We start from the raw sequence: 115,343 nt of genomic DNA on the forward strand, positions 1-115,343 counted from the left end.
GCGGGGGTTGCGGAAAGCTGAAGTGGATTACCGGCTCCTCTTCCGGAATCTCGATCCGCTCTATCTTCTCCAGCTCTTTAATGCGCGACTGCACCTGCTTGGCCTTCGTAGCCTGCGCCCGAAAGCGATTGATGAATGCCTCAAGATGCTCGATCTGCTCCCGCTGATTTTTGTACGCGGCAATCAACTGCGCCCGGCGATCTTCCTTCTGCTTCAGGTATTTCGTGTAATTTCCAGCGTAAATCTGCAGCCGCTTGTTCCAGATCTCAACCGTCCGGTCCACCGTTACATCCAGAAAATACCGGTCGTGCGAGATCAGAATGTAGCCAAACGGATAGCTGCGCAGATAGCCCTCAAGCCAGTTGCGCGTTTCGAGATCGAGATGGTTAGTCGGCTCATCGAGCAGCAGCAGATTGGGCCGCGCCAGCAGCAGCTTGGCCAGCGCAATCCGCATTTGCCAGCCGCCCGAGAACTCCTCGGTTCGTCGCGCCCAGTCTTCCTTGCCAAATCCAAGGCCAGTCAGTACCGAACCCACCTGAGCATCCAGCACATAGCCGTCCAGCGCATGAAACCGGCCCTGCAGCATCGAATACCGCTCCGCCGCAGCTGCATATTCCGAACCGGCATGGTCAAGAGAGGCCATCTGCCCGGCCAGCGACTCGATTTCCGTCTCCATCTGGCGAAGCTCATCAAAGACCGTCAGGCACTCCTCGAAGACCGAGCGACCGCTCAGCTTCAGCCCCTCCTGCGGCAGATATCCGATGGACATTCCGCGCGTCATCTGCATCGCGCCGTAGTCGAGCGTCTCCAGCCCGGCCAGCACCTTCATCAGCGTGGACTTGCCCGTCCCGTTCGCACCCACCAGCGCAGTCTTTTCCTGCGCCGTGATCAGCCAGTTGGCATCCTGGAAGAGAATTCGCGGCCCAAACCGCTTACCCGCATTTTGTAAAGAAAGCATTCCTTATCAGGGTATCGTCTTTGGCGCTTTCACCGCACTTCCAGCCCCGATCTGTGTAGGAAAATAGAAACATGGAAACTGTCCGCATGGACAAATGGCTCTGGGCCTCACGCTTCTTCAAGACGCGCGCCCTCGCCGCGAAAGCCTGTGACATTGGCCGCATTCACTCCAACGAGATCCAGGCCAAGCCCGCACGCGACGTCCGCGTTGGCGACACCCTCAAAATCCGGAACGAGGCCGGCGAATTCATCGTCGAAGTCCTCGTCCTGAGCGAAATGCGCGGCCCGGCAGCTGTCGCTCAGACCCTCTACCACGAAACCGACGCCAGCCGCGAGCAGCGTCTCCGGCTCGTCGCGGAACAAAAGGCTCTGCAGCAAATCGAAGGATTTCTGCCCGTAGCCAAACCCTCCAAACGCGACCGCCGACAGATCAACCGCTTCCGTGGGCGGGCATAACTCCGTATTTATCCCTCAGATCGGGACAAGTACTGTCCCGTTGCGGGTATTCTTGGGGAGTCGAAAATTCTGCAGTTGGAGTTCCACATGAGCAAGTCACTCTTTGATCTATCAGGCAAAACCGCAGTCGTCATCGGCGGCACCACTGGAATCGGCCACTCCCTCTCGCTCGGCCTCGCTGACGCAGGCGCGGACGTCGTTGCCTCGTCGCGCCGCAGCGAAGAGGTTGAAAAGACCGCCGCTGAAATCGAAGCCAAAGGCCGCAAGACACTGCGCCTCACCTCTGACGTAAAGGACCGCGATTCGCTCGTCTCCCTGCGCGAGGCCGTGCTCGAGTTCTTTGGCAAAGTCGACATCCTCATCAACTGCGCCGGCACCACCAAGCGTGCTCCTACACTGAACTTCGCAGAGTCCGACTGGGATCACATCCTGGAGACCAACCTCACTGGCACCCTGCGCGGCTGCCAGGTCTTCGGAGAAGCTATGCTGGCCCGAGGCTCCGGACGCATCATCAACATCGCCTCGCTCTCGACATTTGTCGCGCTCTACGAGGTAGCCGCCTATGCCGCCAGCAAAGCCGCCGTCGGCTCGCTCACCCAGTCCCTCGCCGTCGAGTGGTCCAAGCGCGGCGTACTGGTCAACGCCATCGCTCCCGGCGTCTTCCGCACAGCGCTCAACTCCCAGTTGCTCGACAGCACCCCGCGCGGCCAGGAGTTCCTCACCCGCACACCGATGGGCCGCTTCGGGAATACAGACGAGTTGATCGGCGCGGCAATTTACCTTGCTTCGGATGCGTCCTCGTTCGTAACCGGCCAGATCATCGCCGTCGATGGCGGATTCCTCGCCAGCGGCGTCAACCAATAAGCAATCGCGCATAAAGGAGAAGTCAGCGTTGAGTCTCAATCTCAAACCCCAAACGTCCTGCAAATGGGATCTGGTCTCGCTCGGCGAAGTCATGCTCCGCCTCGATCCCGGCGTCGGACGCGTCGCTACCAGCCGCACCTTCCAGGCGTGGGAGGGCGGCGGCGAATACAACGTCGCCCGCGGCCTCAAGCGCTGCTTTGGCCTGCGCACCGCCATCGTCACCGCCCTTGCAGACAACCCCATCGGACGCCTCGTCGAAGATCTGATGTTTCAGGGTGGCGTCGATCAATCGCATGTTCGCTGGGTAAAGTACGACGGCGTAGGCCGCACCGTGCGCAACGGCCTCAACTTCACTGAGCGCGGCTTCGGCGTACGCGCCGCCCTCGGCTGCTCCGATCGCGGCAACACCGCCATCTCGCAGCTCACGCCGGGCCAGATCGACTGGGATGCCATCTTCCAGACGGAAGGAACGCGCTGGTTCCACACCGGCGGCATCTTCGCCGCGCTCTCTGAGACCACGCCAATGGTTGCGAAGGAAGCCATCGAAGCTGCGCACCGCAACGGAGTCATCGTCTCCTACGACCTCAACTATCGCGATTCCCTCTGGAAGTCCATCGGCGGCAAGGCGCGCGCCCTCGAAGTCAACAGCGAACTCGCCCCGCTCGTCGACGTCATGCTCGGCAACGAAGAGGACTTCACCGCATCCCTCGGCTTCGAAGTGGAAGGCCTGGGCGATATTGCCGAACATCATGGCGAACTCGACACAGCCAACTTCCGCCGCATGATCGAAAAAGCGGTAGCTAAATATCCGAATTTCAAAGTCGTCGCGACCACACTGCGTAACGCCCGCACCGCCACCGTTAACGACTGGGGCGCAGTCTGCTACGCCAACGGCCAGTTCTATGAAGCGCGCCCCATGCCCGGCCTCGAAATCCTAGACCGCGTCGGAGGCGGCGACTCCTTCGCTTCCGGCCTCATCTACGGCTTCCTCGCCGAAAAAGGCCCGCAGTGGGCCGTCGATTGCGGCTGCGCTCACGGCGCACTCGCCATGACCACCCCCGGCGACACCACCATGGTCACGCTTCCCGAAGTAGAACGCGTCATGAAGGGCGGCACAGCCCGCGTCCTGAGGTAAGAATGCATAAATCCGAAGTACTCCAAAAAATCCGCGAAGTCGGCCTCGTTCCCGTACTTCGCGCCGACTCCGAAGAAGAAGCCCTCGCCATCGCCTACGCCCTCGAAGCCGGCGGCGTCACCGTCCTCGAAGTCACAATGACCGTCCCCGGCGCCATCGACGCTATCCGCCGCCTGGCCTCCGAAGCAGGCGACCGCATCCTTGTCGGCGCAGGAACCGTCCTTGACCCGGAAACCGCCCGCGCCTGCATGCTGGCTGGCGCGCAGTTCATCGTAAGCCCCGCTCTCAACCTGCGCACCATCGAGCTATGCCGCCGCTACAACGTCGCCGTCTTTCCCGGCGGACTGACCCCCACCGAGATCGTCACCGCATGGGAAGCCGGAGCCGACGCCGTAAAAGTCTTCCCATGCAGCGCAGTCGGCGGAGCAAAATATCTTAAAGCCATCAAAGCTCCGCTCCCGCAGATCGAACTAATTCCAACCGGCGGCGTCTCACTCGCGACGGCAGCCGAATTTCTCGAAGCCGGAGCCATCGCCCTCGGAGTCGGCGGGGATCTCGTCGATAACAAAGCCATCCGCGCCGGAAAGCCGGAAGTTATCACCGAAAACGCTCGCAAGTATCTTGAGATTGTGGCTGCACATCAAGGCAAAACGAGCTAAGAGGGCAAGACACCGGAGTCAATCGCAATGAAAGCCGTCATTCTGCAAAAACCCGGCGAAGCGGGCGTCGAATCCGTCCAGGACACCACGCCCGCGAGCGATGAAGTTCTACTCAAGGTACGCAGAGTCGGCCTTTGCGGCAGCGACCTGAACTCCTTTCGTGGCAAGAACCCGATGGTGACTTTCCCGCGCATTCCCGGCCACGAAGTAGCCGCAACTGTCGTCGAGTCGAGCAAGGCCCATCCGCACCTCACCGCCGGAGTCAACGTAACGCTCTCGCCGTACACCCAATGCGGCAAGTGTCCATCCTGCCTGCGTGGCCGTCCCAACGCCTGCCAGTTCAATGAAACCCTCGGCGTGCAGCGCGATGGCGCACTCGCCGAGTACATCGCCGTTCCAGCCGGCAAGCTATACACCGCAAATCTCACTCTCAAAGAGCTGTGCCTCGTCGAGCCGCTCACGGTGGGCTTTCACGCCGTGGCTCGCGGCCGGGTTACCGCGGAAGATACCGTCGCAATCTTCGGCTGCGGCGGCGTGGGATTAGGAGTAGTCGCCGCATCAGGCTTCCGCCGCGCCCGCACCATCGCCATCGATGTCGACGACACGAAGCTTGCCATCGCCCTGAAATCCGGTGCGACAGACACCATCAACACCACACGCGAGCCCCTGCATGAAAAGCTTCAAGAGCTGACCGACGGTCGCGGCCCGGACGTGGTCATCGAGGCCATCGGCCTGCCGCAAACCTTTCGTGCCGCCGTCGAGGAGGTCGCCTTCACTGGCCGCGTTGTCTACATCGGCTACGCAAAAGAGCCGGTAGCCTACGAGACCCGCCTCTTCGTCCAGAAGGAACTCGACGTCCTGGGCTCGCGCAACGCCCTGCCCGAAAACTTCCGCGAAGTGATCCAGATGCTCGAAGAACGCCGCTTCCCCGTCGAAGAAGCCGTAAGCCACATGGTTCCGATCGACGAAGCCCCAGCAATCCTCAAATCCTGGAGCGAGAACCCAGCCGCATTCTCCAAGATCATGATTTCCGTTGACTGACATTGCGGACATAAACAGCAACTTAGCGTACGCCGTACCCCATTAATGTTGAAGTCGCAGACTCGCGTGAACAATAGACGCGCCTTTGCCTCGGGAATTCATCGAAGCCTCATAATTGACGCAAATGAAAATCTTCAGAGATCCTCCCGTATGACCGCTAGGCTCCAGCCCGGTTCCAGGAAGGACGGGCGGGGCTTAAGGGCAATATCGATGCTCTCTCCGAATGGGCTAGCGACAACCTGACCGAAATGCAGACTGAAGATTTAGTCAAGGTTGCGGTTTCGGATACAGAGAAGACCGTGATAAGGTCCGCGTAGCGGATTTTTCTGCCAGAGAGAGAGCAATGCAGAGACGCACATTCGTCAGCATGGCGACGGGCGCGACAATGGCCTTCGCTTTGAAACCTGGCGCTCTTGTCAGTGAGCAGGAACCAAGACATCCGGTTCCCTATCCTGATCCAGCGATAGAAGTCGTTGATCCCCGGTTCGCGAAATATCAAATCATCAGCGCGGCGGTAGAGCGATTGTTTACCGGTGCGCGTTGGACAGAAGGTCCGGTGTGGATTGGCGACGGAGGATACCTTATCTTTAGCGACATTCCCAACAACCGCATGCTGCGATGGCTGGAGGAAACTGGAGATGTCACTGTATTCCGCAGCCCCTCGAATTACAGCAATGGCAATACCCGTGACCGTGTGGGGAGGCTGCTCACATGCGAGCACGACACACGCCGTGTGACACGGACCGAACATGACGGCACCATCTCAGTGCTGTTGGATTCATTTCAAGGCAAGAAGCTCAACGCTCCGAACGATCTCGTGGTCCACTCCGATGGGGCCATCTGGTTTAGCGATCCCGGCTACGGCATTATGTCAAATTACGAAGGGCACAAAGCGGCCTTCGAACTCCCGGCCAACGTTTACCGGCTCGACCCAAATACGCGCGTGGCAACCGTTGTGGCCAGCGATCTGGAAAAGCCTAACGGCCTGTGCTTCTCTCCCGACGAGAAATTGCTTTACATCGTGGATAGTGCAATTCCAAAGCACCCGGACGCTCCGCGTCCGATTCGGGTATATGACGTTGTGGATGGCGTGAGACTGACTAACGGGCGCATGTTTGTGAACATGTCACCGGGTACTTCCGATGGCATTCGCTGCGATGTGGACGGCAATGTCTGGTCCGCCGCCGGATGGGCTGGAGAAGACTTCAACGGGGTGCATATCTTCGCTCCCGACGGCACTCTCATCGGAAAGATTCATCTTCCTGAAACGTGCGCCAATCTTTGTTTCGGTGGCACCAAGAGAAACCGCTTGTTCATGACTGCGAGCCAGTCTCTTTACGCACTTTATGTCGGAACAGAAGGCGTCCAGATCGTTTGATGCGAAGGTTTACCCAGGGTCATCGGCCACGTGAACGTTAATCGATTTTCGGGTAAAAGAAAGGTGGCAGGCCACTCACGTCTTCCATTCCGGATTTATGACGGCCGCATACATGACTCGGTTCTGGGAAGGGCTGGCTGGCCGCTGAGGACAATGCGCATTCCACTACTCATTTAGGGGTCCTGCGCTTTCACTTTAAAACTACAAAAAGCCCGCCTGAGCGGGCCTTTTGTGCACTTCAGACTTATGCGGTGTCGACTTTACCTTCATGGGGTTCAACTTTACGCTTATGCGTAAACCCACAATACTTGTTGAATTCGAGGAGCCGGTCTAGCTGCAACCGCTCGTCGAACCGCAGCTCATGCAGCGATAGCATGATCCATTGCGCACCATGATCGCGCCGCACGTCCCGCAGCTTGGAGCATCGCCCATGTCGTACATCTCGCGCATCGCATCCGCGGCATGATATAGGCCGCGATCTGTGAGCTTGGGAACACTCGTTACAGGAGAAGCCGATGGAGCCGCAGACGACACCCGAATCTCCGGCACCGGGCCAACCGCCGAAGCATTCACCTGATTCAGCCTGCGCGCGATATCCTCCACCAGCTTCGTAAGCGCAGCACCAGAGACTCCGGGAACACCCGAACCGGGTTCGGACTCGGATTCCATCTCCGTTTCCGGAACCATCGTCGCCGGAGGCGCGGCCAACTGCTGCGCCTGAGGAGCGAGTCCCGCAAACAACGGCAACTGCGTCCCCGACAGGAAGCGCAACTGCAGCCAGCGGAAGATATAGTCCATCAAGCTCTTCGCGTAGCCGATCTGCTCATTGCCAGTCCAGCCCGAGGGCTCAAAGCGCGTATGCGCGAACTTCTCGCATAGCACCTTCAACGGAACGCCATGCTGCAAGGCAAGCGAGATCGATGTGGCAAAGGCATCCATCAGTCCAGAGACCGTTGAACCCTCCTTGGCCATCTTGATGAAGATCTCGCCCGGCTGTCCGGTTGGATACAACCCCACTGTGATGTAGCCCTCGTGTCCGGCAATCGAGAACTTGTGCGTTACCGAAGCCCGCTCCTCCGGTAACCGGTGCCGAACGGCCTTCGGCGGCGCATTCAGATCCTGATTGGCAGGCGCGGGTACGGCAGAAGGCATCGAAGCCGGTCGAGCCGCCAGCGCAGCCGCCCGAGCCTCGAAGCCAGCCAATGACTCAAGCGCCTTCTGGAAGGCCTGTGACACTGCATAGACCTGCTTCGCGCTTACTTCAAGCTTGTCGCTGATCTTGCTCGCAAGGTTGGCTTCCAGCGTCTTCACATCGGCATCCGCAGCTTCCGCCCCGGCAGCCAGCGAAGCCAGCACCCGCGCCCCGGCCGTATCCAGCGCCGTCGGCTCGTTCTTCTTAGCATCCTGGCTGGTGTTCAACGGCTGCACACCCTTGGACCCATCGCGATAGATTGCTACAGCCTTCAGCCCCTGACGCCAGCTTTCCGTATATGCCTCAGCGATCTGCTCGACCGTCGCCTCATGCGGCAGGTTCACGGTCTTCGAGATGGCTCCAGAGATAAACGGCTGCGCCGCCGCCATCATCTTGATATGGCCCATGTAGTGAATCGAGCGCGTTCCCTTCGACGGCTTGAACGAGCAATCGAAAACACTCAGATGCTCCGGCTTGATTCCCGGCGCGCCTTCGATCGTGCCCGTCGCGTCGATGTAGCTGACAATCGCGTTCACTTCGTCGTCCTTGTAACCGAGCTTGAAGAGCGCCGAAGGAACCGTCTGGTTGACGATCTTGATCATGCCGCCGCCCACCAGCTTCTTGTACTTCACCAGCGCCAGGTCAGGCTCGATGCCCGTCGTGTCGCAGTCCATCATGAAGCCGATGGTGCCCGTCGGGGCCAGTACCGTCGTCTGCGAGTTGCGATAGCCATAGCGCTCGCCATAGATCAGCGCCATGTCCCAGCACTCGCGGCTGGCCTCAATCATCGCGTCCAGTTGCGGAGCGACAAATGGCTCGCCGCTGACCTTAGACTTGCCGATCTTGTTTACCTCCGCGCGGTGCATCCGGATCACATCCAGAAACGGCTCGCGGTTCACATAGTACCCGGGGCAAGCTCCGCCCTGACGGCCCATTTCCTGGTTCACCTGCGCCGTCAGCGGCGTCGCTGAAGCCAGCGGCGGGCATGTCGCCGCGATAATCGACGACTGCAGATATGCCTGTCCGCACATGATCGCCGTCAGGCATCCGGCATAGTCGCGACCTGCGTCGGAGTCGTACGGCAGACCCAGCGCCATCAACAGCGCGCCCAGGTTCGCGTAGCCCAAGCCCAGCGGGCGATAGTCATGCGAATTCTTCGCAATCGCCTCGGTCGGATAACCCGAGTTATCGACCAGGATCTCCATTGCCGTGATCACCACGGAAACAGCATGGCGATATGCCTGAATATCGAACGTCCCCGCCGAAGTCACAAACTTCAGCAGGTTAAAGCTCGCCAGATTGCAGGCCGAGTTATCGAGGAACATGTACTCCGAGCAAGGATTCGAAGCATTGATGCGCCCCGAGTTCTTGCTTGTGTGCCAGCGGTTGATCGTCGAGTCGAACTGCATTCCAGGGTCGCCGCACTGCCACGTCGCCTCGGCAATCTTGTTCATGATGAAGCGAGCCTTATAGGTATTCACCGGCTTGCGATCCTTCACCGCCAGGGTCGTGAACTCGCCATCCCGCTCATAAGCGCGCATGAACTCGTCATTCACGCGCACAGAGTTATTCGCGTTCTGGAAGAAGATCGAGGAATACGCCTCGGAATCCGGTCCCGAACCGTCATACCCAGCCCGAATCAGCGCAAAAGCCTTGGCCTCCTCCTTCGACTTGCAATCGATGAAGTCGACAATATCCGGATGGTCCACATTCAGGATCACCATCTTGGCCGCGCGCCGCGTCTTGCCGCCCGACTTGATCACCCCCGCAAAAGCATCGAATCCGCGCATGAAACTCAGCGGACCTGAAGCCGTGCCGCCACCCGAAAGCAGCTCCATCGAGCCGCGAATCGACGAAAGATTCGTCCCCGTTCCCGACCCCCACTTGAACAGCATTCCTTCCGTCTTCGCCAGCGTGAGAATCGCGTCCAGCGAGTCGTCCACCGCGTTGATAAAGCACGCCGAGCACTGCGGATTCCGGTAGCCTGTCACCGAAAAGCGCACCGCGCAGGTATGCGGGTCCCAATGCCAGTTCTGCGCGTCCGAATTCGGCTCCAACCGGTCGCAGCCCACGTTGAACCACACCGGCGAATTGAACGCCACCTTCTGCGACACGAGCATCGCCACCAGCTCGTCATGAAAGATCGCCGCATCCTGGGCGCTCGAAAAATAACCACCCTCCAGACCCCAGTCCCGAATCGTCTCCGCCACCCGCGCCACCAATTGCCGCACACCCGTCTCCCGCTCCGGAGTGCCAATCTGCCCATGCAGGTACTTCGAGGCCACGATGTTGGTCGCCGTCATCGACCAATCCACGGGAACTTCGACATCCTTCTGCTCGAAGATCGACTTGCCGCTCGCGTCGGTGATGGAAGCGGTCCGCCGCTCCCACTGAACCTCGTCATACGGCGAAACACCGGCCTTCGAGAAGCGGCGCGAAAAGGTCAGCCCTCCGCGGGAGTAGCTCGCGGTCGTTGCGCCGGAGGCATTTTGGTTCGCGCCAGCAGTTGAGCCGGAGTTTGAAAAAGAAGTGGGTGACGCGGAGTAAGTATCGAACATTCGGTCTCCTTCGGGAACCTTGGGGGTGGGTTCATACGCTAGCGGGCCTCTAAAAAGGACCCTGAACATTAGATGAATCAGCTGGCGACACGCACCAGCAGGACTACAGAATCAAAAAGTTGCGGCAAGATCGTTCTTAACGAATAGGACATCATCCCGACCGCTGAAATTGCCGGCCAAGATTGGACAAGATTGGCACGATTCCGGAAAAAAACACCAGAGAACCAAGGTTTCTGTCATCAATTCGTAACAACCGCAGATGCAAAAATACCGCTGTCTGTGGTGCAGGTCAAGCGCGAACCACAATATGTAGTATTTTCATCACCTTACGGAGCACCATCTTCGGCAACACCCGCCGTCGGCTGTGCAAAACGGGAAAGCCCCCGTCCAATGCGGGTTTCGGCCTTGAATTTTCCACGATCCGGCCGATAAAACCAGGGCGCAAAGAGCTGTCAAAGCGCAGGAAACCACCAACGATCAGCCTCCCACCCTTGAGCCTATGCTTCCCCTCGGCCCGGCACAAGGCGCAGAAATAGTGCAACTCCGGTGGACTCCTGTGGGAGTTGTGGAGAAAGGAGTACGCAACTCCGTAGGCCTCGGGACCCAGACTGGGGCCACTCCCGAGGCCGTCCCGAAACCGTCACGAAACCCTGTAGGCAGATCGAGAAAGGCGCTTTGAATTTATGTCAGGCAAAAGGAACAAAATCGAAACCTATTCGTTCGCCTCGATCTTCCGTCCGCGCGTTGGTTGAATCATCCGGCTGGTGACCTTAAACAATGCAGCATAGCTGCGCAACTGGTCTCGTGACAGTTCAACCTCTTGCTCGAAGATGAACCATCGCACCCCTTCCGTACAGGGCGGAGCCGTCAGCGAACCCTCATAGGTCCAGTACCCACGATCAGTCGGCAGCAGCCCCGCCGGGCTCATCGACTCCGTCATCTTATCCGTCGCGCCAGCCGTCTTCGGCATGTGCTGCCACAGGGCTGCCAGGACGGCGTTGGCATTGCCCTCATTGAGCCGCACCGCTACCACGGCGATCTTGCCATCGGCGCTCTTGTGCACCAGATCCAGGGTCATATCCGGCAGCTTTCCCTTCACTGCCTCCTCGCCAGGATGATGAAAATGAAACTGCACCAGGTCGTAGCGAGTCCCATTAGCGACGATATAACTCCCCGGCGCCGGCGTCACCTGAATCCAGTGCCCGGTATTGACCAGCGCCATCGAACTGCTCATGTAGTGAAACTCAATCGGCTGCAGACTCTTATTCAGGTGCGCCCCGCGAATATCAATCGGCGACTGCTCCTTGCCCGTAGAGCAAGCCCTGTACGCCGGGTCCAGCCTTCCCCAGTTCAGCGGTCCCTGCTTGCCCTCATAGCTCCACGGCGCGCCCGTAGCCGCCTGCTGGGCCTGAGCCACAAACGGTGCGCTTCCAAACAGACCAAGACTCAGCCCCAACATCGCCAATCCCATCCGACGCATAGCTTTCTCTCTCCATTCCATCCAATGATTCCAAAAGATTCTATGACATAGACGCAACGAAACGGCCGACGCATTCAGCGCTCAACCGCCTCAAAGCCAGAAAAAGGCCTCCACCCGAAGGCGAAGGCCCATTTCATTCATCGAAGTTTACGGAAAAACCTACTTCGCCGCAGCCACCAGCCCGGCCTGCTCAGCCAAAGCCGCAGCCTTGTCCGTCGCTTCCCAGGTAAACTCTGCCTCGTTGCGTCCAAAGTGCCCGTAGGCCGCCGTCTGCCGGTAGATCGGACGACGCAGGTTCAGGCTCTCGATAATCCCCTTCGGCGTCAACGAGAAGTTCTTCCGCACCAGCTCCGTCAGCGTCTTGGCGCTCACCTTGCCCGTGCCAAAGGTCTCCACCAGCACCGAAACCGGCTCGGCCACGCCAATCGCGTAGGCGAGCTGCACCTCGCAGCGGTCCGCCAGCTTCGCAGCCACGATGTTCTTGGCGATATAACGCGCCACGTAGGCCGCCGAACGGTCCACCTTTGTCGGATCCTTGCCGCTGAATGCGCCGCCGCCATGCCGGCCCGCTCCACCGTAGGTATCCACGATAATCTTGCGACCCGTCAGCCCGGTATCGCCCATCGGTCCGCCAATCACAAAGCGGCCCGTCGGATTGATGTGGTACTTGGTGTTTTCATCCAGCCACTCGGACGGAAGCACAGCCTGAATCACATGCTTCTGAATGTCCGCGCGCAGCTCGTCATTCCCGACCTGCTCCGCATGTTGGGTCGAAATCACAACCGCGTCAATGCGCACCGGCTTTCCGGACTCGTCATACTCAACCGTCACCTGGCTCTTGCCATCCGGCCGCAGATACGGCAGCTTGCCGTTCTTGCGCACTTCGGAGAGTCGCCGCGTCAGCTTGTGCGCCAGCGAAATCGCCGCCGGCATCAGCTCCGGAGTCTCGTTTGTGGCGTAGCCGAACATCATGCCCTGGTCGCCCGCGCCGCCCGTGTCCACGCCCTGCGCAATATCGCCCGACTGGCGATTGATTGACGAGATCACCGCGCAGGTATTGGAATCGAAGCCATATAGCGCGTTGTCGTAGCCAATCGAAGCCACCACTCCACGCACCAGCGTCTGAAAGTCCACATACGCCTTGGTGGTAATCTCGCCCGCGATCACCACCAGACCGGTCGCGGTTAAAGTTTCCGCCGCAACGCGGCTGTAAGGATCCTGCTCCAGGCAGGCATCCAGAATAGCGTCGGAGATCTGGTCGGCAATCTTGTCCGGATGGCCTTCCGTCACAGATTCAGAGGTAAACAGAAAACGGTCGCTCAAATTGCATTTCCTCCCATTGCGTCTTGTGCAGGGGGTATTTCCGGGCCGCATCACACGCAACCCAGGCTTCCTTCACCCTGGCGGCTCATAATCAGATGCCGGCAAGAGGAGGGACGAAGCCCGATACTGCATCTATTTATGGTAATTGCCACATGCCCGTTGCGGCAAAGCTGCGCCTGCCCAACGGCAACCATCGCCTGTTCAACCGCGCCCTGCCGAGGGTGAATGGGAGACAACAAAAGGAAATAAGGAAGAAAGAACAAGGAATCTAAACGGGCGTCCAGTCTGAAATCCGGTTCAGAATCCGCCCAGCAGCCACATCCCCAAACCCGTCACCGCGCTCGTCGCTGGCTCCCGTCCCGGAACCACCGTCGGCCACCAACCCGACCGGAAGCCGAAGTAGCGCACCGTAAAAAACACCGCGATGCCGACCACGAACAGCAAGAGCAGCGCCCCAGCCCATTTCAGCCGCTCCGTCGCCGCATCCCGTGGCCGCACCCGCGCCCGGCCCACATTGGCGGCAAACTCGATCCAGTTGCGGTCGTCATCATGCAGCTCACCGGAAGCCGCATACGCCCGCTGGAAGCGCGTAACCCAGTCCATTTCATCCAGACCGAGGACGTTCACATAGCCCCGAACGATGCCCTTGTTCAGAATGCCGCCGGGAAGCACACGAAACTGGTTCTCCTCCAGCGCCACCAGGTGCCGCTGGCTGATCTTGGTGATCTCGGTAATCCTTTCGAGCGCAATGCCGCGGTTCAACCGCTCCATCCGCAACTCTTCGCCAAAGCTACCCGTGCTCATCACAAAACAGGGACACTTTCCCAAAAAAGATTTCCACAATCAAGATAAAACCTATTCGCCACCCAGGTCAAAATCAAGTTGTTGCGCTTGTTTTCTTTTCATATACCTGCGATTGCGCGTTCAATCTGGGAAAATGACACCCCGGCTCGACCAAATCAGGGAACAATATCTCATTAAATTCGTTGCCGCAATATTCCTTTACCGCTCCGCATTTCAACCCTCCGGCGTCGCTCCCCATCCGCCTGATACCCTTTTCTTATAGGTTTCCATTCGGCCCCGCCTCATTCAGGAACGAACCGATCCATTACGAACAAACTATGAACAAACTGGTATTCGCTAATCTGATCCATCGCCCCATGCGCTCCGTAATCTCGGCCGCTGCGATCGCCATCGAAGTGGTGATGATCATCTCCGTCGCCGCCATCTTCCTCGGCCAGATCGACGGCCAGAAGATCCGCACCAACGGAGTCGGCGCCGACATGATCGTAGGCCCTCCCAACGCCAGCTTCATCAACGCCCTTGGGGGTGCGCCAATTCCGGCGAAAAATGTCGAAGCCCTGCGCAAACTGCCTCACATCGCCATCGCTTCGCCGGTAATTCAGAAGACCAGCCTCGGCAGTTCACTGGAGATTCTCTACGGCATCGACTACCCCAGTTTCAACGCCTTGCGTCCCTTCGTCTTCCTCCAGGGCGGCCCATTTCAAGGGCCTAATGACGTGATCGTCGATGACGTCTTCGCCGCCCCCGGCGCGGGATACCATGTCGGCGATACGATTCAGGTCCTCGGCCATCCCTTCCGCATCTGCGGCATCGTCGAAAGCGGCAAAGGCGGGCGAAAAATGTTTCAGATCCAGACGCTCGGCGACCTGATCGGCTCCGAAGGCAAAGCCTCGCTCTTCTTCATCAAGAGCGACGATGAAGCGAATCAGGAAGCAATCCGGAAGGAAATCCTGAGCACGCCGGGCTTCCAGAACTACCAGATCTGGACCATGCACGAGTGGCTCTCTTTAATGACGCCAGATCACATTCCCGGATTCGATATAGCTCTTAATGTGGTCACTCTGATTGCAACCCTCGTCGGCTTCCTGGTCATCTTTCTGTCGATGTACACCGCGATCCTCGAACGCACCCGTGAAATCGGGATTCTCAAGTCCATGGGCGCATCCAAGACCGCAATCGTCGGCATGGTCCTGCGGGAATCGGCCATGATGGCCGTCGTGGGCATAGCAGCTGGCATAGCACTGACCTATGCGATCCACTCCGCCCTGGCCCACAAATTCCCCTCGTTGTTCTTCGAAATCACCTCCGACTGGACGGTGAAAGCCGCCATCATCGCCTTCCTCGGAGCAGTCCTCGGAGCTGCCTACCCGGCATTCATGGCCGCCCGCAAAGACCCCATCGACGCCCTGTCGTACGAATAACTCTTGCGCACACAAAAGGGCCAGTGCGATCGCATTGGCCCTTCCCTCTCCCGGCAGCCAGCCGCCAATTCCTTATTTCGGTAGTGGGTCAGTTTGAACGGTACGGGCTTTAGCCCGTACATTAAGTCCTGCAATATCGGGGGGCTTTAGCCCCTGAGGGTTGGCCTCTTTTCAAATTGACCACCACCTTTACTTCGGAAACATCGCAGTCATCTCGCGTAAGCTCGGCGCATCGTCGCCAAATGTAAAAGTCCCCTGCTCCCGCATCTCTTTGGTGGCGCGCAGCAGCGCACCATAAGCGGCGCGGGCAAGAGCGCTGCCCACACTCAGCCGCCTCACGCCCATGGCCGAGGCCTCTGCCACGCTTAGCTGAATCCCCTTGAATCCGACCAGCACATTCACCGGCCGATCGACTGATTTGATTACAGCCGCAATCTCATCATGGCTCGTCAGCCCAGGTGCATACAGAACATCCGCGCCCGCTTCCTGATACGCCTGCAGCCTGCGAATCGTACCTGCAAGGTCTGGACGCCCGTACAGATAATTCTCCGCCCGGGCAGTCAGCGTAAATGCGAAAGGCAGACCCCGCACAGCCTCTGCCGCAGCTCGAATCCGATCCGCCGCAAAGTCTTCCGCATAGATCGGATCGTCCGCCCGCCCGGTCGCATCTTCGATGGAACCACCCACAGCTCCCGCAGCCGCAACCATTCGTATCGTTTCCGCGGCAACCTCCGGCGGGTCCCCAAAACCATTCTCAAGATCGGCGCTCACCGGCAGATCCGTGGCCTCGGAAATCTCAGCTACATGCCCGATCATCGCCTCGCGGCCAACTGCGCCGTCTCGCCTCCCGATCGAAAAAGCGTAGCCCGCGCTGGTCGTGGCCAGAGCCTCAAAGCCCAATCCGGCCAACACCCGGGCCGTACCCACATCCCATGGGTTAGGAATGACAAACGCACCACTGCGCTGATGCAGCGCGCGGAAGACCAGTCCTTTTTCATCCTGCGTCGACATACAGAGTCATCCTTTCTCCGAAGAAATTGCAGCAATTCCAAACGTCCCATCGACTACTTCCACAAAGTTTCTCTCTTCGCGAAGAATCAGGCGATTGGCCTGCGCCATGGCAAAATTCGCTCGCGCTTCCGGATCTGCCCTGAGCCGCGCCCGGTACGCCTCATAAGTCGACAGGCTATCGAAGGCAATCAATCCCCAAGCCACATCATTCGTCCCCTCATAGGGAAGAAAATATCCGACAAGTTCGCCGCCGCAACGGGGAATGATGCGCCCCCAGTTCTCGGCATACTTTTGGAACTTATCCCGTTGAAACGGATCGATCTGGTAGCGAATAACGCAGGTAATCTTCATTCCTCTCCTCTTCTGTGACAAGTCCTGAGCCGGATCTGCAAATACGCTTCCAGCAGGGGTCAGCAACACACTGGAAGCAACCGCTCCCACAATGGCTTCGCGGCGAGTGACGGAATGCACAACCGGTCTCGGGAATCGCATGAGGAAAGTATGCCTCTTTTCCAACATCAATACTTCGTTTATCGTCACATCATGGATGCGAACTTGAGACCCACGACTCATACAAGAACCAGTACAAGACTCAGAAGCACGAATATCAGTCCCGTAAGCGACGTCGCACTCTCCCGTCTCGCGGCAGCCATCGGCGAACCATCCAGGGCGCGCATCCTCTGTTGCCTGTTGGACGGTCACGCACGCACCAGCACCGAACTCGCGACGGTGGCCGAGGTCAGCCCTTCCACCGCAAGCGTACACCTCAACCGCCTAATGGCCGAGCGACTGATAAAACTGCTTGTTCAGGGGAAGCACCGTTACTACAGCCTCGAAGGAGCCGACGTGGCCAGCGCGCTCGAAGCACTCATGGTAGTAGCCGGAGGGTCGCGGCCTCAGTACGCTCCAACCACGCCTGTTCCCCTGCGCTATGCCCGCACCTGCTACGACCACATGGCAGGCACGGTTGCAGTCTCTCTCCACTCTCGCTTCGTCAATTCAGGCTGGATCATCCAAGCCTCCGAGCAATCAGGTTCAAAGCCCGAAGATGCGCTCGACCTGACATCCGCCGGAAACAAGGCCTTCGAAGCTCTGGGAATCGACATCGCAGCAACCCGAAGCCTGCGCCGCCGATTCGCCTATGCGTGCGTGGATTGGAGCGAGCGAAAGCCTCACATCGGGGGCGCGCTCGGCGCTGCTCTTCTGCAAACGGCTTTGCAGCGAAAGTGGGTCACGCGCGACCTCGATAGCCGAGCCCTGAATGTCACCCGGCTCGGCCAGCGCGAACTATCAGCCCGCTTCGGGATTCAATCAGCAGCCAGTTAGTAGCTCCGCAAGCCTCAATAGCCCGGATCAATTCCGCCTCATAGGCCCGCTCAGAATCCGGCTTTAATCCAGTTTGACCCGACATGTTCGCTTGTATACTCGCCATGAAGCCCCATACTCGATACATTTTGGATAGACCAGCTTGACCGCTGCTGCAGGAGATCCCGCTTCTGATGACCCCGAAACGCCTCGCGTACACACTGTGGATCATCCTGATTGCGCTCTTCGCCGCTGCGCACGCGTGGCACCTCCGCGCCGATTTCCCCAACTTTTCCCCTTGGCAGGACTGGTCCAAGTACACCGACGAGGGCTGGTACGGCAACGCCGCCATCCGCTCCCATCTTTTTCACAACTGGTACGTCCCAGGCGACTTCAACCCCGCGCCCGCCGTCCCCGTCTGGCCTTTTCTGGAGTGGCTGCTCTTCTTTGTCACCGGCGTCACTCCGCAGGCCGTCCGCGCCCTCGCAATCGCCTTCTTTTTCCTGAATCTCTTCCTGAGCTACAAGCTCTTCCGCGAACGCGGCCCCCGCTGGGTCGGCCTGCTCGCCGTGACGCTCCTCGTCACCAGCCCGTTTCTCTATTGCTTCAGCCGCCTCGCCATCCTCGAGCCGCTCCTGATGGCGCTCACCCTCGCCGCCATGAACCTCGCCATTCGCCTCCCCCGATACCAGCACAAAGAGGGCGTCTCAGCGTTAATCGGTGTGCTCTTCACCGGAATGCTGCTCACCAAGACCACCGCCGTCTTCCTGCTTCCGGCCCTTGCGTGGATCATCATCCTGCCCTTCTGGGACCGCAAACGCAAGCTCCTGCGCCTGCTCGTCGCCGCCGGAGGAGCCGCAGCCATCTCATTCAGCCTGTGGATGCTCCTCGTCGTCAGCTACGATCTTTTTGCGGACTACAAATATCTCTTTTTCGTGAACGCCTACGAAAAACCCCACGACCTTTACGGCCATTTCATGAGCTTCTGGTGGTCCTTCCACGGCGGCCTCTGGGTCGACCTCGTTCTCATTCCTCTCGCCGGGCTGCTCATTCTCGCCGCTCTCTATACCCGCATCCGCATCCGGGCCCGAAACTGGCGGCCAAACTGGACCGCCGGTCTCTGGCGCGATCCGCTCTTCTCCGGCTCCGTCGTCGCCGTCGCCGGTTACATCGGCTTCATGACCTATCAGAACCATCCCCAGCCGCGCTACTTTGTCGTCGTTGGCTTCTTCTGCTTCTTCATTGTCGTCCGCGTCACCGCGCAGCTTTTGTATCAGGAAACGCTGGCCCGCAAGTGTGGCCTTGCAATCCTCGGAGTCGTCGTTGTCACCGCGACCGTCAACGGCATCTGGACCCTGCGCTATGTCTTCCATCCCGAGTACACGTGGGTCACCGCCGCGCAAAACCTCACTCGCTACATCGACGAGCATCCCAACGGCAAACGCCTGCTGGTCTCAATCAGCGGCGATGAAATCACCCTGATCTCCCATCTGCCAACTCTGTGCGATGATTTCGGAACGATGGACCTGCCCTCCAAGATGGCTCTCTACCAGCCCGGCTGGTACGCCGCCTGGAACGACCTGGACCCCGGCACACTCCAGGATCTCCACGTCCACTACTCGCTCGAACAGGTCGCCGGATTTCCCGCCTTCGACGACCCGGAACGCAACGTACTGTACCTATTCAAACTCCACCCACTGCCCAACGGAAAATCGCGCGCCGAAGGCGACTGGAGCCTGCGAGTCGCTTTGCCCGGAGACAAAATCGACATCCCAATCGAGTAATTGTTGATGAAAACAAGATTTAGGTGCCGCAGGTACCGCATCTGGAACCTGCGATCTACTGACAGGAACTACCGTCCCAGGTAAACCTTGTATTGCTGCTCAAGCACGCCCGTACTACGCGCCAGCACCAGTTTATCCACATTGAATTGATACAGGCTCTGAACCAGGTTGCTCTGCGCACTCTGCAACGTCGACTGCGCCTGCACCAACGGCAGCGTGTCGTCGATCCCCGCATTGAAGCGGTCCGTCTCATCCGAGAGCGCCTGCGCCGCCAGATCCACGTTGGACCGCGCCACTTTTACCAGTTCCTCAGCCGCCTGCACATCCAGGAGCGCCGAACGAACCTGCTGATCGATCCGGCCGCGCAAATCTCCCAGTTGCTGATTCACGCCTTCCAATTGCGCCTTGGCCACTTCGGTATCGCCCCGCAGCGTGCCCTCGCGGAAGATCGGCACCTGCAGCGTTCCTATCGCCGACAGCGTTCCGTGATACCCAACTCCGTTCACACCCGTAACCCCGTAGTTGCCCTTGAAGGTCAGCGCCGGCAGCCGCTCCTGCTTGCGCGTGCCCAGCACCATCTTCGCCTCTTGCTGCTGGGCCTGCAGATTCTGGTAATCCTGCCGATTCGCGTAAGCCTCGGTCTTCAGATCCTCCGGCGTCCGCGCTGCCAGTTCGCTATACGGATTCGGATCGGTCAGCTCAATCTTCTGCCCTGGCACCAAACCAATCTCCCGCTTCAGCAGAATCTCCGCCTTCTCGCGCCGGTTCTCGTCGGCCACCACCGTCTGCTGCTGTTGCTGATACTGTACCCGCGCGCGCAGCTCATCCAGATTCGCGACGGTCCCGGCCTCATGCTTGGCATGAGCCTGGTCAAACAGAACCTTATCCGCATCCATCAACGCTTTTGCGTTCTCAACTTCGCTCTGGTCCGCAATCACCGCCAGGTACGCAGTCGCAACCTGCTGCACTACTTCGCCCCGGGCCCGGGTCTTTGCAAAGTAAGCGGCCTTCTCTGCCGCCTTTACCGCTTTGTATCCATCGATCACCTGCCCGGAAAACAGCGTCTGCTCATAATTGATCTGCCCGGTCGTCACATCCGCCTTGGTGATGAACGATATGTCGCTGAAATCCGTGCCCGGAAACAAACCACCGACCTTCTTCAAAAGCCCCGGCCCAAAGCCAAGCGCCGCAAGGTTGTACTCATGCACGCTCGGCCCGCCGCTCACCGTAATCGAGGGCAGAAAGTACTGCACCGCCTCTTTCAGATCTCCATGAAACGCCGTCTCATTGAGTTCGGCCTCTTTGAGACCCAGATTGGTGGCGAAACCCCGCTGCACCGCGTCATCCAGCGACAGCTTCAACACCCCGTCCGTTGCCGGATAGCGCGTGACGCTGCCGTAATACGGGTTGCTCAAGGAGCTCGGATTCGGCGACGGATTTGACGGCAGTTCCGCCGACTGCGCCCGCAAGACCGGCGCCGCGCCCGATGCAATCAAAATCGCAGCCAACACCGGCACGCCGACCCGCCAAAAATCAGAGATTTGCAGCCTTTGCACGAACATTATTCTCTCAGATGAAGTAACCAGCCCGAGGATTCAATCGATTCAGCATTTTCAAGCAGGAAACGAGCTGCGTAAAGCTCGTTCCCTGCAAGAATTCTGCCAGGAACACCCTTAAATCCGAATCCGCTTCCACCGCCCCCGCCGAAACAGCACCACACTCGCCCCGGCAATCGCAAACTGCGCAATCACAAACGCCACAAACGCACCCTCAACCCCAAAATGCATCGGCACCGCCAGGCACCAGGCCAGCGGAATCTCCAGCACCCAGAAGCCGAAGAAATTCACAATCGTCGGAGTAACCGTGTCCCCCGCCCCATTGAAGGCCTGCAGAATCACCATCACATACGCATAGCCCATATTCCCGCAGCTAAATATCCGCAGCGCCATCGCCGCAATCGGCACCACGGCAGGATCATGCACAAACAGCCGCACAATCGGCGTCGCGAAGACAATGAAAAAGATCCCCAGTGTCCCCAAAAAGATCAGGTTGTAAAAACCCGTCCGCCAAACCGCCTGCTCCGCGCGATCCGGCCGCCGAGCGCCAAGATTCTGCCCCACCAGCGTCGCCGCCGCATTGCTCAACCCCCACGCCGGCAATATAAAGAAAATCACAATGCGAATCGCCACCGTGTAACCGGCAACCGCGGCCCCACCAAAGAGCGAAACAATGCGCACCAGTCCAATCCAGCTCGCATTCGAAATAGCGAACTGCAAAATACCCGAGAGCGAAACCCGCAAAAGCCTCCAAAGCACAACAAAGTTCAGCCTCAAATGCCGGCCAAGGATGTGAATGCGCTCGGTCCCGCGCAGCAGCAGCCAGAACTGCACCAGCACCCCAATGCTCCGTCCGATAAACGTCGCAGTCGCCGCGCCCGTAACCCCCATATGCGGAAACGGCCCCAGCCCAAAGATCAGGCACGGATCAAGCACCAGATTCAGAATGTTCGATACCCATAGCAGCCGCATCGCAACCGAAGCATCACCCGCTCCCCGAAAGATCGCATTGTTAAGAAACAGCATGATGATCGCGCCACATCCGCCCAAGGCAACGCGCGCATAGCCGGACCCCACCGCGACAATCGCCGGAGAAGCACCCATCAGCTGCAACAGCCGTGGCGCAAAAAAGCCCGCCGGAATCCCCAGCACCACCGAGATCAGCAGCCCAAGCACAATCGCCTGCACAGCAGAGATCGCCGCGTCCTCCGGATCTTTCTCTCCAATTCGCCGCGCCACCATCGCCGTAGTCGACAGCGCGACGCCAAGGCCAATCGCAAAGACCAGCGCCAGAAGCGTCTCCGTAATCCCTACGGTAGCCACAGCATTCGCGCCAAGCCGCCCAACCCAAAACACATCTACAACCGCGAACAGCGATTCCAGCACCATCTCCAGAACCATCGGAATCGCCAGCAAGAGAATGGAGCGATTCAGGTCGCCAGAGGTAAAGTCCTGGTGCGAGCCGCGCAAAGCCTCTCCCACCGAAGACCAGAATCCATGCGTCACGCCATCCGGATGCTGCGGCGTAGTTATTTCCGTAGCAGACATAAAGATCTCCACAGCACCATCCAGACGATGGCGCCAGCAGTAGGGTCACGCTGCCATGCAAAACAAAATGTGCAGTGCAAGTACCCGAAGTGGAGGTTTCCTCGGGGACCGCAATCAAGCGGCGCAATAGGAAATCAACCCGAGGGAATCCTTAGCGGCGAGGTCGTACAGCGGCGGGCATCTTCATCGGGGCTCTCCAAAGCGGGGATCCGGCTAATGCCACTAATAGTAGCCTAGAACGACGTTAATCGGCTATCTGATTCATTGGCGGTTCTATTTTCACCTGAGCAGAAAAGCACCCCAAAGGCAACGGCGAAACCGAATCGCGCTTCTATACCAAGGAACGCATCGGCCCCCGCAATGGCCACACGTTCGGTACGGAACAGGGGCGCTTGGTTTTCGCGATTTCCCTGACTCGCCGGTGACGAAGGAGAATCGCAATGACAGTCACCGGACCCTGTCCGTACATCCCCCAAACAGCTCGATAACTCCCCTAATCGAAAGGAACGAGATGCCCACCCCATCGAACACCCTCAAGGAAGTCGAAGAAACCTTGCGCCTCGTCATTCAGAGCCTCATAGACGATCAGGAAGGATTCCAGAAGATCGGCGACGCATTGAAGGACGAAGGCCTCAAGCGTTACTTCCTGACTGAGTCCCTGAATCGCGCTCATTTCCGCGGCAACCTCGAAACCATCCTTCATCAGGAAGGCGTTGCCGACATCAAGGAAAGCGGCACCATGACTGCCAAGCTCCTTCGCGCATGGGGCAACCTCAAGACCGCCCTCGGCGGCGATCACGCCCTCCTCGAAACCGCCGAGCAGGCAGAAGACGAAGCCATCAAAGCATACGAAGATGCACTCACCAGAGAACTGCCTCTGCCCGTCCGTCAGCTCCTCGTCTCCCAGGAAGCACACATTGAGGCCTCCCACGACTACGTGAAAATCGCACGGGAAAGAATCAAGTAGCCTGCGATCTGCTTCAGATTGATGAAAAACCCTCAGCTTTGAAGGGGCGCGGCTTTAGCCGCGCCATAGACACCACAAAATCAGTCGGCCTTTAGGCCCCGAGGGAAGCTTTTCATCTTTGTCAGCGGTTTATCCGTCGCCGTTACTCCTCTTCAGCTTCCACCGGCTTCTTCGCCGTAGCCAGAATCTTTTCCGCCACTAACTGCGGCACCACGTCGTAATGCTTCAACTCCATGTGAAAGCTACCCCGCCCCTGGGTAATCGAAGTCAGCGTAGTTCCATAACTCAGCATCTCCGCCATCGGAACCTCCGCCGCAATCACCGTCGCCTTGCCACGCGCCTGCATTCCCTGCACCCGGCCGCGACGCCCATTGAGATCCCCCATCAGCGCCCCGGCAAACTCCTCCGGAGCTTCCACTTCCACCTTCATAATCGGCTCCAGCAGACACGGCTTCGCCTGCTCCATCGCTTTCTTGAAGGCCAGCCGTCCCGCCACCTTGAATGACAGCTCATTCGAATCCACCTCGTGATAACTGCCGTCATACACCGTCGCCTTGAAGTCCACCACCGGATACCCGGCCAGGAATCCCCGCAGCGCCGTCTCTACAATCCCCTTCTCGACCGCCGGCACATACTGCCTGGGGATCGAACCGCCAAAGATCTCGTTGCCAAACTCAAATCCAGTCCCGCGCGGCAGAGGCTCCAGTCGAATCTTGCAATCCCCATACTGGCCATGCCCGCCGGACTGCTTCTTATGCCGTCCCTGCGCCTCCGCCTTGCCGCGAATCGTCTCCCGATACGGCACCTTCGGAGCCTTCAGCGTCACCTCGGTGTGATACCGCCGCTTGAGCCGCGAAACAATCGCCTCGATATGCTGCTGGCCCGACCCAGCGACCAGAAATTCATGCGTCTCCGCATCGCGGAAGAAGCGCACCAACTGGTCCTCCTCCATGATCTTGTGCAGCGCCCCAGCCAGCTTGTCCTCATCCGCCCGCGTCTTCGGCTCAATCGCGTAAGTCATGCTCGGCTCAGGCCGCTCCGGCAATTCCACGCGAATCTCCGCGCCCTTTTGTCCCAGCGTATCGCCCGTAAACGTATCGCGCAGCTTGGCCACAGCTCCGAGATCCCCGGCATGAAGCTCCGTCACCTCGACAGCCTTGCGCCCCTGCATCACGCTCAGATGCGAAAGCTTCTCCTGCCCCTTGCGCGCGTAGTTCTCCACGCAGGAATCCGTCTTCACCACCCCGCTCACCACCTTGAAAAAGCTGATCCGGCCCGTAAACGGGTCGCTCATCGTCTTGAAGACAAACAGCGCCACCGGTTCGCTGTCCGCCACCGGCCGCAGAACGATGTCGGCGTCATTCTTGTCGTTGCCCATCCCGCTCCCGTATCCCGAAACCTCGCCATTCCCATGCTCCGCCTCGCCGCCACTTGCGCCCAATCCAGCCGCGTGACCATTCGCGGCCACCGTCTCCATGACCTCGATGCCGCTCACCGCCACTGCCGCCCGCTCCGAGGCTGCAGGCGCATACACCTTCAGAAAGTCCAGCAGATGATCGGTAGCCACATTGGCTTCGCCGCTCGTAAACAACACCGGAAATATCCGATCCTCGCGAATCGCCTCATGCAGCGCCGTAATCAGGTGCTGCTCCGGAATCGTCCCCTCGGCAAAGAACTCCTCCATCAACTCATCCTTGCCCTCGGCCACCAGCTCCACCAGCGCCTCGTGAGCCGCGCGCGCTGCCGCCAGCATGTGCCCCGGAACCTCGCCAATCCGCCCCGATCCGTTCCCATTCGTCTCGTAGAAAAAGGCCTGCATCGTAATCAGATCCACCACCCCATGAAACCCCTCGGGGCCAGTAATCGGAAGCTGCACCGGAACGCACGTCCGCCCCCAGCGCTCATGCAAATCCTCCATCAGCGCCGACAATCCCTGCCCGCCGCCCGCCCGCGGAGAATCCATCTGATTCAGCACCACAATCCGCGGCAGGTTCGCTTCTTCGGCATACTTCCACACCCGCTCCGTCACCGCCTCCACGCCGCACTGCGCATTCACCAGCACCAGCGCCGCCTCTACCGGCAGCATCGCGGCCTTCGCCTCATGCGAAAACATATGAAATCCGGGCGTATCCACAAGATTGATCTTCACTCCCTGCCATTCAGCAAAGGCCACTGCATTCTGCATCGTCGTCCCGCGCGCCACGTCCTCTTCGTCATAAGCGGTCACAGCAGAACCATCTGCAACTCTGCCCCTTGCTGCGGTCATCTTCGCGGCATGCAACAGCGCGGCAATTAAAGTAGTCTTGCCGCTCCGCGCATGCCCCACTACAGCTACATTGCGGATCTCACTTCCCGGATAAGTTTTCATAGGGATTCTCCTTGAAGGTTGCGAAATTGAAATTGACGAGCGTTGTCATCCTGAGCGCAGCGATGGATCTGCTTTTGACTAGCGGGTGCCCAAGGTCGCGCTTTTGAGACCTAGGCCTCATTCGTGCGCCGCACGAACCCAAAAGCCGCGCCCAACCAGAGAACCGGGGCCCCATCCTAAGCGCAGCCTCATCGCGCTTAGGGTGGGATACCGCCAAAGCCAGCGACCTCCCCAGACCCAGGGAATTCGTAATGGCGTCCAGTTGGGCGTCTTTGTGGTCCCAAACCCAGGTAAGGCTGAGACGCAGGCCGCAGAGCGCGACCATTCCGCTACTTCTGCCGTCCTCCGTCATGCGGAATAACTCCGGCAGGCGCTTACGCGATATAGAGCAGCGCGTCAGCGTCTTCACTAAAGAAGACGAAGCCTATCACACAGAGGGAATCAACCTCAACGACAATGCGCCCAACAATATCCAGATTTAGACCCTTGATTTTGATCGCCGACAACCGAGTGATAAGCTGACCGCATGAAAAATAGGGCAAATTGGGCTCTGTTGCTCCTAACTTTAGGGTTACTGGGAGCCACGAATGACCCTTATAGAACGCTGACACCAGAGCAAAAGTCTCTATTCAAACCAGCCGTCGAAAGATACATAAACGATCAGGAGAAACAAAATTGGGCTGATCTTTGGGAAATTCAGGATCAGACCTCCGACCTCAAAAACGAACTTCTTCTCGGACGTCGAGACGCCCCTGATATGAGTAAGCAGGAGTTCATTTCTGCCATGCGAGAGGTCATCGATACCGGCGGACGTCCACGATTGCGGTCCTTTGAACTGCGAGAGGTTCGTGTCGATAAAGGAGACTTCATCATGATCGGATGCGGTCATGCAACGCGGGAGTCCTGGCAGGGGACTGGCTTCGTAATCGCTGGAATAAGACTCATAGATGGAAAGCCCAAGTTCGACATATGGAGCATGACGTCTAGCTCCTGCTCCTAGCCATGAAACTCCTAATCGGCGTCGTCCTGTTCGTCCTCATCGTGTTTCCCTGATCGCTCACTACAAGTGGAAGCAATGGATCGCGGCCAGCAGGGAGCAGCGCGACGGCCCGCCACAGAAATAATCACAATACCAAGACACAGGATCTCGCGTGCGTGCTAAGCTTTTCGCGATCCGCCCCGCCGCAGAAATGTAGCATGCAGAGGAGGAAACGACCTATGGCAAGACTTTCGCGGATCGCCCCCGAACTTCCGGTCGCCAATCTCCAGGGATCAATTGATTACTACCAGCAGAAACTCGGCTTTCAACTCGTCTCAGAGTTGCCAAGCCGAGACTACGCGATCCTCGAGCGCGACGAAGTTGCCATCCACCTCTTTCGAGACAGCGACCATTCCCATTCCCCGGTCGGCATCCACATCTTCACCCCCGACCTCGAAGCGCTACACGACGAGCTGGTTCAGCGCGGCGCTCATCTGTCGCAGGGAATTCTGCGTAAACCTTGGGGAAACCGCGATTTCCGCGTAAACGACAGCTCGGGGAACGAGATTAAATTCACCGAGCCTCTGTCCCCGGACGAGTCAGCGGAGTAAGCGCCTCGTGCGATCCTGTTCTCAGTCATGAAAATCATAATCGGACTAGTCGCGCTAGTCCTCGTAGCCATATCCCTCATCGCCGACTACAAATGGAAGCAGTGGATAGCCGCTCGCAAACACGAGCGGGACCAGCCCAAATAGTCTCTGCGTCACTCTTTTCCATATCCGCCCGTTACAATCGCTTCAAGGAAAACGTCCAAACCCTATGAATTCATCCCGCGCCACCATCCTGGCAGTTCTCCTTTCCAGTCTTGTCGCCGCTACCCCCGCGCTCTCGCAGTTTGGCGGGTCGCCGAGCGGAACCCAGGTCCACGACACTTCCGCCTTGCATCCACCGGCTGGTGCGCACGTAGCGATCGTTGAGTTCGAAGATCAGGAGTGCCCCCTCTGCGGCCATGACAATCCAGTTCTGAAGGCGGCGGCTGCCAAGTACAACATTCCCTGGGTTCGCCATGATTTCCCGCTGAAAATGCACGCCTGGAGTTTTGAGGCCGCCGTGGATGCACGCTGGTTCGACACCAAATCAAAGAAGCTCGGTGACGAATATCGCGACGCGATCTTCGCCAACCAGCCCTCTTTCTACAACGACCCTACTTTGGTGCGGAAATTCACGGAGAGTTTCGCCCAGAACCATGCGATCCAGTTACCGTTTGCTCTCGACCCACAGGGCAATCTCGCAGCCGGGGTGACGGCGGACTACAACCTGGGTGTGCGAACAGGCATCGAACACACCCCAACCATCTGGATCGTCACCGACCACAGCCGCGGGGCGCCGTTTATCGAAGTGACCAATATTCAAAACCTGTATCAGATCATCGATCAGGCACTGGCTGACACCAAGGGCGTCAAATAAGCGGAAAATCGCCCCAACTCCGGGATCTTTGACGATGAATCGAAGCAGCGAAGCTCTTTCCTCGCGCCGCTCGCCCGTTACAATATTGTCGAGGACATCGTCCAAAGCCTATGCTCCGCACCCATCCGATCCGCTCCGCCGCCCTTGCTCTCGCGACCCTCGGCGCACTCGCCGCCCCGGCACTAGCCCAGTTCGGCGGCGCGCCGCCCACCACCCAGGTCCACGACCCCTCCGCGCTAAGGCCGCCAGCAGGCGCCCGCGTCGCCATCATCGAATTCGAAGACATGGAGTGCCCCGACTGCGCCCGCGCCAACCCACTCCTCAAGGAAGCCAGCGACCAGTACCACATCCCCTGGGTGCGTCACGACTTCCCCCTCGCCTTCCACGCATGGAGCTTCCAGGCCGCCGTCAACGCCCGCTGGTTTGATACGAAATCCAAGAAAATCGGCGACGATTACCGCGACGCCGTCTTCGCCAACCAGCCCTCCATCACCTCGCTCGAAGTCCTGCGCACCTTTTCCGAGAAATTCGCCGCCGACCACAAGCTCGCGCTGCCTTTCGCCATCGACCCCGAGGGCAAGCTCACCGCGGCCGTCAAAGCCGACTACGCCCTCGGCCAGAGAGTCGGCATCGAACACACCCCGACGATCTGGGTAGCCACCAGCCAGTCCAAAGGCGCCCCATTTGTAGAAGTGGTAGATCGCACCAAACTCTTCCAGCTAATCGACCAGGCCCTGGCCGACACCCGCGCGTCGAAATAGCTACGCCGCAAAAAAGAACCGCCCCGAACCTACTGCATTCGGGGCGGTTTTGTTTTTATATGGAACGGAAGAGTGTCTAATTAGCACCCTGAATCGTCACCAACCCCGGCGCTTCACCAGCGTGTCCCCCCGGCGAAATGGACCGAGTCTGCGGCGTCCGCCAGTGGTCGATATAGCTGATCTGATGCACGCAGCTAACCGTGCAGTTCGGCGAACACGACTTCGCAGTGACAAACTCCCGCTTCACATCCGCCGTCGTGTATTCAGCCAGCGGAATCCCAGGAAACCCGCGCTGCTGCGAGCAGTAATGCACCAGCCCATCCTCGCAGATATACAGATACCGCGAACCTGCCCGGCAGCGCCAGTCATTCGGCTTGCCCTGCGCAATCGCCTCCTGAAACTGGTTAAACCGCGAATAACTCCGCCGCTTCAGGTTCTTCACCGCAAAGTAGATCTTCGCTTCTTCCGGCTGCAAAGGCTTCAACTGCCCGCTGCCGTCATGGATAATCCCAATCGTGTTGCTGAAACCCAGCTCCAGCGCGCGCTTCGAGATCACCAGCGCGTCATTCGGGTCTTTTATGCCGCCGCCCACCACCGAGTTGATATTCACGTGGAACTCGGCGTGCTCGGCCAGCATCTCCAGCTTCTTGTCCAGCACCTTGAGGCTCTTCATCGAAACATCGTCAGGATTGATGTTGTCGATCGAGATCTGCATGTGGTCCAGGCCAGCCCGGTTCAGCCGCTCGATCCGCTCCACATTCAGCAGATAGCCATTGGTGATCATCCCGGCCATCGCGCCCACTTTGCGCATCCGCCGGATCACGCCATCCAGTTCCGGATGCGTCAGCGGCTCGCCACCGGAAATCGTAATAATGCTCGTCCCCAGCCGCCCCAGATGATCGATGCGCCGCTCCATCTCATCCAGCGGCACCGGCTTCGAAACCTTGTCGTACTCGTTGCAATACGCGCACGAAAGATTGCAGAAGCGCATCGGCACAATCTGCGCCATCACCGGATGCCCGGTCGAGGCCAGCGCCCTGCCGACCAACGCCAGCTCGCGCACGTTGCGCTTTGCAGCCAGCATCCGCCCGTGCGCAGTCAACTTACGAGGAGTACCCATCCTTCTTATTCAACCACATTCCGCAACCTGCAGCCACGCAGTCAAGCTAACCCAGACCAAACAAGGCGGTTACCTCGCAGCCCGGCCCAGGTGCAACATCGGCAAACCATGCCGGATTTTCTGGAAATAACAGATCTCCACCAGCGTAGGCCACAGCTCAATCGAAGCCTTGATCACCCCGATTGCATCATCCACAATCCGCAAAAGATTGTGCTGAAAGAAATCCGGCTCAAACCCATAGAAAGCCTTTTGCAGATTCGCCGCGAAAATCTTCAGCGCATCTACCCGCTCCTGGCTTTTCGCCGTCTCCGCGCCCTTGAGCGCCCGCGAATGCAGTCCGGTAATCTTCTCAAGAATCTCCTCCGCATCCTGCGCCGTAACTTCGCCCGAGTAATCGAAGCTGATTCCCAGGTCATCCACGCTCGTCAGCGAAGACTTGATCTTCCGCTTCAGCAGATTCGCAATCTCCTCATTCAATATCTCCGAAGCCGGCGGATTCCGCATGTAGTTACTCTTGCTGTGATGCTGCGCCGCATCCACATGCGCCGCCACGATACTGTTCTGCTGTATCCACAGCCGGTAAATGTAATCCTCAAAACGCAATCGCGTCGGAAAGAACGGAGGCAGCCCAAAAGTATTGTCATAACCCGCCACACCGCAATCCATCCGCCAATTCTTGTTCGTAACCACCGGCCGGAAGTTCACCAGAACATATAAGTCATTCAATACATCAAGGCTCACCTGCTGCTCGTCATTCAGGAACATATCCACAAAGTCGATTGCGTCGATATCATTGGTCCCCGATCGGAAAGTCTGCGCAATCTTCACCACCGCATTCTCAGGAACATTCCCCCGCTGCAACAGCATCGCGTTCTCTTCAGCCAGCCCCTTCGTCGCATTCGTCTCCAGATCCATCGCCGTATCGACCAGCAGCTCGCCGCGCTCATAGTTCTCCGGAACCTCCGAAACCGGCTTGCCCAGCACATCGAAGAACGCCGACATCATATCGAACGACTTGCGCACATAGCCGTTCTTGCCCACCTTATGCAACCGCCCACGGCTGATCTCGTCATCTTCCAGCGACTCAGGGCTATCCTCCATCAGCGAATAAGGACGCATATCGTCATCCGAGCTAACCATCAGCCCGCCCAGCGAGTACATCAATGTGTAGTTTCGATTTCCCCCATAACTGGGGCGGAAGAGATTCTTGACCAGCGGCTCTAATCGATTGTTTCTAAGTCTTGAGTTGACATAGGAGATGAATTCCTCCTTCTGCCTCGGACCTACATACCACAGGTCACATCGGGTCTTCGTCTCATCCAGACAACTGAAATACTTCTCAACATTGGTGGGAGTGGAATCATCGAACACAATCATCTGCGGCGAGTGGCCGTTGCGCCAGAAATGTTCGTCATACTCGTGGATTGTTTCACTCACATCGCGCAATCGATGCGTCGGAACGACAAAGTAAGTCTTGGGTTCATTCATAAAGGATCGGGATACTCTCGCAAGTCATAGTCGAGTGACCCGACCCAACGCCTTCGCCTGAGAAAGGCAACCGGGTTCAAATACAGCAGGTGCAAGCCACTACTCATAACCCACTGATTCTAGGCCCGAATTTGAAAGCATTCCGTAAGGATAAGATAGTCATTTTCACTACAGCATTTTCGCTTCCGGTGCTTACAACGCGACCACTGCCTACACGGTTTTTCCTCAAGAAAAACCGTACTTGGCTGATCTCAATTGTTAGGACTAGAAGCGAAAATGCTCTAATCCGCTCCAACAAATACTCAGAACATTAGGAATCGATAAAGAATTTACTTACACAAATCAACCTGCCCAAGTTATTTCAGATACCGCAAAAAGCGCGGACCATAAGTCCGCGCCTTCACAACCAACCAGTTTCGTCATTTAAGACACAAGCAGGCTACGACTTGTGCCGCTTTCCATCCACCTGCAGCAGCACCAGTTGCTTCATCCGGTCGCGCAGAATCTCCACCTGCACCGGCTTGCCCTCACTCGACCGCAGCAGCCGCTCCCAGTCGCTCGAAGTCACAACCGTTTCGCCGCCAACCTCCAGAATCACATCATGCGATCTCAGCCCGGCCACATCCGCTTCGCTCCTGCGGGCCACGCTCTTGATCATCACCCCGCCGCCAACCCCAAGGAAATCCGCCATCTGCGCCGTCAGCGGCTCGACCATCGCGCCCACATGCAGCGAGCTCCCAAAAAACGGCGAATGAAATCCACCCGCGGAAGGAAGATCGGCCCCATTTGAAACGAAGCTGTTCCCCGAACCTGACGTCATGCCAACCGTGTCCAGCCGCTCCCGTGCTTCTTCCTGCACCTTGCGCCGGTCGGCCAACTGCACTGGCACCGTCTGCAACGCCCCATCGCGGCTAATCAGCAATTGCAGCTTCCGCCCTGGAGGAGCCTCGTGCAGAATCTGTTTCACCTGCTCAGCGTCGTCAATCTCCCGGCCATTCACCTGCAGAATTACGTCATGCAGCATCAATCCGGCTTTTCCCGCCGGAGCATCATGATCCAGAATCGTGATCTCTGCCCCGCGCGTATCCTTCAGATGCAGCGCCTGCGCCCTGTCCGCGTCCACGTCGCCCACATCTACGCCCAGAAACCCCTGCGATTTCGAATGCAACAGCAAAAGCGTGGGTTCATCCAAAACATCGATCAACTGCAGGCTCTGCGCCCGCGCAGCTAACCCGATCGACAGCCCACCCGCCACCAGAACCCCGGCAAAGAAGCGCACCCTTCCCGGAATTCCGACTCCACCTACCCTGCACGGCCTCAAAAAGTGATCCATTTTCTTTAACTCCCCGCGGCTGACTTGTGATCCCCACCCGCACTCTGTCTGACGGCGCGGTGCAGGGAATGTGAGTCTATCTTTGCTGAGAAGAAATCCCCGAATGAGTTGAAGGTCCTGCGGAATTACTGTATCTCAGAAACCCGGCGCAGTACCACCCTCGACGCGCTCCGGATATTCGAATTCTGATCGGAAGCCGCCACCGTTGACAAGACCTGTCTTACGCTCGTGTCCGCTTCCACCGGCTCCAGCATACTGATCGCTGCCGACCGGATGCGCGCATCCGGATCATTCAGCAGCGTCTCCAGCACCGCATCGCGCACTTGCATGTCCTCAGCCACGAATGGCTGCAGGCCTTCCAACGCCTTTTGCCGCACCGCGGCGCTTCGGTCGTAGCGTAGCGCCACCATCAGCGCGTCGCGAACACCCGTGCCCTGCCTGTCCGCGCCCTCGCAGCCACGGCCCGAACGGCATTCGGCAGCCAGCAGTCCCACCGAGTCATTCCGCACATCCGGATTCGCCCCATTCTGCGAAGCCAGCATCAGCAACTGGCGAATCTGCGGATTGTCCACCGTGCCTTCCACCTGCCTGCGCTCCACCTGGTTATAGCGCACCTGAACCAGATTCGAATTCGGCTGCCGGACAATCCCCGAGACGCTCGCGATCTCACCAGAAGCGAGGGGTGCACCCAGACTCACCGCAGGCGCTTCCGAACGTTCCAGATGAGCTGCGCCAACTACGCTAGCGCTCACATTTCCAGAACCGTTGCCGGCAATTCCAGCCGCGTGCCGCGCCGCAAACTCATATCCGCCCAGGCTGCCCAACCCGGCTCCCGCCACCAGCAGCAGACAAGCCGCCACCGGCGCCGACTGCAAACCAGCCGCCGTCCGCGTCATCCAATCCGCAACCCGGTCATACCACCGCTTCGGCGGCAGCGCATCCAGGGCGTCCTCAAGCCGCGTTCGGCTTCTCGCAATCAGATTGGCATTCGGTTCGAGCATCGGATACGCCGCCGACAGCGTTTTCAAAGCCAGCAACTGCTCCTGCTCCTGTCGACACTCCGCACAACCCGCCGTATGCATGGCCAAAGTATGCGCCTGATCGTCCGGCAACTCACCGTACGCCGCCAGCACAACCTTTTCGTGGATTTCTGAACAATTCATGGTCTGTACGTCCTGTTCGCCTCAAAAATTTGTTTACGCCAGAGCTTCAGTTGCCGTGTTTCGGCGCTCTCCGCGCTCTCCGGCAATCTATTAGGAAGCCCATTCACGCCCGCGAACCCAACCGCGTCCACGGCAATCCAACCTCTACCGCAAACCCGCCAGTTGACATCGCAACTTCTTGGTCGCCCTGAAAAGGGTATTCTTCGCAGTTTCTTCCGTAGTGCTCAACATCTCTCCGATCGTCCGCAACCGGAGCCCTTGATAATGCTTCAGTTCAAAGACCATCCGCTCGCGCGGCGTCAGCGTCTCCAGAGCCACCTGAATCCGCTCTCCCAGAACCTTCCGATCCAGCTCTTTCCCCGGATTCGAAAACGCCCTCTCATCCGATACAGATGCCATCAGATCGATTTCGTCGCCGGAATGATCCAGCACTACCGCCGAATCCTCCCGCCGCGTCTTACGCCGTCGCAGTTGATCCAGGCACAGGTTGGTCACAATCCGGTAAATCCACGTATAGAACGAGCATTCGAACCGAAAGTTGTTCAAATACCGGTAGGCCTTCAGAAAAGCCTCCTGGTAAATGTCCTCCGCGTCCTGTTCGCTGCCCGTCAGGTGCAGCGCGAGCCGCAAAACCTGGTGCTCATACTGCCGCACCAAAGCATCGAATGCCGCCCGCGATCCGGCCTGCGCCTCGCGAATCAGATCCATCTCCGTCGCGCGAACCCGCAGTTTCTCCTCATTGCTCTGCTGAACATGAGCCTGCGCCCTGCCCTGCCGAGCTGTTTGCCCATCGCTGGTCGTCGTCACCATACCTGGCAAGGATTGTACGCCCAAGGCCCGTGACCACGCTGCGCTCATCGGAGCAGCCAAAGGAACTGCGTCTGTCGCCATACGTCTGTTCTCCAGAATTAAAACGCGTGCCGGCAAATCGAATACTACGTGCCAGATGGACGCGCTCAAATCGCATTTGTGAGCGTTTTTGTCCTCTCCGTCGTCCGCTGTTCCGTCCACAGACCTTCCCGATACACTAATCGAGATGAACTCGACCCTGTTCCCCACTCCCGAAACCTCCACCGAAATGCTCATCGCCCACTGCGACGGAGGCTCCCGTGGCAACCCCGGCCCAGCCGGCTACGGCGCCGTCATCGAAGACCCGAACGGCCGCGTCCTCGCGCGCCTCAGCGAATACTTAGGCAAGCGCACCAACAACTACGCCGAATACTCCGCCCTCCTCGGCGTCCTCGCCTGGTGCCTCGAAAACAAACACCGCCGCCTGCGAGTCGTTGCCGACTCCGAGCTGATGGTCAAGCAGATGCAGGGCAAGTACAAAGTCAACAGCCCCGACCTGCGCCCACTGTGGGAAGAAGCTCGCCGCCGCGCGAATCAATTGGAGAAATTCGAGATCGCCCACACCCTGCGCGGCGGCAACAAGGAAGCCGATCAGCTCGCCAACGACGCCATGGACCGCGGCATGGGCCGAACCCCGTCCGCGCCGCCCACTGCCGCAACAGCATCCGCAGGCCCAGCCAAACCCGCCTCCAGAGCATCCCCAAGTAGTTCGCCGAACCGCGAAGCGGACCCGGCCATCCGGCGAGGACCACAGACTCTCGAAGGCTTCGTGAAAAATGGCGTAGTCCACATCATCAACGGCGAACTCCCAGACGGAATCTTCGTAAAGATCATCCGCGGGTAAGAGGCAAACGCAAAAAAACCTCCTGGATAGGCCAAGAGGCCATTTCCAGGAGGTGAGTGTTGCAGGTATATCCGCTGACTGCCTAAAACGTAAGCAGTCGATCGAAGAACGAACGATAGCGCTTCATCGCTTGCCTTAGATCTTCCGTCGAAACATCTGATCCGCTGTCCCACTGTTTCTCCAACTGCTCGCGCTCAGCGGAAAATTGCTCCGCGATACGCTGCACCACATTCGCAACCAGGGAGTCGGCCTGTTCCACGGCCTTACGCGGCTCGTCCACAAACGAAGTCTGTACGCGATCCCAGCGGCTCCGGAAAGCCTGCATCTCATTGTCCGGAAACAGAGGCCCAGCCGCTTCCAATACCTCCGGGCCGCCTGCTTCCATTTGTCTGCCTTCAATCTCCTGTCGTCCGACAGTGTCGGTAGCTGGATCGATAACGGCGGCCCGGGCACCGGCGCCACTTCGGGCAGGATAGGCAATATCACGGGTTGTTAACTGCTCATCGTTAAGACGCAATTCGTCCATGGGAAACTCCTGTCATTTCAGATTTCGGTGTTTCAAGCAACTCATCGAATAGCGACCGGTAATACACCAGAGCCTGTCGCAACTCCTCGGTGGTAGCCTGCCCCTTCGCATGGCGCGTAGAGATCAAGCGCGCGGCCCGGTAATTCTGCACCACCCTCGGGTAATGAACAGAGATATCAGCAGAGCGCTGCTCAAAGGTAGCCATTGGATAGCCGCGTGTAGTCATCACGGCCGTAACCAGACTGTCCGCTTCATTGACGGCCATCGCCGGATCGTCGACGAATCGCTTCTGCACATTCGCCCACTCTTCCGCGTATATCCGCCTGTCCTCTCTCGACAGTTCATGGATCGAAAGCTTCTCGACCCGCTTCTCTCGATCGGCCAGAACCGCTTCAGCCCTTCGCGGATCTCCCTGCTCTCTCACCAATTGGTCGTATTCCGGACCGAAGCGTTCCTTCAGCCGCTCAGTGCGACGCTTGCGTTCGATCACGAACACAAACACCACAACAGCAACAACAACTACCGCCATGAGAATCGCGATAACAGTTTTCGTATCCATTGAACTGAATCCTCCATGAGTTCTCAGTTCAATCGGATGCCCGTCCTCTGTCTTGGCGATGCCCCGGCGGAGCCTATTTCCATCAATCGCCTGATCTGTTTTGACCAGCAGTTCAGCGAATAACGCCAGGGCGCAATCAATTCCCGCCCAGATTTAATTCCCCTGATTCTGAGCAATCTTGCCGCCAATGTAAGCTCCGTGCCCGAGGCCCATCAGAATCATCAGCGTCTGCCCGATATCGGGAATCCCCTGCCCACAAGCTCCATTTGCCACGCACGGAGCAGGGCTGTGAATGGCCGCAATAATCCCGTTCAGAAATACCCCCACCGCGACCGCAGTCCACAGCACCACCTGGACCTTGCCCAGATCCGGCGCACCACTCGGATCGGTGAAGATGCCGCTCTGGTCAACAGGCGGAGGCGGTTGCGGGGCAACCTTGACCGGCGTCACGACTACCGGAGGTCCACCCATCTCCTGCGCAACCACCGACGGTCCCGTCGCCACCACCTGGGGCGGCGCGGCGGCGGCCGCCGCATCGGCGCGATTGCTCGAATTCACCTCAATCGCCTTGGTAGAAATCGTAGTCACCACGCTGATCCCCATCGCGATCAGCAGATTCTGCGGAATATCCGCCAGCCCCTCATAGTGCCCGTGACTGACTCGCACCTCATAAACCGCCAGATACCCGAACACCACCGCAGCAAGCCACACTAGCATCTGAAACTTACTCGTGCTCGGCCTTCCATCCTCGCCCTTTACCAGCGCCCACGGATGCTCCCCCGTCGCAATCAGCAAAACCAGCCAGAACACACCCAGACCCGCGAACCCCAACACATAGGGCATGACTTACCTCCATATCAGTGAGTGGAGGGACTATATCATGCGCCCGCACCGGTTGGAATCCGTTTCTTTCCGGAAGTATCTCCTAACTTACCGTCAGATAAGTCCGGTATCGCTCCTCATGAATCTCCGTAAACGGCGTCAACAACAGCGGCCCCGAACTCGTATCCGCCATCCACACCGCCTGCCCCTTCATAGCCTTCGCAGCGAGGAGCTGCGCCCGGCTTACCTTCGGCGCATCCTCAGTCAACGCAAAGAGCACCAGCGGCCCGCGCACCAGCGCCACCGTATCCGGATTCTTCGTTCCCGCCCCGTCAATCGCCTCCAGCCGCATCGGCAACGGCAGCATCAACTCCACGCGATCGCCGTCCTTCCACTTGCGCCGCAGCGTGGCAAAGCCCTTATCCACCGCAGCATTCACAGCCAATCCATTCACCTTGATCTCCGCCACCTGACCACCCAAACCATCCTGCCCAGCCCAAGCCGGAATCCGCAACCGCAACGCAAACTCCTCCGCCTTCGAAGCCTTCACCACCAGCGCAACATTCCCCTCAAGCGGATACCCACCCGCTTGCGTCAGCGACATCCGCGCCCCATGCGATCCCGTCCACTTCAGCGTCGAAGGCATATATAAGTTCACCCATACCCCATCGTCATCGCGAAAGTAACCGAGGATGTGATAATCCGCAGCCACCTGCGGCAGCGTCCCCGAGCAGCACGGCCACGCATCATCAAAATAAAACTTAGTAGCCGAATCACTATAGTCCGAGTAATAAAAAGCCCGCCCATCCTTCTGCAACGACTTAGCCCCGAGCACCGTGTTATACAGCACCCGCTCCATACTGTCCCCATACCTGCCATCCCGCGTAACCCGCAGCAGATATCGCGTCAGCTTAAAGTGCGCATAACTCCCGCACGGAGTCTCAAAGCTATGCTTTGTCTTCGTCAAACTCGCATACAGCGCCCCGGTATTCGGCTCACGAAAACTCTCATCCGGACCCCACCCGCCCGTAGCATAACTCTGCGTCGCCACAATCATCTCGTGCGCATTCCTCGCCGCGCGCAGATGCTTCTCGCTTCCGCCAACCATATAAGCCTGCATCGCCGAACTCAGCGCATTGCAAAAGCTGTAAGCATGATGATCCGGCAACACATTCCTGTTCTCCGAAAGCGGATCGAAGTAACTCTTATCCAGCAGATAGCGCGGAGCCATCGTCCTATACCGCTCACCCGCCCCGCGCTGCGCCGCCAGATACAAATTCTCCGGCAGCGTGTAAGACTCATCCCACCCATAATCGCCAGTCGAATTCTGCCCCGTAGCCGTGCGCCAGGCGATCTGCGGAGCATCCCGATCCAGCGCAGTCGGCGGCAGATGCGGCTCCGCAGCATCCGTAGTCCGGTTCAATAGATCAAAAGCATCCGGCACACCCGCAAACTGGTGCGCATCGATCAGCCCGATCACCATCTTGTCGTAGTTATAAGCAGGAAATCGAAAGTTATCATAAAACTTACCCGAAATTGCAGGCCCATATAAGTCCAGAATCCGCCGCAGCTTCGCCTTGCTCTCCGGATCGCCATCCACCGCAACCCCGCGAGCCAGCGCCGAAATCCACTGCCCAAACGAATGCCCCGGAGCAAATCCCTCCCCACCGCTAGGCGTCTTAACCAGCGGAACCTCGTCATACCACCCACCCATCGGACCACCCGGAGCAGACAACCCCGCCCGCAGCCTCCAGGGCCGCAAAAGCGCATCCTCATCCATGCCAAGCAACACCGCCCGAGTCTCTTCAAACTGCGTCCGCATCCGCCCCGGAGCCAGTTCCACATCCCCATACCCAAACTCTTGCAAAGGCTTGGCACCAGCATCCTCACCCGCAGCCAACCCCTCAGCCAGCGCCCCAGTCAAAGCACCAGGCGCCGCCGAAGCCACCCCAGCCACCTTCAACCCATTCTTAAGAAAAGCACGACGCAGCATCCCAAAATCCCCCGCCGCCATCCTAAGGCCTGAGTCGTTGATTCGTCATTCGAAGCGCCACAAGTGTCTGCAACAGGCTAATGGATGGCTACAATGACGAATCTTTGGTTGCGAGCGAACCATTCAGTCGCTGGGGTGCTTTGCATATTGCAACAACTGACAGATCGTGAAATGCTAGGGTCGTTAAACTCTAACTTATTTTTGGGGAGCAAGAAACAGTGAGACTACGACGGTTTGTAATCGTAAATTTTAAGGCCATTCAGAGAATTGAACTTGATTTCGACGACCTACTGATTGTTATAGGTGAAAACAATTGCGGAAAGTCATGCGCTCTTTCAGCATTGTCGATATTTTTATCTGGCAGCGCCATTAAGGATACGTCACTTTTTCATCGACATCAGGCCGATGAAGCCAACGCGATAGAACTGATCGGATACTTTGATCAATTGACCGCGACTGAACAAGAGGAATCCGCTGTAAAAGGGAGAACTCTTGGAGGAGAGTGGATTCTCAGAAAGAAGTTTTGGATGACCGTTGATAGTACGGACGGTGAAGATAAGACTTCATGGAAAGAAGAGCTTTCCTCGTATTCCGCGCCCGAGATCTTTCATTTATGGCCCCAGCCAGACACAACTTGGGCGGTCTTTGGTTCAGACTATCAGCCCCTCATTGCCCAAATCCCGGGCGCCACGGGCCGAACCAATGCTATTAACCGCGAAATGTTGAAGCAGCTTGTTCGACAAAATCGCCCAGACCTAGTCTCTCAGGGTACACCTGCATGGCTTGCCAATCCCGGCGGTGGTGGGAACTGGAAGTCAAACGCTAATTCCATTCTGCCCCGATGCGTCTTTATTCGAGCCGTACAAGAGGCCACCGAAGAATCCCTTTCCAAGGATGCTTCGACGTACGGCAAGCTCGTGAATCTGATAGTGGAGAATCAACTCTCGCAACGGCAGGAGATTATCGACCTTAAGAACGCACTCAACAGGGTCTTGGAACTCTTCTCTCCAGATCAAAACAATCCGGAAGGTCAAGCGCTAGAAATCAAGGAGCTTGAGAGGAAGATCAACGACGGACTGAGAGAAGTCATAGGCGGTGAAGCACGAATTAGGACCGAAACCCCGGACGTCAACTCTTTATTGCTTCCAAATACCTCGCTTGTGATCCGGGACGTAAGCGTTGAGATAGACACAAAAATTGCGCACCAAGGTCACGGGCTTCAGCGAACGCTGGTTATGACGCTACTCCAGATACTCGCTGAGGCACAAGAGACTTCTTTGGGAGCTATGGGCGATAAACGTGCTGTCATGCTCATAGTGGAAGAACCTGAACTCTATATGCATCCCCAGATGGAGCGGCGGATGCGAGATCTGCTTTACCGGCTATCATCCGAGCCGTCATTCCAAGTGGCCTGCTGCACCCACTCCCCTGTTTTCATTGATATCGCAAATCGGCACAAATCAATCGTAAGAATGTCTAAAGCTGCGAATGGGCATGTAAGCGTGAAGCAGGTTACTCAGGAGATTTTCGTTGGTCCCGCTGATGAGATAGAGCGCCAGCGCCTTTCGGCGGTCTCAAGATTCAATCCAAGTGTTAACGAGGTCTTCTTTTCTAATGAAGTGGTGATCATGGAAGAATTGACGGCTGTTGCGGCATTCGAGCGCGCTGCTGAAGTTACAGGGATTTTCGCAAGGCACCCGCAGAGGCGTAGAGGTGTGTCGATTATCGAGACTACTGGAAAGGGCAATATCCCCTCATTCCAGAAAGTTCTCAATGCGTTTGAAATTCCATACCGTGTTATCCACGATGAGGACCGCAGTCAACCTCAAGCTCTGACCGAGAACCTCCGAATAGTTGCATTAGCCGGAACTCCACCGGGAAATCGACCAATCCATATGGTTGGCCCCGAAAGCATTGAAAACACCCTTGGATACGTGGCTCAGAGGGGAGCCGGCAAGCCCTACGCAGCAGTCCGAAGGGTAGAAGAACTGCACAGCCTAAACGCCCTTCCACAGCCATTCGTCGAAGCAATGAATTTCGTCTACTTCGGAACCTTAGATGAGCCACTGCTCTAGATCGGGAACCCAAGCCGGGTGCAGGTGCCCCAGGTCTCGATTTTGAGACCTGGGCCTATTTCGTGCGAAGCACGAAACCCTGCATCACTCAGCCCCTAGGCCAGCGCAACCTTAACAGCCTCACTCACCAACCGCCCCTCAGCCCGCAGCCCATCCGCCTGCAGCTTCGCCTGCACCGCCTTGATGACCGTCCCCATCTCCTTCGGACCCGGCTTCTGCCCCGCTCCCTCGGCAATCGCCGCAATCACCTGCCCCACCAGCGCAGCAAGCTCGTCCGTACTCAGCGCCTTGGGCAAAAACTCCTCGATCACCGCAATCTCCGCAGCCTCTTTCTCCGCCAACTCCGGCCGCCCGCCCTTGGTGAACTGCTCAATCGAGTCGCGCCGCTGCTTAATCATCGTAGCCAGAATCTGCTGCGACTCCGCATCCGAAAGCTCCTCACGCTTCTCAATCGCCCGGTTCTTCAGCGCCGTCGTAATCAGCCGCAAAGTCGTAGTCCGCTCAGAATCCCGAGCCTTCATCGCCGTAATCGTCTGCGCCTTCACCCGCGCTTCCAAAGTCTCACTCATCGCTAAACCACCTGTTTCTCAAAACTTTCGTATTCCATCGATTGTACCCAACCAGCAATCAGCCCTGGCACCATCCATCCGCACTTCACACTCCACGCCAGCAATTCACATTTCTCACAAGAATGTGTATTCTGTGATTGCAGCCGGCGAGCAAACCCGGCCAGGTCTTTCCAAGGAGATTCCATGTTCCGTAAAACCCGCCTATACACCCCCGGACCGACCCCACTGCTCCCAGCCGCCCAGTTCGCCATGGCCGCCGCGGACATCCACCACCGCACCGCCGAGTTCCGCGCCCTCTACACCAAAGTCCTCGGACAACTTAAAGAGTTCGTCGGCACCAAAAACGACGTCCTGCTCCTAGCCTGCTCCGGCACCGGAGCCATGGAAGCCTCCGTCAGCAACCTCACTTCGCCCGGCGATCGCGTCTTGGTCCTGAGCGCCGGAAAATTCGGCGAACGCTGGGTCGCCCTCGCCAAAGCCTTCGGCTGCCAGGTCGACCTCCTCACCGCCCCCTACGGCGAAACCTTTGATCTGGAGCAAGTTAAGGCCGCACTGAAGCCCGATACCAAAGCCGTCTACGTCCAGGCCACCGAAACCTCCACCGCCACCCGCCACGATGTCCAGGCCATCGCTGAAACGCTCAAAGCAGCCAATTCCGAAGCCCTCCTGATCGTCGACGCCATCACCGGCCTCGGCACCACCCACTTCGATGTAGACGCCTGGGGCGTCGACGTCCTCATCGGCGGCTCGCAAAAAGCCGTCATGGTCCCGCCCGGCCTCGCCTATCTCTCCGTCAGCGACCGCGCCTGGGCCGCCATGGAAACCAGCAAAAACCCGCGCTACTACTTCGACCTCCGCAAAGAGCGCAAATCCGCCAAGCTCGGCGAAAGCGCGTATACACCATCCGTAGCCTTGATTGCCGGCCTCGGCGCAGCATTGGACTACATCGCCGGCCAGGCTGGCGGAAACCTCGCCGAAGGCCGCATCGCCCTGATCGAAAACGCCCAGAACTGCGCCGCCATGACCCGCGCCGGACTCGTCGCTCTCGGCTTCACACTCTTCGCGCCGACTGCCCCAGCCGCCGCAGCCACAGCAGTATCTGTCCCTGAAGGCCTCGACTCCGGAGCCGTCGTCAAGGAGCTGAAAGCCCGCTTCGGTGCAGTCATCGCTAACGGCCAAGGCGAAATGAAGGGCAAGATCTTCCGCATCGCCCACCTCGGCTTCTTCGATTACATGGACACCATCGCCCTGCTCGGCGCACTCGAACTGATCGCCCGCGACACCCTCAAGCTTCCCGTGCAATTCGGCCAGGGAGTCGCCGCCGCCCAGGAAGTCTTCGCGCAGAAGAAGTAAAAACAGCTCCTAGCTTCTAGCTAGGAGCTAGGAGCTATTCCATGCCTGAACTCACTTTTGGCGAAAAACTCATCCTCGCCCGCAAGCAGTTGAACCTGTATCAGTACCAGATGGCCGAAAAGCTTGGGGTTCACCCCAACTCCATCTGGAAATACGAGCAGGGCGAAGGCAAGCCACAGGCCTCCGTAGTGCGCATTTTCGATATGTTTTGCGAACAGAACAACCTCCGCTTCGACGAATTCTTAAGCAAAGGCCCAAAAATGAAGATCGTACTCGCTGAAAAAGTCTCGCCCGCCACATTAGCCGTCCTCGCCAGCGAGCCTGACTGGCAGATCCTCACCCATGACGACGTAGCCAAGCTCCCCGGCAAGCTGCCGGAAGCGCTCGCTGATGCTGACGCGCTCGTCGTCCGCTCTGCCGTTCAGGTTGACGATGCAATGCTCGAACACGCGCCGAAGCTCCGCGTCATCGGCCGCGCCGGTGTCGGTGTCGACAACATTGACGCTGACGCCGCCACCCGTCGCGGCATCGTCGTGATGAACACACCCGGCGCAAACGCCATCGCCGTTGCCGAACTGACCATCGGCCTTATGCTTGCCCTCGCGCGCCAGCTTCCGCAGGCCAATGCCACCATGCACGCCGGCAAATGGGAGAAGAAGTCCCTGCAAGGCGTCGAACTGCGCGGCAAAACTCTCGGCATCCTCGGCCTAGGCCGCATTGGTCTTGAAGTCGCCAAGCGCGCGAAGGGCTTTGGCCTGGAACTCGTCGGTCACGATCCGTTTGTCTCCGCCGCCGTAGCCCGTGAGGCCGGGATCAAACTCGTCACCACGGAAGAGCTCTTCGCCGAATCAGACTACCTGACGCTGCACGTTGGCCTGACGCCGCAGACCACCGGCATCATCAACGAGCGCACGCTCGCGACGATGAAGAAGGGTATTCGCATTCTCAACTGCGCACGCGGCGAACTGATCGAAGAAACCGCGCTCGTCGCGGCGCTCAAATCCGGCCAGGTCGGCGGCGCGGCGCTCGATGTCTTCACCGTCGAACCGCCGAAAGACTCGCCCTATGCCAACCTGCCGAACGTTATTCTGACGCCGCATATCGCAGGATCGACGGCTGAGGCGCAGGAGGCCGTGGGTATTCAGATTGCACGCCAGGTTCGCGAGTATCTGAAGCTCGGCGTAGTCCAGAACGCGGTCAACGTCGCGTCACTCACGCACGAAGAGTACCTGCAGCTGGCTCCCTTCATCGATCTCGCGGGACGGCTTGGCAGCTTCCTTTCGCAGGCTGCGCCGCGCACGATTGAGAGCATTCATCTCACCTACGCGGGCGCACTCGCGGAGGGCAAAACAGATCTGGTGCGCAATGCGGCCATCGCCGGGCTGCTGTCGCAATCCGAGCATGTAAACCGCATCAATGCGGCTACCATCGCTCAGGAGCGTGGTATCCGCATCCACGAAGAAAAGCACGAGAGCATTCGCGGCGGCGCGGCCTCGGTTCTCTCGATTACGCTGCACGATGTGGCCGGATCGACCAAGGGATCGGCTACCGTGCTGCATGGCGAACAGCCACGACTGCTGGGCTTTGATGGCATGGACATCGAAGCGCCACTCGAAGGCAGCCTGCTGGTCTGCCGCAACCTCGACGTTCCGGGTGTAATCGGCAACATCGGCACGGTGCTTGGTCAGCAGGGAGTGAACATCGCCAACTTCGCCCTGGGCCGCGATCGGGCGCCGCAACAGGCCGGAACCGGGCCGCTTAAGGCGCTCTCAGTGGTTCAGGTTGACGAGCCGGTTGGTCCGGAAGTTCTGGAGGCTTTGGCCAAGGTTCCGAACCTGCTTCAGGCTCGGCTTGTGCGTCTGGGATAGTGCGAAACAGTGTGGAACATGTGAGTGTTCCACGTGGAACACTTTGGGGCGGAAAAGCTCTCGAATATGTGTCAAGTAAAGTTTGTTGGATCTGTCTTGTTTTACTGCACTTGTATTTGCGGGGAATTTCAGCCGTTTGTGCCTTGTGTTCCAAGGGAAAAGCCCGACATAGCGTGCTCGCTATATCGGGCTTTCTCGTGCAAGGTTAATCCAGCGCCAGAAAGTCGAACTCGACGGGGTCGATCAGCGGCACCAGCCACTTGAGCAAGGCCTGATGCTGCGGATGGGTTACATAGGCTTCGAATGCGGCTTTGCCGGTGAAGCGCATCACGCCCGCGAAGGCATAGCCCTTGCCATGGGGCGACTCATTGTGTCCAACATGCAATTCGAGCAGCCCTGGAATCTTCCCCTTAAAAGCCGAGATATCTGCTTTCGCTCGCTCTTTTAATGTTTCCGTTGCCTCGGGCTTCCATTGAAATCCAAAGATATGAAAATACATCCGTCCTCCTGGCGAAGATTTTTTCGACCCTTCAGTATCTCGCACTCACCTCGGAATAGAAACTGCCCGCCGGACAACGCGGCCTCGCCACAATTGGGATAATGGATCAGTGTCGCTCGCGATGGACGAAGAATCTTTGTCTCGATATGCAAGCGGAGAGAGTCAGGCGACCAGCAGATGACGGAAATACATACAGGAGGACGCATGAACCGCCGCAGTTTTCTAGCCGCCACCGCATCGTTGGCGACCGCCGCGATCCCTACCTCCGCGCCAGCGTTGCCCAGCGCCGTCCAGCCAGACGAGATCCTTACCAGCCAGCCGGACGGTCTTAATCCTCCTGGCATTCGCACCGCTGGCATCAAGATGCTGCCGGTGGTCGGCGGCAAATACAAGGTCTGGACCAAGAAGCTCGGCTCTGGCCCGATCAAGGTTCTGCTTCTTCACGGAGGTCCGGGCTTTGGCCATGAGTACCTCGAAGCTCTTGAATCCTTTCTGCCTCAGGCCGGCATCGAGATGTACTACTACGACCAGCTCGGTTGCAATAACTCCGACCAGCCGGATGATCCGGGCCTTTGGACGCTGGCACGCTATACCGAAGAGGTGGAAGAGGTGCGCCGGGGGCTTGGTCTCGAACACTTCGTCCTCTACGGCCATTCGTGGGGCGGCATTCTTGCCATGGAGTACGCGCTCAACTATCAGCAGCACCTGCGCGGACTGGTCATCTCGAACATGACCGCCGGAACCCAGTCATACCTGAAGCGCACCGCCGCGCTCAAGCTCATGCTGCCGCCAGACAAGCTTGCGCGCCTCAACGCGCTCGAAGCCAAAGAGGACTACGACTCGCCCGAGTACGAGAAGATCATGATGGACGATCTCTATCCCAAGATGATCTGCCGGGTTCAGCCGTGGCCGGATTCCGTCAATCGCGCCTTCCGCCATGCCAACGACAAAATTTATAGCCAGATGCAGGGCAAGAGCGAGTTTCTGGTCACGGGTAACCTCAAGGATTGGGAGCGCTGGGACCGCCTGCGCGAGATCAAGGTGAAAGCGCTCACCATCGGCGCGCAGCACGACGAGATGGACCCCGACGACATGAAGAAGATGGCCGCTTTGATGCCCAACGCCAGCAATGCATTTTGCCCCAACGGCAGCCACCTATGCATGTGGGACGATCAGGAAGTCTACTTCAAACATCTGCTCAGATTCCTGCATAGCGTCTAAACCACTTAGTCTTGGAGCTCCGCCTCATTGTTGAATGCAATCAATTTTGCTACCCAATGCAACGTTATGCTGGCACCCAATGCAATGGAATGCTGCCACTGGCAGATCGAGAGAATGCGCAGCATTATCCTCGCCGAAGGCGTGCGGGGGTTGACTCAAAGTTAACTGCCGGTTGGCCGGTTATCCGCTCAATGCGCGGGACCATCCTTGGCCGATGGCCCGTCATCCGCAGCCTACACCGTCATCATCTAAAATCATTCGTTATGAACCAGAGAGCTTTCCGATTCAATGCGCTGTCACTATTCTGCGCATTCTTGGCCGCCGCTATTACGCCGCACTTCTTGAGTGCGGAGAAACCTAAGGCTATTCCCGGAGAGGAAGTAGATCGGTTGGTCATTTCGGCGTTGTCGCATCAGGGCGTTACGAAACCAAAAGTCGTCTCTCATATAGACTTGACGGAACCCTTTGGAACCGTAGCCCAATGGACGTTCGTGGCCATCCAGGATGGCGGCCAGCCAATACCCGACTTCGAGGACCACGGCCCAATCTTACTTTGCCTTGTGAAGGCAGCTAGCCCGGATTGTGCTCAGCACCTCTATCAACAAGTCAGAAGCGAGATGCCGTGGTTCGACACACCTTACCATCTTTTCGACGGCAGCGTCGTTTACGCGAATCAGAACAAGTCAAGCCCCCTGCTGTTCCTAAAGGTGTGCGGGGCTGTGAGCGGCGACGGCGACTGCGAGATCGCCACTGCTTTGTACACGTATGACAAGCGCAATGATCGCTTCATACGCGTGTTCCTGAACCTGACAGGACGAAATAACAATCAGGCCACGCGTTTTGTCGAGAGCGGTCCGTTGCAAGGAGACGTGATCGTCGCCAATCCTACGGAGAACGCTCCCTACACCTACTGGATTGAGGTTTACCGAGCAGAAGATTCAGGGCAGTATGGCCGGATTCTTCGCTATCGCGGTCACACCGGCTACTCAGATGGTAATCCGCTGGCCGTAGCTGATTCCGAAATGCCTGAAATACTGCATCGCTTTGGGCTGTGGCAACCCGGCGATCCATTGCCTGTTCCGGCCCACCTGCCTCAAGGATGCATAAATCTATCTATGCGGCACGGTGAAGAATGGTGCAAGCGATGAGCAGGGGCGGTCTGCACGTCAGCCATATCTAGCGACCCGATGTGGGCGTATTGTCGGCAAGCGGTCAGTTACTCCTGCGTAAACAGCATCGATCCGGCAGGATAGTTCTTTACCGGGCGGCAGATGGGGAGTGTACGGGAACGACCCCAGATGGCAGCGTTCCATTGCCGCCAGCAGCCTCATTGCATTGCTGAGGAATCGCCGGGGGCCGGTCTTGCATTTCATCCCGCTCCCGGGCAGGTTTGCGCACAGCCGATGCAGGCAGCGATTAGCTGCCCAGTGCAAACTCGCGTGCAGCCTCCAGCAGCTTCGTTACCGACTCCTTTGAGCAGGACTCCGAATAAATCCGCATTAGCGGTTCTGTGCCACTGGCGCGGAGGAGCAGCCATGTTTCGGCGGCGTTCGGCTTGGTCTTTGCTTCGGGGTTGTCGAGGTAGAACTTTACGCCGTCGAGGGTTTCGACGCGCAGGATCTTCATGCCGGCAAAGGCCGTTTCGCCAGCATGAAGGAGCCGGGCGCGCGCGATAGCCGCGTTCTTGAGGCGGTCGGGAATGTGCAGGTCGATGCGGCCGTACTGGTGTTCGCCGTACTCGGCTTGCAGGTCGGCGACGAGTTGGCCGAGGGTCTTCTTTTCTTCGGCCATGACGTTGGCCAGCAGCAGCGCGTTGAGCAGGCCGTCGCGCTCAGGCAGATGGCGCTGGTAGCCGATGCCGCCGGACTCTTCGCCGCCCATTACGATCTCCTGCTGCTGCATGTAGTCGACAACATACTTGAAGCCGATGCCATGCTCGTAAATCCTGCGTCCGTATTTGGCGCAGATGCGGTCGAGCATCTTTGTGGTGTTGAAGGCGCGGGTTACATCGCCCGGCCAGCCTTTGCGCTTGAGCACCCACTCCAGCAGGACGCTGAAGATTTTGTGCGGATCGACGAATTCGCCGTGCTCGTCGGTGGCTCCGATGCGGTCGGCGTCGCCGTCGGTGCAGAGTCCCGCGTCGCAATGGTTGGCGACGACGGCCTCGCCGAGGGCGCGGATGTTTGGCTCGATGGGTTCGGGATTGATGCCGGGGAACAGTGGGTCGACATGGCCGCGGATCTGAACGAAGTCGACGCCGAGCCGCGTGAAGATGCCGGCAATCAGCTCGCGTCCTGCGCCGTACATCGAGTCGATGCCGAACTTGAAGCCGGAGGCGGCGATCAGGTTGAGATCGGCGAAGCGCTCGATTGCCGCCATGTATGGAGCGATGAAGTCGACCTCTTCGATGGCGGCGGCGTGCTGGGCTTTGGGAACGGGCAGGCCGAGATACGATTCGATTTCTGCAATGATGGCAGGACTGCCCGAGCCGCCGAACCAGGCCTTGTATTTGACCCCGTTCCACTGGCAGGGATTATGCGACGAGGTGATCATGATGCCGCCCGCCGCGCCGAGGGCGCGCACTCCGTAGGAGAGGGCCGGAGTGGGCGTGATCTCCTGCGCGAGCTTTACGGGAATGCCGGTGGCGGCTACGACTTCGGCGCAGGTACGGGCAAAAGCCTCGGAAAGAAAGCGGGAATCGTAGCCGATGCACAGGCCTTTTGCGGGATTTTGGGCGGGATCTTTTTGGGCGTGCAGATAGGCAGCGACGGCGGTTGCCGCGGTGCGAACATTCTCAAAGGTGAAATCGCTGGCGATGACTCCGCGCCAGCCGTCGGTGCCGAACTTGATTACTGGATGCGCCATGCGTGCGGGCTGTCCTCCGTTGCAGTCAGTTTACCGTGCGCACGTCCCTTAGCCATACCGCTCTGAGCGAAAGGGCGCCAGCCCTAGTGCAGGTAGAGCAGGTACGCTCCCATGCCGACGCCGACAGCAGCCAGCAGGAGCGCCAGCACGATCGCATTCCAGGAAGGCCGTCCGGCGATCCAGTTGCCGCTGCGCAGCTCGCAGACGGTACGGATATGCTGAATCGTCGCGGTTACATTCACGATGACTCCGACCGCTACGAGAGCAACACCGGAATACTCGGAGACTCCTGTTGCGTGGACGACCGTATGCACTTCGCTGGCGCGCATCTCGCGCAGGAACAGGCCGAAGCGCGAAACCGCAAAGCCAACTCCCATCAGTCCCAGGCCGGTTCGAATCCAGGCCAGAAAGGTACGCTCGGCTGCAAAGTAGATACGCGGATCGTCGGAGCCGGCAGGCGTGGATTCGTGGCCCGGTACCTGAATTGTCGCGTTCGGCTCATTCCCGCGAGTCACCATGTCGACAGCCTCCCAGGAATGAGTTCATTGCGCCAGGTCGGTTCGGGCTCAGATTAGCTCGATTTGGCCGGAAGCGGCCAGCTCTTTCACGATTTTGCCGACATCCTGAGATTGTCTGCGGTGTGTGATCAGGAGCGCGTCCTCCGTTTCGACGATCACCAGATCCCGCACGCCTACCAGCGCGACGAATTTCCGCGGACTGAAGACGTAGTTGTCTCCTGAATCGAGCGTCATCAGGCCGCTGGTCTCGGCCACGTTGCCTTCCTCATCGCCGCGCAACCGCGTTTCGACCTGATATTCGTATAGGGATTCCCACGAGCCGAGATCGTTCCAGCCAAATTCGGCGGGCAGGCAATAAAGACGCGAGTGATGCTCGCCCTTAGCAGAACGCGGTTCGAGGATGGCGTAGTCGACGGAAATGTTTTCACACTGGGGATAAAGCTCGCCGAAAACAGCGTCGAAACGCTCCGTGCCGAAGGCGGATGCGATCTCTTCGAGCAGTGGAGCGGTCTCCGGCAGATGCTCGCGAACGGCCTTGGCGAGGGTGCGCGCCGACCAAAGGAACATGCCTGAGTTCCAGAAATAGTTGCCTGCGGCGACAAACTCCTCGGCGCGGTTGCGGCTCGGCTTTTCTGTGAAACGCCGCACGTGGAGCGATTCGTTGGGGCCGTCGTCGCCAGTTTCGATGTAACCGTAGCCGGTTTCCGCGCGAGTCGGCTCGATGCCGAGGACCACCATTACATCGCCCGATGCCGCGAGTTGAACGCCGCGCTCAATCATCTTGAGAAATCGCGGCTCGTCGCCGATCACGTGATCCGACGGAAAAACGCCGATTACGGCATCCGGATTGGACTTTTCTACCAGAAACGCGGCCAGGCCGCAGGCTGGAGCGGTATTTCTGGCGACCGGCTCCTCGACAATCTGCGTACGCGGGACTCCAGGGAGCTGGGCCTCGATTTCGGCGGAGAGGAGCTCGTTCGTGATAACCCAGAATTGACCTGGAGCGGCAATTGGACTCAGGCGCTCGACCGTCTGCTGGAGCATCGAGCGGTCTCCATCCAGCGCCAGAACCTGCTTTGCCCTGGCGCGACGGGAGCGGGGCCAGAAGCGCGTACCGCTTCCTCCAGCCAGAATTACCGGGCGAAAATCTATCTTATTCGTCATGGAAACGCTATCCTACCCCACCAAGCATGGAGTTGCCTAGCTGTTACAGGTGACACTGAAGTCACTTTCAAGCCATGATTTTCAAATCGCGAGAAATAGGTATGTTGCAGGTCTCTGCGCTGGACTTTGAGCAGAGACCCGCAGTTCTATAGGTTGAGAAGAAACTGCTTCATGCGTCGGACGCCTTCGTCGATGGTCTCCCGGGTGACAGGATAAGACAGCCGGATGTGGTGCGGAGTCCCAAAGGCTTCGCCGGGCACCGCAACCACGTGCGCCTCGTGCAGCAGGCGGGTGGCCAGTTCGGTAGCGGATTGGATGCCGGATTTTCCGATATACGCACTCATGTTGGGATAAACGTAGAACGCTCCGGCGGGAACGGTGCAGGTAACGCCGGGGATCTCCTTCAGCTTGGCGATGATGTAGTCGCGCAGGCCTTTGAACTCGGCGCGGAACTCGTTGACGCACTCCTGCGAGCCGGCGAGGGCCGCGATTGCGCCCTTTTGCACAAAACTTGTGGCATTCGAGGTTGACTGCGACTGCAGTTTCGAGAGATTGGCGATGATCGACTTCGGCCCGAGAGCATATCCGGCGCGCCAGCCGGTCATCGCGTAGGTCTTCGAGAGCGACCCGAGCACGATCATGTGCTCTTTGGCCCAGGCGAATTTGCCCGCCGAAACCGGCTTGGACTCATAGTTCAGGTAGACGTAGCACTCGTCCAGAATCAGATAGATGCCGCGCTCGTGCGCGACCCGCACAATCCGCTCCAGATCTTCCTCGGAGACGATATTGCCGGCAGGATTCGATGGCGAATTGAGGATGATCGCCTTGGTCTTGGGCGTAATCGCCGCCTCGATTGCGTCGGCGGTGATCCGGAAGCTCTCGGCCTCATCGGTTTCCAGGTAAACAACCTTGCCGCCGGCGTACTGGATGATGTCCTTGAAGCTGACCCAGTAGGGGACGGGCAGGATCACCTCGTCGCCATGCTCGATGAGAATCTGGATGGCGTTGAAGAGCGCCAGCTTTTCGCCCGTCGTGAAGATCGTCTCATCGATGCCGTAGTCGGAACCGAAGTCGCAGGCATGACGCTCCACGATTGCCTTGCGCAGCTCGGGGATGCCGGGGACGACGGTATAGCGGGTGAAGTTGGCCTCAATGGCCGCAATCGCCGCGTCTTTGATGTGCCGCGGAGTGGGGAAATGCGGCTCGCCTGCGCCAAAGTCGGTGAGCTGGACGCCCTGAGCGCGCAGCTTCGCGGCCTCGGCAGCGACAGCCATGGTTGCAGAAACTTCAATCCGGCCAATTCGGTCGGCAAATATTTTGCGGTCCAGGGAAGCGGAAGTAGCCATGTCTCTTACATCTTTACAGATTTTTGGGCCAATCGAAAGCGGGAGCCGCGCAAAGTGGTCTCATTTCGCGAGAGGGCGTGCCCGGCGGCAGTTCGCTCATTTGGTCTAATGCAGAGCTTCGTTTTTCGTCTGCTTCGATCAGGAAACAGGTTTTGCGGTCCCTCCCACGGTGGCGCGGGAGGGATCATTGCCCGCAAAAGAGATACGCAGGTCGAAGCTGGATCATACCTAGTCGGTCATCCGCGACTCGGGATGCTCATGCTCCTGATACGTCGCGTCCTGCTTAGCCAGCTTTTTGGGCCCCTTGTCGTGCCCGGCTTTCTGTTGCTGTTTTTGTTGCTGATGCAGTTGCGGGCGTTGCTGGCCTTGCTGATCAGGTTGCATTTTGCTGTTTTTCATACGGAAGGCTCCTTCTGTCGAGCAATATACTCCCTCGAAACAACGTCGCGCCATAACAGAAGTGATCATGTCGGCATAAAAGATTTTAATCCTGATCGCATAGAGATTATCCCCAGGTTCCAGGCCACAGGTCTATGCATTGGATCGCGCGTAGGCGCAATTGCAGGCCGACGTGGACGGGCGTCTGGTGAGCTAAATCTGGTAAGGGAACTGAGGCGTACCTGAGCAGATAGATCGGGCTTTCAGCCCTCGGATTTCTCTTCCGGAACTCGTACCCAGCCCGTTGGGCTGGGCTGGGATAGCGACGCGCCGTTGGCGCTGAAGTGTGCTCGTTGGAGGATTTTTATTGGATGGAGAAGCCCAGGTCTCAGAAGCGAGACCTGGGGCACCCGCGAGCAGCAGATTCCCTTCGGGAATGACAGAAAGAAAGACAAGAGCAAATGCAGAAGCCCGGCGCGAGGCCGGGCTTCTTGTTGTTGCTTTTGCGGGCGAAGCCCGCGGTTGCCTGGACGGCCAGTCCTATTCGGCGGCCATTTCTTCGGCTTCGCCTTCCTGGCGCATCATTTCTAGTTCGCGTTCTGCGGCTTCGAATTCTGCGTTTACTTCCTGCTTGACGCGCTCTGCCGCTTCTTCCAGTTCTGGTGAGAGCTGGACTGAGCGGTAGTAGTCGAGTCCGGTTCCGGCAGGAATCAGGCGGCCGACGATGACGTTCTCCTTGAGGCCGCGCAGTCCGTCGATGGCTCCGTTGATGGAGGCTTCGGTGAGGACGCGGGTGGTCTCCTGGAAGCTGGCGGCCGAGATGAAGCTGTCGGTCGAGAGCGACGCCTTGGTGATGCCGAGCAGCAGCGGACGGCCGATGCATGGGCGGCCACCGAGGGCGAGAACGCGCTCATTCTCTTCGTTGAAGCGGAAGCGGTCGACTTGCTGCTCGAGCAGGAAGTTGGTGTCGCCTACGTCTTCAATGCGGACCCAGCGAAGCATCTGACGAACGATGACTTCGATGTGCTTATCCGAGATGGTCACGCCCTGCAAGCGGTAGACTTCCTGGATTTCGTTGACCAGGTAAGCCTGCAGCAGCTTTTCGCCGAGGACGTTGAGAATGTCGTGCGGGTTGAGCGGGCCATCCATGAGAGGATCACCAGCCGAGAGCCGCTCGCCTTCCTGGATGTTGACGTGGGTGCCGCGAGGAACGCTGTATTCCTTCTCCTCGCCGTTGTCGGCGGTGACGTAGATCTTGCGCTGACCCTTGGAGACTTCACCGAAGCGAACGACACCGTCGATCTCGGAGATGATGGCGGTTTCACGCGGCTTGCGGGCTTCGAAAAGCTCGACGACGCGCGGCAGACCGCCGGTGATGTCCTTGGTGCGGGTCGATTCGCGAGGGATCTTGGCGAGAATGTCGCCCGGTCCGACGGTGTCGCCATCGAGAACCATCAAGTGAGCGCGACTGGGCATGAGATACCGCTTCTTGCCCTTGGCGCCGTTGATCCAGATGGCCGGCTGACGCTTTTCATCGGGAGCATCGGCGACAACCAGACGTGAGAGGCCGGTGACTTCGTCGACTTCTTCGTTGAGGGTGATGCCTTCCTGGAGGTCCTTGAACTGCACGGTGCCGCCGATTTCGGTGAGCACTGCGTAAGTGTAGGGATCCCATTCGGCGAGCTGATCGCCCAGCGAAACCTTCTGACCGTCTTCCACGCGGAGACGCGCACCGTACACAACCTGATAGCGTTCCTTTTCGCGGCCACGATCGTCAACGATGGCGACCGATCCGGAGCGGTTCATGGCGACCAACATGCCATCCTTCTCGGACTTGACGGTGTTGAGGTTGATGAAGTGGACCGTGCCGTTGTTCTTGGCATCGAGGCGGCTCTTGTCGGAGACGCGCGATGCCGTTCCGCCGACGTGGAAGGTACGCATGGTCAACTGCGTGCCGGGCTCGCCGATGGACTGCGCCGCGATGACGCCGCAGGTTTCGCCAAGCTCGACCATGCGGCCAGAGCCGAGGTTACGGCCGTAGCAGAGAGCGCAAACGCCGCGACGGGATTCGCAGGTGAGCACCGAGCGAATCTTGACGCGCTCGACACCGGCTCCCTGAATGGCGGAAGCGATCTCTTCGTTGATCTCCTGGTTGATTTCGACCACGACGTTGCCGTCGAAATCCTTGATGCGTTCAAGCGAGACGCGGCCGATGATGCGGTCGCGCAGCGGCTCGATGATTTCGCCGGACTCGACGATGGGGCTGACGTAGATGCCTTCGACGGTGCCGCAATCCATTTCGGTGACGATGACGTCCTGCGCCACGTCGACGAGACGACGGGTGAGGTAGCCGGAGTCAGCGGTCTTGAGCGCGGTATCGGCGAGGCCCTTACGTGCGCCGTGGGTCGAGATGAAGTACTCGAGCACGGTGAGGCCTTCGCGGAAGTTTGCGGTGATGGGGGTTTCGATGACTTCGCCGGAGGGCTTGGCCATCAGTCCGCGCATACCGGAGAGCTGACGAATCTGCTGCTTCGAACCACGGGCGCCGGAATCAGCCATGATGTAGATCGGGTTCATGGCGCCGTCTTTGTCGGCCTGTTTCATGTTGCCGAACATCTCATCGGCGACCTGCTCGGTAACTGCCGACCAGATCTGGATGACTTTGTTCGAGCGCTCGCCGTTGGTGATTGCGCCGTCCAGATACTGCTGCTGGACTTCGATGACTCGCTTGTCGGCATCGGCCACGGTAGTGTACTTGGAGGCCGGGATGACCATGTCATCGAGGCCGACCGAGAGACCGGAGCGGGTCGCGTACTGGAAGCCGAGCTCCTTGATGCGGTCGAGCATGCGAACGGTGATCTCGAGGCCGAGGTTCTGGTTGCAATAGCTGACCAGCTGGCCGATTCCCTTCTTCTTGAGCAGGCCGTTGATGAATGGCATGCCTTCGGGAAGCGCATCGTTGAGGATGGTGCGGCCGACCGTGGTGGAGATGAAGTTCCTGTCGAACTCCACGGGGTCTGTGTGCATCAGATCCTGATCGTCGTAGGCAGTGGTCATGTCGAGGACGCGGCCAGTGTAGCGCAGGCGGATGGGCGAGAGCGTTTCGACTTCGCCGGCCTGGAGGGCCATGAGGACCTCTTCGGCGTTGGCGAAGGTGCGGCCTTCACCCTTGGCGCCGGCCTTGGACTTGGTCAGGTAGTAAAGACCGAGAACAAGATCCTGCGTGGGGACGGTGATGGGCTGACCGGATGCGGGCGACAGAATGTTGTGCGCCGCGAGCATCAGCACGGAGGCCTCGATCTGCGCTTCCGGAGAGAGCGGAATGTGAACGGCCATCTGGTCGCCGTCGAAGTCCGCGTTGAAGGCGGTGCAGACGAGCGGGTGAATCTTGATGGCCTTGCCTTCGACGAGCACCGGCTCAAAGGCCTGGATGCCCAGGCGATGGAGCGTAGGAGCGCGGTTCAGCAGGATGGGATGATCCTTGATGACTTCTTCGAGGATGTCCCAGACCACGGGCTCCTGCATCTCGACCATCTCTTTGGCTTGCTTGATGGTGGTGCAGTGGCCGGTCTGTTCTAGGCGGTGATAGATGAATGGCTTGAAGAGTTCGAGGGCCATCTTCTTGGGCAGACCGCACTGGTGAAGCTTCAGTTCGGGACCGACCACGATGACCGAACGGCCGGAGTAGTCGACGCGCTTGCCGAGCAGGTTCTGGCGGAAGCGGCCCTGCTTGCCCTTGAGGGTGTCGGAGAGCGACTTGAGCGGACGGTTGTTTGCGCCGCGCAGGACACGGCCGCGACGGCCGTTGTCGAAGAGCGCATCGACGGCTTCCTGGAGCATGCGCTTTTCGTTGCGCACGATGACTTCAGGAGCGTGGAGGTCCATCAGCTTCTTCAACCGGTTGTTGCGGTTGATGACGCGTCGATAGAGATCGTTCAGGTCGGATGTGGCAAAGCGTCCGCCGTCCAGCGGAACGAGGGGGCGCAGCTCCGGAGGAATGACCGGCAGCACGTCGAGGATCATCCACTGGGGCTTGTTGCCGCTCTTGCGGAAGGCTTCAACGACCTTGAGGCGCTTGGAGTACTTGATCTTCTTCTGGACCGAGGTTTCGGTCTTCATCTTCTCGCGCATCTCGACCGACAGTTCGTCGGAGTTGACGCGCTTGAGGAGTTCCTTGATCGCCTCGGCGCCCATCATGGCTTTGAAGCCGGTGGGGCGATACTGCTGGTCGAGTTCGCGGAAGCGGTTCTCGTCCTTGATGACCTCGCGCTCCTTGACCGGCGCGTCGCCTGGATCGACGACTACGTAGGACTCGAAGTAGAGGATGCTTTCGAGGTCACGCAGAGAAATGTCGAGCAGATGGCCGATACGCGAAGGCAGGCCCTTGAAGAACCAGACATGCGAGCAGGGCGATGCCAGCTCAATATGGCCCATGCGCTCGCGGCGCACCTTGGAAACTGTAACTTCAACGCCGCACTTGTCGCAGATGACGCCGCGGTGCTTCATGCGCTTGTACTTGCCGCAGAGGCACTCCCAGTCGGTTACCGGTCCAAAGATGCGGGCGCAGAAGAGGCCATCGCGCTCCGGCTTGAAGGTGCGGTAGTTGATGGTCTCGGGCTTGGTGACTTCGCCGTGCGACCAGCTTCGGATCTTCTCCGGAGAGGCGAGCATGATGCGAATTGCGTCGAAGTCCTTGATGGGCGTGGTGAGTTCAAATGGATTGGAACGGAACAAGGCGACCCTCCTTGGCATGCCTTTCGGCGTGACCGTCGCTGTTTCCCAGGGAAGATACTGCGGGAGTTCTGCCGGGCCCTGGGCGGTGGCGATCACCACTCCGGGCAGTTCCCTCAATCACGGAAGCATGTGGCCGGGCCTTCGCTGGAAGACCCGGTCACGTTCGCTTAATCGGCTACGGCTACGTCAATCAGCTCCGGTGCGGGCAGCTTCTTCAGATCGGCGCGCTTGATCAGCTCGACATCCAGGCACAAGGCCTGAAGCTCGCGAATCAGCACGTTGAAGCTTTCCGGCACGCCAGGCTCGATGGCTGCTTCGCCCTTGACGATGGCCTCATAAATTTTGGTTCGGCCATATACGTCATCGGACTTGGCAGTCAACAGCTCCTGGAGAATGTAGGCCGCGCCATAGGCTTCGAGCGCCCACACTTCCATCTCGCCGAAGCGCTGTCCGCCGAACTGCGCCTTGCCGCCCAGCGGCTGCTGGGTGATAAGCGAGTACGGCCCGATGGAGCGAGCATGGATCTTGTCGTCCACCAGATGCGAGAGCTTGAGCATGTAGATGTAGCCCACGGTTACCGGCTGTTCGAAGACCTCGCCGGTCATGCCGTCAAACAGCGCCGTCTTGCCCGAGCTGGGCAGGCCGGCTGCAGCAAGCAGAGCTTTGATTTCGCTTTCCTGCGCGCCATCAAAGACTGCGGTTCCGAACCAGATTCCGCGCTTCATACCCTTGGCCACGCGAATCAACATCGTGTCGTCGAGTTCGAGCAACTGATTCAGGGCTGCGGTGTCCTTGAAGCCGACCTTGATCGCCTCACGGATTTCGTTGGCTTCGGCGTTCTGCTCAACGATGGCGGCGATCTTCTTACCAAGCTCGGCAGCGGCCCAGCCAAGGTGCGTCTCGAGAATCTGACCGACGTTCATACGCGAAGGCACACCGAGCGGATTGAGCACAATCTCCACCGGCGTTCCATCGGGCAGGTACGGCATGTCTTCCTCGGGAAGAATGCGCGCGATCACACCCTTGTTGCCGTGACGGCCGGCCATTTTGTCGCCGACCGACAGCTTGCGCTTCATCGCGATGTACACCTTGACCATCTTGATGACGCCGGGCGAAAGCTCATCGCCCTTCTGCAGCTTGGCGACGCGCTCGTTGGTGATCTTGCGCAGCACTTCGATCTGGCGCGAAGTCATCTCCTCGATCTCGTCGATCTGCTCATTCACGCGCGGATCTTTGTCCGCGAAGCGAATGCGCTTGAGGTTCTTGGTGGAAATACGCTCGATGGTTTCGCGATCCAGCAGCGCGCCCTTGGTGAGCAGGCGCTTGTTGGTGCGCTCGTCGTGCAGATCGGCTAGAACTTCCTTATTACCGAGGATGGCGTCGAGACGCTTGAGGCGCTCGTCGGTGAGAATACGAATCTCATCGCCGAGGTTCTTTTCGAGCTTCGAGGTGTTTTCGGCCTCGATCTGCTTGGCGCGCTCGTCCTTTTCCTGACCCTTGCGGGAGAAGATGCGGACGTCGACGACCGTGCCTTCGATGCCCGGAGGGCACGTCAGCGAAGCGTCGCGAACATCGCCGGCCTTTTCGCCGAAGATGGCGCGGAGCAACTTCTCTTCCGGCGTCAACTGGGTTTCGCCCTTGGGGGTTACCTTGCCGACGAGGATGTCGCCATGCTTGATCTGAGCGCCGATGCGGATGATGCCGCTCTCGTCGAGATCGCGCAGCGCCGACTCGGAGACGTTGGGAATATCGCGCGTGATTTCCTCGGGTCCGAGCTTGGTGTCGCGGGCTTCGATTTCGAATTCCTCAATGTGCACCGAGGTGTAGTAGTCCTCGCGCACCAGCTTTTCGCTGATGAGGATCGCGTCTTCGAAGTTGTATCCGCGCCAAGGCATGAAGGCGACGAGCACGTTGCGGCCGAGCGCAAGCTCGCCCTGCTCGGTGCAAGGACCGTCAGCGATGACCTGACCCTTGACGACACGCTCTCCTTCGCGAACGACCGGCTTCTGGTTGATGCAGGTGTTCTGGTTGGAGCGCTTGAACTTGATGAGCTGATAGATATCCGAACCGACTTCGCGCGACAACTGCGTGGGGTGATGTTCGCCCTCAACGCGGATGATGATGCGCTCGGAGTCGACCGAATCCACGATGCCGTTGCGCTTGGCAAGAATGACTGCGCCGGAATCGCGTGCGGTCACGCCTTCCATGCCGGTGCCGACCAGCGGAGCTTCAGCGACGAGCAGCGGAACAGATTGGCGCTGCATGTTGGCGCCCATCAGCGCGCGGTTGGCGTCGTCATGCTCAAGGAACGGAACGAGCGAAGCGGCGACCGAGACAAGCTGCTTGGGGCTAACGTCGATGAAGTCAACTTCAGAACGGTTGACGAGCACGAAGTTGCCCTGACGGCGGGCATTCACCAGTTCTTCGGTGATGACGCCGTTCTCGTCGAACTCGATGTTGGCCTGCGCGATGGTGTGGCGATCCTCTTCCCAGGCGGATTGGTAGAAGCTGAACGGCATCCAGTCGATCTTGCGCTTGCTGGCCGCTTCGAGCTCGCCATTGAGCCGGTAAGCTTCGTTCTTTTCGAGATGATCGCCGACGCGCATACCGCTGTCGCCTGCGTTCACAACCTCAACGTAGTCGAGAATGCGGCCTTCCTTCACCTTGCGGTAAGGCGACTCGATGAAGCCGTACTCATTGATGCGGGCGAAGCAGCTCAGCGAGCTGATCAGACCGATGTTCGGGCCTTCCGGGGTTTCGATTGGGCAGATGCGGCCGTAGTGGGTCGGATGCACGTCGCGCACTTCGAAGCCAGCGCGCTCGCGAGACAGACCGCCGGGCCCAAGGGCGGAGAGACGCCGCTTGTGCGTGATCTCCGAGAGCGGGTTGGTCTGGTCCATGAACTGCGAAAGCTGCGAGGAACCGAAGAACTCGCGGATCGCCGCCATGACCGGCTTGGCGTTGATCAGGTCGTGCGGCATGGCCGTCGAGAGTTCCTGATAAACGCTCATCTTTTCCTTGATGGCGCGTTCCATACGAACGAGACCGATGCGGAACTGATTTTCCATCAGCTCGCCGACGGCCCTGACGCGGCGGTTGCCGAGATGGTCAATATCATCTACTGCGCCGATGTTCTTGCGCAGCTTGAGCAGGTACTTGATGGTCGCGTAGAAGTCTTCGGGCGTCAGGGTGCGCTTGTCGAGCTGCGAGGCATCCTGGTTCTCGTAGAGCTTGATGTTGAACTTCAACCGGCCAACGCGCGAGAAATCGTACTTGCGCTGATCAAAGAACATGCCTTCGAAGAGAGCCGTGGCCGTATCCAGGGTCGGCGGATCGCCGGGACGCAGCTTGCGGTAGATTTCAATGAGCGCTTCTTCCGGCTTGCGCACGGAATCGCGGCGAAGCGTGTTGGTGATGATGTTGCCCACATCGTCGCGCTCGGGGAAGAAGACTTCGATGGTGGTTGCGCCGCTGGCCTGAATCTTGTGCAGACGGTCGGCGGTCAGTTCGGTGTTGGCTTCGACGATGACTTCGCCCGTGGTGAGATCGATCACGTCGGCAGCAGTCAGGGCGCCATCGAGTTCAGCACTCTCGATTTCGACGGATTCGACGCTGTGCGAGCGCAGGGCCTTGAGAACATGCGCAGTGACCTTGCGGCCCGAGTGCGCGATCTCTTCGCCATTTGAAATGACGGCATGAGCGGGCTTTGCGCCGAGCAGGTGGGTCGGCACGCCAGTTTCCTGGGGCACGGTCCACAGAAGCTTCGTGTCAGCCAACTGGATCTTGTCGACCGTGTAGAAGGTCTTCAGAATCTCTTCATCCGAACGCAGACCGAGGGCGCGCAGGAAGATCGTGCCGAGGAACTTGCGCTTACGGTCGATACGCACGTAAAGCGTGTTCTTCTGGTCGTATTCGAACTCTACCCATGAGCCGCGATAGGGGATGATCTTGCCCAGGAAGTAGGTGCGATTGTTCGCGGTCTCGAAGAAGACGCCAGGCGAGCGATGGAGCTGCGAAACAATGACGCGCTCGGTGCCGTTGACGATGAAGGTGCCATTGGGCGTCATCAGTGGAATGTCGCCGAAGAAGACTTCCTGCTCCTTGATGTCGCGGATGGTCTTCGAACCCGTTTCGGGGTCCTTGTCGTAGATCGTCAGGCGCACGGTGACCTTGAGCGGAGCAGAGAAAGTCATGCCGCGCTCTTCGCACTCCTGCTGGTCGTACTTCAATTGCAGACCGACGGGGTCGCCGCACTTGTTGCAGAAGTCAGGCGTGTTCTTGTTGTACGTGCCGCAGTGCTGGCACAGTACATCGCCGGGATGGAACGGATCCGTGATGACCATCGATCCGCAGGAGACGCAAGCCGTGCGCAGGTGATGCAGTCCCTTGAGGTGACCGCACTTGCACTCCCAGTTGCCGATCGAAAAATCCACAAAATCAAGTTGCGAGATATTGCGGAAGTCCGTAATCGGAAAAACCGAGGTAAAAACTGACTGCAAACCGTTATCGTCCCGCTCATTGGGGAGCTTGTCCATCTGCAGGAAGCGCTCATAGGAACGCCGCTGCACTTCGATCAGGTTAGGAATCTGGATGGCGGTAGGAATCTTGGAAAAATCGAGTCGGCTGCGAATGGCGCGATTCTCGTTCGGCATGCTTCACTCCTGAGGCTCGTATCCCCGAGGTTCTGGTCGCTTCTGGCGGCCAGAGCACCAGCGGCCCGAGTCTCACGGCCACCGGCGTACATCGGATTGGTGTTTCGTGCGGTACTGTTTCCCCGCAAATCGGGACCCGGCTGCGGGTACCGTTCAGCAAATCGCGGCCACAAGTGCTGTCCTGCAGCGCGAATCAAACCAGCAAGCACCAAGCAACATCCGCGGACCCGGAAAGTTTTCCACTTGCCCTAATTACCTCCGGCGGCTAAACTCCCGCTTATTGAGAGCTGAAACCGAAGGCGGCCGAACCGGATCGGACAACAAAGGGAGCAAGAGAGGATAATGAAACACGCAACCCGGTCGAAAGAGAACGGTAACGGCAGGCAAGAAAATCTACATTAAACATGACTGTATGCCCGTGAAGACAGTACGCCTCACGAGCGCAGCTAAGCTTCTGTGCCCTTTTGCCGAATTTGATCCCCACTCTCGCCGATCCCAAAGCTCGCTTCTATTAGAACCCACCCACTTCAGCTTGCCCGTCGACAATCACTCCGCGCGCGATTGTCAACCCGATGGCCATTCCTTCTTCAGCGCACCATGAAAGGGAGCTTGGCTATCCCCAAACCTGAGGCGCTGAAAATGCCATTGACGTGTATCTTTCCGAGTACGCATTCTCCCCGATCCCTTCCCAAAAAGTTAAGGGAAAGCAAAAAGGGACGGCAAGACGCGCAACTTTTAATGTAGCGCGTCTTGGCCGCAATTGCAAATGCGTGGTATTGAAATTGCTAACTACCCGATCGGCCGTTACTTGATTTCGATGGTTGCAACGCCTTCGAACTTCTTCTTGATAGCCTCGGCCTCTTCCTTGGTCGCATTTTCCTTCAGGGCCTTGGGAGCGCCGTCGACCAGATCCTTGGCTTCCTTCAGACCGAGCGAAGTGACTTCACGGACAGCCTTAATGGTGCTGATCTTGTTCGCGCCGGCATCCTTGAGGATGACTTGGAACTCGGTCTGCTCCACAACCTCTGCCGGGGCTGCTGCGCCGCCGCCAGCCGCAACCGCGACCGGGGCCGCTGCTGCTGCCGAAACACCAAGACGCTCTTCCAGCTTCTTTACCAGGGCCGCTGCTTCCAGCAGGCTCAGGCTAACAATCTGCTCTTCCAACTGATTCAAATCCGCCATTTTGTTCTCCAATCCAGACTCGTGTGAAATTTTCTACTACCCCGCCAGCCCAGCTGCAAGGTTTCCGACGCGCCCAGACCCGGCGCCCCTTGCCGCTGCTCCGCGGAAAACTTGTTTTACTCGGCCACAGGAGGCTCGGGAACCACTGCACCCTCAACGGGAGCTTCGGTCGCCACAGCTTCTGCCTGCTTTTCCGGCTCAGGTGCGGCAACCGCCTCTGCGGAAGCCACCTTGGCCGGAGCCGCAGCGCCGCCAAATTTCTCGCCCTTGACCGCTTCGTTGACCACAACGGCCAGGTCGCGACCGGTCGCATTGAGCACGGTAACCAGACGCTGCGCCGGAGCGTTGATAAGGAAGAGGAGCTTCGCGTAAATTTCTTCCTTCGGCGGCATCGAGGCGAGCGCCTTGACTTCCTCGACGTTGATCAGCTTGCCGTCAACGATGCCCAGCTTGAAGGTGAACTCGGCGTTGTCAGAGACCCACTTCGAGAAGACCTTGGCCAGTTCGACCGGGTCGCCGGAGGTGAATGCCGCCGCCGAAACGCCCTTGAGGCCCTTGAGCGCCTGCTCAACCTTGGTGCCTTCGCTAGCCTTGGCTGCCAGCTTGTTCTTGAGCACGCGATACTTGCCACCCGCGCCGCGGACGACCTTGCGCAGCTCAAAATCCTGCGCCACCGTCATCTTGGCAAAGGTGCCAATGATTGCCGTTGTAGAGGTCTCTAGCTCTTTCGCCAGAACCTGAACCTTCTGCGTCTTTTTCGCCCTTGTCAATGCCATTACTTAACTCCTGGTCCGTTCGGCCAGCCCGTCCCGCTTAGCCCGTCGCCCTCGTCCGGGCTCAAAACTCATCTCTTCCTGTTGCCGACAGCTCCGATTCGGAAGCCTGGCGCCAGAGGCTGAAAAGAGGAGAACGGGAAAATCTCTAAAGTCGGCTTACTTAGCCGCTGCATCCGCTACGGCGCCGTCAATCGGAACACCAGGGCCCATCGTCGAGCTCAGCGTGATCCCTTTGACGTACTTGCCTTTCGCGGCTGAAGGCTTGGCGCGCATCACGCTGGCCAAAACAGTGGTCGCGTTCTCGACGAGCTTTTCCGGCGGGAAGCTCAGCTTGCCTACCGGAACATGCACCAGGGCCGTCTTATCGGCGCGGAACTCAACCTTACCGGCCTTGATTTCCTTAACTGCGGCAGCGACGTCCTGCGTGACGGTTCCAGTTTTCGGATTCGGCATCAGGCCGCGTGGTCCAAGAACCTTACCCAGACGACCGACAGACTTCATCATGTCGGGCGTGGCAATCAGGGCATCAAATGCGGTCCACGATTCCTTCTGGATCTTCTCGACCATCTCTTCGCCGCCGACGAAATCCGCACCAGCAGCTTCGGCGTCCTTGAGACGATCACCGGAAGCGATGACGGCGACAATCTTGGTCTTGCCGAGTCCGTGAGGAAGCACAACCGTGCCGCGAACCATCTGGTCGGCGTGGCGGGTATCCACACCAAGACGCATGGTCAGATCGACGGTTTCGTCGAACTTGGCGAACTTTACCTTTTTCAGGAGTCCTACCGCCTCTGGCAGCAGGTAATTGCGGGGCTCAACAGCCGCACGCGACTTCGTAATATTCTTGCTGGCTTTCTTTGCCATTTATCCTCATCTCCCACCGCAATTGCCGGTCCCGCGTTGCGGGAAGCTCACGAAATCGCTGGGTAGCGAATTTCATTTCGAGCCCAAGTGCCGTGGTGTTGTTGATGGGCCACTCCGAGGAGTGGACACATTTATGAAGTATGACAGAGTTTGATTGCGGGCGCAAATCGGAGCGGTCGGGAACCGGTGCTTACACCAGTGATTAGTCTGCTGCTTCTTTTGAACGGAGATAGATGTCATAGCCGCCAAGTTTATGGAAGAGCGTGAATTCTTTTGTGATCAAAGACAGCACCAGCGCTCTGTCCGGCAACGGATCTTCGTTCGACTGCAGGCGGGTCTTCACGATCACCCAACGGATATTGTGCTGGCGAGCGGCTTCGAGCAGTGCGGCGGCTGAATATGGGTCGGTCGTGTTGTCGAAGATCTGAACTGGAAATTCGGGGACTCGCCCACTGGCGAAGAAAAATGGCTCTTCGCCGGGAAGCAGCAGAATCCCGTCCTGCGGCGGGATTTCTTTCGCCGCAAAGCGTACAAGTTCCTCGAAATCTGGCAGATATGGCCCGCGATCGGCCATTTCCCGTAAGGCTGGCAGCGTGGCGCGGTAAAGCGGCTGATCGGGAATATTCAGGTAGTTCATGCGCTCGTGGCCTGCCGCATAGAGGCCACCGCAGATCAGGAAGGTCGCTGAGACCACTATGGCAAGCGGGAGAACTATCTGCCGGACAGCTGATGGAGCGGCGGTCAGCATTTGTGCGATGAGCAGGATGAGCAAGGGCCAGATTGCGTAGGTTGAGCCCCATAGCTGCTGCGAGAGAAACGTTCCGTGGATGGCCGCAAGAATGAAGAAGGGCGTCAACCCGCCAAGCGAGACTCCTTTGCGGAGCTCGATCAACGCAACGACTGCGGAAACGATCAGCAGCATTGGCCAGAGTGCGAGCAGGTTGTCGCCGCGCTCGTCCAGATCGTCGTTTAGAAACAGGTAGAGGATGCTCCCGAGCAATGGAGCTGACAGGAGGCAGAGCGCCAGGATTTTGGCCCCGGTTCGCCGGACAATCGGCAGGGAGACGAGGATCAATCCGCAACCAACGGTCGGCAGAGTCCACGCGAAGAAGGGCTGCTGGTAGACCGTGAGCATCTCCGAAAAGCCGGGCAGGCGGCGTTGGGCTGCAAAGTGGATGGTCCAATGAAGATAGTTGTCGAGGCCGGCCGTGACCTGGATCAACCCAAGAGCTGCCAGCATAGCCGCACAGATTGCGACAAGAACCTTGAAGAGGATCGCGGAACTCGGTTCGTTGGTTGATTCAGACAGCCTATCCTTATTGATCCGGCTTTTGATCTGGCTCAAGAGCAGCAAAAGGAGGATGCCGGCAACTACGAGCGCAAGAAATGGCACTCCCATATTCTGTTTAAAGAAGACTGGCAGGACGACGGCTGCTCCGGTCGATACGGCCATTGCCCATTGCCTCAGAAGAGTGCCTTGCCCTGGTTGATTGAGTCTGAGTCTCTGCAAAAGGAAAATCGCGACGAGAATGGCAAAACCCGCGTCGCAGTCGTAGATCGGATGGGGATAGATGCTATAAACCCCAAGCACTGTTAGCGGCGCGGCGAGCAAAAGCGAAATCCACCACGCGCGGGCGACGTTATTTTCCAGGAATCGCAGAATGACTCGCCACGCAACCACTGTGGCGAGGCCGCCAACAAATGCCGCGTAAGCGACATGCAGGAAATAGTGCCTGCCTGCGAGCCGCATGATTCCGGCCTGAAGCAGGAATGTCAGCGGCGGATGGACCAGCGGGAAGTCCCGATACGGCATTTGGCCGAGTGCGATGCGGTAACTGGTATCAAGCAGATAGCTCAGATCCCAAAGAATTGCGATCTGCGAGTTTTGCCAAAGGACAAAGGCTGCGGTGGCCAGAAACAGAGCTGCGCCAGCCAGAAAATCGCGACGTTCCCAGCGTTTCCATTGTGTGGATGCTTTTAGCTCGGGTTCGCCCAGGCGTGTGGAGTCCGGCAAGTTCCTCTCCCAGCAACGAGTCTACTCAAAACAAAAGCCCTCCGAGCGGGAGGGCTTTTGGGCGGACCAGGAAATGAACGAAGAGGCGCTAGGCGACTACTTCGATGCCCATGGAGCGGGCAGTTCCCTTGATGCTCTTGATTGCGGCCTCGACCGAGGCGGCGTTCAGGTCGGGAAGCTTGGTCTCGGCGATTTCGCGGACTTGCTTTTCCGTGACCTTGCCGACCTTGTCTTTGTTCGGGACTGCGGCGCCTTTGGGGATGCCGGCTGCGCGAAGCAGGAGGTTCGATGCGGGCGGAGTCTTGGTGACGAAGGTGAAGGTTCGGTCGCCGTAAACGGTGATCACGACCGGGATGGTGAGTCCGGCCATCTCCTTGGTCTGGGTACGCGCGTTGAACTGCTTGCAGAACTCCATGATATTGACCTGCGCCTGACCGAGCGCGGGGCCGACTGGAGGTGCGGGAGTTGCCTTGCCAGCTTCGATCTGCAGCTTGACGTAGCCTGTAATTTTCTTCGGAGGTGCCATGTTCGTTTCCTTCGGAAACAGCTGCCAGCTCCTAGCCGCTAGCTTTAGCTGATGCATTTCCTTGAATCAATTTTGGTAAAGCCGCTCGAGCGTTCGCTTGCAACCGGAGCACGCTAGGTAACACACCGGCTAGAAGCTGGAAGCTAATAGCTAGAAGCTGCCTTACTCAATCTTCTCGACTTTGCCGAACTCCAACTCAACTGGCGTGGAGCGTCCGAAGATGGTGACCATAACCTTGAGGGTCTCGCGATCTTCGTTGACTTCGTCCACGATACCGTTGAAGTTGGCAAAGGGGCCGTCTGTAATGCGGACGGACTCGTTCTTTTCGAACCGGATCTTCTGGCGCGGCTTCTCTTTGGATTCATCGGAGCGATTGAGCAGGGAGCTGATCTCTTCTTCGCTCAGAGCAACCGGCTTGTCGCCCGTACCCAGAAAGCCGGTAACGCGCGGGGTTTCCTTGATGATGTGCCAGATCTGGTTGTCGAGTTCCATCTCGATCAGCACGTAGCCAGGCAGGAAGACACGCTCGATGGTACGCTTTTTGCCGTTGACCGTTTCAGTCACAGGCTCGGTGGGAATCATTATGCGGCCGAATTTGCTTTCCAGGCCAAATGCCTGAATGCGGCTCTCCAGGGATTCCTTCACCTTGCGCTCAAAGCCCGAATAGGCGTGCAGAATATACCACTTAAAATTCTCATTCTGCGGCGGTTGTACCGGTTCGGGTTGTTGCTCCAATTCGTCTGTCATTCCCTGTGTCTCTCTCACGGCTACTGCGGACCTACAAGCAGACTCGTCAGTTTAGTCAGTCCAAAATTGAAAACACCATCCACAACCCAGAAATAAGCGGCAAAAATGAAGACCGTCACGAGGACCACGGTTGTGGTCGCCTGGACTTCCTTGCGCGAGGGCGTAACCACTTTCCGCATTTCGGCGCGCACGTCCGTCAGGAAGGTGCGAGCCTGCTGGTATGTAGCCGTCGTCCGTTCCACCAACTGATTCTGCTTGGGGTTAGTGGACTGCTCGCCTGCAACCAATGCTGTCTTTGCCATACTTCTACTCGCCTTTGCTATCCGAAGTCGATCCGGAGGTTACTGCACTTGGAATGGCACTCAATCTGGCAGGGGCGGAGGGATTCGAACCCCCAAGTTCGGTTTTGGAGACCGACAGTTTAACCGTTGAGCTTACGCCCCTAAATTCGAGGGACTAGGAAATAGGGAAAAGGGAGTAGCTTGGAGCCAATTCGCGGCCATCTATTCCCTATCCCCTAATCCCTGTTCCCTGCTTTACTTCGTTTCTCTGTGCTTCCGGTGGGTACGGCAGCGCTTGCAGAACTTCGCGAACTCGAGACGGCCGGTGGTCGTCTTCTTGTTCTTCGTCGTCGTGTAGTTGCGCTCCTTGCACTCAGTGCACTGCAATGTCACAATTTCCCGCATCTTCGTATCCTAACTGATTCGGCGTAGATCTGCTCTGCGCCGGTCTTCTTGAATTTCTGAGGGATCAGGGAACTCGTCTTCCTGTTCCCTAATCCCTATTCGCTGCTACTAAGCGATAATCTCCGAGATGGCCCCGGCGCCGACTGTCCTGCCGCCTTCGCGGATGGCGAAACGCAGGCCCTTTTCCATCGCAACCGGCGTGTGCAGCTCGATCTCCAGCTGGATATTGTCGCCCGGCATCACCATCTCCGTGCCCGCAGGAAGCTTCGCCGTGCCCGTCACGTCCGTGGTGCGGAAGTAGAACTGGGGACGGTAGCCGTTGAAGAACGGCGTATGACGGCCGCCTTCTTCCTTGCTCAGAACGTAAACCTCGCCTTTGAACTTGGTGTGCGGCTTGATCGAACCGGTCTTGGCCAGAACCATGCCGCGCTCCACGTCGTCCTTGGCAATGCCGCGCAGCAGCAGGCCGGCATTGTCGCCCGCCAGACCTTCGTCCAACTGCTTCTTGAACATTTCGACGCCCGTTACTACTGTCTTGCGCGTCTCGCGGAAGCCGACGATTTCAACTTCCTCGCCTACCTTCACCTTGCCGCGCTCGATACGGCCCGTAACCACCGTGCCGCGTCCGGAGATCGAGAAGATATCTTCGATCGGCATCAGGAAGGGCAGATCGACCATGCGGTCCGGCTGCGGAACGTACTTGTCGACCGCATCCATCAGCTCATCAATCTTGGCTTCCCACTGCGCTTCGCCATTCAGGGCGCCGAGAGCAGATCCGCGAATGACCGGAACGTCGTCGCCCGGGAACTGGTACTTGGAGAGCAGCTCGCGCACTTCCATTTCCACCAGTTCAACCAGCTCTTCGTCCTCGACCGCGTCGCACTTGTTCAGAAACACTACCAGTGAGGGAACGCCAACCTGGCGGGCCAGCAGCACGTGCTCCTTGGTCTGGGGCATCGGGCCGTCGGTGGCCGCAACCACCAGAATGCCGCCATCCATCTGCGCCGCGCCGGTGATCATGTTCTTGATGTAGTCGGCGTGGCCCGGGCAGTCGACGTGCGCATAGTGACGGTTGGCCGTCTCATACTCCACGTGCGCTGTCGCGATCGTAATGCCGCGCTCCCGCTCTTCCGGCGCGTTGTCAATCGTGTCGAACGAACGGAACTGGATCTTCGGATTGTGCTTCGACAATACCTTCGTGATCGCCGCCGTCAACGTCGTCTTTCCGTGATCGATATGCCCGATCGTTCCCACGTTCACGTGCGGCTTAGACCGGTCAAATTTTTCCTTCGCCATGGCTAACCTCAGTCCCTTCTTATACTTCTAACCTGCCACTCTACAGTGAGCGGTTCATACTCACATGAAAATCTGTGCATCCAAGAGCTCATTCAACGGCGGAATCAATAGTATGCGTAGATCTTCAAAAACCTTTGCCGCAGCTCGACCGGCACCTTTTCGATGCGGGCCAGGTACTTTTCCCGAATCAATGCCTGGTCGCTGGTCGGAAGCGCCTTATACAACTCCGGCGAATCCTTGCCGAGCAAGCCTTTGTCCAACACCAGCTCAAACTGCCTCACCCGCAGCTTCTTCCCGGCCACGGAAGCCAGAAAAAGATCGGCGCGATTGGCGGCAAAGGCCGCTTCAATCCGCTGGGACAACTGCTGAAAGCCCTGTTCGTTCTGGACCGGGAAAACCGCCTGCTCAAACATTTTTGCCTAACCCCTGCGCGACCGTTGCACCTTCAAAAACTGGAGCGGGAGACGAGGATCGAACTCGCGACCAACAGCTTGGAAGGCTGTGACTCTACCACTGAGTTACTCCCGCCCTGACAACTACCTGTGCTACCTGAACCCTGGAGCTGATGACCGGGATTGAACCGGTGACCTCTCCCTTACCAAGGGAGTGCTCTACCAACTGAGCTACATCAGCCCTCTTTACAGCTTACCGGCCTCATCCTCACTTCGCCGCCGGATTTTGTCTGCCTCGCGAGCCACCATGGTCCGGAGGACAAACATCCCGATGACGAAGAGCGGAATCAGCTTAATTTCGACCGGCCTGCCAAAGGCGAAGACAGTGCCCTCGCCAAGAGTAAACCAGATTACCGCCGCCAGAATGCCGAAGGCCCCCATGGCCACCCAGAATTTCTGGTCTTGCCTCGAACCAGGCTTTCGTTCCTGAACCTGCTCCGGATCGAACCCCGGATTCTGCTCAGGACCATCCAGCTCGCGCATCCCGCCAACCCTCAATCCATAACAACAAAAACCTGAAACATGCTGGTGCACAGGGAAGGATTCGAACCTTCGTAGTCCCAAAGGACGGCAGATTTACAGTCTGCTGCCATTAACCACTCGGCCACCTGTGCCCATCTTCTCGTCCACCACCGAAACCCTACTTTGGCGCATTCCACCCTCTCCGGAAATCTCCGGTTTATCCGGATGACCGGACCTGTGGAGCGACGCCTCTGGGGATTTACCGCGGAGGACTGGATTGACCTTCCTGAACTTCCGAAATCGACTCGGGAATGCGCTGAATCGGTCTATCCAAATAACTTTTCTTGCCGTGCCCGTATTCTGGCCCGGTCTTACACTCAGGCACGGCCCTCAGGCCGCGATGCGTGGAGCTGGCGAAGGGATTTGAACCCCCGACCCTCTGATTACAAATCAGATGCTCTACCAGCTGAGCTACGCCAGCAAAACTTTACCGGAAATCCGGTGATCTGAACCCAAACTCTGCGGGCACACTTGATCCCGCCGCGCTTTCGGCACAGAAGTAAAGATTAGCACAGCGGCGTTGGAGGGGCAAACCGGTCTACGCCGGGTCGAGCCGGAGCTTCGAACCAGGGCCAGAGCCACCTCTCGTCTTGTCTTGTCGTGACCTGGCTCAGATCTGGTTCAGAAGCGGAGGGATGCACGCTGAGGCGATGAACGATTCGCGCCGGGTCTCGCCGACTTTTCGTTCAAGTCAAAATTCAGGTCAAAAATTACACACGTCGGTGAATTGCAATAGAAAATTGACAACAATTATTTGGTCCAACGTGACGAAAATGCCTGGACTTTCACGCATATAGAAATTAGATGGAACTGTTCAATTTAGATTTCTGTGAAGTTACTTCAGAAGGCAAATTATGGGTACTTAACGCGCCTGCAAGGCATGGTTACTGGGCTGAAAGTATGCGAAAAGGCAGAAATGGAGCGCATTTTTAACGCTTTCAAGACTTCCTTGACTTGACTATAGCCTTGGTGTACTTTCTGTCTGACCGGCGACGGGTCCCCCAACAACAAAGGAAATGGAAGGTCATGACTCAGATGCGTAGATTGAGTGCATTCATATTCTCCCTTGTGGTGGTTTTCGCGCTTTCCGCGCAGGCGCAGGTAGGTGATCCCGGCACATTGATCAAGGAAAAGCTTGTATCCCAGATCAAGCTGACCAAGGCCGCAGCCGCGCACGATGACATCGTTACTGCGGGCGACGTTGTTGTGTTGCATAAGGACGGGTTGATGATGTGCAGCTCCGCCTCTTCTTATGCCTTCTCCAACACTTACAGCAACGGCGTGCTGGCCGCGAATTACAACAATCGCGCCAAAGATGCGGCTAAGAATTTCTTCAAAGGCAAGCTCCCATTTGGTGGTGGCGGCGGTGTCACGGATGCGGCTAACAACGGTTGCACCTCGCGAAAGTTTGTTTCCGGCGAGAAGTTTTGGGTTACCGATGTCGCTTTGTTAAAGGATGGCATTCTAGTCAGCACCTTCAGCGATCCTTATAACGATGTTCGCTATTTCGGCGAAATCAAGTTTCCGTTCCCTAAAGGTTCCGTCCCGCCGGTCGACGATTTTGTCAAGACAGTGTCGGAGGTAATTACAGTTCAGCCGCCGGACGACAAGGATAAGGGAAATCAAAACGATCAGGCGTCAGGACAATCGGCTGCTCCAGCGCAGGGACAGGCTCAAGCGCAAGCACCGGCTCCAACGCCGACCTCGGCTCCTATGGCCGCAATTGCGCCGCCGCCACCGCCTGCGGACGCTCCCCCGCCGACGATCGCCGTGGGACAAACTAAGGATCAGGTTGTAGCTGGATTCGGCCAACCAGTTAGGACGGCTAAGTTAGCCGGAACCAAGGAGATCTACTTCTACAAGGATATGAAGGTAACCTTCACCAACGGGAAAGTAAGTGATGTTCAGTAGGTAGTCCATTGTTCCGCAAGTACGCTGCAGGCTTCCCGGCATCTTGGATCGAGCGCGGGATCCGTGGCTTCACAAAAGGGAGGCTATTCGATGGTTAAGCAAAACATTTCGCTAACTGGCAAAGGGACTCTGGCAGTTGCGACCGTTGCCCTGGTTTTTGGGTGGAGCAGTCTGTCCGGCGTCGCCGCGACGAAGCCATCCGCACCCGCTAAAGCGCCATCCGCACCTGCGCATGCAGCGGCCGCACCCGCGTCTCATCCGGCTGGAGGTGCGGCCGGAGGCGCAGCGCATACTTCGACGACCGCCGGTCACACTACCACCACTACTGCTGGTCACACAACGACTACGACGGCGGGGCACACTACTACGACGACCGCCGGACACACTACTACTACTTCGACTGCCGGTCATACGACGACCGCCGGCGGAACAGCCGGAGCCGGCCACACAATGACGGCGGGGACTGCGGGGCACGGCGCTGCCAGTGGTGGCGCACCCAAGGGCACAACCGCCAGCCACTCAGCTATCAGCCGTCCCGTTCCCAAGGGAACTACCGAGCACGTCACCAAGACCGGCTCCGCAGTCCGCACCCGCCCGGATGGACACGTGAGCGATGTTCATGACGCCAGGCGCGGTATTGATGTGCACCACGGACTGGATGGATCCCGTCACGTTTCGAGAGAACTCCCAGGCCACGGCAGAATGTACGCCGAGCGCGGACGCCCCGGATATGTACAGCGCGGGTATGGTTATCACGGCCACGACTTCGGTCGCCGCTCGTACTACTACCATGGACGGGAGTATGACCGCTATTACCGCGGCTACGGATATCGTGGCATGTATCTGAATGTCTACGCTCCCGGCTATTACTATGGCCCTGGCTTCTACGGATGGGCCTACAATCCTTGGGCAGCGCCAATTACTTTCGGATGGGGATGGGCCGGTGCTCCGTGGTACGGGTTCTACGGCGGCTTCTTTACACCATATCCGGTGTATGCCAGCGCTGCATTCTGGCTGACGGACTACATCATCGCGCAGGATTTGCAGGCTGCCTACGCGGCTCGCCAGGAAGCTGCCGTCGCTGCTGGAGAAGCCATCGCAGCAGGCGGACCTCCGGCGCTGACTCCGGAAGCTAAGCAGTTGATTGCCGATGAGGTGAAGAACCAGATTGCGCTGGAGAACGCGGAAGCCGCGCAGACTGCGCAGAAGCAGGATGTCGACCCCGGCTCCAGCGGAATCGCTCGTCTGCTCGGGGATGGGAAACCGCACGTCTTTGTTGTCGGGAGTGGATTGGATCTGACGGACAGCACTGGCGCTGAGTGCGCCGTGAGCGAAGGAGATGCTTTGCAGCTGGTTTCTCCGCCGCCCGGGGACGCAACCACTGCGGATCTGGTCGTTCTTGCCAGCAAGGGCGGAAAAGAGTGCCAGAGAACTGCCACCGTCGCCGTCAACCTGACCGATCTGCAGGAGATGCAGAACCACATGCGGGAGACGATTGATCTTGGCCTGAAGGATCTGCAGGCCAAGCAGGGCACCGGCGGAATTCCGGCAGCGCCAACTTCGGCTCAGGCTCCCCCGACCCAGACGGAGTACGCTGCGGTTGCGCCTCCGCCAGACCCGAAGGACGCTGCCGATCTGCAGGCGCAGGCCAAGGATGCCGACCAGGCCGAGGCCGAGGTAACCGCGGCGGCAACGACGGAGAATGGCTCCCCGATTGGCACCGTTGCTCCGTCGGGCCCGCCGCCGAGCGTCGCATTGGGACAGACCGTGGACCAGGTGAAGACAATCCTCGGCCCTCCGCTGAAGACGGCGGATCTGGGTGCGAAGCAGATCTACTACTACGACGGGATGAAGGTCGTCTTTAAGGCCGGCAAAGTTACTGACGTCGAGTAACTTTGAAACCGTTATAAATGGCTTCGATCACCCGTCTTGACCGGGCTTTTTCGTCCACCTTGAACAGATGAAAAAGCCCTGTCTTGTGCTACGGCCTGTCAGATCCACCATCCGGAACACTCGTAAAATTGCCAGAGTTACAGAATAGCCATAGAATTCATTAGCTACCCCATGCTATTAAATCCTGGAGTTAAATATGAAGCTACAGAGACTCTGTCTTACTGCGTTAGTATGTGCCTTGACCACCTCACTTGTCGCACAGGAAACATCCACAGTGGCGAATAGCTCTGCTCCTCTTCCAACTTCGGATGCCGGATCAGTTCAACCGCACACCTTGCTAGACGGCACCCCTGTGAAACTCCGCCTCACCCAGACAATCTCTTCCGCGGACGCCAAGGTGAACCAGGAGATACCTTTTGAGGTTGTGGAGGAAATTAAAGTCGACAATGTTGTTGTGCTACCAAAAGGAGCCACAGCTCTCGGAACGGTAACAGAGGCCGAACACAAGAAGTCCATGGGTAGGGCTGGAAAGCTGAATATCAGCATTTCCTACGCTCGACTTTCCGACAACGAGAAAGCTTCTCTGCGTGCGACCAAAGACACCAAGGGAGGTGGCCATGTTGGCGCAATGACGGGCGCAATGGTGGCGACTTCAATTGTGTTCTTTCCCGCTGCCCCACTCTTTCTGTTCATTCACGGCAAGGACAGCACAATTCCTCAGGGCACGGAGATCACTGCGTTTGTTGAAGGCGACATGCATCTGGATATGACGAAATTCGGCGTGGTGACTTCAATGACCGCTGCCGCGAACGCACCATCTGGCTCAATTGCTCAGACGACCGTTTCCATAGACTCCACCCCCGCCGGTGCGGACATTGAAATCGACGGCGCATTCGTCGGCAATGCGCCTTCCACCATCACCGTCGCGGCAGGCAATCACGACATTGTCATAAAGAAAAAGGGATTTGCTGATTGGTCAAAGAAGCTGAACGTAACCGGCGGCAACATTCATCTAAGCGCCCAACTTGACCCCGCCCCGGGAAACTAACATACGCCCTGCGTCAGTCCCACGTGGCCCGGAATGGTACCGTAAAGCTGACGGTATTCAATGCTCAGACGCACCCGTAGGACACTCTGGATCGTAGCCGCTGTGCTGCTGGTATTGGCGGCGGCGATTTATTTGCGCTTCAAGGCTCCTCCGGAAGCGGCCCGGCTGCTACCGGAATCGGACGGCATCGTCTACGTCAATCTGCGTCCACTGCGGGCGCTGGTGCATAAGAATCTGAAGCCGGTGATGCGGGCTCCGGAATACCAGGGCTTCATCGACGCCACCGGGATCGACTGGGAGCGCGATCTCGAAGAAGCTGCCGTGGCGCTGCATCGGATGCCCGATCCGCACGGACCGAATGGCCCCGTGGCTTACTCCATGGTGCTGGTGGGCAAACTGAACGGGAAGGCTCTGGCTGGATATCTCGAAGCGCACGCCAGCGGCAGGGAAACCTACGAGGGCCACACCATCTACAGCCTGCCCAGCGAGGGCCGCACCGTGCGCGTGGCTCAGATTGCCTATGACATGGTGGCGATCTCGAACTTTCCCACGACGGAACAGATTCACTCCATCCTGGATCGGCATCGCACTGCGGCTCTTCCCTTCTCCGGTTCGACGCTGCTGGCTGAGCACTATTCTGAAATGCCGCTTCTTTCCATTGCCTGGGGCATGGGCGAAATTGGCCTTCCCTTTACGGAAGATGGCAGTATTCACGTCCTCGGCATGGCGCTGCCGCTGGAACCGGACACTACCTTTCTTGCGTCGGTCAACCCCGCTTCGGTGAACTGGGCGGGCGCGCTGAGGCTTCGCGTGGTGGAGATCGCGGCCAACGATGCTACAGCCGCCAGCCAGGCCGCGAGCCTCAATATGCTGCTAAGCCTGGCGCGGGGCGCGACCGCCGGTCTGGGATCGAATGCCGCAAACAACAGCCTGAAAGAGGTGCTGCGAACAGCCCAGATTACCCAGAACCGCAACCGCGTCGTAGCCATCGCTACTCTTCCGCAGAACCTGCCACTCCAAATGATCAATGGCTCGGGAAACGGAGACGCCGAAAACCGCGAATCGAAATAAATCGCTGTACTTTATATACTTAGCCATGAGCCTGCTTTCAGAAGCAAGCTCCATTGCATACAATTATTGCGTCCTTCGAATGCGAACCAGCGTCCGAATAATCAAGCACTCTCTCCGGCAAGATTCCCATCAGCTTTCAACCCAAGGAGTCCTATGTTTGCCTTATTTTCCAGCATTCGCCCTTTCAAGTTTGCGCCGCTCTGCCTGGCCCCGGCGATTCTGCTTGCTCCCTCCTGTTTTGGCGCAAGTCCGGCAGCCAATCCCGCTCCGGCTTCCGATACTTCCGAGCACAAAACTACAGTGACCGGCCAGGCCGCGTTTGCGGACTGGAACCAGCAGAAACCCGGCGTTCGCCGCAAGATCACGCTATCCGACCTGCCGGAACCCAAACCAGAGGAGTCGGTCAACAACACTCCCCATGTGATCCCCAAACCGGCCGGTGCGTGGCCAGTGGCGCCCGCCGGTTTCAAGGTCACACTCTATGCAGGCGGGGATACGGCCCCCATGCAGCGGGCGGACAACAAGGAAAAGATGGCTCTCAGCTCAGGCACGTTTACGATGCCGCGCCTTATCCGGGCCGCGCCGAATGGCGATCTCTTCGTTGCGGACTCTGGCGCCGGCACCATCCTGATCCTGCGCGGAGTTGGCCCTACCGGCAAGGCTGCCCGGATCGAGAAATTCGCCATCGGACTGGACCACCCTTTCGGCATCGCCTTTTACCCGGCGGAGAATCCTAAATACGTCTACGTGGGGAACGCGACCACGATTCAGCGCATTCCCTACCACACAGGCGACCTGCACGCGACGGGCGCACCGGAAACCATCGTTCCCGACATTCCCGGCTATGCCCAACTGACGGGCGGAGGTCACTGGACCCGTGATGTGGTCTTCACCAAAGATGGCCAACATATGCTGGTTTCCGTCGGCTCCGGCTCCAACGTTGACGACCCTGATACTCATCCGAAGGAATTCCACCGCGCGGATGTCCTTGAATTCACCCCGGATGGAAAGTTCGTCGAGGTGTACGCTTCGGGCATTCGCAACTGCGTCGGAGAAGCGATCAATCCGATTACCGGCCAGCTCTGGTGCTCCACTAACGAACGCGACGATCTTGGCAACCATCTCGTTCCCGATTACGTGACCTCGGTCAAGGAAGGCGGCTTTTATGGATGGCCCTGGTACTACATGGGCGGCCATCAGGATCCGCGACTGCCTGAGCCCTGCGCCGACGGCACTGGCCCGAACTTGCAGGCGGCCGCGCTGACCGAAGACGAGGCAAAGAACTGCAAGCGCGTCAACCTTGCCTCCAAGGTGATCACACCCGACGTCCTGGTCCAGCCCCACATGGCGTCACTAGAAATGACCTTTTATCCGCCGACGGGCCAGTTTCCCAAGGAGTACGATGGCGACGCCTTCGCTGCGGAGCATGGCTCTTGGAACCGCGCTAACCGCGCTGGGTACGAAGTCATCCGCATCCCGATGCACAATGGCCACGCGGACGGCAGCTACGAAGACTTCCTTACCGGCTTCGTCACCAAAGATGGCCAGGTCTGGGGCCGTCCAGTGGGCGTCGCCACAGGCCGGGATGGCTCGCTCTACGTAACAGATGACGGAACGCGCAGCGTGTGGCGGGTCACCTATACCGGCAAATGAAACAAAAGAAAAGCAATACAAAAGGGACAGGCTGTGGCCTGTCCCTTTTTGTTTCGGTTTGAACCTGATTGGCTCTCAGTTGCCGGATGTTGCGGGCGTCGAAGCTGGAAGATTGTTCGCCGTCATCTCAGAGAAAGTGGAGCGCAGATACTTGTGCGGATTGACCGGGACATTGTTGATGCGCACCTCGTAGTGCAGATTCGGCCCGGTGGACCGGCCGGTGCGGCCGACATACCCGATTACCTGGCCACGCACAACGTGCTGACCTTCGATCGCCACCATCCCGGAAAGGTGGGCATAAGAAGAGCGCACACCGTGGCCGTGATCGATTTCTATTTGCCAGCCATAACCGTTTCTCATGCCAGCTAAATCAACTACGCCATCTGCCGTCGCGCGAACGACGGTTCCGGTTGGCGCGGAAATGTCAATGCCGGTGTGAAAGGCGCCTTCTCCATTGAATGGATCTTCGCGTTCACCGAAGCCGGAGGTCACGCGGCCCTCAACGGGCCAGAGCGAGGGCGCATCGGCAATCTGCGTCCAATCCGTAAGCCCGGAGACCGACCCGGGGTTCAGACCTCCCTCAAGCGCTCGGGAGACGCGACCGGAGAGCGCCTGGTTTCGCAGTGCATAGAACTGATCCAGCGAGAGCTTCACTTCCTGCTGGTTGACATCATCGCTCAAGGCGAGAGTCGCTGGAGTGGAAGCGGCCGCTGCGGCAGCTGCACCATGCTTTCCGCCCGGGAGCTTATTCTGTTTCAGGCCGTAGATTGCGGTTACTTCGCTGGCCAGCGCGCCGAGAGAGGCAACCTGAATGTCCCGTTCATGGGCAACCTGGGCCATTTGCTGGTAGTTCTTGCGAAGTGTCTCACGTTCCTGGCGAATCTGGTTAAAGCTCTCTGTTTTCAGCAACATCCGCGTATACGATCCGGCCAGCCCCACGATCGTGAAAGTCCCCACGAGTGCGGCGGCAACAAATCCGTATACGTATTGCACCGGGAGCGAAATCTTCCGGACGCGTCCGTCCTCGTCCCGTGCAACAAACAAAATGTAATAACGTTTACGCAGCATAGAACTCCCTCAACGTCACCTCCGCAGGCACCCTTAGCCGCATGGAATGCCGAGCCTGGAACAACAAGCCCGTGCTTCGCGCAGTGCCCAACCTAAAGGTTAGACGCCGTAGACGAAAGTAGCCGGATCTGGTAGGGGCAATTGTAGATCAATCGAGATCAGATTCTTTCTAAATCTCAGTCATTCTCTTAGAAATAGTTTAAATGATCGGGGCGCTTCGAGCGCTGGGGTTGCGGTTTCCCACGATATGCTTCAGATATGGTGCAACGGAAAGCAATCCGCCTGAACTCCGCAAGAAAGCCGGGAGCCGGGGAGCTGGCTCTTTTGAGCACGATTCGTGCGCGGACTGCGGAGATTTCGGTTTCGACGAAGAGCAAGTCCGGGATCAAGTCCAGAGTGCAGTTGGGGATAGGCGATGACTGTGCGCTTTTGCGGCCTCGCGCAGGCGAGGAACTCGCTGTAACCACTGATCTTTCCATTGAAGGAAGACATTTTCGGCTGGATTGGCATACCCCGGAGTCGGTCGGGCACCGCACGTTGGCTCGAGGGCTCAGCGATCTGGCGGCCATGGGCGCCAAACCCGTCGCGGCTTTCCTCTCGCTTGGCCTGCCGCGAGAACTGACCCGTTCGGTCCCCCATTCGGCCAAGGGCTCTCGCTCCTGGGTGGAACGATTTTTGGATGGACTCCTGGCACTCGCTGTTGAGCACCGGGTTCCGCTCGCGGGCGGCGACCTGGCCGAGTCGCCGGTCGCGGTGGCAGATATTGTCCTGACTGGCTCGGTGCCGCAGGGCAAAGCGCTGCTTCGATCTGGCGCAAAGCCGGGCGATCGAATTTATGTGACCGGCAGCCTCGGAGGCGCAGCAGCCGAACTCGCCGCGCTCGGCGCGTCTCCCAGCAGCTTTGCGAACTTCACCTCAGCCGGAACTGCATCCCCTCATTTGTTCCCGCAGCCTCGCGTTGCTCAGGGAATCTGGCTTCGCAAACGCGGCCTGGCCTCGGCGGCAATGGACCTGAGCGACGGACTTTCTACCGATCTGAATCACCTCTGCGAAGAATCCGGCGTGGCAGCGGAAGTCATAGCCTCGGCACTGCCGCTAGGTCGCGCTGCGGGCCCGGAAGCGACGCAAGCAATGGCGCTCCACGGTGGCGAAGACTACGAACTGCTTTTTACCGCGCCTGCATTCGCAAAACTGCCGCGCAGCGTCAAGGGCATCGCAATCACCGAAATCGGCCGCATCCTGCAGGCGAAGCGCAGTGGGGCTCGCGTTACTCTGCAAAACGGAAAAACCTCCGAGCCGCTGGAACCTCGCGGGTGGGAGCATTTTTCCGAATCGGAATAATATCTGTTGCGAGTTACTTAGGCTTCAGGGTCTTGACGTACTCATAACTTATGGCCAGATATTTCTTGAGCTCTTTGGTGTTACTCAGGAGCGTATCGGGAACGGTTACGTAGTCCTTCTTCACCGCTCCATAAGACTCGAATAAGATCGTCTTATATTTCTTGAGAAATGCTTCCAGATCGTCCTTTGGCAGCCGCATCCCGAGCGTGCCGGTCTGGTCGAGATAGGTGAACATATTTCCGTTGAAGGAGGTATAAGGATGAACAGCGCCCTTGCGTTCAATCTCCGGACAGGTAGCAAGGAGTTTCTCGTAGAGCGCCAACTTATCCGGCGGGATCTTGCTTTCTTTCGCCTTCGCCATTCGAGACCTCGCGCAACGATCAGGATCGCAGGAGAAAGGTACCATCGCCAAGTGGTTCACTCAATCTGAAAATTGTCGTCCGAGCCGATCGGCTGGCCCGGCGGCGTGGCCAGCACTGGAGTGATAGCAAACTTCTCCGGCTCCTTCCAGAACCGCTCGATATCATCCAGCGACGCCGACCAGTGCGCCTCCAGACCACCCGACACATACATGTCCAGTTGATCGGAAAGCCAGCCCTCCAGATCAAAGACCTTGGACAGAGCAATCGCCCGCGCCTGCGGAGACGCCTCTTTCGAAACACACAACTGCATCAGGCGCTTGAGCACGACCGTATCCACCGAGAACTGCGTCTGCTGCAGGACGCCGCTCTGCTGTGGGGCTTCCCATGTGGTTTGCAGGGTCTGATCGATCACTTCCCCGAGGCTTGGCGACTTAGGATCGCGGGCGTGAAACTCCACCAGGCGGCTGGCGCGGGTGGGTTCGAAGAGAAGCGAGGCAGAAAGATTGGCAGCAGCCTCGACAGCGCCTTGCGGGTCGAAGGTGAGGCCGGTGTATCCCTTGAATGCCTCGACGGTGCGGGGATAGCCGGGTGGATTCGGCGGCAGAGCGGACAGGAACTCCGGCGACAGAGTCAGTGTCACGGGATCAAGCGTTTGCAGAACGGCGGCCAAGGCCTTGCGCTGCTCCTCGGGCGCAACCATCTCGGTGATCATGGCGTGATCGCCGCGCACGGCGTAGCGATAGTCGAGGCCGCCGATCAGCTTTGCCGCGGCTTCGGTCTGGTAGCGATGCAACAGGTAAAGCGGCACCAGCGTCTCTTCCAGCTCGGACATCGGCTCGCCGGGCCGGATCGCGTCTTCACCGAAGCGGGCCAACGCGGCCTTGCGCACATTCAGGATGCGTTCAAGTTCGGCCGGCGCGTCGGGGCCGTTGTCCCATAGATGAGCGTAGGGATGCGCACTGCCCAGCGGGCGCGAATCTTCATCCGTGATGTAGCGCAGGCCGTCCTTTTCGTTCTGCTGGAGCAGTCCGTTCAGGGCCTTGGCTTCGTCGGCGCCGGGCGCAAACTGAGAGTAGCCGTAACGGATAGCTGCCTTGTCCCACGCGCCGATGCCGACCGTGTAGGCCTTGTCCAGCGCCGGCTTGCCTTCCGCGTCGAGCGTGATCCAGGGGTGGGGATAATCCATGACCGAGGTGCCCGGGGCTACGGAAGACGCGGCGAAGTTGTGTTGCAACCCAAGCGTGTGACCTACCTCATGCGCCGCCAGTTGGCGGGTGCGGGCCAGCACCATCTGCTCCATGTCGGGCGGGATGGGCTTACCCTCGACATAAGGCGCTAACAACGCTTCCGCAATCCTGTAATCCTGGCGGGCGCGCAGGCTGCCCAGCGTTACCTGGCCTTTGATGATTTCGCCGGTGCGCGGGTCGGTGACAGCCTCGCCGTAGCTCCAGCCACGCGTCGAACGATGCACCCATTGAATCATGTTGTAGCGGATATCCATCGGATCGGCGCCCTCAGGCAGAACCTCGACGCGAAAGGCATTCCTGAAGCCAGCAGCTTCGAATGCCTGACTCCACCAGTTGGCGCCCTCGACGAGAGCAGAGCGGATCGGCTCCGGCGCGCCCCGGTCGACGTAATAAACGATTGGCTTCACGGGCTCGCTCACGGCGGCATTCGGATCGCGCTTCTGCAAGCGATGCCGGATGATGAACCGCTGATCCATGCGCTCGCTGAGCGGAACCGAGTAATCGCGGTATCGGAAGGGATAGAAACCGGAGCGGGGGTCGAATCTGCGCGTAACGTAGCCGGGCTCCGGCAGTTCGATCAGCGAAGTGTGTTCGCGCACCGTAACCGAGTGGGGATCGGGAGTGACGGATGCGACGTATTCGCCTGCGGGTTGGGCCTTGGTTGGATCGAGGGCAAAGGTGAGGATCGCTTCTACCTCGGTGTTTTTGGGGAAGTTTTTGGTGTTGTCCAGCGTGATTGCGCTCCGGTTTGGATCTACCTTGTATGTGCCCTGCTGCGTCGTCTGTAACCGCTCGGCGACGCCATGCGCATCGCGCAGGAAGAAATCCGTCGCATCGACCAGGAGCCGGCCGTTGTCTTCGGCCTCTACTTTGAATCCCCAGAGTACCGACTCGGCGAAGGACTCAGTGACCGCGATGCGCTCGGCGGCTTCGCTGGCGCTGGAGCGGTACTGGAGATTTGGCGCGATCAGAAGCACCTTGTTGCCGGCGCGCGTGAAATGGACGACGCGCCCCTGGCCCAGCTGGCCGCGGTCGAGACCAACGTCGTTCGAGCCCAGGCCGTAGGGCAACTGGTCCAGAAGCAAGAAATCCTTTCCGGTTTCCGGGATCTCCAGGTACAGCTTCCCTGCTTTGGCATCCCAATCCAGAGGAAAGAGACCATCCTTGCGGTCCATTCCTGCAGTCTTCTGGGATATGGTCTGGGCGGTCTCCGCTGCTGGTGCAGCTTCGCTGAAGATAGGTGTTGAAGTGTATCCCAAAATAAGAAGCAGCGAGACTAAGGAACGAAGGGGCACGGCTTGACCTCACTTGCTGAAAGATTATCGCAACTTCTTGCCGTGTCGCCCGATTTCTGGCTATTGCGGCCTGCTCGGCCTAAGGACCAGCGAAAGGGACGCGCGCCAACCTGCCGCCCCAGCGCTTATGCTCATGGAGGAAGGTGATTATGGCGACACAGGCAGAAATCGAGGAGCTGTTCCGGCAAACCCTGGAAGGCGATTATGACGACGAAGAGGACGAAGGCGGTCCGTGGGAGGCGGTAAGCAAGCTACAGGCCATTGCCGTCGATGAGTCCGAGGGACGGGCAGTCTTCGACAAGGCTGTGCAGTGGTGCCGCAACAACAAGCCCGCGAAACGCCGGCGTGGCGTGGATATTCTGGCCCAGCTAGGCAAGACGGAAGATCATCCGGAGGTGGTTTTTGCGAACGAGTCTTACACGGTCATCACCAGCGTACTGGAGGACGAGCTTGATCCTCAGGTGATCGACTCCTGCCTGGTGGCGCTCGGACATCTCGGCAATCCGGCAGCAGTTCCATTGATTCTCGAACACCGTGCCAACACCGACCCCGATATTCGCTTTGCCGTCGCCTTTGCGCTGAGCTGTTTTGCCGACGAACCGGCTGCGATTCGGGTGTTGCTGGAGCTGATGGAAGACTCCGACCCCGACGTGCGCGATTGGGCGACCTTCGGCCTAGGCGTACAAGGGAGCGCGGACACGCCGGAGATTCGCGAGGCTCTGCTTGAGCGGCTTGACGACGGCAACCCGGACACCCGCGAAGAAGCCGTGGCTGGACTCGGCAAGCGCAAGGATCTGCGCGTGCTCCCCGACTTGATCGAAATGTTGCAGCAGGAAGAGGTGTCCTACGGCGTGGTCGAAGCCGCTTGCCGCCTACTCGATCTGCCCGAGATCAACGAGGAGTGGAGTGCCGACGAGTACATCGAAGCGCTCAGCACCCGTTATGCCGCAGAGCTGGAGCGGTATAGCTAGAGCATGACCGTCCCCACATTTGACTGCAGTTTTTCGCATAGCTGGACGGCAGAGATTCTGCCGAATCGGCCGATGATTCTGCCCAGCCGCCACTTCGTCTACCCCGGCGCGGTCGAGGAGGTTGAACGCGGCGCTCTGGAGGTGCTGGTTCAACCCGCAATTGGCCAGTCCTTTTTGGCTACCTGCGCGCTGGGATTTCGTGACCCAGCTGCTCCGACCGGGATCTGGGCCTGCCCCGATCCGGATTGGATCTGTGCCGTTTCTGGCGGTTATATGTATCTGATTCATAGCGGAAAGCCGGAAGAGTTCGTGATGTTGCGCTACCGCCCGGTGCTGGAGATACTGCCTTACTCCGCCGACCCGGCCAACAAACTGCTGCTCTTCGTCGGGCATCATTCCATTCTGGCCTGGGGGCGGGATGGGGAAACGTGGGAATCGGACCGGCTTTCGTGGGAAGGAATCACCAACCTCCGCATCGAGGACAATCTTCTTCGCGGCGACGGCTGGAATTTAAGGACAGACAAGGACTTGCCCTTTGTTCTCGACCTGAGGACCGGGAAGCGAATTTAACGTCTCGTCACCAAATCGCATGAAACTGTAACATCAGTCGTACATCCAACGCGGAGGAGTTCCTACTATGCCAAGTGTTATCGGTCGTGCCTTTCAGGTAACTGCGCCTGGCGGTCCCTTTGAGCTGGTGCAGCGCGAGTTTCCAGAACCCGGTCCGGGGCAGGTGCGCATTCGCGTGCAGGCCTGCGGCGTCTGCCACAGTGACGCCATAACCAAATACGGAGTTTTCCCCGGCATCACCTATCCGCGTGTTCCAGGCCATGAAGTTGCTGGAGTGATTGATGCGATTGGAGCCGATGTGCCGATCTTCAAGGCCGGCCAGCGCGTGGGCCTGGGCTGGCACGGCGGCCATTGCAATTACTGCAATTCCTGCCGTCGCGGCGATTTCATTCTCTGCGAAAACCAGAAGATCTCGGGCATCAGTTATGACGGCGGCTATGCGGACTACGTCCTTGCGCCTGCGAATGCGCTGGCTCTGATTCCGGAAGATCTGGCGGATGTAGATGCGGCCCCGTTGATGTGTGCCGGAGTCACCACCTTCAACAGCCTGCGGCATAGTGGAGCGCGGCTCGGCGACACCGTCGTTATCCTCGGAATTGGCGGACTCGGGCATCTCGGCGTGCAATACGCTGCAAAAGGCGGATACAACACGGTTGCGGTGGCGCGCGGCGAAGACAAGGGCCCACTGGCAAAGGAGCTGGGCGCACATCACTACATCGACAGCACGAAGCAAGATGTTGCCGCGGAGTTGCAAAAGCTCGGTGGAGCGGCAGTAATCCTCTCCACGCTGACCGACGCCGATTCTCTGGCGGCTTCCGTTGGCGGACTGGGTCCTAACGGCAAGCTGATCATTCTCGGCGTGCCGTTGAAGCCGTTCGAGGTTTCTGCGATTCCTCTAGTCATGGGGAATCGCGAGATTCGAGGCTGGGCTTCCGGCACAGGGATGGACTCGGAAGACACGCTGAACTTCAGCGCCCTGACTGGGGTCAAGCCGAAGATCGAGCTATACCCGCTCGACAAGGCTCCGGAAGCCTTTGAACGCATGGAGAGCGGCAAGGCGCGCTTCCGCGTGGTCATCACGACGGGTGCGTAATCTCACCAAACTGATTAGAAACTGGGCCTTGTCATCGAAATCCGGTGGGAAGGCCCGTTGTTTTGGATTACACTTCTCGGCAATCGAAATATGGACAACGAACGCGTTCGCGAGTTTTGCCTGAGCCTACCGCACACGTCGGAGGGCGTGAACTGGGGGCATCACCTCGTCTTCTGGGTCGGCGACAAGGCAATCGGCGGCAAGATGTTTGCCCTGATTCACCTGGACGGCGCCGGAACTGGTGTGCTCTGGTTTCACTGCGGGGCGGAACGATATCCGGAGCTATTGGAGACGGAAGGCATCATCCCCTCGCCGTACATGGCAAAGGCTTATTGGGTAACGGTCGAGCGCTGGGATGTGATGCGGCAGCGCGACTTCGAAGACGAGCTGCGCCGAGCCCACGCGCTCATCTACGAGAAACTGCCCAAACGCACCAAGGCCGTGCTGGCCATGCCGGACAAGGAACGGTACAAAATCATTCGCGAACGCAAGAAGGTGCTTGCGGCAAAAGAGAAGAAGAAATAGACCCGCGACGAATGCCTCGCGTGGAACTGAGCCGGGTTAGTCCGCGTAGTAGATTTGGTCGGATGATGGTGCGATGATGGTCAAATTTCTCTTGTGGTGCATCCTGTTTGTCTTCTGCTGGCCTTTGGCCCTGGCTGCTCTCGTGTTGTATCCGCTGGTCTGGCTGTTCCTATTGCCATTTCGCATCGTCGGCATTGCGGTCGACGGCGTTCTGCAACTGGTCGCCGGAATCATTCTGTTGCCCGCGCGGCTGCTGCGGGCCGTCTAACACTTGTCTAGCACCCGTCTAGCACCCTCCGGTTTGCGCCCGTTTGCCCGGCTGCTATAGCGTGAACCGTATGAGTGGTGTTTCCCTGAGACTGGACGAAAAAGTTGTATTGATTACCGGTGGTTCGCGCGGGATTGGCGCGGAGACGGTGCGGTTGTTCACACTTGCCGGGGCGCGCGTGGCCTTCAGCTACACGCAGGCGCAACCCCAGGCCGAGGCTCTCGCTGCTTCCTGCGGCGGGCCGGATTATTGCCGGGCTTTGCAGCAGGAACTTGCTTCTCCCGCCGATGGCCGTGAGCTGGTGCAGGCCGCAGTGGCCGCGTTTGGCCGGCTCGACGCATTGGTGGTAAACCACGGCATCTGGCCGCCGGATGACGCGCCGATTGCGCAGATGAGCGAAGCGCAGTGGCGAAGGACGATGGGCGTCAATCTCGACTCGGTATTTGGACTGGTGCAGGCGGCGACGGCGCAGATGCTGAAGCAGGACAGGCTGGTCGCCGACGCGCCGCGTGGGCATATCGTTCTGATCAGTTCGACGGCTGGACAGCGCGGCGAGGCCAACCACGCCGACTATGCCGTGACCAAAGGCGCGCTGATTAGTCTCACCAAGAGCCTGTCGAGCGAACTTGCGCCGCAGGGAATTCTGGTGAATTGCGTCGCCCCGGGCTGGGTAGCGACGGAGATGTCCGCGGCTGCGCTCGCACATCCCGAGGTGGGCGCGAGGATCGCAGCCGGGATTCCGCTTGGCAGGCCGGGAAGCACGCGGGAGATTGCCGGGCCGGTTCTGTTTCTTTGCACACCGCTGGCTGGCTTCATCAGCGGCGAGATCCTGAATGCGAATGGCGGGGCGGTGCTGGTAGGCTGAACGATCAGTTCGCAGGTAAGTGAAATTGGCGAGATAGAGGAGAACAACGCGCATGTTGAGATTCCTGCCGGCTGTATTGGCCTTTTGCATGACGGCACTCTTGCCAGTGAGCTGCGCCGCGCAGCAGGATGACTCCGCCAAGAATGCCCAGCAGGCGCGTGCGGCGCTCGACGCCATGGTCAAGGCGCTGGGCGGGGATGCGTGGCTCAACATGCAGAACCGCGAGTACCACGGGCGCAGCGCCGGCTTCTATCACGGCAAGCCCTCCGGGGCGACGGTGGAGTATTGGGAGATTCACCAATGGCCGGATCACGACCGGGCCGAGTTCACCAAGCATCGCGACGTTGTGCAGATCTATACCGGACGCGAAGGGTGGGAGGTTATCTATTCCGGCAAGAAAGCCCTTCCCCAGGAGCAGGTGGATGACTTTTTGCGGCGTCGCGACCACTCGATCGAGACGGTCGTCAAGCAATGGCTGAAAGATCCGAATTCCATCCTGATATATGAAGGCCAGCACATGTCCGAGAGTCACATGGCGGATCAGGTTACGGTCATCTCGGCGCAGAATGAGTCCGTGACCATCCAGCTCGACGTGCAGACCCACCTGCCGCTACGCCGCACCTTCCAATGGCGCGACCCGGAGTACAAGGACAAGGATGAGGACACGGAGGAGTACGACAATTACCGCCCGGTGGACGGCTTCCAGACGCCGTACAACATCACTCGATTCAAGAATGGGGACATGATCAATCAGCGCTTTCTCTTCGGTGCTACCTACAATCAGTCGCTCCCGGCGGATGAGTTCACCCCGGATGCCGCTGCTGCAAAGATTGTGAAGAAGAAGTAGGCAGGGGATTGGCTGGATGCTCAAAGCGTAGCCAAAGACCGGTTCTTTGCCTGACATGATCTGGGCGCTCCGGAAACTTCGCACTTATCCCAGCCATTTATAATTCCTATTTGCGCCGGAGTGCGCAGCAATCCGCCACCGGAGCCGCAAATGACGTCGGAAAAACAGACGCTGGACATCGGGCAGATTATGGAGTTTCTGCCCCACCGTTATCCGTTTCTACTGATTGACCGCGTAATTGAACTGGAACGCAGCAAACGCATCGTCGCCATCAAGAATGTCACGATCAATGAGCCATTTTTCAATGGCCACTTCCCCGGCTATCCGATCATGCCTGGCGTACTTGTGGTGGAAGCGATGGCCCAGGCTGGCTGCATTCTGCTGTTGAATGAGGTTGAAGATCGGGAGAAGAAGCTGGTGCTCTTCTCGGGTATCGAGGGCGCAAAGTTCCGCCGTCCTATCACCCCGGGAGATCAGCTTCGGCTGGAAATTGATGTGCTCTCGTTCCGGTCGCGCGGAGGCCGCATGGAGGGCAAGGCATACGTGGATGGAAAGCTGGCGTGTGAGGCTACGCTGACTTGCGCCGTGGTGCCGCGTCAGAGCCGGGGAACTACAGCACCCGCAACCGTCGCATCGACAACAGAACCGGCCGAAGCGGTGACTGCAGAGTGAGCATTCATCCCAGCGCGGTTGTCGCTGCCGGTGCTGTGGTACCGGAATCCTGCACAATCGGCCCATTTTGCACGGTCGGCCCCGAAGTTGTATTGGGTGGCGAGTGCAATCTCATCTCTCATGTTGTTCTGGATGGACGGACGCGCATCGGCGCACGCAATACGATCTACCCATTCACCTCCATCGGCATCTCTCCGCAGGATCTGAAGTACCGCGGCGAGCCCACGGAGACTGAGATCGGCGATGAAAACACGATTCGCGAGTGCGTCACCGTTTCGCGCGGCACCGCCAAGGGCGGCGGCATTACCCGGATCGGGTCTGAAAATCTGATCATGGCCTACGCGCACGTTGGACACGACAGCCAGGTCGGAAACCACTGCATTCTGGCCAACGCGGCCACGCTCGCCGGCCACGTGACCATCGAGGACTACGCGACGGTGGGTGCATTCAGTCCGGTGCACCAGTTCTGCACGGTTGGAGCCTATGCCTACATCGGCGGCGGGACGATCGTGACCCAGGACGTGCTGCCCTATTCGCTGACCTCGGCGCGGCGCGAGAACAAGGCTTTCGGCATTAATAAGGTTGGCCTGTCGCGGCGCGGCTTTTCTCCTGAACGACTGCAACTGTTGCAAAAGGCCTACCGCCTGCTATTGGCGGCAAAGCTGAACACCAGCGCAGCTCTCGAAAAGATGAAAGAACTGGCGGGCGCGGAAGATGCCGTCAACGACGTTGCACGCCTGATCGCGTTTATCGAGCGGAGTGAGCGCGGGGTGATCAAGTAGCCGTGCCACCCGAAGTCAAACACGGCCCGAAACTGGGCCTCATTGCCGGCAATGGCCGCTTCCCGTTTCTACTCCTCGATGCGGCGCGAGCCGAAGGCTGCGAGGTCGTTGTAGCCGCGATCAAGGAAGAGACAGACCTTGAGATTAACGACCGCGCCGCGAGCGACCCCGGACTTATCGTCCATTGGCTCTCTCTCGGTGAGCTTTCGAGGCTGATCGAGACCTTCCAGCGCGCTGGGGTAACTCGCGCCGTAATGGCCGGACAGGTGAAGCACAAGCAGATCTTCTCCAGCATCCGGCCGGACTGGCGGCTAGCCAAGCTCTTGCTCAATCTGCGCACGCGTAATACGGATGTGCTGCTAGGCGCAGTGGCGAAGGTTCTAGGAGATGAGGGAATCGAGCTGATCTCCTCGACTGCGTTTCTCGAACCATTGCTGGCGAAAGAAGGCGTGCTGACCAGCCGCGCACCGGATGAGGAAGAACGGCGGAACATGGAATACGGGCTGAGCGTCGCAACCGGACTCGCTGGCTTCGATATCGGCCAGACGGTAGTCGTCGCCGCGCAGGCCTGCGTCGCCGTGGAGGCAATGGAAGGCACCGACGCCGCAATCGAGCGCGCCGGTGCGTTGATGCAGACGCTGGAGGCTAAAGCCTCCACACTGGAGCGGCGCCTTACCGTTGTGAAGCTGCCCAAGCCCAAGCAGGATATGCGCTTTGACGTGCCGGTGGTTGGATTGCGTACGCTGGAGACGATGGCCCGCGCGGGCGCGAGTTGCCTCGCAATCGAAGCCGAGAGAACGCTGCTTTTCGATCGAGACGCATTGCTGCGCCGCGCCGACGAAGCGAGGATTGCAATTGTAGCTGTGCCGCGCAGATACTAGGGGACGTTGCATCGAGTTCCAGCGCCTGTAACCTCTGCCGCCGCCGGAACATCAGAACTCCTGCACGACCAACTCCCGGAGGTTCCGAGCCATGAAGAAAATCGCTCTACTCTCGCTTGCCGCGGCGCTGTTGCTGCCGGCCACCGTTCTGCCTGCCCACGCCGCCGGTCTAGGCGGAGATTCGCTCGCCGCCGGCACCACCGCTCCTGACTTCACCTTGCCATCCCAAGACAACACCCCGATCAGCCTCGCTGAATACAAGGGCAAGTGGGTGGTGCTTTACTTCTACCCCAAGGACTTCACTGGAGGCTGCACTCTGGAAGCCCATAACTTTCAGCGTGATCTTGAAAAGTTCAAAGCCGCGAATGCCGTCGTGCTGGGCGTAAGCCTTGACACCGCCGATAGCCATAAGGGCTTCTGCACGAAGGAAAGCCTCACCTTCAAATTGCTGGCCGATCCTAGCCACAAGGTTGTGGACGCTTACGGCGTTCCGATGAAGACCTTTCAGTCTCCGAATGGTCCGGTTACGATTGCCATGCGCCAGACCTTCCTCATCGACCCCTCAGGAAAGATCGTGAAAACGTGGGACGTGAAGGACATCCCCAACCACAGTGCCGATGTTCTGGCGTCCATTGCCGACGGCGGAAAATAAATCCTCTCAATCCTTCTCGATCCTGGTTCACAATGGCCGCCTGCCGCTCTTTCTTCCGCTGCAAAGGGATAAGAGAGCGGCAGGTGGCCAAAACTATTCAGATCTGCCCTGTCCTCGACTGACATCCTATCCTCTTCAATAGTTCGTCCGGTGGTTCGGACGCCTCCAGCGCGGACCTTCCTGGACAGGAGAATGCCGTGGGATCGATTCTGCACATCTGGCATGGTTGGTTTTTCGCACTATTTCTGTTTTGCGGCGCGATGGTGCTTTCCAACAGCGTGCACTGGATTCTTTTCCGAATCATTCATCGCAAGCAGGTAGAAAGCAGTTCGCATACGCTTGGCCTGGGATTGAACAAGCATCTGGGCGGCCCGGCGCGCGCCATCTTCATCATCACCTGCCTGTTCATGGCGCTTCCGTTTGCACCGGACGAACTAAAACAATACTTAGGCGAAACGGTCCACCAGGTACTGGCCGTGGCGATGGTGCTCTCGTTAGGCTGGTTTGCCGTTGGCTCCGTCGGGGTCGTTGAAAACGCGCTTCTGCGCCGATTCGACATTACCGCTGAAAACAACACCCGCGCGCGGCAGATTCATACGCAAATGTTGATCTTCCGCCGCCTGGTGGTGAGCTTCATTCTCATCGTCACCGTTGGAGGCATCCTCTGGACCTTCCATGACGAGCGCATCTGGAAGGCGGGAACCGGTCTGCTTGCCTCCGCCGGAATCGCTTCGCTGATCCTGGCGACCGCGGCAAAATCGACCGCGTCGAACTTCCTCGCCGGCCTCCAGATCGCGCTTACGTCTCCGATTCGCATCGATGATGTTGTGGTGGTGCAGGGCGAGTGGGGACGGATCGAAGAGATTACATCCGCATATGTGGTCATCAAAATCTGGGATCAGCGAAGGCTCATCGTCCCGCTCACCTACTTCATCGAGAATTCCTTCACGAACTGGACTCGGCGGTCGTCCGACATACTGGGTACTGCCTTCCTGTATGTCGACTACAACGTCCCCGTCGAGGCGCTGAGAACACAACTGAAGAAAATTGCAGAGAGTTCTCCGCTATGGGATAGGAACGTCTGCGGGCTACAGGTAACCGACCTGAAAGAGCACACTATGGAGATCCGTTGTCTGGTGAGTTCGAAAAATTCGAGTGAGAGCTTTGACCTGCGCTGTCTCGTCCGCGAGGAGATGGTGGCGTTCGTGCGCGACAACTACCCGGATGCTCTTCCACGTCTACGCATCTCCGAAATGAGGGAAGCGCGTGAGACAGAAGGAGCGCGTGAGGGAGAAATCTCGACTCAACTTGAACCCTCCGCCAGCTATCGCGACGGACACTGATCATCGGGAATTCCTCTCCCTCGCCGCCATCCCTGCGCACAGAACGGCTGAGAGCCCAGCATCAGACTCCAGCGTTAAGTCTCGCGTACAGACGCAAAAAAGCCCGGCGATCGAGAATGTTCTCGGCCGGACTCTTTGGCTTGCCAGGGTACGACGGAGTTAGGTGGTTGCTTTCTTGGGGGCAGCCTTCTTGACTGCTGGCTTCTTCGCCGGAGTCTTCTTTGCAAACTTCTTTGCTGCCGTATCTTTCCCTCTCTTGGTCGTCTTGGCGGCGCTCCTGCCGACCGCAGATCGCTTCGCCGGCTTCTTCACGGCTGTGGTCTTCTTCGCAGGAGCCTTCCTGGCTGCGGCCTTCATTGCACGAGCCGGCGCGGGTTCCGGCACGGCTGCGATGCTCTCTTCCTCATGGTCCTCGAGATCAATTTCCTGAACCGCATTCGGTTCGGGTGATGACGCGCTCTTGCCGGGCGCGGTGCTCTTGACGCCAAGCGATGCGAGAAGGGATTTTAGTCCCCGGCCATAGTCCGATCTGAAGTCAGCATGCTGAAATGGCCGCAGTCGAAAAGGAACCTTGCAATCCTGGAAGAAAATAGGAATTACGGTCTTGTGCTCCTCGAGTGCAAACGCAACCTCGTCTTCGACATTGATGGAGCTAACGGAGGAAGGAGACAAGATGACCAGCAAAAGCGGCGCGTCGGTCATTGCTTCCTGCACCGCACGAGCCCATCGTTGCCCTGGCTGAATGTCCAACTGATCCAGCCACACCCGCGCACCCGCGCTCTTGAGATCCCAAGCCAGACGAAGAGCGAACTCGGAATCGTCTCGACTGTAGCTGATGAATGCTATGCTTCGGTCCGATGGCATCGCTTGTCTCCCAAGCCGAAACCTGCCGATGACCCATGTTATTTGATTTCTCTCCGAATAGGACCTAAAAAAGCTTGCCGCCGATAACCAGAAATATCCTGGCCGCGTACCTTTTTCGGGAAATCGGGAGGCGACGATGCAGATGGCTGATTACCGTTAACGCTGCGCCCAATTGGGTCCGGCCTCAATCGTCTCCGGATTGTACAGACGCAAAAAAGCCCGGCGATCGAGAATAGTCTCGGCCGGGCTCTTTTGCTTGCCTGGGTACTACGGAGTTAGATGGTTGCTTTCTTGGCAGGAGCCTTCTTCACTGCTGCCTTCTTCGCCGGAGCCTTCTTTGCCGCTGCTTTCTTTGCGGCCTTCTTGGCTGGGGCCTTCTTTGCTGCGGCCTTTTTCGCCGGAGCCTTCTTCGCTGCGGCCTTCTTCGCCGGAGCCTTCTTTGCCGCGGCCTTCTTCGCCGGAGCCTTCTTTGCTGCCTTCTTTGCTGCTTTCTTTGCTGTTGCCAAAGTCTTACCTCTCTTGGTTGGTTTGGTGGTGCTCTTGCTGATTACAGCTTTCTTTGCTGCAACCTTGCCGCCGCGGGTTGCACCCTTACTGCTCTTCTTCGCGGCTGACACTTTGACGGCCTTCTTCGCCGATTTCTTGATCGCTGCGGCCTTCTTCGCCGGAGCCTTCTTTGCCGGAGCTTTCTTAGCCGCTTTCTTCGCGACGGCTTTCTTCACCGTAGCTTTCTTTGCGGCCTTCTTCACCGCGGGTTCCGCAACTGCAGCGGGCGCTGGCGCCGCGGCTTTTTTTGCCGCAGTTTTTCTGGCTGCCTTCTTTGCGGGTTTCGTTTCCGCTGTCGGCGCGGCTTCCGGCTCAGCGATGATGAGAACTTCTACAACTTCATCGGCGCTTGCGACGCTCTCTTCTTCTTCATCTTCAAGTTCGATTTCCTGTGGAGGATTGCCTTCGGCTGGAATTGAATCTTCGCCGAAGTCACTGCGGGCGTACATCCGTATTTCTTCTGCCATGCCTATTTGCCTCCAGCGCTTCCGCGCTGTTGTGAGTTTGTGCGGTGCTTCACGCAAGAGCTTGGGCGCGTTCGCCTTCGGCGCACATTGTAGCAATAGCTTGCACGGTTTTTGCAACAATGACAAGTATGTAACTAGCTACTTTTGTATATTTTTCTTCTTTGTACTCTTATGGTGTGCTGTCGACTTTTTGGGATCGCCTGTAGTGTGCGCTGCTTCTGCATCGCGGCTCTTTGAATTTGCCTTGGGCACAGGCTTTTTCGCAGACGCAGTATCTGTCTTCTTATGGGACGAAGAAGTGCTGGCGGTCTTCGCGGCGGATGCGTGGCTCTCTTTCGCTGTGCGGCTTGCGTCGCGCGAACGCGGAGCAAGATGCAGTGGCTCGGCAACGCGGATGCGCTGGCCTGCTGCAACGGTTGTGCCGGTAACGTGATTCCATCGGTGCAGATCGTCGAGCGAGACGCCAAAGCGGTCCGCAATAGTAACCAGGCTGTCGCCTCGGCGCGCTTTGTATACTTCCGCGTGCGTTGCCGGAGCAGAAGGCAGCGGGACGGGAATGACCAGTGCATCCGTATTGTCGAGAGTATCGCTGGTATGCAGTTGATTGACTGTGGCCAACTGCTCCACGGTCACGTGATAACTGCGCGCGACGCTTGCCAGCGTATCGTCCGGGGTCACGCGGTGATAACGCCACTGCGTGCGTCTGTCCTCCGGTATTTCCGCGATGCGCTGCTGGTAAAGCGTAGCGGTACCCGGCGGCAGATGTAGATCGAAGGGACCAGCGAGTATGCCGGAAGGAGGCGTATTCAATCGCAACAATCCAGGGTTGAGCCCCAATATCTCCTGCGGTTCGGCATCGACAAGATCGGCGACAAGCCGCAAATCAACGGAGTAATCGATGGGCACGGTGTCGGAGACTACCGGGGGATCCAGCGGTACATCGTCAAATCCATACTGGTGCAGATTGCGCGAAATAATGATTGCGGCCAGAATCTCAGGAACGTAGTTCTTGGTTTCGCCGGGCAGATTGTTGCGTTTGTACAGCTCCCAAAAGTCGGCGTAGCCGGTCTTCTGTACGGCACGCTGCACGTTGCCCGCCCCCCAGTCGTATGCCGCCATCGCCAGATACCAGTCGCCGAGCTGGTTATAGAGGAACTTCATGTAGCGCGCGTAGGCAATCGTAGACTTCTCAGGATCGAAGCGCTCGTCCACATAACCGTTGCGCGTCAGTCCATAGTCGCCGTGAGGCATGAACTGCCACATGCCTCCTGCACCGGAACTGTGATCGACTGCCTGGGGCTGAAAGGCTGATTCGGCAACGGCCAGATAGATCAGGTCCTGCGGAACGCCCTCCTGGTTGAGTACGCGTTGGATCATAGCCTTGTAGCGGCCGGCGCGTTGCAGCGAGTGCAGCAAAGTATTATGACCGCGCTGCGTGTTCGCAAAAAAATTGATATACGAGGCGACATAGTCGTTGATGACCAGCGGCAGATCGGATTTGGTGGTCGCGAGTTCGGCCCGGGCCTTGGCGACCAGGTTGGGATCAACCACAAACGTCACATCGTTGGCCACGTCCGAGGGAGTTGGCTCGACGGTGGGAGCGAAACCATTGCCCTGCTTGAGCGCTTCCATCTCCAGTGCATTGACAGCGTCGAGAATCCGATTGAACTCGTCGTTCAACTGCGGGTCGGCCTTGATATCAAGGCCGCTGGCGAGCATCCTGTCGACCGCGCTGTCGAAGTCGGCCTTGGCCTGCACAAGTTGGCCTTTGCGGTAATGCGCATTGCCGCTGAGGAAGCTGCGCTCTACCTGAGCGATGAGCTGCTGTACACGGCTCTGCTCGGCGGGCGACTCGGGCGCGCGGGGTGGGCTCGATGGCTGCTGTGCCAGCTGCGCGGGGGGTGCGGTGACTTTGCTGCTGGTGATCGCCGGCGGCGGCGCGGTCTGTTTTGTATCGCAACCACTGATGCCCACGATTCCGACGCCGAGCGATGAAACCAGCGAAAGTGTCAGCGGCAGACGGCTGAATGAGGGGGCGAAATGACGGCGTGGATTTGTATTCATGAAAGGCTGTTCTTGCAGAATTGCGAATGCTTTTCGCCCGCCGCGCGAGCCGCAACCAACTCCCGGATTACTTTCTCACTGCTGTCCCGATGATAAGCTATGGACTTGAGGGTGTTTGCGCGTGACCGCGCCGCACCTCGTGTGACGCCTCTTCATGGATTCAAGTCTCCTAAGAAATTTCGCCATTATCGCCCATATCGACCACGGAAAGTCGACTCTCTCGGACCGTCTGCTGGAGTTGACCGGCTCCGTTACCGCACGCGAAATGCATGCTCAGTTGTTGGACGCAATGGATCTGGAACGGGAGCGCGGCATCACCATCAAAGCGCATGCCGTTCGCATGATGTACAAGGCGAGAAACGGCATTACCTACCAGCTGAACCTGATCGACACGCCGGGCCATGTGGACTTCAGCTACGAGGTTTCGCGCTCGCTGGCCTCGTGCGAGGGAGCGCTGCTGGTGGTGGACGCAAGCCAGGGCGTAGAAGCGCAAACACTAGCCAACGCCTTCCTGGCCATCAATGGCGGACTGGAAATTATCCCGGTTATCAACAAGATCGACCTTCCCTCGGCCGACGTTACGCGCACACAGGAGGCCATTGAGCAGGCCGTTGGCCTGGACGCGACCGATGCCATCCCGGTATCCGCCAAGACCGGCGTGGGCGTCGAAGACGTTCTGGAAGCCATTGTGCATCGCCTGCCGCCGCCCAAGGGCGACATCGACGCGCCGCTGCAGGCCCTGATCTTCGATTCCTGGTTCGATCCTTATCGCGGGGTCGTCGTGCTGGCGCGCGTGGTTCATGGACGCATGCGGCAAGGTCAGAAGATCCGTTTTCTCTCCAACGGGCGTGTCTTCAACATCGACACCATGGGTGTTCTTACCCCCAAGCCCGTGGCAATTGCGGAGTTGACCGCGGGCGAGGTCGGCTTCTTTACGGCGACGATCAAGAACGTTGCCGACACGAAGATCGGCGACACCGTTACCGACGACGAGAACCCGGCGACAGAGGCTCTGCCTGGATTCATGGAGATCATGCCCATGGTCTTCGCCGGCATCTACACTGTCGATTCGCATGAACATACGCTGTTGCGAGACGCACTCGAAAAGCTGCGCCTCAACGACTCTTCGTTCTTCTTTGAACCGGAAAGCTCCGTGGCGCTGGGTTTCGGCTTTCGATGCGGTTTCCTGGGCCTGCTTCACATGGAGATCATCCAGGAGCGCATCGAGCGCGAGTACAACCTGGACCTGATCACCACGGCCCCCAGCGTGCGCTACAAGATCGAACTGACCAGCGGCGAAGTCGTGGAAGTCGAAAATCCCTCGCGCTGGCCCGAGCCAACCAATATCGAGCGGATCGAAGAGCCGGTCATCAACGCGATGATCCTCACCAACGAAGAGTACGTTGGCGGAATTCTCAAGCTGGTGGAAGAAAAGCGTGGCCGGCAGAAGAATTTCGAGTATGTCTCGGCGACGCGCGTGATGCTGACGTACGAGTTGCCGCTCAACGAGATTGTCCTCGACTTCTACGATCGCCTTAAATCTGTCTCGCGCGGCTATGCATCGCTGGACTACCAATTGGCCGGCATGTGGACATCGCCGATGGTGAAGATGGACATTCTGGTCTCCGGCGAGCCTGTGGACGCGCTCTCTATCATCGTGCATCGCGACCTGGCTTATGAACGCGGCAAGGCGCTCGTTGCCAAGATGCGGGAACTCATTCCCAGGCAACAGTTTGAGGTTGCCATCCAGGCGGCAATCGGAGCAAAGATCGTCGCTCGCGAGACTGTTGCCGCCTTGCGTAAGAATGTTATCGCCAAGTGCTATGGGGGCGATATCAGCCGCAAGCGCAAACTTCTTGAGAAGCAAAAAGAAGGAAAGAAGCGCATGAAGCGCATCGGCAAAGTAGACATCCCCCAGGAAGCATTTCTCGCCGTGCTGCGAGTCGGGGAAGACACGCAATCCTGATGACTGACAGTTGCTTCAGGCTAAGTCAGTCATCAGATGTTCACACGCAACTGTGGAAAGCTCTGGATTCCTGCGCGACTTAGCCATGCGGTATAACTACGCTTCCCGCACGACTTAGGCTTGCGCAAAGTTGTTCAAAAATAAGGACTTGCGCACCCAACCAGAAATCCGGAAGGTTTGACAAGGGGAAATCGCAGGTTTTTTTCGGGTGCGTGCCAAAAGTAATCCACAAAGTTTTCCACAGGATCGGCGCGGGAGTCTGTGCATTTTTGGCTAGCGAAGCGTAGCGCAAAGATTACCAGTTCTGGATCATATTTAGCAGAACGAAAGTAATGCCCCGGATTACGTCCTCAACGATTTCACCTCTCGCTGGGACTCCGGGGCATTACTTTACTCGTACGCAGGTACTCTTTGACTAATTCTTAGGCGCTGGGGTGGCTCCAGGCGCCTTCGGAGCAGGCCTGGGAGCCGCTGGCACTGTAGTCGGCGTAGGCGGTGCAGGTACGCCCGACTTGAGGTTGTACGCCGCGATTACGGGCTTGGTGATATCGGTCGTTTCCGCAGCCCACAGAATCGGGCTCTGCTGCTGGCTGCCGTCGAGAACGAGCGTGTAGCCCTGCTCCTTGGCGTAGGCCTCTACAACTTCAAAGACCTTGGAAGCCAGGGTGTTGTACATATCACCGATTGCCGACTGATAGTCGTTGCGAGCATCCTCGGCGTTGCGCTGCAGTTCCTTGGTCTCGTCGTCTATCTTCTTTGTCCGAGCCGCTGATTCTGCGGGGCTCAGCTTGTCGCCCTGCGCCTGCAGCTGCTTCTTCAGATTCTCAATATCGTCGTTGAGAGTCTTCAGTTGGGCTTGCTTGGGTTCGAACTTCCGCTGCACATCCGAGAAGTTGCGCTGACCTTCGTTCGTCTGAGCAACCGCGACCTGAAAGGCGATAACCGCAACCTTGGCCGGGATCGCGGGAGCTGCAGCGGCCGGTGCGGCAGAGGCAGCGGGTGTTTGGGCAGCGGCATTCAGCACAAGACCTGAAGCCAGCAAGACAGCTAGGGCAAGAGTACGCTTCATTTGAATCGGAAACTCCTTCGATATTCCTGTTGTGTGCCCGCATTCCTTCGGGGAAGCAAGACATTGCTTCCTGTCAAACCTCTGGAGTCTATACGGGAATCTGCTCGGCCGAAACGACTGAGGCGAAACTGTAGTAAGACGCGGACAGAGACATCAGCAGGAACTATCTGGATTATAGGTGCGAGGGTTGGGTTGGTCAAACAACTTGGCGTTGAATTTTGTTGCGAATTCATTGATTTTTGCGTGATTTCAGCACGGTTTTTGCGGTGCCAGGCACTGACGTCGTTAGACGGAACAGATCGTAAAAGGGCTGCATCTGAACTTACTTCCAGATGCAGCCCCTTTTCCTGGATCGAATCGCGCCTTTTCCCTAGAAGGTCGTCGAAACGGTCAGCCGGAAGGTCTTAGCAGGTTCGCGCAACTGGTAGCGCGAGCCATACAGCTGAATGGCCTGGGCATACGAGTAATCGCCCGCGCCACCTGGCGGGAACATCTCACGCGTAATCAGGTTCTCGCCATTGGCCTGTTGCGATAGACGCAGGGGATTGACCGCGTAATAGAGACGGAAAGGTGCGTTGATGATCGGCATGATCACCTGAATTTCCGCGCCGGTAGACATGCGGGGTACAAAGTTGGTGCCTGCCAGCGGACGGATGAACTGATCAAATTTGATCTGTGTACCGCCCTCGCATGCGCCGTTGTTGTATACCGGGCAACCATAGAGAGGCGCATTCAGACTGGCAGCCCCTTCCGGACTCTCTTTCAACTGATTCCCATTGACCGCGGAATCGATGCCGAAGTCATTGAAGAGCGCGAATGTAACCGGGCCCGCAATAGGAATGCGGTATTCAAGATTGTTGGTGAAGTTCAGGTCACCGCCGACAGAGACAACGCTGTAAACAGGGAGGAGTATCTGGATACACTGATTCAACTGCGGATTGGTTGGATCGCGCGGAACGCAACTTCCATCCGGGTTTGTCAGGTTGAAGCTGATCTTGTTTGGGATGTAGGCATAAGGCGTCGCGGTGCGAATTTCAAATCCGCGCAGATCCGCCTCGCCGCCGGAGTAAAAGCGGTTGTTCGGAGGCGCGACGTCTCCACCGTAGCCCTGAATGAACTTCAACTCAGCCCGCCAGCCGAGGACGTTATGCCCGGCTGGGTCGGGCAACAGGAGCTTCATGGGAGTGAAGCGCTTGTAGGCCACGGCAGGGAAGATATACCGGACGTTGCCACCGAGTCCGGCGACCTGCATCACCGCTGAAAATTCCTTACCGCTGCGTGGACGCTGCGGATTGTTGATCGTGTTGAAGATGTAGCTCAGTGAAACCGAACTGTTCACAATGCCGTTCAACGCGTTTTGCCCCTGAATTCCTGACCGGAACGCAATGTTCTGGAAGAGGTTTTGCGACGCCGTGCTGAAGGCAGTAATAGAGGAATCCTGGAGCGAGTAAGTGAAGCCGATGCGCTGGAAGTTATGCCTTGGCAGCGGATAGCTCATCGAGAAATTCACGCCTCTCGTCGAGTTGTTGTAGTTCTGCAAGAGCGACGATTGCTGGGTCGTCAGGTTCGCCGATTGGCCTGTGGTTCCCGCAATGGCTTTGGCCGAGTTGTAATCCGATTTGGTATCGAAGACCTGGAAGCCCAGATTGAGAGGGCGATTCCGAAAGTACGGCTGTGTAAATCCGAACAGGAGCTGTCGGTTGATGTTGCCGATGTTTGCCTGCACGCTGAGTGTTTCGCCCAGTCCCAGGAAGTTGTTGGTCTGGTAATTGAGGCCGAGGAACGCGCCCGAAAGGCCGGACACACCGCCATTGAGGCCAATCGAGTTCTTGCCTTTTTCCTTGACCTTCAGCAGGAGATCGACTGTGCCCGCCTCAGTATCCTGGTGAGCCTCGGAATCCTGATCGACGTGGAGCGGGTCGAAGTAGTCGAGCTGATTGAGACGCAGGAGACTGTACTCCCAGAGCTGGGAATTGTAGACCTGACCTTCTTCAAGCATCAGTTCGCGGCGAATGACGCGGTCCCGAGTCAGCGTGTTGCCCTGGATCTCGATGCGTCCGACATAGAACGGCTTGCCTTCATCGATATCAATGTCCAAGCTCACAGTCTTCTTGGCTTCGTCGAAAGTTGCCTTGGGGATAGCGCCGAAGTTGATGTAGCCGAGCTGACCGTATGCCTTTTTGAGGTTATCTAGCCCCTTGGCCATTACGGTCGCATTGAAATACTCCCCATCTTTGATGGCAAAGGTCGCGCGCAGAGCGCGAGCATTGGTAACCGCCTTGTTTCCCGTGAAGTGGATACCACCCAGACGATAGCGGTCGCCTTCCTCGATCGGCATGAGAATGTCGATGCGCTTGCCCTTATTGGGGCGGAAGGTGATGAGCGACAGCCCGCCCTGGTCGCGAACCTGCGTGCGAGGCTCTTCGACGGCTGCGTTGTAGTAGCCCTTGTCGCGATAGGCCTGGCGAACCCGCTCCGCGTCCTCTTCGAGCCTGGAGCTGTCAAACGTCTTGGCGAAGAGGTTCTCGAGAACAATCGAATACGGAATACCGACAGGACGCAGGTTCTTCATGGAGCGCCGAAGAATGAGGCTGCTGATGTGCTGATTGCCGACGAACTTGATTTGTCCGACTTTGACCGTCGGGCCTTCCTTGATATTGAAGTTCACCTGCACCGAAGCGGGCGGAATATTCTTCACTTCCGTTTTGATCGTCGCAAACTGGTGACCGTGCTCAGCCAGCAGCTCCTTCAGCACCGTCTCGGCGCGCTTGATCTTGGTCGCGTCGTACTGGCTCTCAACCGAAAGCGGCACCTTTTCCTTCTTGAACCGGTCCAGCACGTCGGACTGAGAGACCGAATTCAAGCCCTTGTAATTGATCTCGCGGATATTCGGCTTTTCCTTAAGATAGATATTGAGAATGATGCCCTTCTCCGAGTCTTCCCGCTCAATGCGGAGATCTTCGAAGTAGCCCGTATTCCAGAGCGAGTTGAAGTCGCGCTCGATCGAAACCGGGTCATACGTATCGCCAGGATGGGTAAACAGACGGGCGAGAACCGTCTCCTTCGGGATGCGGCGGTTGCCGATCACCCGAATCTGCTCGATGGTGAGCGACTGAGCCATTGCGGCTGCAGCCGCGGAAACAAGCAGCAAGATCGCGAACAGGCGGCCCAATCTCGAGGATAAGCGCGAGGGCAGGCTGCGAACAGTCTCAGAATCGAGTTCGGAACCGAGCCCGGTCGTGACAACAGCCTGCTCGCAGAATCGAGATCGCCCGAACTCCACCGCAGTTGGACCCTGCGGCGAGCAACTGGGCTGATACGGTGCTTGGTACGGCGCATGGTTCGACTTGACGGGAAAGATAAGCACACCCTCACTGCTCAAAAAAGTTGTTCAAGATCTCAGCTGCTGCCCTGAAACCCGACTTGGGAAAGACTGATTATATTGGACCGAACCAGCTCATCCCAAATGAGCCAGTTTCAGAGAAGCCGGCCTGCTGCGCCGCTCGACTCTCCAACCCAGATATCCAATCCAGATTTCCAACCCAGACTCGATTCGTTATGCTTCTTGCCATGCTCCCCAACTCATCCCTGGGAGATCTGGCTCGCAGCAACCCGGCAGTCCTTCGCAACATGGCGTTGTCCCGTGTCGGCACCGACCCCGCGACGCTGCCATGCTCGTTTCGTTCCATCCGCCGCAACATGCACAAACAAAACCGGCTTCCCAGGATATTCGGAGTTCTCACTTGTATCGTTTCCAGTCTATCGGAACCGGGCCGGATTCGCTTTGCTTTGCTGCGTCAAACGGTTCGGGAGCTGCATCTTTTTAGACGTAGCCCGGACAATCTCGTGAGGTATGCCGCGTGACTGAGGCAATACAAAAGAGTATTTATGATTTTTCGGCCCGGTCTATCGACGGGCATGAGGTCGCGTTGGCCCAATACGCCGGTCAGGTGCTGGTGATTGTGAATACCGCCAGCAAGTGCGGTTTCACCCCCCAATACGCGGCTCTTGAGACGCTCTATCGGCAGTACAGAGATCGCGGCATGTCCGTTCTCGGTTTTCCCTGCAATCAATTCGGCGCGCAGGAGCCCGGAAATGAAGCTGAAATTACGCAGTTCTGCGAATCGAATTATGGCGTCAGTTTTCCCATTTTTGCCAAAATCGACGTGAACGGTCCAAATGCACACCCACTCTACAAATACCTGAAGAGCGAGCAATCCGGCCTCTTCGGCGTGATCGGACTGGAAGGGATCAAGTGGAACTTCACCAAGTTTCTCATTGACCGCGCCGGAAAGGCCGTGGGCCGATATGCTCCAGCCACCTCGCCCTCTGAACTAGTGCCGGAGATAGAAAAGCTGCTATCGGCCTGACATTTGAAAATTGATAGGAGGTGTCGTATATTGCACTGCCCTACACAACGGATCGTGGCCTATACTTTCGAGGAGGGCGTTTTTGCCCCGCCACGCTCCAGTTGCTCACGTGGCTTCTGATTCAGGTTCGTTGACGTGTTGTTTCGGAGGACAGGATGGCTGCACAATCCGCCCAAAAGCGTCTTCCCCCCACAACCGAGATTCCTGACCGGCTTTACTTTCGCATCGGTGACGTGGCCCGAATCTGCGGCGTTGAGCCATACGTTCTCCGCTTCTGGGAAACTCAGTTCCCAAATCTCAAACCCAACAAAGGTGGAACCGGACAACGGCTCTACCGTCGGCGGGAAGTCGAACTAGCCCTCCGGATCAAGCAACTCGTTCACAACGAGGGATATACGCTCGCGGGTGCCCGCCAGGCGCTCGAAGTCACCCCTCGACCGAGAGGCAAACAGGGAGTTTTACCCCTCACGGATGAGCAAGCCCAGCAAAGGCTGGATGCTGCGACAGCAGCCATCGGCCGCGCACGTGCTGAACTTCGAGAATTGGCCCGCCAGCTGGCCGCGCAACAACCGACTGTCCATCGGCGCCGCTCGCGTCTCACAACATTCAAGACCCAGGCCGATCCGCTCTTTCCATCGTGAGCCCCTGGGGAAAGAGGCGAACGCCAGATGGATCTTCAACCGTCTGATTGTTTTCTAGCTTCGACGCCTAGAAAGGCAACCGGCACGCACTAAAACTTTGGTAATTAACCTCCGTCGCGGGGTTTAACCGGTGTCCCAGGGCTGGAACAGATTTGTGCTAGGTTAGGATTAGGAATATCCACCGCCTTGGTTAGTTTCACAGACCCGAACACCTCAACGGGCAGACTGCAAATTAAGAAAGACAGGTTTTCCCATGAATTGCCCATACTGCGGCACTCCTAAATTCAGAACATCCCGGGTACGTTTTTCAGATATTCCTCGATTGGCTTTGCTCCAATTCCCGGTTCGTTGCAGGCTTTGCCGGGAACGGTTTCATGTTGGACTTTCTCTCGCCCTTCATCTTTTGCAGTCACAACGCGTCCGCGAAAGAGAAGAACTCGACATACAGCGCCAACAAAAATTCAAAGGCAAGGACAACTCGGAAACGATCGCCTAGCCTCCTCCTCGTGGAAGCCTGGCTTATCTCTCGGTCTGGAAATCTGCCGGCTCACCCGTCCTCTCCTGGACCGGCGTGTCACCTACTGCGCCAGAGTCATCTGATCCCTCAAATCTCCGCTGCCCCATCGCCCATTTTTGGGGGTATTATGGCAGCAAATGAGCGGGCCCAGGCTCCAGGCGGAGATGATAGCCACTGTGACTTCGGTTGTCCGTCAAAGACCCGTGAAGTCGACTGTTCTCGTGCGCCTGGCCGTGCGCTGTACCATGGCTGCGCTCTTGTGCGCTCCCGGATTGGGGATGACGCGAGACGGGGCCGGTCGCCCCGGCAATCGCCCGATTGCCCCTGGGGTGGTGCCTCAGCTGCATGCGGAGCCCCACACCATCTCCCTGCCGGTGGTCGACGGGAAGGATCTTCGTTTCACCCGACTCTCCACGGATGAAGGGTTATCGCAAACAAAGGTTTCCCAGGTCGTGCAGGACGATCAGGGATTCATTTGGTTTGGCACGCAATTTGGACTGAACCGGTACGACGGCTACAACTTCAAATTGTTCGTTCACGATCCAAGAAATCTGAACAGCCTCAGCGGCGTGTATATTAGCGCACTCTTCAAGGATCGCAACGGCGCGCTCTGGGTCGGATGCGATCAATTTCTCAATAAGTTCAATCGAGAGGCCGAGACGTTTACAAGGTACCCGGTTCCGTCCGTCACCAGCATTACTCAGGACAGAGCTGGAATCCTGTGGCTGGCAACTGCCAGGGGCATGTACAGCTTAGATCCGGCAACTGGAACGATCCGGCGGTATTCTCACAATCCGAATGATCCTTCGAGCCTGAGCAGCGACTTTATCAAATTGGCGAGCGAAGATAAGGAAGGGAGATTGTGGGTTGCGGCTGGCGCGTATCTGGACGAATTCGACCGCAGAACGGGCAAAGTCACGCGGCAGATTCCGATCGTGAAAGCTCCGATGGGGTTTGGATTCTACGAGGATCGTTTTGGTGTTTTCTGGATTTTTCACGACTCCCCCAACGCGTTATCCGTCTTTGACCGGAAGACGAACACGCTAACCAACTATTCGCTTAGCGATCTGGAGTCGCCCAACACAGCCATAACGGTCGTAATGGATATGACCGAAGACCGCAACGGCACTGTGTGGCTTGCGACACACCGTGCTGGCTTGCTTAAGTTTGACCGGGAGCACGAAAGATTCATTCGCTACCGCAATAAGCCCGATGATCCTACCAGCCTGCCCCAAAACGATGTCCAGAACTTATTCGCGGATCGGGAAGGGAGCGTCTGGGCTGGCCTGGGCAGGATGGGAGTGGTCCATTTTGCGACGAACCCTATGGCCTTTAAGAAGATTCCTCAACTTGTCGGCCCGGAGGGCACGGCTGAACCCTTTGTCGGCGCAATTTACGAAGATCCTCAGGGAATTCTGTGGATCGGCACACCCGATGCCCTCAACAGTATCGACCGCAAGACCGGAACCCTCACTTCGTACCGCCGGACGGCAAGCCCAGCGGTCACTACCGACGTAATCGCGATTCACGAAGACCGCTCCGGCAACTTGTGGGCTGGCACTTATGGCCACGGTCTGTTGCGTCTTGATCAAAGGACGGGACAATTCCACGCCTATGTTCACAATCCGGCTGATCCATCCAGTCTGAGCAACGACGTTGTGCCGCGTCTTCTTGTGGATCATTCCGGAACGCTCTGGGCAGCCACCAACGATGGTCTGAATCGTTTCGATGAAGCGACCGGGCACTTCACCGTCTTTAAGCTCGACTCACAGAAAAGAATCGTCTCCTATCTCGAACTGGTCGAGGATCAGAAAGGGGCATTGTGGCTTGGCACGGACTCCTCAGGCCTGCAACGATTCGATCCAGCGACGGGGCAGTTCACCAAGTACGAACACGACATAGATCGTCCCGGGACCTTGAGCGACAACCGGGTGAATTCGGTGCACTTTGATCGCTCTGGAACTATGTGGGTAGGCACTCAGAACGGGTTGGACAAGTTTGACTCTAAGACGGGGACGTTCACCGCCTACACGCGGCGAGACGGCCTCCCTGCGAATGCAGTGGGCTGCGTCCTCGAAGACGACCACGGCAACCTGTGGATGAGCACCAGTAATGGGATTGCGAGATTCGACCGGCAGAGTGCTTCGGTGAGGAGCTACTCGGTTGCGGAGGGGCTGCCGGGACCTGACTTGAGCGGCTGGGGCGCCTGCTACAAGACCCGTAGTGGAGAGATGTTCTTCGGGGGCTTTAACGGAGCCACTTATTTCGATCCGGACAGAGTTGTTGACGCCTCCTACACACCTTCGGTTGTCCTGACGGAATTTCGGCTGTCAGGCAGTCCAGTGGAAATCGGAGGCGGTTCGCCCCTGAGTAAATCCATTACCGATACAACCCGGTTGACGCTCTCTCACGAGCAACGCATTTTCTCATTGGCATTCTCCGCGCTCAGCTATTTCAGCCCAGGCACCAACCGGTATCGCTACAAGCTGGAAGGATTGGACCCGACATGGCGCGAAGTCGGAAGCAACGAACGCCTGGCCACCTACACGACCCTGCCGGTGGGTGAATATACATTCCGGGTACAAGGCGCCACAAGCCGTGGCAACTGGAGCGAGCCAGGCGCGGCCGTGATCATCCGAATCCTGCCTGCCTGGTGGAGTACATGGTGGTTTCGTGCGTTGTGCATGGCTATTTCCCTCGCGCTGCTTGCGGGAATCTATCACCGGCGCATTCAGCAAGTGAGCCGCCAGGAAAAGCATCTCCGGGATGTTGTGGAAACGATTCCGGCGATGGCCTTTTCTGCCCGGCCCGATGGGTCTACGGAATTCGTCAATCGGCCATGGCTTGACTTCACAGGGTTCTCCAGCAAAACCGACCTGGACGCCAGCTGGCAGCTCACACTTCACTCCGACGACGTGCAGGAGCACATGACCAAGTGGCGAGCATCACTGGCCACTGGCGCGCCATTCGAAAATGAGGTGCGCCATCGCGCCGCCAATGGCGAATATCGCTGGTTTCTGGTGCGTGCCGTTCCGCTGCGCGACAAGCACGGAAAGGTTCTCAAGTGGTATGGAACCCTGACAGACATTGAAGATCGTAAGCGCGCAGAGCAGGAACGCGAGAGATTTAGACAGCTGCAGGCACATCTCGCCCACGAGAACCGGGTCAGCATGATGGGAGAACTGGTCGCCTCTCTCTCTCACGAGCTAAGGCAGCCCATCACCGCGTCCATCGTAGACGCCAATGCCTGCCTACTGTGGCTCACCCGCGACCAGCCCAATGTCGAAGAGGCCCTCAACGCCACAAAGAGAACCATGAAAGACGGAACCCGTGCGGCCGAAATCATTGACCGTGTGCGCTCTTTTTACAGGAAAGGCGCTCCCCCCGAACGGGAATCGGTCGATGTCAACGAAGTGGTCCGTGAAATGCTCGCCCTGCTGCGCGCAGAAGCCGACGGCTACTCCATCCCCTTGCGCATCAACCTGGCCCGCGAACTTCCCCGAGTTACCGCCGACCGCGTGCAACTGCAGCAGGTATTGATGAACCTGATGCTCAATGGAATTGAAGCCATGAAGGAGACAGGCGGCGAACTGACGATTAGATCGGAACTTGGCCAGGACGGCCAGCTCCTCATCTCCATCAGCGACACCGGTGTAGGGCTACCGGACGAAAAGATGGAGGAGATTTTCAGCCCGTTCTTCACCACCAAACCGCAGGGTTCCGGCATGGGACTGGCCATCTGCCGCTCCATCGTCGAGGCACACAGCGGTCGCTTGTGGGCCCGTCCCAATCATGGACGCGGGGCGACGTTTTACTTCACTCTGCCCGCCGAGGTGACTACGCCATCCCCTTCGTTTGCCTGAAGCGCTAGAGTTGCCGCGGTTACTACAGCAACTTCGCTTCCTGCACTTGGCTGCTCTTAATTGTTAGGACTAGAAGCAAAAATATTCTAGAACACGGTCACGTTGTAAGTTTTCTCTTTCGGCGTCCCCGCAATCACAGCGCAGACATTTACGGTGGCCGTGGTTTCCGATACCGTGGCGCGCACAGTGAAATTACCTCCGATAAACGAACCATCGCTTTCGGTTGCAATCGCCGTGTGCCCAGTGGCTGAGGTCGCGAGCGCCACGGTTCCAGTCGCGCAAGCGCCCGCAGCCAAAGCTGATCCGCCAATCGATCCTGTCGTCCCGGTCTGCACGAGCGGGATATTGCTTGCCACGTAAGGTGCCGAAGGAATCACATGGGGGAACGCCGCCGTGTTCTCCGGGAGGATGTTCTGCTCCGAGAAGCCGTCTCCGATCCATTGGACGGTCAATGTCCCCGGGTTGCCGCCTTGATTTGCAATCGTTACGCCAAGCTGGGCTGAAGTCTGGGAGCCCGCCACCGCGTTACCCAGGATCTCCGGGGTAATGACCTGTGCATTTCCATAGTGAGACAGAACCGTAAGCTCTCCAGAGGCTGCATATGGGCCGGAACCAACGTAGATATCCCAAAGGTCGGTGCGGTTTCTGCCGATGTAGCTTAGGCGATACTCGCCAGAGAGAAGGAGGTTTGGCTGCGTCGTATTCGGCGGTTCTGCAGCTACGAAAGTACCGCCGCTGCTTGGAACGTAGATGGTCTTCGATGACCCTGGCGTCTGAATATGCACGATCGGAACATTCCTTCCGTCGCTCGAATACAGAAGCGATTGCGAATTAGTTCCGACGGACTTCGGGAACTTCCCGTTGATGTTGCCGGAAAATATCCCGGAGAGGCTGAGTTGCGCATTTCCCGCGCTGCTCACATAGAACGGGGCGATCGTAGGCTGAGACGTTCCGCCATATCCGAAGTAGGTCGCGCCTGAAGGAAGGCTAAGATGCGCGTTGCCCTCAAGCTGTACCAGGCTGGTTGCGGTGTAAGTCGAAGCATCCACAAAGAACGTCGGAGAAACCATCGTCACGTCGCTGTTATTGGATGAATTTATAACGACGAAGGGATAATCCATCTTGCTCTGCACATCCTCGAAGTGTGGCGCCTCAAAGACAACCTGCATCGGATTCGTGCCAATAACGACCTGACACCCATCAATTCTGGGCGCAAAGAAAAAGAATTCGGCACTGCTGCCTCCAGAAGCCCCGAGAATCTGAATGCAATTCTGACCCGTAGCCGTGCCGTCCGATTGTGCTCCGTTGGCAATTGTGCAGTTGATGCAGGAGATGCTCTCGCCGGAATTGCTCAGGCTCTCCGCATAGTAGAGGTTGATATCGTTCGTTCCGATGGCCACCGTGTCGAACGAGTCATCGAAGGAATTGTTCCCGAAGGTCAGGCCGATGTGAAACTGTGCCGTGGTGCTCGTATTCGGGATATAGCCTCCGACTGCGATATCCTTCGCCTTGAAGCCCTGAATATTTACCTGAAGCCCAATGGCTGTGTTCGAGTTTCCTGTCGTACCGGGTCCAAGCAGGCTAAGGTCTCGTATTCCCCACCCGGCCGTGTTCGGACCCGATGCTCCGTTGATCGTGATAGCAGTTCCACTGGCCGCGGTGAACTTGAGGACAGAACCATCCTTGCTCTGACCTTCGATATTGCAAGTGCCGTTAATGACAATCGGAGTGGAAAATAGATAGGGAGAAGCGGCAGCCGGGATAATTACTGTACCGCCATTCTTATAGGTCGCGCACGCTGCGTTGATCCAATTGCCAATATCCTGCGTTCCCGTCTTTGGGCACCACGAGGGCGCGAGAGACGTGGAAGCCGTGCCGCAGGCGACCGCGCTCAGTGTCCCGTTGACGCTCGTGGCTGGCCCAGATACAACGGTCTGGGAAATCGCCACAGTACAAAACAGGTAAATGATCGAGAGAGAGAGTACGAACCGCTTCAACTTGGCATTTCCTTCCACTCGAGTCGCACGGCACAGATAGCCAGCATCAACGCGACAGAAGGAGAACCTTTAGGTTTCCCGACCTCAGCCACGTTCTAAAGCACTCAAAGAGGCAGCTAGTGGGTTGTTGGATTCATGCACGAATTCAACAACCAATAACGCTGCCACGGAGGTCCGATTGTATAAGGATACGGAACTAAAATCGAAGGCCAGCGACCTCCATGCTCAACGAATCACAGTCGGGTGCGAATTTCTACCTTATTTATTCTAATGGTCGGGACGGGCAGATTTGAACTGCCGACCCCTCGCACCCCAAGCGAGTGCTCTACCAGGCTGAGCCACGTCCCTTTAGAATCAGCATCTTATTCGGGTTGCCTCCAAATTTGAGTACTCGCTTGGAGAAAACCGTATGGGATTTTCAGAGTTCACCCGCGAACGCCAATTCCTCTCAAACGTCTCACCGTCAACGCTGGAATGGTACAAGCACGCCTTCAAATGGCTGCTCACGGATTCACCTTCGCAAGACGACCTCAAATCCGCCGTGGTCCGTATGCGGGAAAAGGGATTGAAGGCAACAGGCTGCAATTCAGCCATCCGCGCAATCAACACATATCTGCATTGGGCGAGTGCAGGCTCAGAGGTCAAATGCGGTCCCACATGCAAGCATCCGAAAATCGCCCAACTTAAAGAACCTCAACTCGTGTTGCCCACCTTCACAGAGCAACAAATCAAGCTGCTTGTCTCGTGGAAGCCCAAGGACAAGTACCAAGAGCGGCTCCATTTGGTGACGTTGTTCCTGCTTGACACCGGATGCCGCATCTCTGAGGCCCTCACATTGCGCGTCTCCGATTTGAACTTTGAAAATCTGCTTGTCACGCTGGACGGCAAGGGGCGCAAGCAGCGGGTTGTCCCCTTCAGCTTTGAGTTGCGGAAAGCGATGGTGCGCTATTGCAAGGAAACGAATCGGACACCGGACAGCCTGCTCTTTGCCAATTGCACCCAAACGATATTGGGGCGTAGGAACGTTTTGCGGGATGTGAAGCTGCTTTGCAAGCGGCTAGGATTCACGCCTCCAGGTCGCACGCTCCACGCCTTCAGGCACACATTCGCGGTCAACTACTTGCGGCGTGGCGGCTCCGTGTTCCATCTGCAAAAGGTGCTCGGTCACAGCACACTTGAGATGACTCGCCGCTATGCCAACTTGATGACTGAGGACCTCCAGGCCGTGCATGAGCGTGTGAGCCTGCTCTCAAAATAGGTGGGGGTTGGGGCAGCCACGGTGTTCATCGGCTAGCCTAGAGGCCGCCATGTGCGATTGATGGGCATTCAGGGCTAAGAAACGCTCCGGGATGCCTATTGCGCGGTGAGCCAATCGCACTGGCGTCCGAAATGGGATTTACTCCTGTCCACGTACAAAAAGGACTACTGGTGTGCTCTCCTGAGTACCCTCTTTAACTTTTGACCCGCCCCCGGTCCCTTTTCATCCCGCCGGACACATCGCATGGGAGTGCGGGGCAGAGGGGGTGGGTCAAAATCTTGAACACATTCCCTTATGAGAGCGCCGCAATCCACAATGTTACACACGGTAACAATTCTCGGAAAATAGAGATTCGGGGCGGGATTACGCGGGTACGACTACTCACAGACTTAAGAGTAGTAGTGTTGATATAACACACTCTAGAGAAAGCCTTTGTGCGCTTTATTTTCAATAGGTTGAGGCCAGCGCGAACGGCGTTTTCATCGGTACCCACACACCCGATTTTGAGCGTGTGCGTACCGATGATTCGGCAGTTTCCGGCCCGTAGTTACCGCAAGATGCAAGTAGGACATGAAGCCTTGCTATTACAAAACCGAGACGCTCTTTTGCCGCCTCTTCTTCTTATAGTTAGGCCCGATGAATGCTGGTGCAGCATCGCCGCCCTCAACCGTGTGGATTCGGTCATTCGCGTCGTCAATCATTTTCTCTATGCTGCCGTAGTCGTATTCTGTCCAAGCCCTATCGAAGCGGATTTTCTCGTGCATGGCCGCCTCCTTTTTCCTGCTTTCCTGCCGCTTTTGTTGCTGCTCTCTCCGTTTCGTCATGGGCACAGTCCAATGTGATTCAGGTGTGATCTTGTCATTAGGCGTTAGCTCGCCCGTAAGCCTCCGCAACGTCAGTGAAGATGGAGAGAGCCTCTTGAAGCCATTTGGCCGCTTCCTCATTCGACATTTGAGACGTTGTGGCTTCGATTGTCCCCTCATCTCCCCGAGCGGCCCGTTTTGTGTTATCAGCGAGAAGCGCCTCAAACCGCTCCCAGGTTGCATCATCCGGGAAGCTGTCGCGCTCCAAGTGGCAAACACCGGATACAACCCCAAACAACCGCTCCTGCACCGAGTCTGTGCTCCCAATTGCATAGTTCAATACGCTGAAGAATTTCTCGTGCCCATAGTCCCCCCCATGCAAAATCCCCCCCTTCCTTTTCGAGAAGAATACTACTGCTCAATTGACCGTGGGAGGCTCCGGGAACGCCCGGTAGTATTTCCCGTTGGACTTCGTGACCTTGCCCTCCTTTGCCGCACGATTTTTCCAGTCGAAAAACAGATTGCGATTGCCAAAGCCCGGC

The 115,343-nt window shown here is 58.0% G+C and carries 95 protein-coding genes and 6 tRNA genes (2 of these 101 cut by a window edge); 43 read left to right on the forward strand and 58 right to left on the reverse strand.

What is annotated here, in order from left to right:
• Nucleotides 1–958 carry the start of an ABC-F family ATP-binding cassette domain-containing protein gene (locus OHL23_RS02620; protein ID WP_263350219.1) on the reverse strand. Its footprint begins 1,031 nt before the window's first position, so only the first 958 of its 1,989 coding nucleotides appear in the window; the start codon lies at nucleotides 956–958; its stop codon lies off the left edge, out of view.
• Nucleotides 959–1,029: 71 nt separating this feature from the next.
• Here OHL23_RS02620 and OHL23_RS02625 point away from each other — a divergent pair, with 71 nt between their 5' ends.
• From OHL23_RS02625 to OHL23_RS02650, 6 genes are all read left to right on the forward strand, one after another.
• Complete coding sequence (locus OHL23_RS02625) at nucleotides 1,030–1,413, forward strand: RNA-binding S4 domain-containing protein (RefSeq protein WP_263350220.1); 384 nt, start codon at nucleotides 1,030–1,032, stop codon at nucleotides 1,411–1,413.
• Between the two features lie 87 nt (nucleotides 1,414–1,500).
• Nucleotides 1,501–2,277 (forward strand): glucose 1-dehydrogenase, encoded by a 777-nt coding sequence (locus OHL23_RS02630; protein ID WP_263350221.1) that lies wholly within the window; start codon nucleotides 1,501–1,503, stop codon nucleotides 2,275–2,277.
• A 28-nt stretch (nucleotides 2,278–2,305) separates the two neighbouring features.
• Complete coding sequence (locus OHL23_RS02635; protein ID WP_263350222.1) at nucleotides 2,306–3,412, forward strand: sugar kinase; 1,107 nt, start codon at nucleotides 2,306–2,308, stop codon at nucleotides 3,410–3,412.
• Nucleotides 3,413–3,414: 2 nt separating this feature from the next.
• Entirely contained in the window at nucleotides 3,415–4,071 is a 657-nt protein-coding gene (locus OHL23_RS02640) for a bifunctional 4-hydroxy-2-oxoglutarate aldolase/2-dehydro-3-deoxy-phosphogluconate aldolase (RefSeq protein WP_263350223.1), read from the forward strand.
• A gap of 27 nt (nucleotides 4,072–4,098) precedes the next feature.
• On the forward strand, nucleotides 4,099–5,112 hold the full coding sequence (locus OHL23_RS02645; RefSeq protein ID WP_263350224.1) for a zinc-binding alcohol dehydrogenase family protein: 1,014 nt from the start codon (nucleotides 4,099–4,101) through the stop codon (nucleotides 5,110–5,112).
• Nucleotides 5,113–5,455: 343 nt separating this feature from the next.
• Nucleotides 5,456–6,490, forward strand: coding sequence for an SMP-30/gluconolactonase/LRE family protein (locus OHL23_RS02650; protein WP_263350225.1), 1,035 nt, complete (start codon nucleotides 5,456–5,458; stop codon nucleotides 6,488–6,490).
• A gap of 330 nt (nucleotides 6,491–6,820) precedes the next feature.
• Here the strand turns inward: OHL23_RS02650 and OHL23_RS02655 are convergent, their stop codons facing one another.
• From OHL23_RS02655 to OHL23_RS02670, 4 genes are all read right to left on the reverse strand, one after another.
• A complete protein-coding gene (locus OHL23_RS02655) occupies nucleotides 6,821–10,240 on the reverse strand; it encodes a vitamin B12-dependent ribonucleotide reductase (RefSeq protein ID WP_263350226.1) in 3,420 nt (1,139 codons plus the stop codon).
• A gap of 712 nt (nucleotides 10,241–10,952) precedes the next feature.
• Nucleotides 10,953–11,720, reverse strand: a complete 768-nt coding sequence (locus OHL23_RS02660) for a carbonic anhydrase (RefSeq protein ID WP_263350227.1) — start codon at nucleotides 11,718–11,720, stop codon at nucleotides 10,953–10,955.
• Between the two features lie 159 nt (nucleotides 11,721–11,879).
• On the reverse strand, nucleotides 11,880–13,043 hold the full coding sequence (gene metK, locus OHL23_RS02665) for a methionine adenosyltransferase (RefSeq protein WP_263350228.1): 1,164 nt from the start codon (nucleotides 13,041–13,043) through the stop codon (nucleotides 11,880–11,882).
• A 297-nt stretch (nucleotides 13,044–13,340) separates the two neighbouring features.
• Nucleotides 13,341–13,871 (reverse strand): helix-turn-helix domain-containing protein, encoded by a 531-nt coding sequence (locus tag OHL23_RS02670; protein ID WP_263350229.1) that lies wholly within the window; start codon nucleotides 13,869–13,871, stop codon nucleotides 13,341–13,343.
• A 293-nt stretch (nucleotides 13,872–14,164) separates the two neighbouring features.
• On the opposite strand from OHL23_RS02670, the gene OHL23_RS02675 reads away from it, so the two are divergent.
• The gene (locus tag OHL23_RS02675) at nucleotides 14,165–15,268 is read left to right on the forward strand and encodes an ABC transporter permease (RefSeq protein WP_263350230.1); all 1,104 of its coding nucleotides are present in this window, start codon (nucleotides 14,165–14,167) and stop codon (nucleotides 15,266–15,268) included.
• 189 nt (nucleotides 15,269–15,457) lie between these two features.
• Here the strand turns inward: OHL23_RS02675 and OHL23_RS02680 are convergent, their stop codons facing one another.
• Complete coding sequence (locus OHL23_RS02680) at nucleotides 15,458–16,279, reverse strand: isocitrate lyase/PEP mutase family protein (protein ID WP_263350231.1); 822 nt, start codon at nucleotides 16,277–16,279, stop codon at nucleotides 15,458–15,460.
• Between the two features lie 6 nt (nucleotides 16,280–16,285).
• On the reverse strand, nucleotides 16,286–16,771 hold the full coding sequence (locus OHL23_RS02685) for an NIPSNAP family protein (RefSeq protein ID WP_263350232.1): 486 nt from the start codon (nucleotides 16,769–16,771) through the stop codon (nucleotides 16,286–16,288).
• A gap of 9 nt (nucleotides 16,772–16,780) precedes the next feature.
• On the opposite strand from OHL23_RS02685, the gene OHL23_RS02690 reads away from it, so the two are divergent.
• Both OHL23_RS02690 and OHL23_RS02695 read left to right on the forward strand, forming a co-directional pair.
• The gene (locus OHL23_RS02690) at nucleotides 16,781–17,605 is read left to right on the forward strand and encodes an ArsR/SmtB family transcription factor (RefSeq protein WP_263350233.1); all 825 of its coding nucleotides are present in this window, start codon (nucleotides 16,781–16,783) and stop codon (nucleotides 17,603–17,605) included.
• A gap of 173 nt (nucleotides 17,606–17,778) precedes the next feature.
• On the forward strand, nucleotides 17,779–19,368 hold the full coding sequence (locus tag OHL23_RS02695; protein ID WP_263350234.1) for an ArnT family glycosyltransferase: 1,590 nt from the start codon (nucleotides 17,779–17,781) through the stop codon (nucleotides 19,366–19,368).
• 68 nt (nucleotides 19,369–19,436) lie between these two features.
• On the opposite strand, the gene OHL23_RS02700 is transcribed toward OHL23_RS02695, so the two are convergent.
• Both OHL23_RS02700 and OHL23_RS02705 read right to left on the reverse strand, forming a co-directional pair.
• Entirely contained in the window at nucleotides 19,437–20,930 is a 1,494-nt protein-coding gene (locus tag OHL23_RS02700; RefSeq protein WP_263350235.1) for a TolC family protein, read from the reverse strand.
• 111 nt (nucleotides 20,931–21,041) lie between these two features.
• Complete coding sequence (locus OHL23_RS02705) at nucleotides 21,042–22,472, reverse strand: MATE family efflux transporter (protein ID WP_263350236.1); 1,431 nt, start codon at nucleotides 22,470–22,472, stop codon at nucleotides 21,042–21,044.
• 511 nt (nucleotides 22,473–22,983) lie between these two features.
• Between OHL23_RS02705 and OHL23_RS02710 the strand changes: the two genes are divergently transcribed.
• The gene (locus tag OHL23_RS02710) at nucleotides 22,984–23,439 is read left to right on the forward strand and encodes a PA2169 family four-helix-bundle protein (protein WP_263350237.1); all 456 of its coding nucleotides are present in this window, start codon (nucleotides 22,984–22,986) and stop codon (nucleotides 23,437–23,439) included.
• Between the two features lie 142 nt (nucleotides 23,440–23,581).
• Here the strand turns inward: OHL23_RS02710 and OHL23_RS02715 are convergent, their stop codons facing one another.
• On the reverse strand, nucleotides 23,582–25,807 hold the full coding sequence (locus OHL23_RS02715; protein ID WP_263350238.1) for an elongation factor G: 2,226 nt from the start codon (nucleotides 25,805–25,807) through the stop codon (nucleotides 23,582–23,584).
• Between the two features lie 251 nt (nucleotides 25,808–26,058).
• Here OHL23_RS02715 and OHL23_RS02720 point away from each other — a divergent pair, with 251 nt between their 5' ends.
• Nucleotides 26,059–26,289, forward strand: a complete 231-nt coding sequence (locus tag OHL23_RS02720; RefSeq protein WP_263350239.1) for a hypothetical protein — start codon at nucleotides 26,059–26,061, stop codon at nucleotides 26,287–26,289.
• A 143-nt stretch (nucleotides 26,290–26,432) separates the two neighbouring features.
• Here OHL23_RS02720 and OHL23_RS02725 read toward each other — a convergent pair whose 3' ends face one another.
• Complete coding sequence (locus OHL23_RS02725; protein ID WP_263350240.1) at nucleotides 26,433–26,696, reverse strand: hypothetical protein; 264 nt, start codon at nucleotides 26,694–26,696, stop codon at nucleotides 26,433–26,435.
• A gap of 329 nt (nucleotides 26,697–27,025) precedes the next feature.
• Between OHL23_RS02725 and OHL23_RS02730 the strand changes: the two genes are divergently transcribed.
• The 3 genes from OHL23_RS02730 (at nucleotide 27,026) to OHL23_RS02740 (ending at nucleotide 29,014) form a co-directional block, all read left to right on the forward strand.
• A complete protein-coding gene (locus OHL23_RS02730; RefSeq protein WP_263350241.1) occupies nucleotides 27,026–27,397 on the forward strand; it encodes a VOC family protein in 372 nt (123 codons plus the stop codon).
• Nucleotides 27,398–27,605: 208 nt separating this feature from the next.
• Complete coding sequence (locus OHL23_RS02735; protein WP_263350242.1) at nucleotides 27,606–28,253, forward strand: DsbA family protein; 648 nt, start codon at nucleotides 27,606–27,608, stop codon at nucleotides 28,251–28,253.
• Between the two features lie 110 nt (nucleotides 28,254–28,363).
• Complete coding sequence (locus tag OHL23_RS02740; protein WP_263350243.1) at nucleotides 28,364–29,014, forward strand: DsbA family protein; 651 nt, start codon at nucleotides 28,364–28,366, stop codon at nucleotides 29,012–29,014.
• 76 nt (nucleotides 29,015–29,090) lie between these two features.
• On the opposite strand, the gene OHL23_RS02745 is transcribed toward OHL23_RS02740, so the two are convergent.
• The 5 genes from OHL23_RS02745 to OHL23_RS02765 form a co-directional block, all read right to left on the reverse strand.
• Nucleotides 29,091–30,134: a radical SAM protein gene (locus OHL23_RS02745; RefSeq protein ID WP_263350244.1), complete on the reverse strand. Its 1,044-nt coding sequence runs from the start codon at nucleotides 30,132–30,134 to the stop codon at nucleotides 29,091–29,093.
• Between the two features lie 69 nt (nucleotides 30,135–30,203).
• Nucleotides 30,204–31,622 (reverse strand): hypothetical protein, encoded by a 1,419-nt coding sequence (locus OHL23_RS02750; RefSeq protein WP_263350245.1) that lies wholly within the window; start codon nucleotides 31,620–31,622, stop codon nucleotides 30,204–30,206.
• A gap of 439 nt (nucleotides 31,623–32,061) precedes the next feature.
• Nucleotides 32,062–32,955 carry a PDZ domain-containing protein gene (locus tag OHL23_RS02755; protein WP_263350246.1) on the reverse strand — a complete coding sequence of 298 codons (894 nt, stop codon included), beginning with the start codon at nucleotides 32,953–32,955 and terminating at the stop codon, nucleotides 32,062–32,064.
• Nucleotides 32,956–33,080: 125 nt separating this feature from the next.
• On the reverse strand, nucleotides 33,081–34,118 hold the full coding sequence (locus OHL23_RS02760) for an anti-sigma factor family protein (protein ID WP_263350247.1): 1,038 nt from the start codon (nucleotides 34,116–34,118) through the stop codon (nucleotides 33,081–33,083).
• A 144-nt stretch (nucleotides 34,119–34,262) separates the two neighbouring features.
• Nucleotides 34,263–35,009, reverse strand: a complete 747-nt coding sequence (locus OHL23_RS02765) for an RNA polymerase sigma factor (protein WP_263350248.1) — start codon at nucleotides 35,007–35,009, stop codon at nucleotides 34,263–34,265.
• A 145-nt stretch (nucleotides 35,010–35,154) separates the two neighbouring features.
• On the opposite strand from OHL23_RS02765, the gene OHL23_RS02770 reads away from it, so the two are divergent.
• The gene (locus OHL23_RS02770; protein ID WP_263350249.1) at nucleotides 35,155–35,811 is read left to right on the forward strand and encodes a ribonuclease HI family protein; all 657 of its coding nucleotides are present in this window, start codon (nucleotides 35,155–35,157) and stop codon (nucleotides 35,809–35,811) included.
• A gap of 82 nt (nucleotides 35,812–35,893) precedes the next feature.
• Here the strand turns inward: OHL23_RS02770 and OHL23_RS02775 are convergent, their stop codons facing one another.
• The 4 genes from OHL23_RS02775 to OHL23_RS02790 form a co-directional block, all read right to left on the reverse strand.
• Nucleotides 35,894–36,337: a hypothetical protein gene (locus OHL23_RS02775; RefSeq protein ID WP_263350250.1), complete on the reverse strand. Its 444-nt coding sequence runs from the start codon at nucleotides 36,335–36,337 to the stop codon at nucleotides 35,894–35,896.
• On the reverse strand, nucleotides 36,318–36,896 hold the full coding sequence (locus OHL23_RS02780) for a hypothetical protein (protein WP_263350251.1): 579 nt from the start codon (nucleotides 36,894–36,896) through the stop codon (nucleotides 36,318–36,320). Before OHL23_RS02780 ends, OHL23_RS02775 begins: the two co-directional genes overlap by 20 nt.
• A gap of 153 nt (nucleotides 36,897–37,049) precedes the next feature.
• Nucleotides 37,050–37,739: a hypothetical protein gene (locus tag OHL23_RS02785; RefSeq protein WP_263350252.1), complete on the reverse strand. Its 690-nt coding sequence runs from the start codon at nucleotides 37,737–37,739 to the stop codon at nucleotides 37,050–37,052.
• Nucleotides 37,740–37,821: 82 nt separating this feature from the next.
• Complete coding sequence (locus OHL23_RS02790; protein WP_263350253.1) at nucleotides 37,822–39,711, reverse strand: glycoside hydrolase family 127 protein; 1,890 nt, start codon at nucleotides 39,709–39,711, stop codon at nucleotides 37,822–37,824.
• A 218-nt stretch (nucleotides 39,712–39,929) separates the two neighbouring features.
• Between OHL23_RS02790 and OHL23_RS02795 the strand changes: the two genes are divergently transcribed.
• Nucleotides 39,930–41,786: an ATP-dependent nuclease gene (locus tag OHL23_RS02795; protein ID WP_263350254.1), complete on the forward strand. Its 1,857-nt coding sequence runs from the start codon at nucleotides 39,930–39,932 to the stop codon at nucleotides 41,784–41,786.
• Nucleotides 41,787–41,881: 95 nt separating this feature from the next.
• On the opposite strand, the gene OHL23_RS02800 is transcribed toward OHL23_RS02795, so the two are convergent.
• Nucleotides 41,882–42,355 carry a GatB/YqeY domain-containing protein gene (locus OHL23_RS02800; protein ID WP_263350255.1) on the reverse strand — a complete coding sequence of 158 codons (474 nt, stop codon included), beginning with the start codon at nucleotides 42,353–42,355 and terminating at the stop codon, nucleotides 41,882–41,884.
• 183 nt (nucleotides 42,356–42,538) lie between these two features.
• On the opposite strand from OHL23_RS02800, the gene OHL23_RS02805 reads away from it, so the two are divergent.
• Together OHL23_RS02805 and serA are read left to right on the forward strand one after the other, a co-directional pair.
• On the forward strand, nucleotides 42,539–43,708 hold the full coding sequence (locus tag OHL23_RS02805; protein ID WP_263350256.1) for a pyridoxal-phosphate-dependent aminotransferase family protein: 1,170 nt from the start codon (nucleotides 42,539–42,541) through the stop codon (nucleotides 43,706–43,708).
• Between the two features lie 41 nt (nucleotides 43,709–43,749).
• Nucleotides 43,750–45,576 carry a phosphoglycerate dehydrogenase gene (gene serA, locus OHL23_RS02810; RefSeq protein ID WP_263350257.1) on the forward strand — a complete coding sequence of 609 codons (1,827 nt, stop codon included), beginning with the start codon at nucleotides 43,750–43,752 and terminating at the stop codon, nucleotides 45,574–45,576.
• A 205-nt stretch (nucleotides 45,577–45,781) separates the two neighbouring features.
• On the opposite strand, the gene OHL23_RS02815 is transcribed toward serA, so the two are convergent.
• A complete protein-coding gene (locus OHL23_RS02815) occupies nucleotides 45,782–46,075 on the reverse strand; it encodes a Dabb family protein (RefSeq protein WP_263350258.1) in 294 nt (97 codons plus the stop codon).
• Nucleotides 46,076–46,279: 204 nt separating this feature from the next.
• On the opposite strand from OHL23_RS02815, the gene OHL23_RS02820 reads away from it, so the two are divergent.
• Together OHL23_RS02820 and OHL23_RS02825 are read left to right on the forward strand one after the other, a co-directional pair.
• Nucleotides 46,280–47,296, forward strand: coding sequence for a proline iminopeptidase-family hydrolase (locus OHL23_RS02820; protein ID WP_263350259.1), 1,017 nt, complete (start codon nucleotides 46,280–46,282; stop codon nucleotides 47,294–47,296).
• Nucleotides 47,297–47,685: 389 nt separating this feature from the next.
• On the forward strand, nucleotides 47,686–48,444 hold the full coding sequence (locus OHL23_RS02825) for a hypothetical protein (RefSeq protein ID WP_263350260.1): 759 nt from the start codon (nucleotides 47,686–47,688) through the stop codon (nucleotides 48,442–48,444).
• Nucleotides 48,445–48,712: 268 nt separating this feature from the next.
• Here the strand turns inward: OHL23_RS02825 and OHL23_RS02830 are convergent, their stop codons facing one another.
• The 23 genes from OHL23_RS02830 to OHL23_RS02940 all read right to left on the reverse strand — a co-directional run bounded on the left by OHL23_RS02830 (nucleotide 48,713) and on the right by OHL23_RS02940 (nucleotide 72,439).
• On the reverse strand, nucleotides 48,713–50,161 hold the full coding sequence (locus tag OHL23_RS02830) for a phosphoglucomutase/phosphomannomutase family protein (RefSeq protein ID WP_263350261.1): 1,449 nt from the start codon (nucleotides 50,159–50,161) through the stop codon (nucleotides 48,713–48,715).
• Nucleotides 50,162–50,244: 83 nt separating this feature from the next.
• Nucleotides 50,245–50,679: a YidH family protein gene (locus OHL23_RS02835; protein ID WP_263350262.1), complete on the reverse strand. Its 435-nt coding sequence runs from the start codon at nucleotides 50,677–50,679 to the stop codon at nucleotides 50,245–50,247.
• Nucleotides 50,680–50,727: 48 nt separating this feature from the next.
• The gene (locus OHL23_RS02840; protein ID WP_263350263.1) at nucleotides 50,728–51,843 is read right to left on the reverse strand and encodes a mannose-1-phosphate guanylyltransferase; all 1,116 of its coding nucleotides are present in this window, start codon (nucleotides 51,841–51,843) and stop codon (nucleotides 50,728–50,730) included.
• A 146-nt stretch (nucleotides 51,844–51,989) separates the two neighbouring features.
• Nucleotides 51,990–53,189 (reverse strand): pyridoxal phosphate-dependent aminotransferase, encoded by a 1,200-nt coding sequence (locus OHL23_RS02845; RefSeq protein WP_263350264.1) that lies wholly within the window; start codon nucleotides 53,187–53,189, stop codon nucleotides 51,990–51,992.
• A gap of 228 nt (nucleotides 53,190–53,417) precedes the next feature.
• Nucleotides 53,418–53,588 carry a hypothetical protein gene (locus OHL23_RS02850; RefSeq protein ID WP_263350265.1) on the reverse strand — a complete coding sequence of 57 codons (171 nt, stop codon included), beginning with the start codon at nucleotides 53,586–53,588 and terminating at the stop codon, nucleotides 53,418–53,420.
• Nucleotides 53,589–54,107: 519 nt separating this feature from the next.
• A complete protein-coding gene (rpoC, locus tag OHL23_RS02855; protein ID WP_263350266.1) occupies nucleotides 54,108–58,301 on the reverse strand; it encodes a DNA-directed RNA polymerase subunit beta' in 4,194 nt (1,397 codons plus the stop codon).
• A 167-nt stretch (nucleotides 58,302–58,468) separates the two neighbouring features.
• On the reverse strand, nucleotides 58,469–62,953 hold the full coding sequence (gene rpoB, locus OHL23_RS02860; RefSeq protein ID WP_263350267.1) for a DNA-directed RNA polymerase subunit beta: 4,485 nt from the start codon (nucleotides 62,951–62,953) through the stop codon (nucleotides 58,469–58,471).
• An 804-nt stretch (nucleotides 62,954–63,757) separates the two neighbouring features.
• Entirely contained in the window at nucleotides 63,758–64,135 is a 378-nt protein-coding gene (gene rplL, locus OHL23_RS02865) for a 50S ribosomal protein L7/L12 (protein WP_263350268.1), read from the reverse strand.
• Nucleotides 64,136–64,251: 116 nt separating this feature from the next.
• On the reverse strand, nucleotides 64,252–64,911 hold the full coding sequence (rplJ, locus tag OHL23_RS02870) for a 50S ribosomal protein L10 (RefSeq protein WP_263350269.1): 660 nt from the start codon (nucleotides 64,909–64,911) through the stop codon (nucleotides 64,252–64,254).
• A gap of 156 nt (nucleotides 64,912–65,067) precedes the next feature.
• Nucleotides 65,068–65,775: a 50S ribosomal protein L1 gene (gene rplA, locus OHL23_RS02875; RefSeq protein ID WP_263350270.1), complete on the reverse strand. Its 708-nt coding sequence runs from the start codon at nucleotides 65,773–65,775 to the stop codon at nucleotides 65,068–65,070.
• Between the two features lie 202 nt (nucleotides 65,776–65,977).
• Nucleotides 65,978–67,789, reverse strand: a complete 1,812-nt coding sequence (locus OHL23_RS02880; protein WP_263350271.1) for a hypothetical protein — start codon at nucleotides 67,787–67,789, stop codon at nucleotides 65,978–65,980.
• Nucleotides 67,790–67,877: 88 nt separating this feature from the next.
• Nucleotides 67,878–68,315, reverse strand: coding sequence for a 50S ribosomal protein L11 (gene rplK / locus OHL23_RS02885; protein ID WP_263350272.1), 438 nt, complete (start codon nucleotides 68,313–68,315; stop codon nucleotides 67,878–67,880).
• A 162-nt stretch (nucleotides 68,316–68,477) separates the two neighbouring features.
• Complete coding sequence (gene nusG, locus OHL23_RS02890) at nucleotides 68,478–69,062, reverse strand: transcription termination/antitermination protein NusG (protein ID WP_263350273.1); 585 nt, start codon at nucleotides 69,060–69,062, stop codon at nucleotides 68,478–68,480.
• 20 nt (nucleotides 69,063–69,082) lie between these two features.
• Nucleotides 69,083–69,364, reverse strand: a complete 282-nt coding sequence (gene secE / locus OHL23_RS02895) for a preprotein translocase subunit SecE (RefSeq protein ID WP_263350274.1) — start codon at nucleotides 69,362–69,364, stop codon at nucleotides 69,083–69,085.
• 66 nt (nucleotides 69,365–69,430) lie between these two features.
• Nucleotides 69,431–69,506, reverse strand: a tRNA-Trp gene (locus OHL23_RS02900).
• Between the two features lie 92 nt (nucleotides 69,507–69,598).
• Nucleotides 69,599–69,748, reverse strand: a complete 150-nt coding sequence (rpmG, locus tag OHL23_RS02905) for a 50S ribosomal protein L33 (RefSeq protein WP_263350275.1) — start codon at nucleotides 69,746–69,748, stop codon at nucleotides 69,599–69,601.
• A 108-nt stretch (nucleotides 69,749–69,856) separates the two neighbouring features.
• Nucleotides 69,857–71,044 (reverse strand): elongation factor Tu, encoded by a 1,188-nt coding sequence (gene tuf / locus OHL23_RS02910; protein ID WP_263350276.1) that lies wholly within the window; start codon nucleotides 71,042–71,044, stop codon nucleotides 69,857–69,859.
• Between the two features lie 104 nt (nucleotides 71,045–71,148).
• Nucleotides 71,149–71,457, reverse strand: coding sequence for a hypothetical protein (locus OHL23_RS02915; RefSeq protein ID WP_263350277.1), 309 nt, complete (start codon nucleotides 71,455–71,457; stop codon nucleotides 71,149–71,151).
• A 40-nt stretch (nucleotides 71,458–71,497) separates the two neighbouring features.
• Nucleotides 71,498–71,572 (reverse strand) — tRNA-Gly (locus OHL23_RS02920).
• Between the two features lie 29 nt (nucleotides 71,573–71,601).
• Nucleotides 71,602–71,677 (reverse strand) — tRNA-Thr (locus OHL23_RS02925).
• A 5-nt stretch (nucleotides 71,678–71,682) separates the two neighbouring features.
• A complete protein-coding gene (locus tag OHL23_RS02930; protein ID WP_263350278.1) occupies nucleotides 71,683–71,979 on the reverse strand; it encodes a hypothetical protein in 297 nt (98 codons plus the stop codon).
• Between the two features lie 43 nt (nucleotides 71,980–72,022).
• Nucleotides 72,023–72,110: transfer RNA gene (locus OHL23_RS02935), tRNA-Tyr, on the reverse strand.
• A gap of 253 nt (nucleotides 72,111–72,363) precedes the next feature.
• Nucleotides 72,364–72,439, reverse strand: a tRNA-Thr gene (locus OHL23_RS02940).
• Between the two features lie 605 nt (nucleotides 72,440–73,044).
• Here OHL23_RS02940 and OHL23_RS02945 point away from each other — a divergent pair.
• The 5 genes from OHL23_RS02945 (at nucleotide 73,045) to OHL23_RS02965 (ending at nucleotide 79,594) form a co-directional block, all read left to right on the forward strand.
• Complete coding sequence (locus tag OHL23_RS02945; protein ID WP_263350279.1) at nucleotides 73,045–73,929, forward strand: hypothetical protein; 885 nt, start codon at nucleotides 73,045–73,047, stop codon at nucleotides 73,927–73,929.
• A gap of 90 nt (nucleotides 73,930–74,019) precedes the next feature.
• A complete protein-coding gene (locus OHL23_RS02950) occupies nucleotides 74,020–75,822 on the forward strand; it encodes a hypothetical protein (RefSeq protein ID WP_263350280.1) in 1,803 nt (600 codons plus the stop codon).
• A gap of 196 nt (nucleotides 75,823–76,018) precedes the next feature.
• Complete coding sequence (locus OHL23_RS02955) at nucleotides 76,019–76,870, forward strand: PEGA domain-containing protein (RefSeq protein WP_263350281.1); 852 nt, start codon at nucleotides 76,019–76,021, stop codon at nucleotides 76,868–76,870.
• Nucleotides 76,871–76,930: 60 nt separating this feature from the next.
• The gene (locus tag OHL23_RS02960) at nucleotides 76,931–77,941 is read left to right on the forward strand and encodes a hypothetical protein (RefSeq protein WP_263350282.1); all 1,011 of its coding nucleotides are present in this window, start codon (nucleotides 76,931–76,933) and stop codon (nucleotides 77,939–77,941) included.
• A 153-nt stretch (nucleotides 77,942–78,094) separates the two neighbouring features.
• On the forward strand, nucleotides 78,095–79,594 hold the full coding sequence (locus tag OHL23_RS02965) for a PQQ-dependent sugar dehydrogenase (RefSeq protein WP_263350283.1): 1,500 nt from the start codon (nucleotides 78,095–78,097) through the stop codon (nucleotides 79,592–79,594).
• A gap of 75 nt (nucleotides 79,595–79,669) precedes the next feature.
• Here OHL23_RS02965 and OHL23_RS02970 read toward each other — a convergent pair whose 3' ends face one another.
• Entirely contained in the window at nucleotides 79,670–80,662 is a 993-nt protein-coding gene (locus OHL23_RS02970) for a M23 family metallopeptidase (RefSeq protein ID WP_317891643.1), read from the reverse strand.
• Nucleotides 80,663–80,986: 324 nt separating this feature from the next.
• Between OHL23_RS02970 and thiL the strand changes: the two genes are divergently transcribed.
• Nucleotides 80,987–82,003: a thiamine-phosphate kinase gene (thiL, locus tag OHL23_RS02975; RefSeq protein WP_263350284.1), complete on the forward strand. Its 1,017-nt coding sequence runs from the start codon at nucleotides 80,987–80,989 to the stop codon at nucleotides 82,001–82,003.
• Nucleotides 82,004–82,016: 13 nt separating this feature from the next.
• On the opposite strand, the gene OHL23_RS02980 is transcribed toward thiL, so the two are convergent.
• A complete protein-coding gene (locus OHL23_RS02980) occupies nucleotides 82,017–82,364 on the reverse strand; it encodes a hypothetical protein (RefSeq protein WP_263350285.1) in 348 nt (115 codons plus the stop codon).
• A gap of 56 nt (nucleotides 82,365–82,420) precedes the next feature.
• Nucleotides 82,421–84,787, reverse strand: coding sequence for a zinc-dependent metalloprotease (locus OHL23_RS02985; protein WP_263350286.1), 2,367 nt, complete (start codon nucleotides 84,785–84,787; stop codon nucleotides 82,421–82,423).
• A gap of 269 nt (nucleotides 84,788–85,056) precedes the next feature.
• Between OHL23_RS02985 and OHL23_RS02990 the strand changes: the two genes are divergently transcribed.
• From OHL23_RS02990 to OHL23_RS03045, 12 genes are all read left to right on the forward strand, one after another.
• The gene (locus OHL23_RS02990) at nucleotides 85,057–85,878 is read left to right on the forward strand and encodes a HEAT repeat domain-containing protein (protein WP_263350287.1); all 822 of its coding nucleotides are present in this window, start codon (nucleotides 85,057–85,059) and stop codon (nucleotides 85,876–85,878) included.
• 3 nt (nucleotides 85,879–85,881) lie between these two features.
• Nucleotides 85,882–86,448, forward strand: a complete 567-nt coding sequence (locus tag OHL23_RS02995; protein ID WP_263350288.1) for a hypothetical protein — start codon at nucleotides 85,882–85,884, stop codon at nucleotides 86,446–86,448.
• Between the two features lie 67 nt (nucleotides 86,449–86,515).
• Nucleotides 86,516–87,541, forward strand: a complete 1,026-nt coding sequence (locus OHL23_RS03000) for an alcohol dehydrogenase (RefSeq protein WP_263350289.1) — start codon at nucleotides 86,516–86,518, stop codon at nucleotides 87,539–87,541.
• A 90-nt stretch (nucleotides 87,542–87,631) separates the two neighbouring features.
• Entirely contained in the window at nucleotides 87,632–88,066 is a 435-nt protein-coding gene (locus OHL23_RS03005; protein ID WP_263350290.1) for an MmcQ/YjbR family DNA-binding protein, read from the forward strand.
• A 73-nt stretch (nucleotides 88,067–88,139) separates the two neighbouring features.
• Nucleotides 88,140–88,334: a hypothetical protein gene (locus OHL23_RS03010; protein WP_396127258.1), complete on the forward strand. Its 195-nt coding sequence runs from the start codon at nucleotides 88,140–88,142 to the stop codon at nucleotides 88,332–88,334.
• 70 nt (nucleotides 88,335–88,404) lie between these two features.
• Nucleotides 88,405–89,199, forward strand: a complete 795-nt coding sequence (locus tag OHL23_RS03015; protein ID WP_263350291.1) for an SDR family NAD(P)-dependent oxidoreductase — start codon at nucleotides 88,405–88,407, stop codon at nucleotides 89,197–89,199.
• Nucleotides 89,200–89,251: 52 nt separating this feature from the next.
• Nucleotides 89,252–90,046: a hypothetical protein gene (locus tag OHL23_RS03020; RefSeq protein WP_263350292.1), complete on the forward strand. Its 795-nt coding sequence runs from the start codon at nucleotides 89,252–89,254 to the stop codon at nucleotides 90,044–90,046.
• A 150-nt stretch (nucleotides 90,047–90,196) separates the two neighbouring features.
• Complete coding sequence (gene fabZ / locus OHL23_RS03025; RefSeq protein WP_263350293.1) at nucleotides 90,197–90,718, forward strand: 3-hydroxyacyl-ACP dehydratase FabZ; 522 nt, start codon at nucleotides 90,197–90,199, stop codon at nucleotides 90,716–90,718.
• The gene (gene lpxA, locus OHL23_RS03030) at nucleotides 90,715–91,500 is read left to right on the forward strand and encodes an acyl-ACP--UDP-N-acetylglucosamine O-acyltransferase (protein WP_263350294.1); all 786 of its coding nucleotides are present in this window, start codon (nucleotides 90,715–90,717) and stop codon (nucleotides 91,498–91,500) included. Before fabZ ends, lpxA begins: the two co-directional genes overlap by 4 nt.
• Nucleotides 91,501–91,502: 2 nt before the next feature.
• Nucleotides 91,503–92,381, forward strand: coding sequence for an LpxI family protein (locus tag OHL23_RS03035; RefSeq protein WP_263350295.1), 879 nt, complete (start codon nucleotides 91,503–91,505; stop codon nucleotides 92,379–92,381).
• A gap of 91 nt (nucleotides 92,382–92,472) precedes the next feature.
• Nucleotides 92,473–93,033: a peroxiredoxin gene (locus OHL23_RS03040; protein ID WP_263350296.1), complete on the forward strand. Its 561-nt coding sequence runs from the start codon at nucleotides 92,473–92,475 to the stop codon at nucleotides 93,031–93,033.
• Between the two features lie 197 nt (nucleotides 93,034–93,230).
• On the forward strand, nucleotides 93,231–94,376 hold the full coding sequence (locus OHL23_RS03045; protein ID WP_263350297.1) for a mechanosensitive ion channel family protein: 1,146 nt from the start codon (nucleotides 93,231–93,233) through the stop codon (nucleotides 94,374–94,376).
• Nucleotides 94,377–94,535: 159 nt separating this feature from the next.
• On the opposite strand, the gene OHL23_RS03050 is transcribed toward OHL23_RS03045, so the two are convergent.
• The 3 genes from OHL23_RS03050 to OHL23_RS03060 form a co-directional block, all read right to left on the reverse strand.
• A complete protein-coding gene (locus tag OHL23_RS03050) occupies nucleotides 94,536–95,240 on the reverse strand; it encodes a toll/interleukin-1 receptor domain-containing protein (RefSeq protein WP_263350298.1) in 705 nt (234 codons plus the stop codon).
• A gap of 275 nt (nucleotides 95,241–95,515) precedes the next feature.
• Nucleotides 95,516–96,253, reverse strand: a complete 738-nt coding sequence (locus OHL23_RS03055) for a hypothetical protein (RefSeq protein WP_263350299.1) — start codon at nucleotides 96,251–96,253, stop codon at nucleotides 95,516–95,518.
• A gap of 138 nt (nucleotides 96,254–96,391) precedes the next feature.
• Nucleotides 96,392–98,317, reverse strand: coding sequence for a transglycosylase SLT domain-containing protein (locus OHL23_RS03060; RefSeq protein ID WP_263350300.1), 1,926 nt, complete (start codon nucleotides 98,315–98,317; stop codon nucleotides 96,392–96,394).
• A 154-nt stretch (nucleotides 98,318–98,471) separates the two neighbouring features.
• Between OHL23_RS03060 and lepA the strand changes: the two genes are divergently transcribed.
• On the forward strand, nucleotides 98,472–100,283 hold the full coding sequence (gene lepA, locus OHL23_RS03065) for a translation elongation factor 4 (protein WP_263350301.1): 1,812 nt from the start codon (nucleotides 98,472–98,474) through the stop codon (nucleotides 100,281–100,283).
• A gap of 415 nt (nucleotides 100,284–100,698) precedes the next feature.
• Here the strand turns inward: lepA and OHL23_RS03070 are convergent, their stop codons facing one another.
• Together OHL23_RS03070 and bamA are read right to left on the reverse strand one after the other, a co-directional pair.
• Nucleotides 100,699–101,352, reverse strand: a complete 654-nt coding sequence (locus tag OHL23_RS03070; RefSeq protein WP_263350302.1) for an OmpH family outer membrane protein — start codon at nucleotides 101,350–101,352, stop codon at nucleotides 100,699–100,701.
• A gap of 370 nt (nucleotides 101,353–101,722) precedes the next feature.
• Nucleotides 101,723–104,503 carry an outer membrane protein assembly factor BamA gene (bamA, locus tag OHL23_RS03075; protein WP_317891644.1) on the reverse strand — a complete coding sequence of 927 codons (2,781 nt, stop codon included), beginning with the start codon at nucleotides 104,501–104,503 and terminating at the stop codon, nucleotides 101,723–101,725.
• Nucleotides 104,504–105,212: 709 nt separating this feature from the next.
• On the opposite strand from bamA, the gene OHL23_RS03080 reads away from it, so the two are divergent.
• The 3 genes from OHL23_RS03080 (at nucleotide 105,213) to OHL23_RS03090 (ending at nucleotide 110,743) form a co-directional block, all read left to right on the forward strand.
• Entirely contained in the window at nucleotides 105,213–105,722 is a 510-nt protein-coding gene (locus OHL23_RS03080) for a glutathione peroxidase (RefSeq protein WP_317891645.1), read from the forward strand.
• Nucleotides 105,723–105,877: 155 nt separating this feature from the next.
• On the forward strand, nucleotides 105,878–106,363 hold the full coding sequence (locus OHL23_RS03085) for a MerR family transcriptional regulator (protein ID WP_263350303.1): 486 nt from the start codon (nucleotides 105,878–105,880) through the stop codon (nucleotides 106,361–106,363).
• Nucleotides 106,364–107,158: 795 nt separating this feature from the next.
• Nucleotides 107,159–110,743, forward strand: a complete 3,585-nt coding sequence (locus OHL23_RS03090; RefSeq protein WP_263350304.1) for a two-component regulator propeller domain-containing protein — start codon at nucleotides 107,159–107,161, stop codon at nucleotides 110,741–110,743.
• 86 nt (nucleotides 110,744–110,829) lie between these two features.
• Here OHL23_RS03090 and OHL23_RS03095 read toward each other — a convergent pair whose 3' ends face one another.
• Nucleotides 110,830–112,740 carry a glycoside hydrolase family 55 protein gene (locus OHL23_RS03095; RefSeq protein WP_263350305.1) on the reverse strand — a complete coding sequence of 637 codons (1,911 nt, stop codon included), beginning with the start codon at nucleotides 112,738–112,740 and terminating at the stop codon, nucleotides 110,830–110,832.
• Between the two features lie 271 nt (nucleotides 112,741–113,011).
• Nucleotides 113,012–113,088, reverse strand: a tRNA-Pro gene (locus OHL23_RS03100).
• Nucleotides 113,089–113,149: 61 nt separating this feature from the next.
• Between OHL23_RS03100 and OHL23_RS03105 the strand changes: the two genes are divergently transcribed.
• On the forward strand, nucleotides 113,150–113,998 hold the full coding sequence (locus OHL23_RS03105; RefSeq protein WP_263350306.1) for a tyrosine-type recombinase/integrase: 849 nt from the start codon (nucleotides 113,150–113,152) through the stop codon (nucleotides 113,996–113,998).
• A 584-nt stretch (nucleotides 113,999–114,582) separates the two neighbouring features.
• Here the strand turns inward: OHL23_RS03105 and OHL23_RS03110 are convergent.
• From OHL23_RS03110 to OHL23_RS03120, 3 genes are all read right to left on the reverse strand, one after another.
• On the reverse strand, nucleotides 114,583–114,762 hold the full coding sequence (locus OHL23_RS03110; protein WP_263350307.1) for a hypothetical protein: 180 nt from the start codon (nucleotides 114,760–114,762) through the stop codon (nucleotides 114,583–114,585).
• A 97-nt stretch (nucleotides 114,763–114,859) separates the two neighbouring features.
• Entirely contained in the window at nucleotides 114,860–115,141 is a 282-nt protein-coding gene (locus OHL23_RS03115) for a hypothetical protein (protein WP_263350308.1), read from the reverse strand.
• 78 nt (nucleotides 115,142–115,219) lie between these two features.
• Nucleotides 115,220–115,343 carry the end of a phage NrS-1 polymerase family protein gene (locus OHL23_RS03120; RefSeq protein WP_263350309.1) on the reverse strand. The gene runs 1,637 nt beyond the window's last position, so 124 of the gene's 1,761 nt are visible here — the last part of the coding sequence; its start codon lies off the right edge, out of view; it ends in the stop codon at nucleotides 115,220–115,222.

This window comes from Acidicapsa acidisoli, from assembly GCF_025685625.1.
Classification (GTDB): domain Bacteria; phylum Acidobacteriota; class Terriglobia; order Terriglobales; family Acidobacteriaceae; genus Acidicapsa; species Acidicapsa acidisoli.

Bases quoted from the DNA above. Each gene is read 5' to 3' on its own strand.
- OHL23_RS03015 (WP_263350291.1), top strand. From the start codon at position 88,405: ATGAGTGGTGTTTCCCTGAGACTGGACGAAAAAGTTGTATTGATTACC.
- fabZ (WP_263350293.1), top strand. From the start codon at position 90,197: ATGACGTCGGAAAAACAGACGCTGGACATCGGGCAGATTATGGAGTTT.
- OHL23_RS02640 (WP_263350223.1), top strand. From the start codon at position 3,415: ATGCATAAATCCGAAGTACTCCAAAAAATCCGCGAAGTCGGCCTCGTT.
- secE (WP_263350274.1), bottom strand. From the start codon at position 69,364: ATGGCAAAGACAGCATTGGTTGCAGGCGAGCAGTCCACTAACCCCAAG.
- OHL23_RS02815 (WP_263350258.1), bottom strand. From the start codon at position 46,075: ATGTATTTTCATATCTTTGGATTTCAATGGAAGCCCGAGGCAACGGAA.
- OHL23_RS02695 (WP_263350234.1), top strand. From the start codon at position 17,779: ATGACCCCGAAACGCCTCGCGTACACACTGTGGATCATCCTGATTGCG.
- OHL23_RS02950 (WP_263350280.1), top strand. From the start codon at position 74,020: ATGGTTAAGCAAAACATTTCGCTAACTGGCAAAGGGACTCTGGCAGTT.
- OHL23_RS02840 (WP_263350263.1), bottom strand. From the start codon at position 51,843: ATGACGAATAAGATAGATTTTCGCCCGGTAATTCTGGCTGGAGGAAGC.
- OHL23_RS03020 (WP_263350292.1), top strand. From the start codon at position 89,252: ATGTTGAGATTCCTGCCGGCTGTATTGGCCTTTTGCATGACGGCACTC.
- serA (WP_263350257.1), top strand. From the start codon at position 43,750: ATGCCTGAACTCACTTTTGGCGAAAAACTCATCCTCGCCCGCAAGCAG.
- OHL23_RS02680 (WP_263350231.1), bottom strand. From the start codon at position 16,279: ATGTCGACGCAGGATGAAAAAGGACTGGTCTTCCGCGCGCTGCATCAG.
- OHL23_RS03040 (WP_263350296.1), top strand. From the start codon at position 92,473: ATGAAGAAAATCGCTCTACTCTCGCTTGCCGCGGCGCTGTTGCTGCCG.
- OHL23_RS03105 (WP_263350306.1), top strand. From the start codon at position 113,150: ATGGGATTTTCAGAGTTCACCCGCGAACGCCAATTCCTCTCAAACGTC.
- OHL23_RS02930 (WP_263350278.1), bottom strand. From the start codon at position 71,979: ATGCGCGAGCTGGATGGTCCTGAGCAGAATCCGGGGTTCGATCCGGAG.
- OHL23_RS02985 (WP_263350286.1), bottom strand. From the start codon at position 84,787: ATGGACCGCAAGGATGGTCTCTTTCCTCTGGATTGGGATGCCAAAGCA.
- OHL23_RS02735 (WP_263350242.1), top strand. From the start codon at position 27,606: ATGAATTCATCCCGCGCCACCATCCTGGCAGTTCTCCTTTCCAGTCTT.
- OHL23_RS02770 (WP_263350249.1), top strand. From the start codon at position 35,155: ATGAACTCGACCCTGTTCCCCACTCCCGAAACCTCCACCGAAATGCTC.
- lepA (WP_263350301.1), top strand. From the start codon at position 98,472: ATGGATTCAAGTCTCCTAAGAAATTTCGCCATTATCGCCCATATCGAC.
- OHL23_RS03000 (WP_263350289.1), top strand. From the start codon at position 86,516: ATGCCAAGTGTTATCGGTCGTGCCTTTCAGGTAACTGCGCCTGGCGGT.
- OHL23_RS02685 (WP_263350232.1), bottom strand. From the start codon at position 16,771: ATGCGATTCCCGAGACCGGTTGTGCATTCCGTCACTCGCCGCGAAGCC.
- OHL23_RS03010 (WP_396127258.1), top strand. From the start codon at position 88,140: ATGATGGTCAAATTTCTCTTGTGGTGCATCCTGTTTGTCTTCTGCTGG.
- OHL23_RS02750 (WP_263350245.1), bottom strand. From the start codon at position 31,622: ATGAATGAACCCAAGACTTACTTTGTCGTTCCGACGCATCGATTGCGC.
- OHL23_RS02965 (WP_263350283.1), top strand. From the start codon at position 78,095: ATGTTTGCCTTATTTTCCAGCATTCGCCCTTTCAAGTTTGCGCCGCTC.
- OHL23_RS02780 (WP_263350251.1), bottom strand. From the start codon at position 36,896: ATGGATACGAAAACTGTTATCGCGATTCTCATGGCGGTAGTTGTTGTT.
- OHL23_RS02745 (WP_263350244.1), bottom strand. From the start codon at position 30,134: ATGGGTACTCCTCGTAAGTTGACTGCGCACGGGCGGATGCTGGCTGCA.
- OHL23_RS02765 (WP_263350248.1), bottom strand. From the start codon at position 35,009: ATGGCGACAGACGCAGTTCCTTTGGCTGCTCCGATGAGCGCAGCGTGG.
- OHL23_RS02675 (WP_263350230.1), top strand. From the start codon at position 14,165: ATGAACAAACTGGTATTCGCTAATCTGATCCATCGCCCCATGCGCTCC.
- OHL23_RS03090 (WP_263350304.1), top strand. From the start codon at position 107,159: ATGACGCGAGACGGGGCCGGTCGCCCCGGCAATCGCCCGATTGCCCCT.
- OHL23_RS02690 (WP_263350233.1), top strand. From the start codon at position 16,781: ATGCCTCTTTTCCAACATCAATACTTCGTTTATCGTCACATCATGGAT.
- OHL23_RS02835 (WP_263350262.1), bottom strand. From the start codon at position 50,679: ATGGTGACTCGCGGGAATGAGCCGAACGCGACAATTCAGGTACCGGGC.
- OHL23_RS02800 (WP_263350255.1), bottom strand. From the start codon at position 42,355: ATGAGTGAGACTTTGGAAGCGCGGGTGAAGGCGCAGACGATTACGGCG.
- OHL23_RS02720 (WP_263350239.1), top strand. From the start codon at position 26,059: ATGGCGTCCAGTTGGGCGTCTTTGTGGTCCCAAACCCAGGTAAGGCTG.
- rplL (WP_263350268.1), bottom strand. From the start codon at position 64,135: ATGGCGGATTTGAATCAGTTGGAAGAGCAGATTGTTAGCCTGAGCCTG.
- OHL23_RS02990 (WP_263350287.1), top strand. From the start codon at position 85,057: ATGGCGACACAGGCAGAAATCGAGGAGCTGTTCCGGCAAACCCTGGAA.
- OHL23_RS02915 (WP_263350277.1), bottom strand. From the start codon at position 71,457: ATGTTTGAGCAGGCGGTTTTCCCGGTCCAGAACGAACAGGGCTTTCAG.
- OHL23_RS02725 (WP_263350240.1), bottom strand. From the start codon at position 26,696: ATGACCGCATCCGATCATGATGAAGTCTCCTTTATCGACACGAACCTC.
- OHL23_RS02755 (WP_263350246.1), bottom strand. From the start codon at position 32,955: ATGGATCACTTTTTGAGGCCGTGCAGGGTAGGTGGAGTCGGAATTCCG.
- OHL23_RS02945 (WP_263350279.1), top strand. From the start codon at position 73,045: ATGACTCAGATGCGTAGATTGAGTGCATTCATATTCTCCCTTGTGGTG.
- OHL23_RS02650 (WP_263350225.1), top strand. From the start codon at position 5,456: ATGCAGAGACGCACATTCGTCAGCATGGCGACGGGCGCGACAATGGCC.
- rpoB (WP_263350267.1), bottom strand. From the start codon at position 62,953: ATGCCGAACGAGAATCGCGCCATTCGCAGCCGACTCGATTTTTCCAAG.
- OHL23_RS02655 (WP_263350226.1), bottom strand. From the start codon at position 10,240: ATGTTCGATACTTACTCCGCGTCACCCACTTCTTTTTCAAACTCCGGC.
- OHL23_RS02995 (WP_263350288.1), top strand. From the start codon at position 85,882: ATGACCGTCCCCACATTTGACTGCAGTTTTTCGCATAGCTGGACGGCA.
- OHL23_RS02960 (WP_263350282.1), top strand. From the start codon at position 76,931: ATGCTCAGACGCACCCGTAGGACACTCTGGATCGTAGCCGCTGTGCTG.
- OHL23_RS02775 (WP_263350250.1), bottom strand. From the start codon at position 36,337: ATGGACGAATTGCGTCTTAACGATGAGCAGTTAACAACCCGTGATATT.
- OHL23_RS03050 (WP_263350298.1), bottom strand. From the start codon at position 95,240: ATGCCATCGGACCGAAGCATAGCATTCATCAGCTACAGTCGAGACGAT.
- OHL23_RS02710 (WP_263350237.1), top strand. From the start codon at position 22,984: ATGCCCACCCCATCGAACACCCTCAAGGAAGTCGAAGAAACCTTGCGC.
- nusG (WP_263350273.1), bottom strand. From the start codon at position 69,062: ATGACAGACGAATTGGAGCAACAACCCGAACCGGTACAACCGCCGCAG.
- OHL23_RS02715 (WP_263350238.1), bottom strand. From the start codon at position 25,807: ATGAAAACTTATCCGGGAAGTGAGATCCGCAATGTAGCTGTAGTGGGG.
- OHL23_RS02740 (WP_263350243.1), top strand. From the start codon at position 28,364: ATGCTCCGCACCCATCCGATCCGCTCCGCCGCCCTTGCTCTCGCGACC.
- rplJ (WP_263350269.1), bottom strand. From the start codon at position 64,911: ATGGCATTGACAAGGGCGAAAAAGACGCAGAAGGTTCAGGTTCTGGCG.
- OHL23_RS03060 (WP_263350300.1), bottom strand. From the start codon at position 98,317: ATGAATACAAATCCACGCCGTCATTTCGCCCCCTCATTCAGCCGTCTG.
- OHL23_RS02830 (WP_263350261.1), bottom strand. From the start codon at position 50,161: ATGGCGCATCCAGTAATCAAGTTCGGCACCGACGGCTGGCGCGGAGTC.
- OHL23_RS02845 (WP_263350264.1), bottom strand. From the start codon at position 53,189: ATGGCTACTTCCGCTTCCCTGGACCGCAAAATATTTGCCGACCGAATT.
- OHL23_RS02630 (WP_263350221.1), top strand. From the start codon at position 1,501: ATGAGCAAGTCACTCTTTGATCTATCAGGCAAAACCGCAGTCGTCATC.
- OHL23_RS03070 (WP_263350302.1), bottom strand. From the start codon at position 101,352: ATGAAGCGTACTCTTGCCCTAGCTGTCTTGCTGGCTTCAGGTCTTGTG.
- OHL23_RS02805 (WP_263350256.1), top strand. From the start codon at position 42,539: ATGTTCCGTAAAACCCGCCTATACACCCCCGGACCGACCCCACTGCTC.
- OHL23_RS02970 (WP_317891643.1), bottom strand. From the start codon at position 80,662: ATGCTGCGTAAACGTTATTACATTTTGTTTGTTGCACGGGACGAGGAC.
- OHL23_RS02705 (WP_263350236.1), bottom strand. From the start codon at position 22,472: ATGTCTGCTACGGAAATAACTACGCCGCAGCATCCGGATGGCGTGACG.
- OHL23_RS02660 (WP_263350227.1), bottom strand. From the start codon at position 11,720: ATGCGTCGGATGGGATTGGCGATGTTGGGGCTGAGTCTTGGTCTGTTT.
- OHL23_RS03085 (WP_263350303.1), top strand. From the start codon at position 105,878: ATGGCTGCACAATCCGCCCAAAAGCGTCTTCCCCCCACAACCGAGATT.
- OHL23_RS02645 (WP_263350224.1), top strand. From the start codon at position 4,099: ATGAAAGCCGTCATTCTGCAAAAACCCGGCGAAGCGGGCGTCGAATCC.
- OHL23_RS02785 (WP_263350252.1), bottom strand. From the start codon at position 37,739: ATGCCCTATGTGTTGGGGTTCGCGGGTCTGGGTGTGTTCTGGCTGGTT.
- OHL23_RS02625 (WP_263350220.1), top strand. From the start codon at position 1,030: ATGGAAACTGTCCGCATGGACAAATGGCTCTGGGCCTCACGCTTCTTC.
- OHL23_RS03055 (WP_263350299.1), bottom strand. From the start codon at position 96,253: ATGGCAGAAGAAATACGGATGTACGCCCGCAGTGACTTCGGCGAAGAT.
- tuf (WP_263350276.1), bottom strand. From the start codon at position 71,044: ATGGCGAAGGAAAAATTTGACCGGTCTAAGCCGCACGTGAACGTGGGA.
- OHL23_RS03005 (WP_263350290.1), top strand. From the start codon at position 87,632: ATGGACAACGAACGCGTTCGCGAGTTTTGCCTGAGCCTACCGCACACG.
- rplK (WP_263350272.1), bottom strand. From the start codon at position 68,315: ATGGCACCTCCGAAGAAAATTACAGGCTACGTCAAGCTGCAGATCGAA.
- OHL23_RS02790 (WP_263350253.1), bottom strand. From the start codon at position 39,711: ATGCTGCGTCGTGCTTTTCTTAAGAATGGGTTGAAGGTGGCTGGGGTG.
- OHL23_RS02850 (WP_263350265.1), bottom strand. From the start codon at position 53,588: ATGAAAAACAGCAAAATGCAACCTGATCAGCAAGGCCAGCAACGCCCG.
- OHL23_RS02955 (WP_263350281.1), top strand. From the start codon at position 76,019: ATGAAGCTACAGAGACTCTGTCTTACTGCGTTAGTATGTGCCTTGACC.
- OHL23_RS03110 (WP_263350307.1), bottom strand. From the start codon at position 114,762: ATGCACGAGAAAATCCGCTTCGATAGGGCTTGGACAGAATACGACTAC.
- OHL23_RS02820 (WP_263350259.1), top strand. From the start codon at position 46,280: ATGAACCGCCGCAGTTTTCTAGCCGCCACCGCATCGTTGGCGACCGCC.
- OHL23_RS02760 (WP_263350247.1), bottom strand. From the start codon at position 34,118: ATGAATTGTTCAGAAATCCACGAAAAGGTTGTGCTGGCGGCGTACGGT.
- rplA (WP_263350270.1), bottom strand. From the start codon at position 65,775: ATGGCAAAGAAAGCCAGCAAGAATATTACGAAGTCGCGTGCGGCTGTT.
- OHL23_RS02980 (WP_263350285.1), bottom strand. From the start codon at position 82,364: ATGGCGAAGGCGAAAGAAAGCAAGATCCCGCCGGATAAGTTGGCGCTC.
- rpmG (WP_263350275.1), bottom strand. From the start codon at position 69,748: ATGCGGGAAATTGTGACATTGCAGTGCACTGAGTGCAAGGAGCGCAAC.
- OHL23_RS02730 (WP_263350241.1), top strand. From the start codon at position 27,026: ATGGCAAGACTTTCGCGGATCGCCCCCGAACTTCCGGTCGCCAATCTC.
- OHL23_RS02700 (WP_263350235.1), bottom strand. From the start codon at position 20,930: ATGTTCGTGCAAAGGCTGCAAATCTCTGATTTTTGGCGGGTCGGCGTG.